The sequence below is a fragment of the Asanoa sp. WMMD1127 genome (assembly GCF_029626225.1).
Lineage (GTDB): Bacteria > Actinomycetota > Actinomycetes > Mycobacteriales > Micromonosporaceae > Asanoa.
Map to the genome: position 1 here is coordinate 3,643,191 of NZ_JARUBP010000001.1, position 112,364 is coordinate 3,755,554.

General features: G+C 72.4%; 107 protein-coding genes, 2 pseudogenes and 1 riboswitch (2 of these 110 cut by a window edge). Of the genes and pseudogenes, 62 read left to right on the forward strand and 47 right to left on the reverse strand.

Features of this window, described 5'->3' with window-relative positions; genetic code table 11:
* The 9 genes from O7635_RS17355 to O7635_RS17395 form a co-directional block, all read left to right on the forward strand.
* Window positions 1-416: the final stretch of a choline/ethanolamine kinase family protein gene (locus O7635_RS17355; RefSeq protein WP_278081470.1), read on the forward strand. Its footprint begins 535 nt before the window's first position; 416 of the gene's 951 nt are visible here — the last part of the coding sequence; the start codon falls outside the window, past its left edge; its stop codon occupies window positions 414-416.
* 21 nt (window positions 417-437) lie between these two features.
* Window positions 438-2,009: an amino acid permease gene (locus O7635_RS17360; protein WP_278081471.1), complete on the forward strand. Its 1,572-nt coding sequence runs from the start codon at window positions 438-440 to the stop codon at window positions 2,007-2,009.
* 539 nt (window positions 2,010-2,548) lie between these two features.
* Window positions 2,549-3,274 carry an FCD domain-containing protein gene (locus tag O7635_RS17365; protein WP_278081472.1) on the forward strand — a complete coding sequence of 242 codons (726 nt, stop codon included), beginning with the start codon at window positions 2,549-2,551 and terminating at the stop codon, window positions 3,272-3,274.
* 51 nt (window positions 3,275-3,325) lie between these two features.
* Window positions 3,326-4,693, forward strand: coding sequence for a glutamine synthetase family protein (locus tag O7635_RS17370; RefSeq protein WP_278081473.1), 1,368 nt, complete (start codon window positions 3,326-3,328; stop codon window positions 4,691-4,693).
* 9 nt (window positions 4,694-4,702) lie between these two features.
* Entirely contained in the window at window positions 4,703-6,058 is a 1,356-nt protein-coding gene (locus O7635_RS17375) for an aldehyde dehydrogenase family protein (protein WP_278081474.1), read from the forward strand.
* A 23-nt stretch (window positions 6,059-6,081) separates the two neighbouring features.
* Window positions 6,082-6,846 carry a 3-oxoacyl-ACP reductase gene (locus O7635_RS17380; RefSeq protein WP_278081475.1) on the forward strand — a complete coding sequence of 255 codons (765 nt, stop codon included), beginning with the start codon at window positions 6,082-6,084 and terminating at the stop codon, window positions 6,844-6,846.
* A gap of 62 nt (window positions 6,847-6,908) precedes the next feature.
* Complete coding sequence (locus O7635_RS17385; RefSeq protein WP_278081476.1) at window positions 6,909-7,613, forward strand: gamma-glutamyl-gamma-aminobutyrate hydrolase family protein; 705 nt, start codon at window positions 6,909-6,911, stop codon at window positions 7,611-7,613.
* Between the two features lie 147 nt (window positions 7,614-7,760).
* Window positions 7,761-8,456 (forward strand): gamma-glutamyl-gamma-aminobutyrate hydrolase family protein, encoded by a 696-nt coding sequence (locus O7635_RS17390; RefSeq protein WP_278081477.1) that lies wholly within the window; start codon window positions 7,761-7,763, stop codon window positions 8,454-8,456.
* Between the two features lie 44 nt (window positions 8,457-8,500).
* On the forward strand, window positions 8,501-9,094 hold the full coding sequence (locus O7635_RS17395; RefSeq protein ID WP_278081478.1) for a pyridoxamine 5'-phosphate oxidase family protein: 594 nt from the start codon (window positions 8,501-8,503) through the stop codon (window positions 9,092-9,094).
* A gap of 26 nt (window positions 9,095-9,120) precedes the next feature.
* Here O7635_RS17395 and O7635_RS17400 read toward each other — a convergent pair whose 3' ends face one another.
* Together O7635_RS17400 and map are read right to left on the reverse strand one after the other, a co-directional pair.
* Window positions 9,121-9,828: a VIT1/CCC1 transporter family protein gene (locus tag O7635_RS17400; RefSeq protein ID WP_278081479.1), complete on the reverse strand. Its 708-nt coding sequence runs from the start codon at window positions 9,826-9,828 to the stop codon at window positions 9,121-9,123.
* The gene (map, locus tag O7635_RS17405) at window positions 9,825-10,682 is read right to left on the reverse strand and encodes a type I methionyl aminopeptidase (RefSeq protein ID WP_278081480.1); all 858 of its coding nucleotides are present in this window, start codon (window positions 10,680-10,682) and stop codon (window positions 9,825-9,827) included. The genes O7635_RS17400 and map overlap by 4 nt, the downstream gene beginning before the upstream one ends.
* A gap of 67 nt (window positions 10,683-10,749) precedes the next feature.
* Between map and O7635_RS17410 the strand changes: the two genes are divergently transcribed.
* On the forward strand, window positions 10,750-11,055 hold the full coding sequence (locus tag O7635_RS17410) for an STAS domain-containing protein (protein WP_278081481.1): 306 nt from the start codon (window positions 10,750-10,752) through the stop codon (window positions 11,053-11,055).
* A 557-nt stretch (window positions 11,056-11,612) separates the two neighbouring features.
* Here the strand turns inward: O7635_RS17410 and O7635_RS17415 are convergent.
* The 7 genes from O7635_RS17415 to O7635_RS17445 form a co-directional block, all read right to left on the reverse strand.
* Window positions 11,613-12,329 (reverse strand): nucleotidyltransferase domain-containing protein, encoded by a 717-nt coding sequence (locus O7635_RS17415; protein WP_278081482.1) that lies wholly within the window; start codon window positions 12,327-12,329, stop codon window positions 11,613-11,615.
* Window positions 12,330-12,447: 118 nt separating this feature from the next.
* Entirely contained in the window at window positions 12,448-12,912 is a 465-nt protein-coding gene (locus tag O7635_RS17420) for a nitroreductase family deazaflavin-dependent oxidoreductase (RefSeq protein ID WP_278081483.1), read from the reverse strand.
* A gap of 39 nt (window positions 12,913-12,951) precedes the next feature.
* Window positions 12,952-15,663, reverse strand: a complete 2,712-nt coding sequence (locus O7635_RS17425; protein WP_278081484.1) for an FtsX-like permease family protein — start codon at window positions 15,661-15,663, stop codon at window positions 12,952-12,954.
* Window positions 15,660-16,373 (reverse strand): ABC transporter ATP-binding protein, encoded by a 714-nt coding sequence (locus tag O7635_RS17430; protein ID WP_278081485.1) that lies wholly within the window; start codon window positions 16,371-16,373, stop codon window positions 15,660-15,662. Before O7635_RS17430 ends, O7635_RS17425 begins: the two co-directional genes overlap by 4 nt.
* Window positions 16,370-16,948, reverse strand: a complete 579-nt coding sequence (locus O7635_RS17435) for a PadR family transcriptional regulator (RefSeq protein ID WP_278081486.1) — start codon at window positions 16,946-16,948, stop codon at window positions 16,370-16,372. Before O7635_RS17435 ends, O7635_RS17430 begins: the two co-directional genes overlap by 4 nt.
* Before the next feature lie 43 nt (window positions 16,949-16,991).
* Window positions 16,992-17,411 (reverse strand): ferritin-like domain-containing protein, encoded by a 420-nt coding sequence (locus O7635_RS17440; RefSeq protein WP_278081487.1) that lies wholly within the window; start codon window positions 17,409-17,411, stop codon window positions 16,992-16,994.
* Complete coding sequence (locus O7635_RS17445; protein ID WP_278081488.1) at window positions 17,408-17,839, reverse strand: hypothetical protein; 432 nt, start codon at window positions 17,837-17,839, stop codon at window positions 17,408-17,410. Before O7635_RS17445 ends, O7635_RS17440 begins: the two co-directional genes overlap by 4 nt.
* A 207-nt stretch (window positions 17,840-18,046) precedes the next feature.
* On the opposite strand from O7635_RS17445, the gene rimP reads away from it, so the two are divergent.
* The 16 genes from rimP to dapB all read left to right on the forward strand — a co-directional run bounded on the left by rimP (window position 18,047) and on the right by dapB (window position 34,494).
* Complete coding sequence (gene rimP / locus O7635_RS17450; RefSeq protein ID WP_278081489.1) at window positions 18,047-18,664, forward strand: ribosome maturation factor RimP; 618 nt, start codon at window positions 18,047-18,049, stop codon at window positions 18,662-18,664.
* Complete coding sequence (nusA, locus tag O7635_RS17455) at window positions 18,661-19,698, forward strand: transcription termination factor NusA (protein ID WP_278081490.1); 1,038 nt, start codon at window positions 18,661-18,663, stop codon at window positions 19,696-19,698. Before rimP ends, nusA begins: the two co-directional genes overlap by 4 nt.
* An 11-nt stretch (window positions 19,699-19,709) precedes the next feature.
* The gene (locus O7635_RS17460; RefSeq protein WP_347405286.1) at window positions 19,710-20,057 is read left to right on the forward strand and encodes a YlxR family protein; all 348 of its coding nucleotides are present in this window, start codon (window positions 19,710-19,712) and stop codon (window positions 20,055-20,057) included.
* Window positions 20,058-20,139: 82 nt separating this feature from the next.
* Window positions 20,140-23,124 (forward strand): translation initiation factor IF-2, encoded by a 2,985-nt coding sequence (infB, locus tag O7635_RS17465; RefSeq protein ID WP_278081491.1) that lies wholly within the window; start codon window positions 20,140-20,142, stop codon window positions 23,122-23,124.
* A 61-nt stretch (window positions 23,125-23,185) separates the two neighbouring features.
* The gene (locus O7635_RS17470; protein ID WP_278081492.1) at window positions 23,186-23,479 is read left to right on the forward strand and encodes a DUF503 domain-containing protein; all 294 of its coding nucleotides are present in this window, start codon (window positions 23,186-23,188) and stop codon (window positions 23,477-23,479) included.
* Between the two features lie 104 nt (window positions 23,480-23,583).
* Entirely contained in the window at window positions 23,584-24,060 is a 477-nt protein-coding gene (gene rbfA, locus O7635_RS17475; RefSeq protein ID WP_278081493.1) for a 30S ribosome-binding factor RbfA, read from the forward strand.
* The gene (locus tag O7635_RS17480) at window positions 24,057-25,091 is read left to right on the forward strand and encodes a bifunctional oligoribonuclease/PAP phosphatase NrnA (protein WP_278081494.1); all 1,035 of its coding nucleotides are present in this window, start codon (window positions 24,057-24,059) and stop codon (window positions 25,089-25,091) included. The genes rbfA and O7635_RS17480 overlap by 4 nt, the downstream gene beginning before the upstream one ends.
* 32 nt (window positions 25,092-25,123) lie before the next feature.
* On the forward strand, window positions 25,124-25,531 hold the full coding sequence (locus tag O7635_RS17485) for a hypothetical protein (RefSeq protein ID WP_278081495.1): 408 nt from the start codon (window positions 25,124-25,126) through the stop codon (window positions 25,529-25,531).
* A 13-nt stretch (window positions 25,532-25,544) separates the two neighbouring features.
* Window positions 25,545-25,763 carry a DUF6186 family protein gene (locus O7635_RS17490; RefSeq protein WP_278081496.1) on the forward strand — a complete coding sequence of 73 codons (219 nt, stop codon included), beginning with the start codon at window positions 25,545-25,547 and terminating at the stop codon, window positions 25,761-25,763.
* Window positions 25,764-26,212: 449 nt separating this feature from the next.
* Entirely contained in the window at window positions 26,213-27,514 is a 1,302-nt protein-coding gene (locus O7635_RS17495) for an MATE family efflux transporter (protein ID WP_278081497.1), read from the forward strand.
* 35 nt (window positions 27,515-27,549) lie between these two features.
* Window positions 27,550-28,431: a tRNA pseudouridine(55) synthase TruB gene (gene truB, locus O7635_RS17500; protein WP_278085508.1), complete on the forward strand. Its 882-nt coding sequence runs from the start codon at window positions 27,550-27,552 to the stop codon at window positions 28,429-28,431.
* A 14-nt stretch (window positions 28,432-28,445) separates the two neighbouring features.
* A complete protein-coding gene (locus O7635_RS17505; protein ID WP_278081498.1) occupies window positions 28,446-29,372 on the forward strand; it encodes a bifunctional riboflavin kinase/FAD synthetase in 927 nt (308 codons plus the stop codon).
* 128 nt (window positions 29,373-29,500) lie between these two features.
* The gene (rpsO, locus tag O7635_RS17510; protein WP_089254609.1) at window positions 29,501-29,770 is read left to right on the forward strand and encodes a 30S ribosomal protein S15; all 270 of its coding nucleotides are present in this window, start codon (window positions 29,501-29,503) and stop codon (window positions 29,768-29,770) included.
* 236 nt (window positions 29,771-30,006) lie between these two features.
* Window positions 30,007-32,376 (forward strand): polyribonucleotide nucleotidyltransferase, encoded by a 2,370-nt coding sequence (locus O7635_RS17515; RefSeq protein WP_278081499.1) that lies wholly within the window; start codon window positions 30,007-30,009, stop codon window positions 32,374-32,376.
* A 2-nt stretch (window positions 32,377-32,378) separates the two neighbouring features.
* Entirely contained in the window at window positions 32,379-33,725 is a 1,347-nt protein-coding gene (locus tag O7635_RS17520; RefSeq protein WP_278081500.1) for a pitrilysin family protein, read from the forward strand.
* 10 nt (window positions 33,726-33,735) lie between these two features.
* Window positions 33,736-34,494 carry a 4-hydroxy-tetrahydrodipicolinate reductase gene (gene dapB, locus O7635_RS17525; protein WP_278081501.1) on the forward strand — a complete coding sequence of 253 codons (759 nt, stop codon included), beginning with the start codon at window positions 33,736-33,738 and terminating at the stop codon, window positions 34,492-34,494.
* A 17-nt stretch (window positions 34,495-34,511) separates the two neighbouring features.
* Here dapB and O7635_RS17530 read toward each other — a convergent pair whose 3' ends face one another.
* Entirely contained in the window at window positions 34,512-36,530 is a 2,019-nt protein-coding gene (locus O7635_RS17530; protein ID WP_278081502.1) for a glycogen debranching N-terminal domain-containing protein, read from the reverse strand.
* A 192-nt stretch (window positions 36,531-36,722) separates the two neighbouring features.
* Between O7635_RS17530 and O7635_RS17535 the strand changes: the two genes are divergently transcribed.
* The 5 genes from O7635_RS17535 (at window position 36,723) to coaD (ending at window position 42,854) form a co-directional block, all read left to right on the forward strand.
* Complete coding sequence (locus O7635_RS17535) at window positions 36,723-37,706, forward strand: LacI family DNA-binding transcriptional regulator (protein ID WP_278081503.1); 984 nt, start codon at window positions 36,723-36,725, stop codon at window positions 37,704-37,706.
* A gap of 29 nt (window positions 37,707-37,735) precedes the next feature.
* Window positions 37,736-38,986, forward strand: coding sequence for an extracellular solute-binding protein (locus O7635_RS17540; RefSeq protein WP_278081504.1), 1,251 nt, complete (start codon window positions 37,736-37,738; stop codon window positions 38,984-38,986).
* Between the two features lie 5 nt (window positions 38,987-38,991).
* Window positions 38,992-40,131, forward strand: coding sequence for a sugar ABC transporter permease (locus tag O7635_RS17545; protein ID WP_278081505.1), 1,140 nt, complete (start codon window positions 38,992-38,994; stop codon window positions 40,129-40,131).
* On the forward strand, window positions 40,119-40,982 hold the full coding sequence (locus O7635_RS17550) for a carbohydrate ABC transporter permease (protein ID WP_278081506.1): 864 nt from the start codon (window positions 40,119-40,121) through the stop codon (window positions 40,980-40,982). Before O7635_RS17545 ends, O7635_RS17550 begins: the two co-directional genes overlap by 13 nt.
* A 1,419-nt stretch (window positions 40,983-42,401) precedes the next feature.
* Window positions 42,402-42,854 carry a pantetheine-phosphate adenylyltransferase gene (gene coaD, locus O7635_RS17555; RefSeq protein ID WP_278081507.1) on the forward strand — a complete coding sequence of 151 codons (453 nt, stop codon included), beginning with the start codon at window positions 42,402-42,404 and terminating at the stop codon, window positions 42,852-42,854.
* Here the strand turns inward: coaD and O7635_RS17560 are convergent.
* Together O7635_RS17560 and O7635_RS17565 are read right to left on the reverse strand one after the other, a co-directional pair.
* A complete protein-coding gene (locus O7635_RS17560) occupies window positions 42,835-43,377 on the reverse strand; it encodes a DUF2752 domain-containing protein (protein ID WP_278081508.1) in 543 nt (180 codons plus the stop codon). The genes coaD and O7635_RS17560 overlap by 20 nt on opposite strands.
* Window positions 43,378-43,382: 5 nt before the next feature.
* Window positions 43,383-44,603 carry a crosslink repair DNA glycosylase YcaQ family protein gene (locus tag O7635_RS17565; RefSeq protein WP_278081509.1) on the reverse strand — a complete coding sequence of 407 codons (1,221 nt, stop codon included), beginning with the start codon at window positions 44,601-44,603 and terminating at the stop codon, window positions 43,383-43,385.
* Window positions 44,604-44,676: 73 nt separating this feature from the next.
* On the opposite strand from O7635_RS17565, the gene O7635_RS17570 reads away from it, so the two are divergent.
* Entirely contained in the window at window positions 44,677-45,222 is a 546-nt protein-coding gene (locus tag O7635_RS17570) for a GNAT family N-acetyltransferase (protein ID WP_278081510.1), read from the forward strand.
* On the opposite strand, the gene O7635_RS17575 is transcribed toward O7635_RS17570, so the two are convergent.
* On the reverse strand, window positions 45,166-46,350 hold the full coding sequence (locus tag O7635_RS17575; RefSeq protein ID WP_278085509.1) for a glycosyltransferase 87 family protein: 1,185 nt from the start codon (window positions 46,348-46,350) through the stop codon (window positions 45,166-45,168). The two genes, O7635_RS17570 and O7635_RS17575, sit on opposite strands and share 57 nt — an antisense overlap.
* Before the next feature lie 34 nt (window positions 46,351-46,384).
* Here O7635_RS17575 and O7635_RS17580 point away from each other — a divergent pair, with 34 nt between their 5' ends.
* Complete coding sequence (locus O7635_RS17580; protein ID WP_278081511.1) at window positions 46,385-46,999, forward strand: GNAT family N-acetyltransferase; 615 nt, start codon at window positions 46,385-46,387, stop codon at window positions 46,997-46,999.
* A gap of 3 nt (window positions 47,000-47,002) precedes the next feature.
* Here O7635_RS17580 and O7635_RS17585 read toward each other — a convergent pair whose 3' ends face one another.
* The 3 genes from O7635_RS17585 to O7635_RS17595 are packed head-to-tail and all read right to left on the reverse strand — an operon-like array spanning window position 47,003 to window position 48,527.
* Window positions 47,003-47,149 (reverse strand): hypothetical protein, encoded by a 147-nt coding sequence (locus O7635_RS17585; RefSeq protein ID WP_278081512.1) that lies wholly within the window; start codon window positions 47,147-47,149, stop codon window positions 47,003-47,005.
* 14 nt (window positions 47,150-47,163) lie between these two features.
* Complete coding sequence (locus O7635_RS17590; protein WP_278081513.1) at window positions 47,164-47,955, reverse strand: DUF4097 family beta strand repeat-containing protein; 792 nt, start codon at window positions 47,953-47,955, stop codon at window positions 47,164-47,166.
* Window positions 47,956-47,990: 35 nt separating this feature from the next.
* Complete coding sequence (locus tag O7635_RS17595) at window positions 47,991-48,527, reverse strand: toxin-antitoxin system HicB family antitoxin (protein ID WP_278081514.1); 537 nt, start codon at window positions 48,525-48,527, stop codon at window positions 47,991-47,993.
* A 133-nt stretch (window positions 48,528-48,660) separates the two neighbouring features.
* On the opposite strand from O7635_RS17595, the gene thyX reads away from it, so the two are divergent.
* Genes thyX through O7635_RS17615 form a run of 4 tightly spaced genes read left to right on the forward strand, consistent with a single transcriptional unit; the run spans window position 48,661 to window position 52,961 of the window.
* The gene (gene thyX, locus O7635_RS17600) at window positions 48,661-49,404 is read left to right on the forward strand and encodes an FAD-dependent thymidylate synthase (protein WP_278085510.1); all 744 of its coding nucleotides are present in this window, start codon (window positions 48,661-48,663) and stop codon (window positions 49,402-49,404) included.
* A gap of 51 nt (window positions 49,405-49,455) precedes the next feature.
* Window positions 49,456-50,379: a 4-hydroxy-tetrahydrodipicolinate synthase gene (dapA, locus tag O7635_RS17605; RefSeq protein WP_278081515.1), complete on the forward strand. Its 924-nt coding sequence runs from the start codon at window positions 49,456-49,458 to the stop codon at window positions 50,377-50,379.
* Window positions 50,376-52,064 (forward strand): ribonuclease J, encoded by a 1,689-nt coding sequence (locus O7635_RS17610; RefSeq protein WP_278081516.1) that lies wholly within the window; start codon window positions 50,376-50,378, stop codon window positions 52,062-52,064. The genes dapA and O7635_RS17610 overlap by 4 nt, the downstream gene beginning before the upstream one ends.
* 3 nt (window positions 52,065-52,067) lie before the next feature.
* Window positions 52,068-52,961 carry an aminoglycoside phosphotransferase family protein gene (locus O7635_RS17615; protein WP_278081517.1) on the forward strand — a complete coding sequence of 298 codons (894 nt, stop codon included), beginning with the start codon at window positions 52,068-52,070 and terminating at the stop codon, window positions 52,959-52,961.
* On the opposite strand, the gene O7635_RS17620 is transcribed toward O7635_RS17615, so the two are convergent.
* Window positions 52,941-53,690 (reverse strand): hypothetical protein, encoded by a 750-nt coding sequence (locus O7635_RS17620; protein ID WP_278081518.1) that lies wholly within the window; start codon window positions 53,688-53,690, stop codon window positions 52,941-52,943. The two genes, O7635_RS17615 and O7635_RS17620, sit on opposite strands and share 21 nt — an antisense overlap.
* 58 nt (window positions 53,691-53,748) lie before the next feature.
* Entirely contained in the window at window positions 53,749-54,279 is a 531-nt protein-coding gene (locus O7635_RS17625) for a GNAT family protein (RefSeq protein WP_278081519.1), read from the reverse strand.
* A 108-nt stretch (window positions 54,280-54,387) separates the two neighbouring features.
* Here O7635_RS17625 and O7635_RS17630 point away from each other — a divergent pair, with 108 nt between their 5' ends.
* From O7635_RS17630 to O7635_RS17640, 3 genes are read left to right on the forward strand one after another with little or no spacing between them, the layout of a single operon-like run.
* On the forward strand, window positions 54,388-55,743 hold the full coding sequence (locus tag O7635_RS17630) for a glutamate decarboxylase (protein WP_347405334.1): 1,356 nt from the start codon (window positions 54,388-54,390) through the stop codon (window positions 55,741-55,743).
* A gap of 14 nt (window positions 55,744-55,757) precedes the next feature.
* Complete coding sequence (locus tag O7635_RS17635) at window positions 55,758-56,594, forward strand: class II glutamine amidotransferase (RefSeq protein ID WP_278081521.1); 837 nt, start codon at window positions 55,758-55,760, stop codon at window positions 56,592-56,594.
* Between the two features lie 54 nt (window positions 56,595-56,648).
* Complete coding sequence (locus O7635_RS17640; RefSeq protein ID WP_278081522.1) at window positions 56,649-57,050, forward strand: DUF2784 domain-containing protein; 402 nt, start codon at window positions 56,649-56,651, stop codon at window positions 57,048-57,050.
* A 28-nt stretch (window positions 57,051-57,078) separates the two neighbouring features.
* Here O7635_RS17640 and O7635_RS17645 read toward each other — a convergent pair whose 3' ends face one another.
* Both O7635_RS17645 and O7635_RS17650 read right to left on the reverse strand, forming a co-directional pair.
* Complete coding sequence (locus O7635_RS17645; protein WP_278081523.1) at window positions 57,079-58,629, reverse strand: YbjN domain-containing protein; 1,551 nt, start codon at window positions 58,627-58,629, stop codon at window positions 57,079-57,081.
* Complete coding sequence (locus O7635_RS17650) at window positions 58,626-59,054, reverse strand: YbjN domain-containing protein (RefSeq protein WP_278081524.1); 429 nt, start codon at window positions 59,052-59,054, stop codon at window positions 58,626-58,628. Before O7635_RS17650 ends, O7635_RS17645 begins: the two co-directional genes overlap by 4 nt.
* A 111-nt stretch (window positions 59,055-59,165) precedes the next feature.
* Between O7635_RS17650 and O7635_RS17655 the strand changes: the two genes are divergently transcribed.
* Complete coding sequence (locus O7635_RS17655; RefSeq protein ID WP_278081525.1) at window positions 59,166-61,661, forward strand: DNA translocase FtsK; 2,496 nt, start codon at window positions 59,166-59,168, stop codon at window positions 61,659-61,661.
* Here O7635_RS17655 and O7635_RS17660 read toward each other — a convergent pair.
* Window positions 61,612-61,887, reverse strand: a complete 276-nt coding sequence (locus O7635_RS17660) for a hypothetical protein (RefSeq protein ID WP_278081526.1) — start codon at window positions 61,885-61,887, stop codon at window positions 61,612-61,614. The genes O7635_RS17655 and O7635_RS17660 overlap by 50 nt on opposite strands.
* 7 nt (window positions 61,888-61,894) lie before the next feature.
* Window positions 61,895-61,967, reverse strand: a riboswitch (guanidine-III (ykkC-III) riboswitch).
* 95 nt (window positions 61,968-62,062) lie between these two features.
* Between O7635_RS17660 and O7635_RS17665 the strand changes: the two genes are divergently transcribed.
* The 7 genes and pseudogenes from O7635_RS17665 (at window position 62,063) to O7635_RS17695 (ending at window position 68,510) form a co-directional block, all read left to right on the forward strand.
* On the forward strand, window positions 62,063-62,980 hold the full coding sequence (locus O7635_RS17665) for an ornithine cyclodeaminase family protein (RefSeq protein ID WP_278081527.1): 918 nt from the start codon (window positions 62,063-62,065) through the stop codon (window positions 62,978-62,980).
* Window positions 62,981-63,060: 80 nt separating this feature from the next.
* The gene (rimO, locus tag O7635_RS17670) at window positions 63,061-64,548 is read left to right on the forward strand and encodes a 30S ribosomal protein S12 methylthiotransferase RimO (RefSeq protein WP_278081528.1); all 1,488 of its coding nucleotides are present in this window, start codon (window positions 63,061-63,063) and stop codon (window positions 64,546-64,548) included.
* A pseudogene (gene pgsA, locus O7635_RS17675) lies at window positions 64,545-65,120 on the forward strand (CDP-diacylglycerol--glycerol-3-phosphate 3-phosphatidyltransferase); the annotation flags it as partial. The gene rimO and the pseudogene pgsA, both read left to right, overlap by 4 nt.
* 402 nt (window positions 65,121-65,522) lie before the next feature.
* Window positions 65,523-66,002, forward strand: coding sequence for a CinA family protein (locus O7635_RS17680; RefSeq protein ID WP_278085511.1), 480 nt, complete (start codon window positions 65,523-65,525; stop codon window positions 66,000-66,002).
* A 144-nt stretch (window positions 66,003-66,146) separates the two neighbouring features.
* A complete protein-coding gene (locus tag O7635_RS17685) occupies window positions 66,147-66,677 on the forward strand; it encodes a helix-turn-helix transcriptional regulator (protein ID WP_278081530.1) in 531 nt (176 codons plus the stop codon).
* Between the two features lie 129 nt (window positions 66,678-66,806).
* On the forward strand, window positions 66,807-67,709 hold the full coding sequence (locus O7635_RS17690; RefSeq protein ID WP_278081531.1) for a PspA/IM30 family protein: 903 nt from the start codon (window positions 66,807-66,809) through the stop codon (window positions 67,707-67,709).
* A gap of 15 nt (window positions 67,710-67,724) precedes the next feature.
* Window positions 67,725-68,510, forward strand: coding sequence for a hypothetical protein (locus O7635_RS17695; RefSeq protein WP_278081532.1), 786 nt, complete (start codon window positions 67,725-67,727; stop codon window positions 68,508-68,510).
* Window positions 68,511-68,761: 251 nt separating this feature from the next.
* Here O7635_RS17695 and O7635_RS17700 read toward each other — a convergent pair whose 3' ends face one another.
* The 3 genes from O7635_RS17700 to O7635_RS17710 are packed head-to-tail and all read right to left on the reverse strand — an operon-like array spanning window position 68,762 to window position 70,857.
* A complete protein-coding gene (locus O7635_RS17700) occupies window positions 68,762-69,559 on the reverse strand; it encodes a DNA-formamidopyrimidine glycosylase family protein (RefSeq protein WP_278081533.1) in 798 nt (265 codons plus the stop codon).
* Window positions 69,560-69,562: 3 nt separating this feature from the next.
* Window positions 69,563-70,348 carry an SAM-dependent chlorinase/fluorinase gene (locus O7635_RS17705; RefSeq protein ID WP_278085512.1) on the reverse strand — a complete coding sequence of 262 codons (786 nt, stop codon included), beginning with the start codon at window positions 70,346-70,348 and terminating at the stop codon, window positions 69,563-69,565.
* Between the two features lie 2 nt (window positions 70,349-70,350).
* Window positions 70,351-70,857 (reverse strand): GNAT family N-acetyltransferase, encoded by a 507-nt coding sequence (locus O7635_RS17710; protein ID WP_278081534.1) that lies wholly within the window; start codon window positions 70,855-70,857, stop codon window positions 70,351-70,353.
* A gap of 18 nt (window positions 70,858-70,875) precedes the next feature.
* Between O7635_RS17710 and O7635_RS17715 the strand changes: the two genes are divergently transcribed.
* Window positions 70,876-71,799 carry an LLM class F420-dependent oxidoreductase gene (locus O7635_RS17715; RefSeq protein WP_278081535.1) on the forward strand — a complete coding sequence of 308 codons (924 nt, stop codon included), beginning with the start codon at window positions 70,876-70,878 and terminating at the stop codon, window positions 71,797-71,799.
* Here O7635_RS17715 and O7635_RS17720 read toward each other — a convergent pair.
* The gene (locus tag O7635_RS17720; RefSeq protein ID WP_278081536.1) at window positions 71,787-73,076 is read right to left on the reverse strand and encodes a hypothetical protein; all 1,290 of its coding nucleotides are present in this window, start codon (window positions 73,074-73,076) and stop codon (window positions 71,787-71,789) included. The genes O7635_RS17715 and O7635_RS17720 overlap by 13 nt on opposite strands.
* 89 nt (window positions 73,077-73,165) lie before the next feature.
* On the opposite strand from O7635_RS17720, the gene O7635_RS17725 reads away from it, so the two are divergent.
* Entirely contained in the window at window positions 73,166-73,741 is a 576-nt protein-coding gene (locus tag O7635_RS17725; RefSeq protein WP_278081537.1) for a phosphoribosyltransferase family protein, read from the forward strand.
* 8 nt (window positions 73,742-73,749) lie between these two features.
* Here the strand turns inward: O7635_RS17725 and O7635_RS17730 are convergent, their stop codons facing one another.
* The 4 genes from O7635_RS17730 to O7635_RS17745 form a co-directional block, all read right to left on the reverse strand.
* A complete protein-coding gene (locus O7635_RS17730) occupies window positions 73,750-74,532 on the reverse strand; it encodes a hypothetical protein (protein WP_278081538.1) in 783 nt (260 codons plus the stop codon).
* Window positions 74,525-75,028: a SigE family RNA polymerase sigma factor gene (locus O7635_RS17735; protein WP_278081539.1), complete on the reverse strand. Its 504-nt coding sequence runs from the start codon at window positions 75,026-75,028 to the stop codon at window positions 74,525-74,527. Before O7635_RS17735 ends, O7635_RS17730 begins: the two co-directional genes overlap by 8 nt.
* A gap of 113 nt (window positions 75,029-75,141) precedes the next feature.
* Window positions 75,142-79,719, reverse strand: coding sequence for an ATP-dependent helicase (locus O7635_RS17740; RefSeq protein ID WP_278085513.1), 4,578 nt, complete (start codon window positions 79,717-79,719; stop codon window positions 75,142-75,144).
* A 240-nt stretch (window positions 79,720-79,959) separates the two neighbouring features.
* Window positions 79,960-81,192, reverse strand: a complete 1,233-nt coding sequence (locus tag O7635_RS17745) for a bifunctional pyridoxamine 5'-phosphate oxidase family protein/GNAT family N-acetyltransferase (protein WP_278081540.1) — start codon at window positions 81,190-81,192, stop codon at window positions 79,960-79,962.
* A gap of 39 nt (window positions 81,193-81,231) precedes the next feature.
* Here O7635_RS17745 and O7635_RS17750 point away from each other — a divergent pair, with 39 nt between their 5' ends.
* Window positions 81,232-82,566, forward strand: coding sequence for an aminotransferase class I/II-fold pyridoxal phosphate-dependent enzyme (locus O7635_RS17750; RefSeq protein ID WP_278081541.1), 1,335 nt, complete (start codon window positions 81,232-81,234; stop codon window positions 82,564-82,566).
* A gap of 46 nt (window positions 82,567-82,612) precedes the next feature.
* On the forward strand, window positions 82,613-83,308 hold the full coding sequence (locus O7635_RS17755) for a UdgX family uracil-DNA binding protein (protein WP_278081542.1): 696 nt from the start codon (window positions 82,613-82,615) through the stop codon (window positions 83,306-83,308).
* Here the strand turns inward: O7635_RS17755 and O7635_RS17760 are convergent.
* The 3 genes from O7635_RS17760 to O7635_RS17770 are packed head-to-tail and all read right to left on the reverse strand — an operon-like array spanning window position 83,274 to window position 85,037.
* On the reverse strand, window positions 83,274-83,936 hold the full coding sequence (locus O7635_RS17760; RefSeq protein ID WP_278081543.1) for an HAD-IB family phosphatase: 663 nt from the start codon (window positions 83,934-83,936) through the stop codon (window positions 83,274-83,276). The two genes, O7635_RS17755 and O7635_RS17760, sit on opposite strands and share 35 nt — an antisense overlap.
* Entirely contained in the window at window positions 83,933-84,718 is a 786-nt protein-coding gene (locus tag O7635_RS17765; RefSeq protein WP_278081544.1) for an alpha/beta hydrolase, read from the reverse strand. Before O7635_RS17765 ends, O7635_RS17760 begins: the two co-directional genes overlap by 4 nt.
* 16 nt (window positions 84,719-84,734) lie before the next feature.
* Complete coding sequence (locus O7635_RS17770) at window positions 84,735-85,037, reverse strand: hypothetical protein (protein WP_278081545.1); 303 nt, start codon at window positions 85,035-85,037, stop codon at window positions 84,735-84,737.
* A gap of 96 nt (window positions 85,038-85,133) precedes the next feature.
* On the opposite strand from O7635_RS17770, the gene O7635_RS17775 reads away from it, so the two are divergent.
* Window positions 85,134-85,943, forward strand: coding sequence for an MBL fold metallo-hydrolase (locus O7635_RS17775; RefSeq protein WP_278081546.1), 810 nt, complete (start codon window positions 85,134-85,136; stop codon window positions 85,941-85,943).
* Here the strand turns inward: O7635_RS17775 and O7635_RS17780 are convergent.
* From O7635_RS17780 to O7635_RS17795, 4 genes are all read right to left on the reverse strand, one after another.
* Complete coding sequence (locus tag O7635_RS17780) at window positions 85,940-86,182, reverse strand: hypothetical protein (RefSeq protein WP_278081547.1); 243 nt, start codon at window positions 86,180-86,182, stop codon at window positions 85,940-85,942. The genes O7635_RS17775 and O7635_RS17780 overlap by 4 nt on opposite strands.
* A gap of 38 nt (window positions 86,183-86,220) precedes the next feature.
* Window positions 86,221-88,386, reverse strand: coding sequence for a bifunctional polysaccharide deacetylase/glycosyltransferase family 2 protein (locus tag O7635_RS17785; RefSeq protein WP_278081548.1), 2,166 nt, complete (start codon window positions 88,384-88,386; stop codon window positions 86,221-86,223).
* Window positions 88,386-88,658 carry a hypothetical protein gene (locus tag O7635_RS17790; protein WP_278081549.1) on the reverse strand — a complete coding sequence of 91 codons (273 nt, stop codon included), beginning with the start codon at window positions 88,656-88,658 and terminating at the stop codon, window positions 88,386-88,388. Before O7635_RS17790 ends, O7635_RS17785 begins: the two co-directional genes overlap by 1 nt.
* 188 nt (window positions 88,659-88,846) lie before the next feature.
* On the reverse strand, window positions 88,847-91,399 hold the full coding sequence (locus tag O7635_RS17795) for a DUF4062 domain-containing protein (protein WP_278081550.1): 2,553 nt from the start codon (window positions 91,397-91,399) through the stop codon (window positions 88,847-88,849).
* 217 nt (window positions 91,400-91,616) lie between these two features.
* Here O7635_RS17795 and O7635_RS17800 point away from each other — a divergent pair.
* Window positions 91,617-92,852 (forward strand): annotated as a pseudogene (locus O7635_RS17800) (MFS transporter); the annotation flags it as partial.
* 505 nt (window positions 92,853-93,357) lie between these two features.
* Here the strand turns inward: O7635_RS17800 and O7635_RS17805 are convergent.
* Genes O7635_RS17805 through O7635_RS17815 form a run of 3 tightly spaced genes read right to left on the reverse strand, consistent with a single transcriptional unit; the run spans window position 93,358 to window position 95,629 of the window.
* On the reverse strand, window positions 93,358-94,353 hold the full coding sequence (locus tag O7635_RS17805) for an ABC transporter permease subunit (protein WP_278081552.1): 996 nt from the start codon (window positions 94,351-94,353) through the stop codon (window positions 93,358-93,360).
* On the reverse strand, window positions 94,350-95,240 hold the full coding sequence (locus O7635_RS17810) for an ABC transporter ATP-binding protein (RefSeq protein ID WP_278081553.1): 891 nt from the start codon (window positions 95,238-95,240) through the stop codon (window positions 94,350-94,352). Before O7635_RS17810 ends, O7635_RS17805 begins: the two co-directional genes overlap by 4 nt.
* Window positions 95,237-95,629, reverse strand: coding sequence for a GntR family transcriptional regulator (locus O7635_RS17815; protein WP_278081554.1), 393 nt, complete (start codon window positions 95,627-95,629; stop codon window positions 95,237-95,239). The genes O7635_RS17810 and O7635_RS17815 overlap by 4 nt, the downstream gene beginning before the upstream one ends.
* 261 nt (window positions 95,630-95,890) lie before the next feature.
* On the opposite strand from O7635_RS17815, the gene O7635_RS17820 reads away from it, so the two are divergent.
* The 3 genes from O7635_RS17820 to O7635_RS17830 all read left to right on the forward strand — a co-directional run bounded on the left by O7635_RS17820 (window position 95,891) and on the right by O7635_RS17830 (window position 98,495).
* The gene (locus O7635_RS17820) at window positions 95,891-96,091 is read left to right on the forward strand and encodes a DUF3046 domain-containing protein (protein ID WP_278081555.1); all 201 of its coding nucleotides are present in this window, start codon (window positions 95,891-95,893) and stop codon (window positions 96,089-96,091) included.
* Window positions 96,092-96,279: 188 nt separating this feature from the next.
* On the forward strand, window positions 96,280-97,329 hold the full coding sequence (gene recA, locus O7635_RS17825; protein WP_278085514.1) for a recombinase RecA: 1,050 nt from the start codon (window positions 96,280-96,282) through the stop codon (window positions 97,327-97,329).
* Between the two features lie 464 nt (window positions 97,330-97,793).
* Window positions 97,794-98,495 carry a regulatory protein RecX gene (locus O7635_RS17830; protein WP_278081556.1) on the forward strand — a complete coding sequence of 234 codons (702 nt, stop codon included), beginning with the start codon at window positions 97,794-97,796 and terminating at the stop codon, window positions 98,493-98,495.
* Between the two features lie 276 nt (window positions 98,496-98,771).
* On the opposite strand, the gene O7635_RS17835 is transcribed toward O7635_RS17830, so the two are convergent.
* Together O7635_RS17835 and O7635_RS17840 are read right to left on the reverse strand one after the other, a co-directional pair.
* The gene (locus O7635_RS17835) at window positions 98,772-99,464 is read right to left on the reverse strand and encodes a TetR/AcrR family transcriptional regulator C-terminal domain-containing protein (RefSeq protein WP_278081557.1); all 693 of its coding nucleotides are present in this window, start codon (window positions 99,462-99,464) and stop codon (window positions 98,772-98,774) included.
* Between the two features lie 221 nt (window positions 99,465-99,685).
* Window positions 99,686-100,360, reverse strand: a complete 675-nt coding sequence (locus tag O7635_RS17840) for an NUDIX domain-containing protein (protein ID WP_278081558.1) — start codon at window positions 100,358-100,360, stop codon at window positions 99,686-99,688.
* A 760-nt stretch (window positions 100,361-101,120) separates the two neighbouring features.
* Between O7635_RS17840 and rny the strand changes: the two genes are divergently transcribed.
* The gene (gene rny, locus O7635_RS17845; protein ID WP_278081559.1) at window positions 101,121-102,896 is read left to right on the forward strand and encodes a ribonuclease Y; all 1,776 of its coding nucleotides are present in this window, start codon (window positions 101,121-101,123) and stop codon (window positions 102,894-102,896) included.
* A 74-nt stretch (window positions 102,897-102,970) separates the two neighbouring features.
* Here rny and O7635_RS17850 read toward each other — a convergent pair whose 3' ends face one another.
* Complete coding sequence (locus O7635_RS17850) at window positions 102,971-103,324, reverse strand: cytoplasmic protein (RefSeq protein ID WP_278081560.1); 354 nt, start codon at window positions 103,322-103,324, stop codon at window positions 102,971-102,973.
* 74 nt (window positions 103,325-103,398) lie between these two features.
* On the opposite strand from O7635_RS17850, the gene O7635_RS17855 reads away from it, so the two are divergent.
* Window positions 103,399-104,013: a TetR/AcrR family transcriptional regulator gene (locus tag O7635_RS17855; RefSeq protein WP_278085515.1), complete on the forward strand. Its 615-nt coding sequence runs from the start codon at window positions 103,399-103,401 to the stop codon at window positions 104,011-104,013.
* Between the two features lie 561 nt (window positions 104,014-104,574).
* Window positions 104,575-105,324 (forward strand): isochorismatase family cysteine hydrolase, encoded by a 750-nt coding sequence (locus O7635_RS17860; protein ID WP_278081561.1) that lies wholly within the window; start codon window positions 104,575-104,577, stop codon window positions 105,322-105,324.
* Here the strand turns inward: O7635_RS17860 and O7635_RS17865 are convergent.
* From O7635_RS17865 to O7635_RS17880, 4 genes are all read right to left on the reverse strand, one after another.
* Window positions 105,226-106,092: an amino acid ABC transporter permease gene (locus O7635_RS17865; RefSeq protein WP_278081562.1), complete on the reverse strand. Its 867-nt coding sequence runs from the start codon at window positions 106,090-106,092 to the stop codon at window positions 105,226-105,228. The two genes, O7635_RS17860 and O7635_RS17865, sit on opposite strands and share 99 nt — an antisense overlap.
* Window positions 106,089-106,763 (reverse strand): amino acid ABC transporter permease, encoded by a 675-nt coding sequence (locus tag O7635_RS17870; protein ID WP_278081563.1) that lies wholly within the window; start codon window positions 106,761-106,763, stop codon window positions 106,089-106,091. Before O7635_RS17870 ends, O7635_RS17865 begins: the two co-directional genes overlap by 4 nt.
* Window positions 106,764-106,841: 78 nt before the next feature.
* Window positions 106,842-107,732, reverse strand: coding sequence for a glutamate ABC transporter substrate-binding protein (locus O7635_RS17875; protein WP_278081564.1), 891 nt, complete (start codon window positions 107,730-107,732; stop codon window positions 106,842-106,844).
* Window positions 107,733-107,806: 74 nt separating this feature from the next.
* Window positions 107,807-108,565: an amino acid ABC transporter ATP-binding protein gene (locus O7635_RS17880; protein ID WP_278081565.1), complete on the reverse strand. Its 759-nt coding sequence runs from the start codon at window positions 108,563-108,565 to the stop codon at window positions 107,807-107,809.
* Between the two features lie 120 nt (window positions 108,566-108,685).
* On the opposite strand from O7635_RS17880, the gene O7635_RS17885 reads away from it, so the two are divergent.
* A complete protein-coding gene (locus O7635_RS17885; protein WP_278081566.1) occupies window positions 108,686-109,189 on the forward strand; it encodes a hypothetical protein in 504 nt (167 codons plus the stop codon).
* A 29-nt stretch (window positions 109,190-109,218) separates the two neighbouring features.
* Window positions 109,219-110,712, forward strand: coding sequence for a tRNA (N6-isopentenyl adenosine(37)-C2)-methylthiotransferase MiaB (gene miaB / locus O7635_RS17890; RefSeq protein WP_278081567.1), 1,494 nt, complete (start codon window positions 109,219-109,221; stop codon window positions 110,710-110,712).
* Window positions 110,713-110,818: 106 nt separating this feature from the next.
* Here the strand turns inward: miaB and O7635_RS17895 are convergent, their stop codons facing one another.
* Window positions 110,819-112,364: the 3' portion of a cellulase family glycosylhydrolase gene (locus O7635_RS17895; RefSeq protein WP_278081568.1), read on the reverse strand. The gene runs 56 nt beyond the window's last position; the window shows 1,546 of its 1,602 coding nt (coding positions 57-1,602); its start codon lies off the right edge, out of view; it ends in the stop codon at window positions 110,819-110,821.

The following is a 112,364-nucleotide window of genomic DNA, read 5'->3' on the forward strand; positions in this document are numbered from 1 at the left end:
AGGTAAGACCGTGCCACAACGACCTGCTGCCCGAGAACTTCATCGACCTGGCCGGCGACGTGCGCATCGTCGACTACCAGCTGTCCGGCAACAACGACCCGGCCTTCGAGCTGGGTGACATAGCGGCCGAGGCCGACTTCGACCCCGACCGGACGGCGGCCCTCGCGACCGCCTACTACGGCACGGAGACCGTACCCGCGCTGATCGCCCGGGTCCGGCTCAACCAGGTTCTGTCCAATGTCACCTGGACGCTCTGGTTCTCCGTGCACCACGGCCTGTTGAGCGCGCGCACGTCGACCTTCGACTACGCGGGCGAAGCGGCCGACAAATGGGCCCGGGCCACCCGCGATCTCGACGCACCCGAGCTGGGACGCCTGATCGACGCCGCCGCGGGCCGCACGGCCACCCCGTTATGACCGCCTCAAGGAGGTGTTGCAGTGACGACCACGTCGCCCGAGACGGGTGAGCAGCCACTGGACGACGATGCCCAGCGGCTCGCGGAACTCGGCTACAAGCAGGAACTTCGGCGCAAGTGGAGCGGCTTCTCCAACTTCGCCATCTCGTTCTCGATCATCTCGATCCTGGCCGGCTGCTTCACCACGTTCGGCCAGGCCTGGAACAACGGCGGCCCGATCGCCATCTCCTGGGGCTGGCCGCTGATCTCGGCGTTCATCCTGATCATCGGGCTCTGCATGTCGGAGCTCGTCTCGGCGTACCCCACCGCCGGCGGCATCTACTGGTGGGCCGCGAAGATGGGCAAGCCGGTGCACGGCTGGTTCACCGGCTGGCTCAACCTGGTGGGCCTCATCGCGGTGACCGCGTCGGTCGACTACGGCTGCGCCACGTTCCTCAACCTGACGCTGTCGGCGCTGTTCGACGGGTGGGCCGGCACGCTCAACCAGGCGTTCCTCCTCTTCGTGATCATCCTGGCGCTGCACGGCATCATCAACATCTGGGGTCACGCGATCATCGACATCCTCCAGAACGTCTCGGTCTGGTGGCACGTCGCGGGCGCGGCCGCGGTGGTGCTGATCCTGGTGTTCGTGCCGGACAACCACCAGAGCTTCCAGTTCGTCTTCACCGAGCGGTTCAACAACTCCGGCTTCGGAAACGGCGACCACAACGGGTTGATGTTCTGGTTCTTCATCCTGCCGCTGGGCTTCCTGCTCACGCAGTACACGATCACCGGCTTCGACGCCTGCGCGCACGTGTCGGAGGAGACCCGCGGCGCCTCGCACGCGGCGGCCCGGGGCCTCTGGCAGTCGATCTTCTATTCGGCCATCGGCGGCTGGATCCTGCTGCTGGCGTTCCTGTTCGCCGCCACCGACGTCGACGCGATCAACGAGGCCGGCGGCTTCTCGGGCGCCATCTTCGAGACCGCGCTGACCCCGGTGTTCTTCAAGATCGTCATCATCATCTCGACGATCGGCCAGTTCTTCTGCGGCATGAGCTGCGTGACGTCCATGTCGCGGATGACCTACGCGTTCAGCCGCGACCGCGCCGTCCCCGGCTGGCGGCTCTGGTCGAAGGTCAACCGCGACGGCACCCCGGTGTACGCGATCATCGCCGGCACCGTCGCCGGCGGCGTGCTCACCCTGCCGGCCCTCTACCAGTACAACGGCATCCCGGTCGCCTTCTACGCCGTCGTTTCGGTGGCGGTGATCGGCCTCTACCTCGCGTTCCTCATCCCGATCGCGCTGCGGCTCCGGATGGGCGACCGGTTCCGCCCGGGCCCGTGGACGCTGGGCTCCCGCTACAAGGTGCTCGGCTGGATCGCGGTGATCGAGATCGCGATCATCTCGATCTACTTCATCATGCCGTTCACCCCGGCCGCGGTCCCGTTCAGCGACGACTTCACGTGGAGCGCGGTCAACTACGCGCCGCTGGCCGTCGGCGGCGTGCTGCTCGCGGTGTGGCTCTGGTGGTTGCTCTCGGCCCGCAAGTGGTTCACCGGCCCGCGCCGTACGATCGAGGAACCGGGCGTGGCCGACGCATGGAAGACGCCCTGACGCTGCGACCCACGCGGCCGGCGCGCGTCGCCGGCCGCGCGGGATTGGGGGTACGCCCAATGCCCACCGACGCCGCCCGGAAGCGGGCCCGCCGCCCGCCTCCGGCCGCGGCCGACCCGACACCCGCGGAACCCACCGCGTCCGCCGCGACGGCCAGCCGGCAGCCCCTGGCGTCGGAGGCTGAGCTGACCCCCGCGGCGGCAAGCCGCCGGCCGCGTTCGGCGGAGGCTGGGCTGACCTCCGCGGCGGCAGGCCGCCGGCCGCGCTCGGCGGAGGCTGGGCTGACAACCGCGGCGGCAGGCCGCCGGCCGCGCTCGGCGGAGGCTGGGCTGACAACCGCGGCGGCAAGCCGCCGGCCGCGCTCGGCGGAGGCTGGGCTGACAACCGCGGCGGCAAGCCGCCGGCCGCGTTCGGCGGAGGCTGGGCTGACGCCCGCGGCGCGAACGGAGGCGGGGACGGCCGAGCAGCGGTGGCGGTCGCTGGACGAGGCGATCCGGCCCGGCCGGCGGGCGGATCCGGCCGTCACCGAGGTGGCGGGCGTGCCGCTGTGGCGGCCCGTCCGCGGGGGCAACGCCTTCGAGATCACCGTTTCGCGGCTCGCGCAGGCCATCCGGCTCGGGCTCGTCGGCGAAGGTGACCGGCTGCCGCCCGAGCGGGAGCTCGCCGAGCAGCTCCAGGTCAGCCGGGTCACCCTGCGGGAGGCGATCCGGGCGCTGCGCGAGGCCGGCTTTCTCGAGTCGCGGCGCGGGCGGACCGGCGGCACCTTCGTGGTGACGCCGGGAACCGTCGAGAAGGGACGGCGGCCGACCCGGCCGAGGCACGGCGGCGCCGCCGAGCTGGCGCGGCGGATGGGCGACGCCCTGCACGACGCGCTCGACTTCCGGCGGGTGCTGGAGCCCGGGGCGGCGGGGCTGGCGGCGACCCGGACCCTCGCGGCCGTCGACCGACAGCGGCTCGTGGCCAGCCTGACCGCCTCCCGCGACCGCGACCCGGCCACCCGCCGCGTGGCCGACTCCCGGCTGCACCTGGCCATCGCGGCCGCGAGCGGGAGCCCGTCGCTGGCCGCGGCGGTGGCCGACGTGCAGCTCACGCTCGACGGTTTGCTGGCCAGCATTCCGGTCATCAAGAAGAACCTGGACCACTCCGACCTGCAACACACCCGGGTCGTCGACGCGATTCTCGCCGGGGACGCGGCCGCCGCGCGGGCGACGATGGAGGAGCACTGCGACGGGACCGCCGTGCTGCTGCGTGGCTTGCTCGGATGATTGACGCACCAATGGTTTACGAGTAGACCTTTTGCAATGGAGGCGCGAGGAATGACCCGAGAACCGGCGCTCACGCTCGAAGAGCTCGCGGTGGCCGTCGACGGCGGTGAGATAGACACCGTCGCGCTCGCGCTGACCGACATGGAGGGCCGGCTGCAGGGCAAGCGGCTGCACGGCCGGTTCTTCCTCGACGAGGTCACCGAGGGCGGCGCGGAGGGCTGCAACTACCTGCTGGCCGTCGACGTCGACATGAACACCGTCGACGGCTACGCGATGTCGAGCTGGGAGCGCGGCTACGGCGACTTCGCGATGGTGCCCGACCTGTCCACCCTCCGCCGCGTACCCTGGCAGCCCGGCACCGCCCTGCTCCTCGCCGACCTGGCCTGGCTCGACGGCTCCGGAGACGTGAGCGCCAGCCCGCGGCAGATCCTGCGCCGCCAGCTCGACCGCCTCGCCGAGCACGGGCTGTCGGCCTTCGCCGGCACCGAGCTCGAGTTCGTCCTCTACCGGGACTCCTACGAGGACGCCTGGCAGCGCGGCTACCGCGAGCTGCACCCGGCCAACCTCTACAACGTCGACTACTCGCTGCTCGGCACCGCGCGGGTCGAGCCGCTGCTGCGCCGCATCCGCAACGAGATGGCCGGCGCCGGACTGGTGCCGGAGAGCGCCAAGGGCGAGTGCAACCTCGGCCAGCACGAGATCGCCTTCCGCTACGCCGACGCGCTCACCTGCGCCGACCACCACGTCATCTACAAGAACGGGGCCAAGGAGATCGCCGCCCAGGAAGGCATGTCGATCACCTTCATGGCCAAGCCCAACGAGCGGGAGGGCAACTCCTGCCACATCCACTTCTCGTTGCGCGACAGCGACGACCGCTCGGCGATGCTCGGCGACGGGCCGGCCCACCTGTCGAAGACGGGCCAGCACGCGCTGGCCGGCCTGCTGGCGACGATGCGCGAGTTCAGCGTGTTGTTCGCACCCAACATCAACTCCTACAAGCGCTACCAGCCCGGCTCGTTCGCGCCGACCGCGCTGCGGTGGGGCAGCGACAACCGCACCTGCGCGCTGCGGGTGGTCGGCCACGGCCAGGGCATGCGGGTGGAGAACCGGGTGCCGGGCGCCGACGTCAACCCCTACCTCGCGATCGCCGCGCTGGTCGCGGGCACGATCCACGGCATCGAGCACGAGCTGCCCCTGGAGGCGGAGTTCACCGGCAACGCGTACGGCGACGACTCGTCCCCCCGCGTCCCCAGCACGCTGCGGGAGGCGGCCGCCCTGTGGGAGGAGTCGGAGATCGCGCGCGCGGCGTTCGGCGCCGACGTGGTCGACCACTACGCCAACCGGGCCCGGGTCGAGCTGGCCGCCTTCGACGCGGCGGTCACCGACTGGGAGCTGTTCCGCGGCTTCGAGCGGCTGTGAGGGAGCACCATGACCGAGCTGGTCAACCCGGCCACCGGGCTGCCGATCGAGACCGTGCCGGCGAGCAGTCCGGCCGACACCGACGCCGCCATCGAGCGTGCCGCCACGGCGTTTCCCGCGTGGCGGGCGCTGGCGCCCGGTGATCGCGCCCGGCTGCTGCGCCGGTTCGCCGCCGCCGTGGACGCCCACCTCGAGGAGCTCGCCGAGCTGGAGGTGCGCAACTCCGGCCACACGATCGGCAACGCGCGCTGGGAGGCCGGCAACGTCCGCGACGTGCTCGACTACTACGCGGGCGCGCCGGAACGGTTGATGGGCCGGCAGATACCGGTCGCCGGCGGTCTCGACGTGACGTTCCACGAGCCGCTCGGTGTCGTCGGCGTGATCGTGCCGTGGAACTTCCCGATGCCGATCGCCGGCTGGGGTTTCGCGCCCGCGCTGGCCGCCGGCAACACCGTGGTGCTCAAGCCGGCCGAGGTCACGCCGCTGACCGCGCTGCGCCTCGCGGAGCTGGCCCTCGAGGCCGGGTTGCCGGAGGGAGTGTTCACGGTCATCCCGGGCCGCGGCTCGGTGGTGGGGGAGCGGTTCGTCACCCACCCGGCCGTCCGCAAGGTCTGCTTCACCGGCTCCACCGAGGTCGGGAAGGGGATCATGCGGGGCTGTGCCGAGCAGGTCAAGCGGGTGACGCTGGAGCTGGGCGGCAAGAGCGCCAACATCGTCTTCGCCGACGCCGAGCTGGAGCGAGCGGCCGCGGGGGCGCCGGGTGCCGTGTTCGACAACGCCGGCCAGGACTGTTGCGCGCGCTCGCGGATCCTGGTGGAGCGCTCGGCGTACGACCGGTTCCTCGAACTGCTCGAGCCTGCGGTCAAGGCGTTCCGGGTGGAGGATCCGGCGCTGGAGACCGCCGAGATGGGTCCGCTGATCACCGCCGGCCAGCGGGCCTCGGTGGCGTCCTATGTGGATGACAGCGCTCGGGTGGCGTTCACCGGCACCGCCCCGGAAGGACCCGGTTTCTGGTACGCGCCCACGGTCCTGCTCGCCGACTCGGTCGACGACCGGCACTGGCGCGAGGAGATCTTCGGCCCGGTCGTCTCGGTGCTGCCGTTCGACGACGAGGCCGACGCGATCCGGCTGGCCAACGACACCGAGTACGGCCTGTCCGGCTCGATCTGGACCCGCGACGCCGGCCGGGCGATCCGGGTGGCCCGCGGCGTCGACACCGGCAACCTGTCGGTCAACTCCAACTCGTCGGTCCGCTACTGGACACCGTTCGGCGGCATGAAGCAGTCCGGACTCGGCCGTGAGCTGGGCCCCGACGCGCTGCTCTCGTTCACCGACGTCAAGAACGTCTTCCTCGCCACAGACTGACTCGCCACAGATTGAGAGGCTCGATGAACAGGCTCCAGGACCGGGTTGCCGTGATCACCGGCGCCGGCAGCGGGATCGGCCTGGCCACCGCCCGCCGGTTCGCCGCCGAGGGCGCCAAGGTGATCTGTGTGGACGTCGGCGCCGAGGCCGGCAAGGCGGCGGCCGACGAGGTCGGCGGGGAGTTCGTGTTCTGTGACGTGGCCGACGAGGACAGCGTCCGCGACCTGTTCGACGGCGTCGCCGAGCGGCACGGCCGGGTCGACGTCGCCTTCAACAACGCGGGCATCTCGCCGCCCGACGACGACTCCATTCTGGAAACCGGACTCGACGCCTGGGAACGGGTCATCCGGGTCAATACCACCAGCGTCTATCTGTGCTGCAAGTACGCGATCCCGCAGATGCGCCGCCAGGGCAAGGGTTCGATCATCAACACCGCGTCGTTCGTGGCGCTGATGGGCGCGGCAACCTCGCAGATCGCCTATACCGCGAGCAAGGGCGGAGTCCTCGCGATGACCCGTGAGCTGGGCGTCCAGTTCGCCCGGGAGGGCATCCGGGTCAACGCGCTGTGCCCCGGACCGATCGCCACGCCGCTGCTGCTGGAGCTGTTCGCCAAGGACCCGGAGCGGGCCGCGCGGCGCTTGGTGCACGTGCCGATGGGCCGGTTCGGCCAGCCGGACGAGATCGCGGCCGCGGTGGCCTTCCTGGCCAGCGACGACGCCTCGTTCATGACGGCGGCGCAATTTGTCGTCGACGGCGGAATTACGGGGGCATACGTCACACCCCTGTAGCGATCGTTTGGCGATCCGTTTGCCGGGTAGCAATGTTATCGGGGAGGAGGTTCTCAGCAACCGTGCGACCGATCGTCGGAATTACATCCTATGTAGAACCCGCTTCCTGGGGTGTGTGGCTCGACCAGGACGCGGCACTGATCAAAAAGGCCTACGTCGACGCGGTGACCGCCGCGGGCGGCCGGGCGGTGATATTGCCCCCCGATGACACCGACGCCGACGTGTTGCGCGCCCTCGACGCCTTGATCATCGCCGGCGGGGCGGACCTCGGACCTGATCTCTACGGCGAGGCGCCCGGCCCCCTCACCGACAGCCGACCCGACCGCGACCGCGGCGAGTCCGTGCTGCTCGCGGCCGCCCTGCGGACCGACCTGCCGGTCCTGGGCATCTGCCGCGGCATGCAGCTGCTCGCCGTGACCTGCGGCGGCCGGCTGCACCAGCACCTGCCCGACGTGGTCGGCTCCGACAAGCACCGCCCGGCCCCCGGCGTCTACGGCTTCCACGGCATCACGCTGGAGCCCGGCTCGCTGGCCGCCGAGGTCGCCGGCGACGGCCCCGAGGGTGACGGTCGCGTGGAGGTCAACACCTACCACCACCAGGGCGTGGCGGACCCGGGCACGCTGACGGTCACCGCCCGCGCCGACGACGGCGTCATCGAAGCGCTCGAGGACCCGGCCAAGCCGTACGTCCTGGGCGTCCAGTGGCACCCCGAAGAGTCCGGCGAACGCCGCATCTTCGAGTCGCTGATCGACGCCGCTCGCGGCTAAAGGTCTGGGCGCCGCGGGTTTCCCACCGCGGGCCTGGCTCGACGCGCCAGCGAGTTTGTCCGGCGGGAGCGACGGTCCGGACCACCGCGGGCCCGGGACCGCCCGGTTATTGGTTTTGAATCCCGCCTTTTCCGCTAGGGTGAGCTGATGTCCCGGCCCGTGATCGGCCTGACCACCTACGCCGAAGAGGCGAGGTTCGGGCTCAACGACACGTTCGCCGCCGTGCTGCCGTTGGCCTACGTGCAGGCGGTGCACACCAGCGGCGGGCGCGCGGTGCTCATCACCCCTGACGCTCCCGACGTCGACGCGCTGGACGGGCTCGACGGCATCGTGTTCACCGGGGGCTCCGATGTCGACCCGGCGCTCTACGGCGAGCAGGCGCACCCCACGACCGTGGTCAAGTCCGAGCGCGACGCCGCCGAGCTGCTGCTGCTGCGCGCCGCGTTGGCCGCCGACCTGCCCGTGCTGGCGATCTGCCGGGGGATGCAGCTGATGAGCGTCGCCTACGGCGGGCGGCTCCACCAGCACCTGCCCGAGGTGCTCGGGCACGACAACCACCGGCCCGTGTCGGGTCCGAAGTTCGGGTTCCACCGGGTCGATCTCGCGCCCGGTTCGCTGGGGCGGCAGCTGCTCGGCGAGTCGGTGGAGGTCAACTCCTTCCACCACCAGGGCGTCGCCGACGCGGGCAAGCTGACCGCGACCGGCTGGTGCCCCGAGGACAACCTGATCGAGGTCGTCGAGGACCAGGCGCTGCGGTTCGCCATCGGCGTGCAGTGGCATCCGGAGGACACGACCGACCATCGCTTGTTCGCGGCCCTGGTCGGGGCGGCTTCCAGCAGCTGAAACCGCCTCGCGTCGGGCCTGCCGGCGGTGGCAGGATCAAGGCCATGGCCAAGTTGTACGAACGGATCGACGGCCGGTTGCGGGACTTCATCGAAGCCCAGCACATGTTCTTCGTGGCGACGGCGCCGTCCGGTGACGACGGTCACGTCAATCTGTCGCCGAAGGGCATGGGCGGCACGTTCGCGGTGCTGGGCGAGCACCGGGTGGCCTATCTCGACTTCCACGGCAGCGGGGCCGAGACGCTGGCCCACCTGCGGCAGAACGGCCGCATCACGCTGATGTTCTGCGCGTTCCAGGGGCCGCCGAACATCGTTCGGTTGCACGGGCAGGGTTTCTACACGCCGATCGGCGATCCGGACTGCGCGGCGTTGGTGGCGAATTTCCCGGACGCGCCGGATCTGGGCGGTCTTCGCGGTGTGGTCACCGTGGAGGTGAGCCGGGTGAGCGATTCGTGCGGCTATGCGGTGCCGCTGATGACCTATGAGGGTGACCGGGACGTGCTGTTGCAGTGGGCGTCACGGAAGGACGACGTGGCGTTGGCTGACTACCGCCGGAAGAAGAACGCGACCAGCATCGACGGGCTGCCGGCCTTCGACGTCGACGCGCCCGCCCCGGGCCGGCCGGCTACGGCCGCCTAGCCCGCGCTGCCCGGCGGCCGTCGAGCTCAGGCGGCGGAGACGCCGATCGCCGTCCCGATGCCATAGGTCGCCGCGGCCGCCAGCGCGCCCAGCGCCAGCTGTCGCAGCCCGCTGCCCCACCACGACCGCTTCGTGAACCGTGCCACCAGGGCCCCGGCCAGGAACAACCCGAACCCGCCGACCCCCAGCGCCACCCAAAGGTTGGACAAACCGAGCAAATAGGGTAGCAACGGAACGACGGCCCCGACCGAGAAGAAGACGAACGACAGGATCGCCGCCGTCCACGGGCTCGGGTGGTCCTCCGCGTCGACGCCCATCTCCTCCTGGACGTGCACCCGCAGCGCCTCCCGCGGGTTCTGTCGCAGGGCGTGCGCGACCTGCGTCGCCAGCTCGCGCGGCAATCCCCGCTGGACCCAGGCCTCGGCGAGCTCGTTGGCCTCGCCGACCGGGTTGCGTTCGAGCTCGCGGCGCTCCTTGGCCACCTCGGCCCGCACCTGCTCGTTCTGGCTGCGCACGCTCGTGTACTCGCCCAGCCCCATCGAGATCGCCCCCGCGACCAGGCCGGCCACGCCGGTCAGCACCAGGGTGCGCGAGCCCACCCCGCCACCGCCGACGCCGGCGATCAGGGCGATGTTGGTGACCAGGCCGTCCATGGCGCCGAACACCGCGGGGCGCAGTCGGCCCCCGGATACGTCGGCGTGATGGTGCGGTGGCGGCAGTTCCGGTTCGGTCACGGAAGGGTCAGGATCTCGTGGCCGTCCTCGGTCACGACGATCGTGTGCTCGAACTGCGCCGTCCACTTGCGGTCCTTCGTCACGACGGTCCAGCCGTCGCTCCACATGTCGTAGTCGTGGGTGCCCAATGTGATCATCGGCTCGATGGTGAAGGTCATGCCGGGTTCCATCAGATCGGTCGGCCGGGGGCTGTCGTAGTGCGGCACGTAGAGCCCGCTGTGGAACGACTCCCCGATGCCGTGCCCGGTGAAGTCCCGGACGACGCCGTACCCGAATCGTTTCGCGTAGGACTCGATCACCCGACCGATCACGTTGATCTGGCGGCCCGGAGCGACCGCCTTGATCCCGCGCATCATCGCCTCGTGGGTGCGCTCGACCAGCAGCCGGTTCTCCTCGGCGACGTCCCCGACCAGGAACGTCGCGTCGGTGTCGCCGTGCACCCCACCGATGAACGCCGTCACGTCGACGTTGACGATGTCGCCGTCCTCCAGCACGGTCGTGTCCGGGATGCCGTGACAGATGACCTCGTTGAGGCTGGTGCAACACGACTTGGGGAAGCCCTTGTAGCCCAGCGTCGACGGGTAGGCCCCGTTGTCGACCAGGAACTCGTGCACCACCTTGTCGATCTCGTCGGTGGTCACGCCCGGCTTGCAGTGCTCCCCGGCCAGCTGGGTGGCCTGCGCCGCCAGCCGCCCGGCGACCCGCATCTTCTCGACCGTCTCCGGCGTCTGCACGTGGGAGCCGCGCCAGGGGGTGGGGCCCTTCTTTCCGACGTATTCCGGTCGAGGGATCGAGGACGGCACCTGACGCAGCGGCGAGATCTTCCCGGGAGTCAGCGGAGCACGGTCGGCCATGCTTCACACACTAGCGACGCCGAGGGGTTGCTTGCCGGGGCCAGAGGGGTGTGCCAAGGTTGGTGCCGTGGATCAAGAGGAGACCGTCTTCTCCGCCACCAGCGAGGGTGATGCCGACCACCGCCGGGTGGTCGTGACCGGTGAGGTCGACATGGCAACCGCCGACCAGATGTTCCAGGCGGCGACCCGTGACTCCGCCGACAAGGTCACCCTCGACCTCCGCGCGGTCACCTTCTTCGACTCGGCGGCCATCCAGGCGCTCGTGCGCCTCACCGACCGCATCCCGCACCTCGAGGTCATCCCGTCCCGCCGGGTACGCCGCGTCCTCGACATCGCCGGCCTCGGCGACCAGAGCTGGCTGTCTCCCGAATAGGCCAAGATCAAGATCGGGCGGTCCCGGGTCCGCCGTGGGCACGACCGTCGCTCCCGCCGGGGATCGCTCCGCTGGCGCTCCGCTTGCCAGGTCCGCCCCCGGTCGCCGCCAAGGCGGCGCCACCACCGCCCCAGCGCCACCTCCGCCGGCCGCCGCCGGCTTTGAGAGAGGCGGCGGGCGCGGCACCGCCTCGGCGCCGGCTTCGCCAGCCGCGAGGCTGCGACAGGGCGCCGGGTCAGCGCCGGCTTTGCCGGCCGGGAGGCTGCGACAGGTCGCCGGGTGGGCCAAGGTCAGCGCCGGCTTTGCCGGCCGGGAGGCTGCGACAGGTCGCCGGGTGGGCCAAGGTCAGCGCCGGCTTCGCCAGCCGGAGGCTGCGACAGGGCGCCGGGTGGGCCAAGGTCAGCGCCGGCTTCGCCAGCCGGAGGCTGCGACAGGGCGCCGGGTGGGCCAAGGTCAGCGCCGGCTTCGCCAGCCGGAGGCTGCGACAGGGCGCCGGGTGGGCCAAGGTCAGCGCCGGCTTGCCGGCTACCGCCGGCTTCGCCGGCCGGGGTGAGCGGTCAGCGGTCGAAGAGGTCGCTGACTGTGCCGTCGACGGGGCGGCCGCGGTCGGCCAGGTCCTGGGCCTGGTCGCGGAGGATCACGCCCAGCTCGGCCAGGTCGGCGCCGGCCACGCCCGTGCGGTGGACCGCGTCCGCGCTGTTGCGGAAGTAGGTCCGGGTGAGCAGGCCGATCACCGTGGCCGCGGCCAGGCGGACCTCGGCCAGCACGACCAGGGCCGCGTCGCTCTCGTAGAAGGCCGCCAACCGGGTCGCCCGGGCGTGCGCCGACGCGCCCCGGCACCAGGCCTCGCGGGCCAGGGCGGTGAACTCGGCGGTGCGCGCCTCGGCGAGCCGGCCCAGGTGGACGTCGCGCAGCTGGTCCAGCCAGGCGTCCGGGTCGTGGATCGGCTTGGTGGTCACGTAGCGGTCCGCGGCCAGCGGCCACGAGGTGGTCAGGGTGCGGGCGTGCCGCAGGTATTCCTCCGCCCCCACCACGCCGAGATCGACGAGCACCCCGTCGACGCGGCGGGTGACCGGGCGGGGGCCGGCGCCGGGCCGGTAGGTGACCACGACCAGGTCCACGTCGCTGGTGTCGTGGTCGTCGCCGTGCGCGAGCGAGCCGTGCACCCCGATCGCCAGGATGTCGGCGGGATAGCGGCGGCGGGCCGCGTCAGCGACCAGCTCGGCCACGACCCAGCGCGGGTTCGCCAGGTACGGGTTCGGCTCGTCGGGCACGGCCGTCATTGTGTCGTCTCAGGTCGGGCCGATCCACTGCGATGTCATGCGGCCATGGTGGGCGCGCTCCCGGCGGGGCGCTCGTGGATGCCGCGGCGATGGCACGATGCCGGGACGTTCAGACCCGGTCCAGCCGGAAGACGTGGATGGTGCGGTGCCCCGCCCGCCGTTCGTAGGCGGCGTACCCCGGCCAGACCGCCAGCAGCCGCGCCCACGCCGCGGCCCGCTCGGCGCCGTCGAGCAGCCGAGCCCGCACGGGCACCGCAGCACCGCCGACGGTCAGCGTCGCGGCCGGCTCGGCGAGCAGGTTGAGCGCCCAGGCGGGCTGCGAACGCCGCCCCCAGTTGGAACCGACCACCAGGAAACCGTCGCCGTCGGGCAGGCAGAGCAGCGGGTTGTCGCGCGCGAGCCCGGTGCGCCGCCCGCGGGTGGTCAGCAGCGCCGACGGGATCAGGCCGAGGGCCACCACGCGGCCGCGGGTGAGCCGGCTGACGATCCGATCCAGGGGTACGAGCACCGGACCCACCCGGTAGAGGAACCGGGTGGGTCCGAGCCGGCGGGCTGTCGCCCGAAAGAGTGACATCGGCACAGTCTGCGGCTCCGGGCCGCGGTGCGGGATCCCTCAGTCGGCCCGGCGCTCGATCGGCAACCGGGCGCGGGTGAGCAGTCCCGTGCCGAGCATCGCGATCACCGGGATCGACACCAGCAGGAGCAGGACGACACCCGGCACCGCGAAGGGGTACGCGACCTCGCGCGGCCAGTTGTCGGCGAACTGCCGGTTGAACGCGGCCAGGATGGCCCAGCCCGTCCCCAAGCCGGCCGCGGTGCCGAGCAGCGAGCCGAGCCCGGCGATCACCCCGGCCTGGCTGAGCGTGAGCACCCGCCGGACGCTGGGCGCGGCGCCGATCGCCGCCAGGGTCGACAGGTCGGCCCGGCCGTCGGCGGCGGCCAGCCCGGTGGCCACGAACGTGGCCCCGAGCGCGACGATGATCGCGGCCGCGGCCAGGATCAGCGCCTCCGTCGGTACGCCCGAGGGCGGCCCGGTCTCGACCGTCGCGTACCCCTTGCCGGGCAGTTCGGCGACCGACGCCGCCAGCTTGTCCTGCGCCGCCTGGTCGGGCACCTGGCCGGTGGCGATCACGAAGCCCTCCGGCACCGTGTCGAGCGAGAGCGCCGCCACCGCCGCCGGCGACAGGTAGGTGCGCTGCAGCCCGTTCGTCGGCACGCCGTTGGCGATCTCGACGCCGGTGCGCAGCGCGTAGCCGGGCACCACCGCGGTGCGGAGCACCTTCTCGCCGCTGCCGTCGCCGGCGTCGCCCTTGACCTCGAGTGTGACGTTGCCGTTCTGGACGAGACGCGGGTCGCTGACCACGGCGCCGCCCGCCGCGAGCACCCGGGTCGCCGCCCGCACGTCGTCGTCCGCCGGCTTGGACAGCGCGCCGAGGTTGCCGCCGTCGCCGACCACCGTGGTGAATGGCATGTTGCCGTAGAGGAAGGCGGGCTGCTGGCAGCGCGGGTCGGCCAGGGCCTGCCGGGCCTGGTCCGGCGACAGGGGGCCGGTGTTGTTGGTGAACGGGCAGGCCAGCTCGGTGGGCATCTTCGGGCTGACGTAGCAGTAGGTCGCCTCGCCGTCGACCTTGGGGCAGCCGATCGTGTCGACCTGGCGCACCCCGGTCACCGCGAGGCTGCCGGCCGCGGCGGCGGTGACCCGCTCCACCGTGGGCAGGCCGGCGTCGGGCTCCATGAGCTGCACGGCGGCGTACCCCAGGGGCAGGCCGGTCCGGTAGGTGTCGGCCTGCCGGTCGGCGTCGCTGGACAGGAACACGCCGATGGCGACGCAGCCGGCCACGGCGGCCATCACCGCGGAGATGGCCGGCGCCGCGGCGGCCCGGTTGCGGGCGGTGTCGCGCAGCGCGATCCGCGGCCCGAGCGGCAGCGACCGGCCGAGCTTGGCGATCAGCCCGACCAGGGCCGGGGTGATCAGCACGAGCCCGAGCTCGCCGACGACCAGGCCGCCGAGGATCGCCTCGGCCCGCGCGGTCGCCGCGCCGGCCACCGCGACCAGTCCACCGAGGACCGCGAGCAGGACGCCCAGCACCACCCAGCGGCGGCGGGAGCGCAGCGCGCCGCGCCGGCCGGTCAGGGCCGCGACCACGTCCTGCCGGGCGGCTGCGACCGCCGGGGCGAGCGCGGCGAGGATGCCGGTGACCAGGGCGAGCGCGGCGATCAGGACGAGCGCCAGCGGATAGACCCGGTAGCCGCCGGCCCGCTCGTTGGCCAGGTAGACCTCGACCAGCGGCCGGGCGATCAGCGCGCCGGCGATGCCGAGGCCGATGCCGAGCACCGCGCCGGCCACGCCGAGCACGATGCCGTCGGCCAGCACGATCCGCCGCAGGTGGGCCGGGGTGCCGCCGTTGGCGGAGACCAGCGCCAGCTCGCGCCGCCGGCGCCGGGCGCCGATCGCGAACGCCGGACCGGCCAGCAGCACGACCTCGAAGAGGCCGAGCCCGCCGACCACGGCGGCCACCTTGAGCCCGCCGTCGATGCCGCCGGAGTTGCTCGGGAGCACGCCCTCGGGGTCGGCCGGCGGGTCCAGGATGACGCTGCGGGACTTGACGGCCATGCCGTGGGCGTTCAGCGCCCGCACCTCGGACCACGTCACCGGGGCCGGGGTGCCGACCAGCCAGTTGGCGGCCTCGTCGGGGGCCGGCAGGCGGACCATCAGCTCACCGAGGTTGCCCGGCGCCTCGACCAGGCCGACGACGGTGTAGGTCTCCGTGCGGCTGGCGTCCTGCACGGTGCCGCCGACGTGGGCGCCGAGCCGGTCCAGGCCCCGGCGGCTGAGCGCCACTTCGGACGCGTTGGCCGGTGCCCGGCCCTCGCGCACCTCGACCAGGCCCTTCGCCAGCGGGCTGGCCGCGTCGATGCCGAGCACCTCGAGGCCGCCGATGCCGGTCGCCGTGCGCATCTCGATCCACGCCTGGGTGGTCCGCAGCGCCGTGCTGCCGGCGGGCAGCTGGGCCAGCACGTCCTTTTCGGTGGGGAGGAACGGCTCACCGCTGCCGCCCGGGTTCTGCTGGCCGCTGTCCCAGTTCTCACCGTCGAGGCTCTGCCGGACCGGGGCCTTGTCGTACCAGACCAGCTGCGCGTCGGCCGACCCGATCTGCCGGTCGATCCGCTCGGCCGGCCGCAGGTCGAACATGTCGTAGGTGACCGCGGCGAAAGCCAGCCCGAACACCGGCAGGGTGATCAGCACGAGCACCATCGCCGTGCGCCCCTTCGCCCGCCGCGCCTCGCGCAACGCGATGCGCAGGGACGTCTGCCATGCGCTCATGCATCCACCCCGAGGAGCTGTTCGGGCTCGCCGACCGGGCTGGTGGTGTCGACGACGACGCCGTCGCGCAGGAAGACCACCCGGTCGGCCCACGCCGCGTGCCGGGCCTCGTGGGTGACCAGCACACCGGCGGCGCCCGCGTCGACCCGGCTGCGCAGGAGCCGCAGCACGGCCTCGCCGGTCTGCGAGTCGAGCGCGCCGGTCGGCTCGTCGGCGAGCACGAGGCGGCGGTCGCCGACCAGCGCGCGGGCGATCGCGACCCGCTGCTGCTGGCCGCCGGACATCTCGTCGGGGAAGCGCGGCGCCAGGTCGGCCAGGCCCACCTCGTCGAGCGCCGTCGCGGCCAGCTTGCGGGCCCTGCGTACGGCCATGCCGTCGAGCTCGAGCGGCAGCGCCACGTTTTCGACCGCGGTGAGGCTGGCCAGCAGGTTGAGGTCCTGGAAGACGTAGCCGACGTGCCGGCGGCGCAGGCGGGCCAGCTGCTTGCGGTTGAGCGTGCCGAGCACCTCGCCCTCGACGACGACCTCGCCCTGGCTCGGCGAGTCGAGCCCGCCGGCCAGGTTGAGCAGGGTCGACTTGCCGGAGCCGGAGGGGCCCATGACGGCCACGAGCTCACCGGCCGCGACGCCGAGGTCGACGCCGCGCAGGGCGTGCACAGCGGTGTCGCCGGTCCCGTGGGTGCGGTGGACACCGCGCAGTTCGAGGATCACAGGTGGGCCTCCGTACGCTCGTCGGCCTCTTCGCCGGCGCCGGTGGCGCTCGGTGCCGGGGGTTGGTAGCGGACCAGGCTGGCTTCGCAGTGGTCGAGCCAGCGCACCTCGGCCTCGGCCTGGAAGACCATCGCGTCGAGGATCAGCCGCCAGGACAGGTCGCCGGGCTGGTCGGAGCGCTGCTTGAGCCGGGTCAGCTCCTGCAGGGTCTGGATGGTGGCGGTGCGCTGCGTCTGCACCACCGTGCGCACGTCGACGCCGGGGGTGGTGATCGCGAGGGCCAGCTTGATCGCCAGCTCGTCGCGGGGGCGGTCGGTGCGGCTGATCGGGGTGGCGAACCAGACGTTGATCTCGGCCCGACCCAGGTCGGTCAGCTCGTACGGCCGCTGCCCCCCGTCGTTCTCCGGCAGCGGGCGCACCAGACCGTCCCGCTCGAGGCGGGACAGGGTCGTGTAGACCTGCCCGATGTTGAGCGGCCAGGTGGCGCCGGTGGACTCCTCGAAGGCGGCGCGCAGCTGGTAGCCGTACATGGGGCCGCGCTCGAGCAGCGCGAGCAGGCCGTGTCTGATGGACATGGCTACTGAGTATGCATACGGAGTATGCGGCTGGCAACTCCGACTAAGCGGGCGCTTTCCCCGGGAAGGGGACGGTGATCGGGTCGACCTTGGCGAAGCGGCGCCAGCGGGTGGCCCGCACGGCGCAGCCGGTGAGCGCGTCGAGGGCCTGCCGGCGCTGCGTGTCGACGGTGGCGCCGAGGGCCGCCCGCCAGACGGCCGCCGTCTTCTCCTCGACGGCGATCGCCACCCGCAGCGCCGCGGCCCGGTCGACGATCGGCTCCGGCAGCGTGTAGGCGGCCGCGGCCGGCGGCAGCCCCGTGCCGTGCAGCGCCACCACCAGCGCGTCGCGCAGCGTGCGGTGGGCGGCCTCGGCGGCGCGGGCGGCGGACTGCTCCGCCCCGGTCAACCGCACCCCGATCGGCCCGTACGCGAAGATGGCCGCGTATTCCGCCGACAGCGCGGCGGTCAGCTCACCCGTCACTTGAGCGCCTCCAGGTGGGTGGCCCGGGCGGCGGCGATCGAGCCGACCAGCACCGCGCGGTGGGCGGGAGTGCGCAGGCAGGCCTGCACCGCCGCGTCGTAGGCGGTCTTCTCGGCCGCCCGGAGCGCCTCGATCCGGTCCTCGACAGCCCCACCGGCGCTGGCGCTCGCGGCCGGGCTCGGCGCCGGGGTGGCCATGATCCGGGCGAGCTCACGGGCGTGGGCGTCGTGCGCGTCGGCGATCGGGGTCAGCACCCCGGCCCGGTCGGGGAAGTCGGTCGCGGCCGAGCGGTAGAGCGTGGCCAGCCGGACCGCGTCGTCGGCCAGCGGCAGCAGCGGGTCCGGCGGTGGCGGCTCGTCCGGCTCCCGGTCGAGCAGGCCGCAGCCGCCCGCCGCGCCGGCCGCGAGGGCCGCGCCGAACGCGAGCACGGCGCGACGCCGTACTCGAATGGGGTTTTTGTCGTTTTCATCACCGCCGTGCACGTGGTCAGTCAACACCATGGGCAGCCCGGTCGGGGGGTTCGGTGCGCCGGCAGGTTCGCCCGCGCCGCAGCGCGTTAGGCTCTGCGCAGCCACCGGACGCGGGTCCGGTGGCTCGACGGCATGGCGTGACGGCACGGACGTGGAGGGGTGACGATGGCACAGCGGAGCCGAGCGGCCGGCGGACGGCCCGCGCCCGGGCCCCGCCCGGCGGCGCCCCGAGGCGACCTGGCCGCGCGCCGGGCCCGCCTCCGCACCGTGGTCGAGCCGGTCGTCCAGGACGCGGGCTACGACCTGGAGGACCTCACCATCTCCCGGGCCGGCCGGCGGTTCGTGGTGCGGGTGGTGGTCGACCGCGACGGCGGCCTCGACCTCGACGCCGTCGCCGACGTGTCCCGCGCGGTCTCGGCCGCGCTCGACGCCGTCGAGGAGAGCGGTGACGAGCTCGTGGCCGGCGAATACCAGCTCGAGGTCAGCTCGCCGGGCGTCGACCGGCCGCTGACCCTGCCGCGCCACTGGCGGCGCAACATCGGCCGGCTGGTCAAGGTCGGCCCGATCACCGGTCGGGTGGTCGGCGTGGACGACGCGGGTGTCATGTTGGACGTGGCGGGCGAGCGCACGGCGATCGCCCACGACGAGCTGGGCCCCGGCCGGGTGCAGGTCGAGTTCAGCCGGGCCGACGAGGTCGCCGACGACGAGCTCGCGGAGTTCGCCGACGAGGACGACGAGGACGACGAGGACGACGAGGACGGAGTGGAGGACGAGGAGCGATGAACATCGACCTCGCGGCGCTGCGCGCACTGGAGCGCGAGCGGGAGATCCCGTTCGAGACGATCCTCGCGGCGATCGAGACCGCGCTGTTGACCGCCTACCGGCACACCGAGGGCGCCGAGCCGCACGCCCGGGTGGAGATCGACCGCAAGACCGGCGGCGCGCTGGTCTACGCCCAGGAGCTCGACGAGGGGGGCTCGGTCGTCCGGGAGTGGGACGACACCCCTCACGACTTCGGGCGAATCGCCGCGATGACCGCCAAACAGGTCATCCTGCAGCGGCTCCGCGAGGCCACCGACGAGGTGCACTTCGGGGAATATGTGGGCCGCGACGGTGACCTGGTCACCGGCGTGATCCAGGCGCACGAGGCGCGCACCGAGAAGGGCATCGTCACGGTCGACCTGGGCAAGCTGGAAGCCGTGCTGCCGCAGTCGGAGCAGGTCCCCGGCGAGGTCTACGGGCACGGCCAGCGGATCCGCTGCGTGGTCGTCCACGTGGCCAAGGGCTTCCGCGGCCCCCAGATCACCCTTTCGCGGTCCCACCCCAACCTGGTCAAGAAGCTCTTCGCGCTCGAGGTGCCGGAGATCGCCGACGGCAGCGTCGAGATTGCCGCGATCGCCCGCGAGGCCGGCCACCGCTCCAAGATCGCCGTACGCGCGGCCGTGCCGGGTGTCAACGCCAAGGGCGCCTGCATCGGGCCGATGGGCCAGCGGGTCCGCGCGGTGATGAGCGAGCTGCACGGTGAGAAGATCGACATCATCGACTGGTCGGACGACCCGGCCCAGTTCGTCGGCAACGCGCTCTCGCCGGCCAAGGCCCTGCGGGTCGAGGTGGTCGACGCCGCGACCCGCACCGCCCGGGTGACCGTTCCGGACTACCAGCTGTCGCTGGCGATCGGCCGGGAAGGGCAGAACGCCCGCCTGGCGGCCCGGCTCACCGGCTGGCGGATCGACATCCGGTCCGACAGCGAGCCGGCCGCCGAGGAGCGGGGTGTGGATCACGCAACTGAGCCGGGCGGAGCGCCCGCAGGGGCTTAGGGGTAGACTTGGTGACGGCTCGACGTGCGCGGCCGGTGCGCACCTGTGTGGGTTGCCGGCAACGTGCGCCAGCCGACGAGCTACTGCGGTTCGTCGCGGTCGGCGACGGAGATCATTACCGACTACGACCCGATCCGACTCGCAGACTGCCGGGGAGGGGCGCGCATATGCACCCCGATCCGGCTTGTCTCGCGCTAGCGTGCAAACGCCATGCCTTCGGGCGGGCGCTACGTAAAGTTGGTGTCGCTGACACCGGCGAGCTGGCCGAGCACATTCACGCGTCAACCATCACGCCCGATCATCCGACCGGGCGGGTGTCGCAGCAGCAGGGTAGGACGACCGACATGAGCACACGATGAAGTCCCAGAAATGACCAGGCTTCAAGTGCACGAGTGAGGTCGCTGCGGGTGCTGCCCGCACGGCCTCGGAGTGAGGAGTGCAGTGGCAGGCAAGGCCCGCGTACACGAGCTAGCCAAAGAGCTCGGGGTCGACAGCAAGACCGTTCTCGCCAAACTCAAGGAGATGGGCGAGTTCGTGAAGTCCGCGTCGAGCACGGTGGAGGCGCCCGTCGCCCGCCGGTTGCGCGGCGCGTTCGTCGAGGGCTCCCAGGCCCCGGCGCCGTCCGCGCCGCCCGCGGCCGGCAACGGCCGTCCGGCGCCCAGTGAGCCGAGGATCTCGGCCAAACCAACACCGCCCCGCCGGCCGACGGCCCCGCCGGCGCGGCCCAAGGGCCCGATTCCGGGCCCGCCGCCCACGCCGGTCGCCAAGCCGGCGAGCGCGCACGACATCGAGGTGGCGGCCGCCGAGCAGCGCGCCGCGCAGCTCAAGGCGGAGCAGGAAGCCACGGTCAAGGCCGCGCAGGAGGCCCGTGCCCAGGAGCGCGAGCAGGTCCGGCGTGAGCCCCCGACCGACGGCGGCGCGCCCGCCCGGCCCCGTCCGGGTCCGGGCAGTGTCCCGCCGCGGCCCGGTTCGCCGGCCAGCCGACCCAACCCCGGCCCCACGCCGGGCGGCGGTCCGCGGCCCGGCCCCAACCGTCCGCCGGCGCGCAGCGGTGGCAACAACCCGTTCGGCATCACCCCCGGTGGTGGCGGTGGCACGCGCCAGGGCAACGCGCCCGGCGGCGGTCCGCGGCCCAACCCGGCGTCGATGCCGCCCCGGCCGAGCCCGGCGTCGATGCCGCCGCGGCCCAGCCCGGCGTCCATGCCGACGCAGCGTCCCGGTCGTCCGGGTGGCGGCGCCGGTCGTCCCGGCGGTCCCGGCGGTGGCGCCGGTCGTCCCGGTGGCGGCGGCGGTGGCTTCCGCGGCGGTCCCGGTGGCGGCGGCGGTGGCGGTGGTTACCGCGGCGGTCCCGGTGGCGGCGGCGGTGGCGGTGGTTACCGCGGCGGTCCCGGTGGCGGCGGCGGTGGCGGTGGCTACCGCGGCGGTCCCGGTGGCGGCGGCGGTCCGGCCGGCGCCGGTGCGCCCGGTCGTCCCGGTGGTGGCGGTCGTGGTCGCGGCGGTGGCGCCGCGGGCGCCTTCGGGCGTCCGGGTGGCAAGCCGACCCGCGGTCGCAAGTCGAAGAAGCAGCGGCGTCAAGAGTTCGACAACCTGTCCGCGCCGACGATGAGCTCGGGCGCCCCGCGGGGCAACGGGCAGATCGTCCGGCTGTCGCGCGGCGCGTCGCTCTCCGACTTCGCTGACAAGATCGACGCCAACCCGGGCTCGCTGGTCCAGGAGATGTTCAACCTGGGCGAGATGGTGACGGCGACGCAGTCGTGCTCCGACGACACGTTGCTGCTGCTCGGCGAGCACCTCGGCTTCGACGTGCAGATCGTCAGCCCCGAGGACGAGGACCGCGAGCTGCTGGCCCAGTTCAACATCGACCTCGACGCCGAGGTCGCCGACGACCGGCTGGTCAGCCGTCCGCCGGTGGTGACCGTCATGGGCCACGTCGACCACGGTAAGACGAAGCTGCTCGACGCGATCCGCAAGGCGAACGTCGTCGAGGGCGAGGCCGGTGGCATCACCCAGCACATCGGCGCCTACCAGGTGCACGTCGAGCACGAGGGCGACGAGCGTGCGGTCACCTTCATCGACACCCCGGGCCACGAGGCGTTCACCGCCATGCGTGCCCGTGGTGCCCAGGTGACCGACATCGTGATCCTCGTGGTCGCGGCGGACGACGGCGTGATGCCGCAGACCATCGAGGCGCTCAACCACGCCAAGGCGGCCGACGTGCCGATCGTGGTCGCGGTCAACAAGATCGACAAGCCGGAGGCGAACCCCGACAAGGTCCGCCAGCAGCTCACCGAATATGGGCTGGTGGCCGAGGAATACGGCGGCGACACCATGTTCGTCAACGTCGCGGCCAAGCCGGGCATCGGCATCGAGGAGCTGCTCGAGGCCGTCATCCTGACCGCCGACGCGTCGCTGGAGCTGACCGCTCCGATCGACGGGCCGGCCCAGGGTGTCGCGATCGAGGCCCACCTCGACAAGGGCCGCGGTGCGGTGGCGACGGTGCTGGTCCAGAAGGGCACGCTCCGCGCCGGCGACTCCATCGTGGCCGGTGGGGCGCACGGTCGCGTCCGGGCGATGCTCGACGAGAACGGCAAGCCGGTCAACGAGGCGGGTCCGGCGCGTCCGGTCCTGGTCCTCGGCCTGACGGCCGTGCCGGGCGCCGGCGACACGTTCCTGGCGGCCGAGGACGACCGCACGGTGCGCCAGATCGCCGAGCAGCGGCAGGCCCGGCGGCGGGCGGCGAGCTTCGCCAACTCCCGCGGCCGCGCCACGCTCGAGACGATCATGGAGCAGCTCAAGGAGGGCGAGAAGACCTCGCTCAACCTGGTGCTCAAGGGCGACGTCTCGGGTTCCGTCGAGGCTCTCGAGGACGCGCTGTTCAAGCTCGACATTCCGGAAGAGGTCCAACTGCGGATCATCCACCGGGGCGTCGGCGCGATCACCGAAAGCGACGTCATGCTGGCGAGCGCCTCGACCGAGGCGGTCACGATCATCGGCTTCAACGTGCGGGCCTCCAACAAGGTCCGCGAGACGGCCGACCGCGAGGGCGTGGAGATTCGGTACTACACCGTCATCTACCAGGCCATCGAGGAGATCGACGCCGCGCTCAAGGGCCTGCTCAAGCCGGAGTTCGAAGAGGTCGAGCTCGGCTCGGCGGAGGTCCGCGAGGTCTTCCGTTCGTCCAAGGTCGGCAACATCGCCGGTTGTATCGTGCGGTCCGGTCTCCTTCGCCGGAACGCCAAGGCGCGCCTGCTCCGCGACGGCGCGGTCGTGGCCGACAGCGTCACGATCAGCTCGCTCAAGCGGTTCAAGGACGACGCGACCGAGGTGCGCGAGGGCTTCGAGTGTGGTCTGACCCTGGCTGGTTACAACAACATCCAGGTCGGCGACGTCATCGAGACCTTCGAGATGCGCGAGAAGCCGCGCTGATCAGCGGCTGACCGACGGGGCGGGTGGCTGCGGCCGCCCGCCCCGTTTAGGCTGTGCGCCGATGTTCACCGGAACCGCTGTCTTCGACGTCCTGCTGCCGGGCGACTCCCGCTCGCTCAAGGCCAAGCGCTCCTACGTCCGGCCGATCGTCGCCGCCCTGCGGCGCTTCGAGGTGTCGGCCGCCGAGGTGGGCGCGCTCGACCTGCACGGGCGGGCCGAGATCGGGGTCGCGGTGGTCGGCCCCGACGCCGGTCACGTCGACCGGGTGCTCGACTCCTGCGAGCGTCTCGTGGCCGGCCGCCCGGAGATCGAGTTGCTGTCCGCGAAGCGCCGCTTGCACGGTGAAGATGACTGACGGTAGTGGGCTGTCGTGCCCGGGTGACGGGCCACCGGCGGTCCGATCGCCGGGGTGCGACGCGGGTAGTGTCTGAGCGTAGGCAGGACGGCGGAGGTGACGAGATGACGGACCCGGCCAAGGTGCGCCGGCACGCCGAGCGCGTGCGGGAACTGGTCGCTTCGGTGGTGCGCACCCAGATCAAGGACCCTCGGCTCGGCATGATCACGATCACCGACGCCCGGATCACCGCCGACCTGCGCGACGCGACCATCTACTACACGGTGCTCGGCGACGCGGCGGCCCAGTCGGGCACCGCGGCCGCCCTCGACAGCGCCAAGGGCCTGCTGCGCAGCACGGTGGGCAAGGCGCTCGGGCTGCGCCACTCGCCGACCCTGACGTTCATCCACGACGACGTGCAGGACCAGGCCAAGCACATCGACGACCTCCTCGAGCGGGCCCGCACGGCCGACGCCGAGGTTCAGCGGCTGGCCGCCGGCGCCACCTACGCGGGCGACGCGCAGCCCTACAAGCTCGACGACGACGATGACGAGGACGACGACGAGGTCGCCAACGACGCCCCGATGGAGGACCGCCGGTGACCGACCTCTCGGCCACGGCGGTGGCCGCCGGCGCACCCACGCGACCGGGTGACGCCGACTGGGCCGCCGCCGTCGCGGCGGTGCGCGCCCTGCGCCCCACCGACAAGGTGCTGCTCATCTGCCACGTCAACCCCGACGGTGACGCGCTGGGCAGCATGCTGGCCTTCGGTCTCGGCCTGCGCCGCCTCGGCGTCGCCAACCTCCAGGCCACCTTCCCCGGCCCGCCGGACGTCCCCGAGCCGTTCCTGGCCCTGCCCGGGCTCGACCTGCTCGTGCCGGAGGCGGCCGCGGAGCCGGCGCCCGACCTGGTGCTCTGCTTCGACGCCGCCAGCGCGTCCCGGCTCGGCGGCCTGGTCGACCGCCTCGCCACCGGGGGCACGGCCGTCGTCCTCGACCACCACGCCTCCAATCCCGGCTTCGGCACCGTCAACATCGTCGACCCCGAGGCCGCCGCCACCGCGGTGGTCGCCGACGAGCTGCTGCGCCGGCTCGACGTGCCGCTCGACGCCGAGATCGCCGAGTGCCTCTACGTCGCGCTGGCCACCGACACCGGATCGTTCCGCTTCGCGATGACCACGCCGTCCGTGCACGAGATGGCCGCCCGCCTGCTGGCCACCGGCATCAGCCCGGGCGACATCTCCCGCCGCGTCTTCGACACCCGCCCGTTCGGCGCGGTCCGGCTCTACGGCGACGTGCTGGGCCGGGCGACGCTGGAGCCCGCCGCGGCCGGCGGCCGGGGTCTGGTGTGGACCTACGCGACCCTCGACGACCTGGCCCGCCACCAGCAGAAGCCTTACGTGCTGGAGCCGCTGATCGACTCGGTGCGGTGCGCGGCCGAGGCCGACGTCAGCCTGGTGGTCAAGCAGGTCGCTCCGGCCGAGTGGGCCGTGTCGATGCGCAGCAAGGGCGGCGTCGACGTGAGCCGGGTGGCGGTCGCCCTCGGCGGTGGCGGCCACAAGCTGGCCGCGGGATTCACCGGCCGCGGCACCGTCGACGACGTCATCGAGGCCATCCGCGCTCAGCTGGGGTAGTTTCTGTCGCCCGGGGCGGCCACAATCGTCAGATGGAGGAGTCGGGCACGGAGCTGGCGGCCGAGGCTCCTCGCGGTTGGGACCGCGCGGTGGTCACGCTGCCGGTGCTCGGGTTCCTCTCGTTGATCGGCGGTCAGCTGCCGTCCTACACGACCCGGGCCAACGTCTACACGATCTGCCTGGGCGGGGCGATGCTCTGGCTCGGCGTCTCCGGCCGGGCACGCCGGCCGCTGCCACCGCCGCTGGGCCGGGGCACCAGTTGGTGGCTGGTGCCGATCGGGATCTTCGGCGTCTTCGAGGGCAGCACCTTCCTGCTCGGCTCGACGCCCGACTTCCCGACGTTCTCGCGGCTGGCCGACCCGTTGCTCAAGGACGAGCTCATCCGCTCGGCGGGCTACTTCGCCTGGCTGACCAGCTTCTGGGCGCTGGTGCGGCGATGAGCGGGGCGGCGGCATGAGCTTGACGCGGGCCATCGCGATCAGCGGCTTCCTCGTGGCGATCGTGGCCTGTGCGGTGGTCGAGGTGCTGGCCCGGCGCAAGGGCTCGACCACCCCGACGCTCGGCGAGGTCTGCGCGCACGCGATCGCCTACGAGGTGGGCCGCGTACCGGTCGGGCGGATCGGGTTCTTCGGTTTCTGGTGGTGGCTGGGCTGGCACCTCTTCGCGCGCTGAACGATCGTTCCGCCTGGTGGGAACGACGCGCGAACCATGGGACCTGAACGTTAGCTTGGGTGGGTGACACGGCGGTAACCCGTCGTGCAGCCTCCAGGGTCACACCAGACCCGGGCTTGACGCAGCGACGCGTTCCACGCCGGCGATCCCGGCGTTGGCGGTCGAGCGATTACCCGCACGTCCTGCCCTGGAAGGACCATGTCCATGAGCAAGCGCAAGCACGAGAAGCAGAGCGACGAGGAGCGCGAGGCCGCCCGCCGGGCGCTGCAGACGTCGATGGACACCCGTCAGTAAGGGTTTCCCAAGAGGCACTGCCCCAAGGACCTGCTGTCGCGGTTCGCCGATCGGCCGAACCACGACAACAGGTCCTTGTGCGTGGGGGGCGCTTTCCGCGTAAGGCACGTGTCGGCGTTGCGATCCTTACGTGCGGCGTGTCAGGATGCCTCCCGATGGACACCGCCGTCACCTCCCGCCGGATCGCCGGCCTGGCCCTGCCGGCCCTGGTCGTGCTGGCCGCCGAGCCGCTCTACGTGCTGGTCGACACCGCCGTGGTCGGGCACCTCGGCAGCGTCCCGCTGGCCGCCGTCGCCGTCGGGGGCACGGTCCTCACGATGGCCGCCTGGCTGGGCACGATCCTGGCCTACGGCACCACCGGGCGGGCGGCCCGCCGGTTCGGCAGCGGCGACCGGGCAGCCGCGGTCGAGGAAGGCGTGCAGGCGTCCTGGCTCGCGTTCAGCGCCGGTGTGGTGATCGCGATCGGCATGCAGTTCGCGGCCGGTCCGCTCGCCCGCGCGTTGGCCGGCAACCCCGAGATCGCCGGCGAGGCCGCGCTCTGGATGCGGGTCGCCGCCATCGGCGCGCCCGGCCTGCTGCTCGCCGCCGCCGGCAACGGCTGGATGCGCGGCGTCCAGGACACCCGGCGCCCGCTGTCCTTCGTGCTCGGCGCCAACCTCCTCTCAGCGGCGCTGTGCCCGCTGCTGGTCTATCCGGCCGGGCTGGGCCTGGTCGGCTCCGCGATCGCCAACGTGGTGGCGCAGACCGTCGCCGGCGTGTGCTTCGCGGTCGCCCTGCTCCGCGAGCGGATCTCCTGGCGCCCGCACGTCCGGGTGATCGGCGAACAGCTGCGGATGGGCCGCGACCTGCTGATCCGGGGCGGCGCGTTCCAGCTGAGCTTCCTGTCGGCGACCACGGTCGCGGCCCGGTTCGGCACCGCCACGGTCGCCGGCCACCAGATCGCGATGCAGCTGTGGTTCTTCACCGCCCTCGTGCTCGACGCCGTGGCCATCGCCGCGCAGTCGTTGATCGGCGCCACCCTGGGCGCCGGCGACGCGGCGAGCGCGCGGGCGCTGGCCCGGCGCATCGGGTTCATCGGCGTCGTCTGCGGCGTGGTCTTCGCGGTGGTGATCGCGGCCGGAGCCGGGGTGGTCCCGCGGCTGTTCAGCTCCGACGCGGCCGTGCTCGACCAGGCGGGCGTGGCCTGGCCGTGGTTCGTCGCGATGCAGCCGGTGGCCGGCCTTGTGTTCGCCCTCGACGGAGTGCTGATCGGCGCCGGCGACGTGCGCTACCTACGCAACCTGACGGTGGTGGCGGCACTGGGCTTCTTCCTGCCGGCCATCTGGACCGCGTACGTCCTGGACTGGGGTCTGGCCGGGATCTGGGCCGGGCTGACGCTCTTCGTGGTCGTGCGCTGCGTGGCCCTGCTGATGCGGCTGCGGACCGGGGGCTGGGCGGTGGTCGGCGCCGTCCGCTGACGCCGCCGTTCGCTGATCTGGCAGGCTTGAGCGCCGTGACGGGTGACGGGTTGATCGTGGTCGACAAGCCGGGCGGGATGACCTCCCACGACGTGGTGTCCCGGGTGCGCCGGCTGGCGAAGACCCGTCGGGTCGGCCACGGCGGGACGCTGGACCCCATGGCCACCGGGGTGCTGGTGATCGGCGTCAACAAGGCCACGCGGCTGCTGACGTACGTGATCGGGGCGGAGAAGTCCTACGCGGCGACGATCCGGCTCGGGCAGTCGACGGTGACCGACGACGCCGAGGGCGAGGTCGTGGCGACCGCCTCCGCGGGCGCGCTCACCGACGACGCCATCCACGCGGCGCTGGGGGAGCAGCGGGGCGAGATCGACCAGGTGCCCAGCGCGGTCAGCGCGATCAAGGTCGACGGCCAGCGGGCGTACAAGCGGGTGCGGGGTGGTGAGGAGGTCGCCCTGGCCGCGCGTCGCGTGACCATTTCCCGGCTCGAGGTGCTCGGCGTCCGGCGGCTGGGCGACGTGGTCGACGTGGACATCGACGTGACGTGCTCGTCGGGCACCTACATCCGGGCGATCGCTCGCGACGTCGGCGCGACGCTGCGGGTCGGCGGCCACCTGACCGCGCTGCGCCGCACCGCCGTCGGCGGCTTCACCCTGGCCGAGGCCCGCACGCTCGAGCAGCTCGAAGCCGTGGCGCCCGACGTGGTCAACCTGCCGATGGCCGAGGCGGCCCGCCGGTTCCTGCCCACCCGGGACGCGACGGCCGACGAGGCCCGCACGCTCTCGCACGGCGGGCCGCTGGTCGCCGCCGGGATCGCCGGCCCGTACGCCGTGCTCGGTCCGGCCGGCGACCTGCTGGCAGTCGTGCGTGAGCGGGGCGACAAAGCCAAGCCGGAGATCGTCCTGGCGGCGAGCTGATTAGGCTTCCGGGTATGGAGCGCTGGCGGGGTTATCAGGCCGCACCGGGCGGGTGGGGGCGGTCCGCCATCACCATCGGTGTGTTCGACGGGGTGCACCGTGGGCACCAGGCGATCATCGGTCACCTGGTCAAACGGGCCAACGATCTCGGCGTACGGTCCGTCGTGGTGACCTTCGACCCGCATCCGGCCGAGGTCGTGCGGCCCGGCTCGCATCCGGCGATCCTGACCGAGCCGCTGCGCAAGGCCGAGCTGATCGAGGCGCTCGGCGTCGACGTGCTCTGCGTCGTGCCGTTCACACCCGACTTCTCGCGGTTGTCGGCCGAGGAGTTCGTGCACGACGCCCTGGTCGAGAAGCTGCACGCGGCGCTGGTCGTGGTGGGGGAGAACTTCCGCTTCGGGCACAAGGCCGCCGGCGACGTGCCGCTGCTCGAGCGGCTCGGGCGCACCTTCGGGTTCGCGGTCGAGGGCGCGCCGCTGGTGTCCTCCGACGGCACGGTGTTCAGCTCGACCTACATCCGCAGCTGCATCGACGCCGGCGACGTGCGGGCGGCGGCCGCGGCGCTCGGGCGGCCGCACCGGCTCGAGGGCATCGTGATCCGCGGCGACCAGCGGGGCCGGTCGATCGGTTTCCCGACCGCCAACCTGAGCGTGCACCGCTACGCCGCCGTGCCGGCCGACGGCATCTACGCGGGCTGGCTGCTGCGCCGGGGCGAGCGGCTGCCGGCCGCCATCTCGATCGGGACGAATCCCACCTTCTCGGGTCGGGAACGGCGCGTCGAGGCGTATATCCTCGATTTCGACGGCGACCTCTACGGCGAGCGGGTGTCCCTCGACTTCGTCGAGCGGCTGCGTGAGATGCGGAAGTTCGACGGTGTCGAGCCGCTGGTCACGCAGATGCACGACGACGTCGCCCAGGCCCGGCGGGTGCTCGCCGAGTGACGTGCCGGCGGCGGATCGATGCCGGGCTGGTAGCCTGGTAGCGACGTCGGCTAACCGACGCCCGGCCTCGCGTGCCTGCACGACGCCGCGGGTGCGAGGTTCGTCACCATCACAGAACGCAGGAGATCATGGCGCTCGATCAGGAGCAGAAGAGCAAGATCCGCGCGGAGTACGCGACCGCCGAGGGCGACACCGGTTCGCCGGAGGTCCAGGTGGCCGTGCTGACCAAGCGCATCGCCGACCTCACGGAGCACCTCAAGGTGCACAAGCACGACCACCACAGCCGGCGTGGCCTGCTGCTGCTGGTCGGCCGCCGGCGGCGGCTGCTCAACTACCTGCAGAAGACCGACATCAGCCGCTACCGGGCGCTCATCGAGCGCCTCGGTCTGCGGCGATGACGCGCGCGGGGGAGTGACCGTCGGTCGCTCCCCCGCTCCACAACTTCATCGAGTCATCTAACGGGCCAGCTTGACCGTCGGCGATCGGGAGTTGTCGACGCACCGGTCCTCGGTAGTGGCCCCCGGGCCCGCCGGCACTGCCGGCCTCCCCGGGCGCTTCGATCGAAGACCGGACGTCTGAGCAGCTCCCCCTCGCGGGTCGAGCCGTGCCACGACTGAAGGAGCATCACGCACCTATGACCGAGAACAAACTCGGCGACCAGCACAGCACCGCGGTGATCGACAACGGGTCCTTCGGGACCCGCGAGATCACCTTCACCACCGGCCGCCTCGCGCGGCAGGCGCCCGGCTCCTGCATCGCGCAGCTGGGTGACACCACCGTCCTGTCGACGACCGCCGCCAGCAAGTCGCCGCGCGAGCAGTTCGACTTCTTCCCGCTGACGGTCGACGTCGAGGAGCGGATGTACGCGGCCGGGCGCATCCCGGGCTCGTTCTTCCGCCGGGAGGGCCGGCCCAGCGAGGACGCGATCCTCACCTGCCGCCTGATCGACCGGCCGCTGCGCCCGTCGTTCGTCAAGGGCCTGCGCAACGAGGTCCAGGTCATCGAGACCATCCTGGCGCTCGACCCGGCCCACCCCTACGACGTGGTCGCGATCAACGCCGCCTCGCTCAGCACCAAGCTGTCGGGCCTGCCGTTCTCCGGCCCGATCGGCGCCACCCGCATGGCGCACATCGACGGCCAGTGGGTCGCCTTCCCGACCCACGAGGAGCTCGCCCGCGCGACCTTCGACATGGTCATCGCCGGCCGGGTCCTGCCCGACGGTGACGTCGCGATCATGATGGTCGAGGCCGAGGCCACCGAGCACACCGTCAAGCTGGTCGCCGACGGCGCCACCGCGCCGACCGAAGAGGTCGTCGCCGGCGGTCTCGAGGCGGCCAAGCCGGCCATCCGCGAGCTGTGCCGCGCGCAGAGCGAGATCGCGGAGATCGCCGCCAAGCCGGTCGCCGAGTTCCCGGTGTTCCTCGACTACCAGGACGACGCCTACGAGGCCGTCTCCAACGCCGTCCGCGGCGAGGTCGCCGAGGCGCTCAAGATCGCCGGCAAGGCGGACCGCGAGGAGGCCCTCGACCGGATCAAGGACGCGGTCCACGAGCAGCTCGACGGCCAGTTCGAGGGTCGCGAGAAGGAGCTGTCGGCCGCCCTGCGCTCGGTGACCAAGAGCGAGGTGCGCGCCCGCGTGCTGCGCGACCAGGTCCGCATCGACGGCCGCGGCCCCCGCGACATCCGGCCGCTGAGCGCCCAGATCGAGGTGCTGCCCCGGGTGCACGGCTCGGCGCTGTTCGAGCGCGGCGAGACGCAGATCCTCGGCGTCACCACGCTCAACATGCTCCGGATGGAGCAGCAGCTCGACACGCTCTCCCCGGAGAAGCACAAGCGCTACATGCACAACTACAACTTCCCTCCTTACTCGACCGGTGAGACCGGCCGGGTCGGCTCGCCGAAGCGCCGCGAGATCGGCCACGGCGCGCTGGCCGAGCGGGCGCTGATCCCGGTGCTGCCGGCTCGCGAGGAGTTCCCCTACGCGATCCGCCAGGTCTCCGAGGCCCTCAGCTCCAACGGCTCCACCTCGATGGGCTCGGTCTGCGCCTCGACGCTGGCCCTGCTCTCGGCCGGTGTGCCGCTGAAGGCCCCCGTCGCCGGCATCGCGATGGGCCTGATCTCCGACGAGGTCGACGGCAAGACGCAATACGTCACGCTGACCGACATCCTCGGCGCCGAGGACGCGTACGGCGACATGGACTTCAAGGTCGCCGGCACGCCGGAGTTCGTCACTGCGCTGCAGCTCGACACCAAGCTCGACGGCATCCCGTCCGACGTGCTGGCCGGCGCGCTGCAGCAGGCGCACGAGGCCCGCACGACGATCCTCGGTGTCATGCACGACGCGATCGAGGCCCCGGCCTCGATGTCGGACTACGCGCCGCGGGTCACCACCGTGAAGATCCCGGTCGACAAGATCGGCATGGTGATCGGCCCCAAGGGTCAGACGATCAACGCGATCCAGGACGAGACCGGCGCCGAGATCTCCATCGAGGACGACGGCACGATCTACGTCGGCGCGACCAACGGCCCCTCGGCCGAGGCCGCCGTCGAGCGGATCAACGGGATCGCCAACCCGACGCTGCCGAAGGTCGGCGACAAGTTCCTCGGCACCGTGGTGAAGACGGCCGCGTTCGGCGCGTTCGTCTCGCTGCTGCCGGGCCGCGACGGTCTGCTGCACATCTCCAAGGTGGGCAACGGCAAGCGGGTCGAGAAGGTCGAGGACTTCCTCAACGTCGGCGACAAGGTCGAGGTCCAGATCGCCGACATCGACCAGCGCGGCAAGATCTACCTCGACAAGGTGCGGGCCGAGGGCGAGGAGGCCCCCGCTGAGGGTGCCGCCGAGCGCCCGCCGGCGCGGTCCGGCGACCGTGGCCCGCGTGACCGCGGCGACCGCGACCGCGGCGACCGTGGTCCGAGCGGCGACCGTGGCCCGAGCCGCGGTGACGGTGGCGAAGGCGGCGGCGAGGGCGGCGAGCCCCGGCGGCGGCGCAACCGGCACCAGTGACAATGACGGCGCGTGAACGGGCCGGCGCGCAAGCGTCGGCCCGTGCGGTCACCCGCACCCTGACCACCGACCCCCTCGGCGGCACGATCCGGCGCACGGTGCTCCCGTCCGGCCTGCGGATCCTGACCGAGGCGGTGCCGGCGATGCGCAGCGTGTCGTTCGGCGTCTGGGTGTCGATCGGCTCCCGTGACGAGACGCCGGCGCAGTCCGGCGGCTCGCACTTCCTCGAGCACCTGCTCTTCAAGGGCACCGAGAAGCGCAGCGCGCTGGACATCTCGGCGCAGATCGAGGCGGTCGGCGGCGAGACCAACGCGTTCACCACGAAGGAATACACCTGCTACTACGCGCGGGTGCTGGACGCCGACCTGCCGCTGGCGATCGACGTCATGTGCGACGCGATCGCCAACTCGGTGCTGGACCCGGCCGACGTCGAGACCGAGCGCGGCGTGATTCTCGAAGAGATCGCGATGCACGAGGACGAGCCCGGCGACGAGGTGCACGACATCTTCGCCGCGGCCGTCTACGGCAAGCACCCGCTCGGCCGGCTGATCTCGGGCACCGAGGAGACCATCTCCCCGATGACCCGGCGGCAGATCGAGTCGTTCTACCGCCGCAACTACGTGGCCCCGTCGATCGTGATCGCGGCCGCCGGCAATCTCGACCACAACACGGTGGTACGCAAGGTCCGCGCCGCCCTGGCCGGCACCCCGCTGGACACCCCGGCGGCGGCCCCACGCGGGCGCCGGCCGGCCACTCCGGCGGTGCGGCTGCGCAGCGGCCAGGTCCGGGTGTCGAACAAGGACAGCGAGCAGGCCCACGTCGTGCTCGGCGGCGCGGGCATCGCCCGGCTCGACCAGCGCCGGTTCGCGCTGAGCGTGCTCAACAACGTGCTCGGCGGCGGCATGTCGAGCCGGCTGTTCCAGGAGATCAGGGAGCAGCGCGGCCTGGCGTACTCGGTCTACTCGTACGCCAGCCAGTTCGCCGACAGCGGCCTGTTCGCGGTCTACGCGGGCTGCGCGCCGGGCAAGGTGGAAGAGGTGCTCGACCTGACCCGCCGGTCGCTGGCCGCGGTGGCCCGCGACGGCGTGACCGCGGCCGAGATCGCGCGGGGCAAGGGGATGGCCAAGGGCTCCTACGTGCTCGGCCTCGAGGACACCGGCTCCCGGATGAGCCGACTGGCCAAGGGCGAGTTCCTCTACGACGACCCGCTGACCGTCGACGAGCTGCTGGCCAAGGTCGACGCGGTGACCATCGACGAGGTCAACGCGCTCGCGGCCGAGCTGTGCGGCCAGGAGATGTCGCTCGCCGTCATCGGCCCCTTCGAGGACGGGGACGTCCGGTTCTCATAGGGTTACCCCTGTGAGTGACGAGCGCGAACCCATTCGGGTCGGTGTGCTGGGTGCCCGCGGGCGGATGGGCGTCGAGGTGTGCAAGGCGGTCGACGCCGCCGACGACATGGAGCTGGTCGCGATGATCGACCAGGGCGACGGGCTGTTCAGCGCGTCCGACGCCGGCGCCGAGGTGATTGTCGACTTCACCACGCCGGACGTGGTGATGGACAACCTGCACTGGTGCGTCGACCAGGGCATCAACGCGGTCGTCGGCACGACCGGCTTCAGCGAGCAACGGTTCGAGCGGGTACGCGGCTGGCTGGCCCACAAGCCCGACGTCGGCGTGCTGGTGGCGCCCAACTTCGGCATCGGCGCCGTGCTGATGATGCAGTTCGCGGCCAAGGCCGCCCGGCACTTCGAGTCGGTCGAGGTGATCGAGCTGCACCACCCGCGCAAGCTCGACGCCCCGAGCGGCACCGCCACCCACACGGCCCGCCTGATCGCGGCGGCGCGGGCCGAGGCCGGGCTGGGCCCGGTCCCCGACGCGACCAAGGACGAGGTCGACGGCGCGCGCGGGGCCGACATCGACGGGGTGCGGGTGCACGCCGTCCGCTCGACCGGGCTCGTCGCGCACCAGGAGGTGCTGTTCGGCACGGTCGGCGAGACGCTGACCATCCGGCACGACTCGCTCGACCGCACGTCGTTCATGCCCGGGGTCCTGTTGGCCGTCCGCGCGATCCGCACCCGCCCGGGCCTCACGGTGGGCCTGGACCCGCTGCTCGACTAGGAACGCCGCGGCCTTCCTCATCCCAGGCGCAGTGGCGTGGGGAGGCCGTCTACCGTGGCGGTGCCGTCCGCCGCCACTGCCACGTCGACCGACGCTTCGCCGATCCGGAGCCCGCGCACCGACACGGCGCCGAGCGGCGCATCCTTCAGCGGGGTCACCGACACGGTGCCGGCGGGCACGTCGGGGCGCAGGCCGACCGCCGCGTGCAGCAGTGTGATCCCGGCCGCCGCGGCCCAGGCCTGCGGCCGGCACGCGGCCGGGTAGGGGACCGGCCGGCCCAGGGCGGCCCGGTCGTCGCCGCCGAACAGCTCCGGCAGCTGGTAGTCGAACGACTCCGCGGCCGCCAGCAGGCCGGACGCGAGGGTCGCGGCGGCCGCCGGGTGGCCTGCCCGGGCCAGCCGGTCGACGACGATCGCGGTGTCGTGGGCCCAGACCGATCCACAGTGGTAGGACAGCGGGCTGAACGCGGCGTCGTGCGTCGACATCGTGCGCAGCCCGAAGCCCCCGGCCATGGCCTCCGACGCGAGCAGGTCGGCCACCTGCGCCGACTCCTTGGCGGTGAGCAGGCCGGTGCCCAGCAGGTGCCCGACGTTGCTGGTCAGCGCGTCGACGGGTCGCTTGTCGCCGTCGAGCGCCAGGGCCGGGTGCGCACCGGCGGGGCCGTCGACCCAGAACGTGTCGCGGAACCGGGCCGCCATCGCGTCCGCGTAGTCGCGCCAGCGCTGGCCACCGGGCCGGTCGAACGCGTCGAGCAGGGCCGCGCCGTGCAGCGCCGCCTCGTACGCGTAGCCCTGCACCTCGACCAGCGCGATCGGCGCCGTGGCGATCTGGCCGGTGCGGAACCGGATCGAGTCGCCGGAGTCCTTCCAGCCCTGGTTGGCCAGCCCGCGCCCGGTCTCGTCGATGTATTCGAGGAAGCCGTCACCGTCGGCGTCGCCGTGTTCGGCCAGCCACGCGAGCCCCGCTTCCAGCGCCGGTAGCAGCGACTCGACCGCGGCCGGCGACATGCCCCAGCGCCAGGCGTCGTGCAGCAACGAGATCCACAGCAGCGTGGAGTCGACCGAGCCGAAATAGGCGGCCGGCAGCGACGCCTTCGTGTCGGCCCGGCGGAGCTCGTGCAGGATCTTGCCCGGCGCCTCGCCGGTGTCGCGGTCGAGGGCCGCGCCCTGGTGGGCGGCCAGCACCCGCAGCGTGCCCTCGGCGATGTCGGTGCCGAGCGGCAACAGCATCCGGGCGGCCCAGAGGCTGTCGCGGCCGAACAGGGTCAGGTACCAGGGGACGCCCGCGCCCAGGAACGTCTCGCCCGCGCCGGCGGACAGCCGCAACCGCAGCGACTCCAGGTCGTCGAGGGAGCGGGCGGCCAGGCGCTCGATCCGGCGGTCGTCGGCGGTCACGGTGGGGCGCGACCACTCGACGGGTGTCGCCGGCTCGCGCACGAGGGCCGCCGGGTCGGCGACCCGCAGCTGCCACGACACAGCGACGGCGGCACGCGGGGGCACCGTCACCGACCAGCGCAGGGTCCCGTCGTCGGCGGTGGCCGCGCCGTCGGCCGTCACGGTGACGGAGACGTTTCCCGCGGACCAGCGCAGCCCTTCGCGCGTGGCCCGGTTGTCGACCGCGTAGCCGCCCTTGACCGGCGAGATCGGTGCCAGGTCGGCGCCGAGGGCGAGACTGAGCTCGGTGGATATCGGGGCCGCGGCGGTCGACGCGACGGTGATGGTCTCGTCGAGCCCGTGCGGGACGAGGCGGCGTTCGCGGGTCACCCGTACCGTCGGATCGGGTCCGTCGTCGCCGAGCCAGCGGGCCAACCCGACGAACGCGGTCGCGCCCGGACCGAGTGGGGACGTGGCCACCGGCTCGACGGGTTGGCCGTCGAGCAGCAGCTCCGCGCGGCTGAGCACCCGCACGTCGGCGTGGAACATCCCCTGCACCCCGACCGCCCGGATCTGCCCCGACGGTTCGCACAGGACGCTGGCCGGCGCCCGCACCGTCGAGACCAGATCGTGGAGCAGCGGTTGAAGGTTGCGGTCTGGCACGAAATCTCCCGTGAACCTCAGCGCCATCTTGACAGAGCCGGGATGGCGGCGGCAGAGTGCGAAACAACCCTGCAACTTGAACGATCCAATAATGCACTTTCGACTTTGAACGTTCAAGACCACATTTCGGAAGGTCCTCAAGCATCTCGACGCTGACGCGTCGACCTGCTTTCCGGTCACGGAAGGTTAACAATGCCGGAGAAGGTCACCATTGCCACTGTGGCGGCGCACGCCCAGGTTTCGCGGCAAACGGTGTCCAATGTGCTCAACAGCCCGCACATCGTGCGGGACGAGACGCGCCGCCGGGTGGAGGAAGCCATCGCCACCCTCGGCTACCGGGCCAACCAGGCCGCGCGGCAGATGCGCACCGGGCGTTCCCAGCTGCTCGCCGTGCGTATCGAACCGACCCGCGACGGCATCAACGGCTCGGTGCTCGACCGGTTCCTCCACGGTCTGACGTTCGCGGCCGCCGCCGCCGGTTACCGGGTGATGCTCTACACGGCCGACGACCACGCCGACGAGATCAAGACCTTCGACAACCTGCTCGCCTCCTACGACCTCGACGGGTTCGTGCTGACCGGCACCGACCACGGCGACGTGCGTACGCTCTGGCTCGCCGAGCGTGACGTGCCGTTCGTGACGTTCGGCCGGCCGTGGGACGAGCCCGAGCGGCACTCCTGGGTCGACGTCGACAACGCGCACGGCACCGCGCAGGCGACCCGCCGCCTGATCGAGACCGGGCACCGGCGGATCGCGTTCGTCGGCTGGCCGGCCGGGTCCGGCGTCGGCGACGACCGGCGCGACGGGTGGCAGCGCACGATGAAGGCCTACGAGCTGGATCCGGCCGGCCTCGACCGCGGCGCCGCCGACGGCATCGCCCAGGGCGCGGAGTGCGCCCGCGACCTGCTGGCCCTGCCGAACCCGCCGACCGCCTTCGTCTGCGCCAGCGACTCGCTCGCCCTCGGCGCGCTGCAGGCCGGTGGCGGCCACCCGGCCGTCACGGGCTTCGACGACACCCCCGTCGCCCAGGCGATCGGCCTGACCAGCGTCAGCCAGCCGCTGCCGGAGGCCGCTGCCCGCTGCATCGACCTGCTCACCGACCATCTCGACGGCCGTCCGTCCGGCACCACCCAGGTGCTGCTCCAGCCGTCGCTGGTCGTCCGCACCACCGCGTAAATCCCCTTCAACCCCCTCGGGAGTACGACATGAGACGAACCCTCGGCCTGCGTGGCGCGGCCGTGGCGGTCATCGCCACCGGCGCGCTCCTCGCCTCCGCCGCCTGTGGCGACAGCTTCGACGACGGCGGCACCACCGCCCAGCAGTCGGCCGGACCCGCCGCCCTGCAGATCCTGATCGGGTCCTCCGGCGACGCGGAGACCAAGGCGGTCAAGGACGCCGCGGCGGCCTGGGCGAGCAGGAGCGGCAACACCGCGACGGTGACCCCGGCCCAGGACCTCACCCAACAGCTCGGCCAGGCGCTGGCCGGCGACAACCCGCCGGACGTGTTCTACGTCGACGCCGGCCGGTTCGCCGACTACGCGAGCGTGGGGGCGCTCGAGCCCTACGGCGACAAGGTCGACAACCCGGGCGACTTCTACCAGAGCCTCAAGGACACGTTCACCTTCGACGGCAAGTTCTACTGCGCGCCGAAGGACTTCTCGACGCTGGCGCTGGAGATCAACACTGACCTGTGGACGAAGGCCGGGCTGACCGACGCCGACATCCCGACCACCTGGGACCAGCTGACCACCGCCGCGCAGAAGCTCAAGGCCAAGGGCACGATGCCGCTGGCCATCGGCGAGACCCGTGACCGGGTCGGTGCCTTCATGGTGCAGTCCGGCGGCTGGATCGTCAGCAAGGACGGCAAGCAGGCCACGGCCGACAGCGCGGAGAACGTCGCCGCGCTGACCTACGTGCAGCAGCTGCTCAAGGACAAGCTGGCCGCGTACCCCAAGTCGCTCGACGCCGGTTGGGGCGGCGAGGCGTTCGGTAAGGGCAAGGCCGCCATGACGATCGAGGGCAACTGGATCAAGGGCGCCATGACGAACGACTTCCCCGACGTCAAGTACACGGTCCACGAGCTGCCGGCCGGCCCGGCGGGCAAGGGCACGCTGTCGTTCACCAACTGCTGGGGCATCGCCGCCAAGAGCAAGTTCAAGGAGCAGGCGATCGACTTCGTGAAGGCGATGACCACGGTCGACCAGCAGATGACGTACGCCAAGGCGTTCGGCGTCATGCCGTCCCGCCAGTCGGCGAAGGACCAGTACACCTCGCAGTTCCCGGCCGACCAGGCGTTCATCGCCGGCGCCGACTACGCGCAGGGCCCGGTCAACGCCCCGAAGATGGACAGCGTCCTGGCCGACTTCGACGCCTCGCTGAACACGCTGGCCAACGCCGACCCGAAGCAGCTGCTCGCGACGCTGCAGAAGAACACCCAGGCGACCCTGGGCGGCTGAGTTAGATGTCGACCGTTTCGACCGCCTCCGCGGACCGGGATGACCGGCCCGCGGGTGGCGGCCGGCCGGCCACCGACGGGACCGGTGGCCGGCCGCGGCGGTTGGCTCGGGGCATTCGTGCCAACGAGCGCATCGCCGGCTGGCTCTTCGTCGCCCCGGTGGTCGTACTCCTGGGGATCTTCTTCCTGCTGCCGATCGTGATGGCGTTCTGGGTGAGCCTGACCGACTGGCGGGGCCAGGGCAGCCCGTTCAAGTCGGGGGTGCCGTTCGTGGGCACCGACAACTACACGCAGCTGTTCGCTCAGGACGGGCTGGCCCGCCGCGACTTCATGACGAGCATCCGCAACAACGTCTACTACGTGGCGATCGTGGTGCCGGTGCAGACCGCGCTGGCGCTCGGGCTGGCGTTGATCGTCAACAACCGGATGCTGAAGGGGAAGGGCTTCTTCCGCACGGCCTTCTACTTCCCGTCGGTCACCAGCTCCGTGGCGATCAGCGTGGTGTTTCTGTTCATGTTCGCCAACTCGGGCGCGATCAACGGGATCCTGTCGATGTTCGGGATCCGGGGACCGGCGTGGTTCTCGGACGCGCGCGGGCTGATCCACCTGTTGTTGAGCGGCGTCGGCGTCGACAACCCGCCCGCGGCCCTGACCAGCGGCGGACCGCTCGGCCTGACCTGGTGGGACTGGCTGTCCGGGCCCAGCGTCGCGATGTGCGCGATCATGGCGCTGGTCATCTGGACGACGTCCGGCACGTTCATGCTCATGTTCCTGGCCGCGCTGCAGAGCATGCCGGTCGCCCTCGACGAGGCCAGCGAGCTCGACGGCGCCACCCGCTGGCAGCGCTTCCGCTATGTGACGCTGCCGCTGCTCAAGCCCACCATGTTCCTGGTGCTCACCCTCGGCCTGATCGGCACCTGGCAGGTGTTCGACCAGATCTACGTGATGAGCCAGGGCAACCCGGCGAAGACCACGCTGACCCCGGCGTTCCTCTCCTACCGGACCGCTTTCAAGGACTTCGAGTACGGCCAGGGCGCCGCCATCTCGTTCGTCCTCTTCCTCATCATCGTGCTGCTGACGCTGGCCCAACGCTGGATCATGCGCGACCGCGACGAGCCCCGCCGGAGGTTCCGATGGCTACGCTGACGCCGACGGCCCGCCGCCGCCGACACGGCGGCCTGGTCAACACCGTCGTCGGGTACGCCATCCTGATCTTCTTCGGGCTGGTCTTCATCTATCCGTTCGTGATCCAACTGGCGAACTCGTTCAAGACGGAGCCGGACGCCGCCGCGAACCCGCTGTCGCCTGTTCCGTCGCCGCTGACGTCGGCGGCGTTCACCCGCCTTCTCGAGGGTGACTTCCCGCTGTGGCTGGGCAACTCGGCCCTGATCACGGTGGTGGTCACGGTGGGCCGGGTCTTCCTGGACTCGCTGGCCGGCTATGCCCTGGCCCGCCTCCGCTTCGGTGGCCGTCGCGCGATCTTCGCGACGATCGTGGCCATCATGGCGGTGCCGGGGGTCGTGCTCTTCATCCCGAAGTTCCTGGTGCTCAACCAGCTGGGGATCTACGACACCTATACGGCGCTGATCCTGCCGTTACTGGTCGACGCCGCGGGCGTCTTCATCATGAAACAGTTCTTCGAATCGATCCCCTTGAGCATGGAAGAGGCGGCCCGCATCGACGGCGCGGGGGTGTTCCGGACGTTCTGGTCGGTGGTGCTGCCGATGGCTCGGCCGGCGCTGATCACGCTGACGATCCTGTCGTTCCAGGGGACGTGGAACGAGTTCCCGCATACGTTGGTCGCGGTTCAGGATCCGTCGCTGTTCACCCTGCCGCGTGGGGTGGCCAATCTGGTCTCGGGGTCGCTGGGCGCTGGCACGCAATATCCGTTGAAGCTGGCCGCGGCCCTGTTGGCCACGATTCCTGTGGCGATCATCTTCGCGATCTTCCAGCGGTATTTCGTGCGTGGCGCCACGGAAGGTGCGGAGAAGGGCTGAGTCCCTGGCGGACATGCGCTCGCGTGTAGCTACATGCGAAAGCATGTGCGCCTTTGGGACATGCCCCCCGGCCGCTGGGCTTTGGTTGCTGGGCCCGCGGCTGGACGCGGTCGCTGTCTGCGCCCTTGCCCCGTGCGGGGCGGGTAGGTCGTCGGTGGTTGCGGCTCGTGGTTGGGGTGGAGGTCCTCGTCGGGCTTCGCCTCAGGGCATCAGGATCTCCGGATGGGGACAAGGTCGTTCGTCCGGTGGGGCGCTCCACCTTGTCCCCATCCGGAGATCCTGATTGGTGCCGGGCTACGCCCGACGAGGACCTCCACCCCCCTGCCTCCGGGGAGAGGGGTGGGCCAAGGGTGGTCTCGTGGCCTGATGGTCGCGCCACTTGCGGGATCACCGACACGTGCGCGAGGCGCGAACAGCGCCAGGCCGGTTTCGCCACTGCGGTGGCGTCGCTTCAAGAAACATGTATCGGGCAAGGTCACCCGCGGCAGGTTGACCCGCGGCACGGTTTGACCTACGGCGGGGTTCGGTCCACGGCATGGTCCGGGCGACCGCATGGCTCGACTCACCGCAGGTCTCATCCAGCAGCTTCGCCGGAGGCGGCCCACCTGACGCCAGGGCAAGGCCGGACCCGAGCACGGCGGGCGGCGCACGGTCCGGCGCGGGGCGAGTTCCGATTCGGCCGCGGGAATCGACCCGGGCCAGGCCGGACTTAGCGCATGGCCTGAGCCGGGCAAAGGACTGCACCCTGGGCATGGCTCGACCCGGGGCAACAGGCCGGACCCAGCCACCAGGGCAGTTTTGACTCGCGGCACGGTTCGACCCACGGCAGGCTCCGATGCACGGCCGGGCCCGGGCGAAGGCACGGCTCGGCTCACGCAGGTCTCACCCAGCAGCTTCAGGGCATGGCCCGACCTGGGCAAGGCCGGAGTCTGGGCATGGCCCGACCTGGGCAAGGCCGGACTCTGGGCATGGCCCGACCTGGGCAAGGCCGGAGTCTGGGCATGGCCCGACCTGGGCAAGGCCGGACTCTGGGCATGGCCTGACCTGGGCAAGGCCCGACCTGGGCAAGGCCGGACTCTGGGCATCGCCCGACCCGGGCAAAAGGCGGACCAGGGCACGGTCGACCCGGCGCATGGCCTGCCCCGGGCACGGCCGGACCCCAGCGCACGGCCGGGACCAGGCATGGCCTGACCTAGCGCATAGCCCCATCAGACCTGACGAGTTCATGACGATGCGACTGCGGGCATCAAGCAGCTTGGGGCGCGACGCAGTCAAAGCCGTTGCTGCGCGCGGTTTGACTCGTCACGGGCCCGACCCCCGCGGACCCGAGCCAGCGCGGTCCAACGCCGCCTGGCGGTCGTCAGCGCCGCTCACCATCGCGGCCACCGACCTTGCTCGTCGCTCGCATACCCTTGGCCGGTGTCCGATGGAGCTGGTGGCAGTGCTCGGCCAGCCAGAGCGGTCTATCCCGGAACGTTCGACCCCTTCACGCCGGGGCACTTCGACGTTGTTGACCGGGCGCGGCGGATGTTTGATTTCGTTACCGTGCTTGTCGCCGTCAATCAGGTCAAGCGGCCCAGTCAGGCGGGGTCGGTGCGGGCGAGCGCGATCCGTGCCGTCCTGCCTGCCGGCTGGGACAACGTCGCTGTGGAGGCTTGGCACGGGCTGACCGCGGCTTACTGTCACCGCTTCAGCTGTCAAGCGATTGTTCGTGGCGTTCGGGTCTCGGGCGACTGGGTGCACGAAAGCGAGCTTGCCGCGATGAATGAGGCGTTGGGTGTGACGACCTTGCTGCTGCCGGCGCGTGCGGAGCTGATGACGATCTCGTCCACCGCGGTGCGGGCTTCGGCGGCTAAACGTAGAACCAGTTGAAGGGCGCCCAGGGGAGGTTGCGGAGAATTGAGAAGGCCAGCCAGCCGCCCATGAAGATGACGATGGCCATCGGGGGGATGCGTAGCTGCGGGAGTTTGCGGCCCGTGGTGCGTTGGACGGCCCAGGCCACGTAGAGGTAGATCAGGAACGGGACGGCGAACACGAAGAGCAGGTGGTGGCGGGCGGCGGCGCCCAGGTCGCCGTGCAAGAGGTACCAGGCTGCTCTCGTGCCGCCGCAGCCCGGGCAGTCCAGGCCCGTCGTCAGCTTGAGGACGCAGGTCGGTGGGGCGTCGGGGGCGCTGTCGGTCGGGTTGCTGACCAGCGTGTAGCCGACCGCGCCGCCGATGCAGCCCAGGACCGCCAGCGGCGCCACCCAGGTGGGGATGCGGTCGACCAGCCGCAGGTAGGCGCGGGCCACGCGGCCCCGGCGGGACGGGGCGTAGGACGACGGCGGGAGGAAGACCGGGCCCTCCGGCTCGGCAGACGCCTCGGGGGCCGCAGCCGGGCCGGGTGGGGGCGTCATGGTCGTCACGGTACACCGGCCTCGCTCGCCAGCGCGGCTCCGACGGGGCCGGCCAGGTCGCCGCCGTCCGGGGCCGCGACCGACGTCAGGTCGAGCCAGCCGGCCAGGCGCGTGAGCTCAAGAGCCAGGGCGCGGGCTGTGGCCACCCGGTCGATGCCGGGCTCTGCCCAGGCCGCGGGGACGCGCAGGACGCCAGCCTTGCGGTCGGCCTTCAGGTCGACCCGGGCCGTGAAGCGGTCGCCCTGCAGGAACGGCAGGACGTAGTAGCCGTAGACCCGTTGCGGCGCCGGGACGTAGATCTCGATGCGGTAGGTGAAGTGGAACAGGCGCTCGGTGCGGGCGCGCTCCCAGACCAGCGGGTCGAACGGGCTGATCAGACGGTCACCGCGGACCCAGCGGGGCAGCTTGGCCGCCGGGTCCAGGTAGGCCGGCTGCTTCCACGACTCGACCTTGACCGGGAGCAGGTCACCCGAGTCGACCAGCGAGGCGATCGCCGCGCGGGCGCCGGCCACGGGTAGTCGGAAGTAGTCGCGTAGCTCGTATTCCGCCGCCACGCCCAGCGAGCGCGCGGCGACCGAGACCAGGGTGCGGTGGGCCTCGGCCTCCGACGGCGTCGGCGCGGCCAGCACCGCCGCCGGCAGCACCCGCTCGGGCAGGTCGTAGACCCGGGCGAACGACGAGTTGCGCGATGCCGCGCTCACCTCGCCCGCCCAGAACAGGTATTCGAGCGCCTGCTTGACCGACGACCAGTTCCAGCCCCAGTTGGACTTGTCACGCGGCTCGTCGCGTTCGATCTCGGCCGCGGTCAGCGGGCCGGACTCGCGCACCTCGTCGAGCACCCACTTGATGAGCTCAGGCTGCTCGTCGGCGAACCGGCGCAGGCCGCCCCACTGATGCTCGCGGGCCATCCGCCAGCGCAGCGCCGGCTGCAGCTCGACCGGGATCAGCGACGCCTCGTGGCCCCAGTATTCGAACAGCATCCGCGGCCGCTGGTAGGCCGCCCGGTCGAGCAGCCCCGTCGGATAGGGGCCGAGCCGGCTGTAGAGCGGCAGGTAGTGCGCCCGTTGCAGCACGTTGACCGAATCCATCTGGAGCAGGCCGGTGCGCCCCAGCACCCGGCGCAGGTGGCGTGCGGTCGGCACGCCGGTCGGGGCCGGGTCGGTGAAACCCTGCGCGGCCAGCGCGATCCGGCGCGCCTGGGCCAATGACAACGACTCGAGTGCCACGGCATGGACGCTAGCCGACCCCTACGACAAAAATGCCAGCCGCGGTGCGCCGCCGTGCGATAGACATCCACCCATGGTGTCCATCCGCTCCGAGACGCTCGCCGACATCCCGGAGATCGCCGCGCTGCACGTCAGGGCCTGGCAGGTCGGCTACGCGGGAATCATCCCCGCGGAGGTCCTCGACGCCCTCGACGCGGGCCAGCGGGCGGCGAAGCGGCGCGAGTGGCACGGCGCGACCCAGTTCCACACCCTGGTCGCCACCGACGGCCCGGACGACGCCATCGTCGGGTTCGCCACTGTCGGCCCCTACCGCCACCAGCAGGACCGCACCAACGTCGACCCGACGATCGGCGAGCTGCTGGCCATCTATCTCGACCCCGAGCGGGTCGGCACCGGCGTCGGCCGCGCGCTCCTCGCCGCCGCCCTCGACGACCTGCGCGAAAGCGGCTACGACGAGGTCCGGCTGTGGGTGCTCGACGCCAACACCCGCGCCCGGCGCTTCTACGAGGCCGCCGGCTTCCGCCCCGACGGCGAGCGCGCCGCCTACGCCGTCAACCTGCGCTCAGGCGGCGACCCGGTGCTCCTGCCGGAGCTCCGCTACGCCCGGCGCCTCGACTGACCGCAACGGCAGGAACAGCAACAACGCCAGCGAGATCCAGACGTACGCGTTGCTGAACAGGAACCCGTCGACGCCGCCGAACCCGTGCTCCCAGGCCCAGACCAAGCGACTGCACAGCACGGCATAAGCGACCGCCGCGGCGCCCAGCAGCCACCGGCGGCGGGGGCCGGAAGCGCGCAGCCCCGCGTCGACCAGCAGGATCAGCGCCGGCAGCAGCCACACGAGGTGGTGCACCCAGGTCACCGGGCTGATCAGGCAGCCCAGCACACCGGTCAGCGCCAGCCCCTCGACCAGCGACGCCGACCGCACCCGCCGGGCCCAGACCGCCAGCGTCGCCACGACCAGGACCAGCCAGGCCAGCGACGACGGGTGCTCCGGCGACAACCGGGCGACCATGCCCTGCAGTGACTGGTTGGAGACGAAGGCCAGCGAGCCCACCCGGTTGGTGTCGAACAGCGCGTCGGTCCAGAAGACCCGCGAGGCGCCCGGGTCGACCGCGGCGGCCGCCAGCGTCGCCACCGCGGCGGTGCCCGAGGCGACGAAGAACGCCCGCCAGCGCCGGGTGACCAGCAGATAGAGGATGAACACCCCGGGCGTCAGCTTGATCGCCGTGGCCAGCCCGATGCCCACGCCGGCCCAGCGCCGGCCACCGGCCAGACCCACCAGCAGGTCGAGCGCGACCAGGAAGATCAGCAGCAGGTTCACCTGGCCGAAGGTGATCGTCTCGCGGTAGGGCTCGAACGCCGCGATCAGCAGGAACGCCACGGCGAGGACGAACCACGGGGTCCAGCCGTAGCGGTGGGCGATCGGCAGGACGAGCCAGCGGAGCAGGGCGTACGTGGCCGCGAACGACAGCCCGAGGCTGATCAGGATGGCCAGCGTCCAGGGGACCACGGCCATCGGCACCATCGCGATCGCCGCGAAGGGCGGATAGGTGAAGCCGTACTTGCTGTTCGGCTTGAGGAAGTCGTACAGCATGCCGTGGTCGTTGATCCAGTAGTTGACCGCCCCGTAGTAGACCTTGAGGTCGAAGAAGCCGTGCCGCATCGCGAACAGCGCGAGGAACACGGCGACGGCGACGGCCAGCCCGGCGACGATCGCCACCTGCCGGCGCGCGGCCCGCTCGATCACGCCGTGCTCCCACTCCGTAGGCTGACCACTCATGGCACTCGGGTACGTCCGCCCGGCGCGTCCCGAGGACGCCGGCGAGATCGCACGCATCCAGGTCGCGACCTGGCGGGTCGCCTATCGGCGGATGCTGCCCCGAACCGTGCTCGACAGTCTGGACGAGGCGTGGATCGCCGAGCGCTGGAGCGCCGCGGTCGAGCAGCCGCCGTCGCCGCGACACCGGGTGCTGGTGGCCGTCGAGCAGGCCGAACAATCGTATCTGGTCGGTTTTGCCGCCTCCGGCCCCGCCGACGAGCAGGCGCTCGCCCCGGAGGAGCCGCCGTTGCCGCAGGATGTGGCGGCCGTCACGGACCTGCTGGTCGAGCCCCGGTGGGGTCGGCGCGGCCACGGCAGCCGCCTGCTGGCCGCCAGCGTCGACCTCTGGCGCGAGGACGGCTTCACCGGCGCGGTGGCCTGGGCGTACGACGGTGACGCGGCCACCCGCAAGTTCCTGACCTCGGCCGGCTGGGCGCCGGACGGCGCGGGCCGGGCCCTCGACGTCGAGGACATGCTGGTCTATCAGCTCCGCTTGCACGTCGACCTGACGGCGGAGCAGGAACAGCCCGAAGGACCCGCCGGCACAGGCCAGGGGTCCTCGGGGGTCGGCTGACGGTCAGCTCTGCGGCTTGCCGCCGTCGTCGCGGTCACGGCGCATCGCGCGGGCGACGCGGACGGCCAGGTGGCGGCGAGCGGCGGTGCGGCGCATGGCGCGCTGCCGGTCGTGGGCGATGGACAGCAGGTGCGCGGGGTTCTCGTACATGATGGTGTCCTCTCTCAGGCGCGGTGGATGTCGATGTCGCCGCTCATCGTGCGGAGCTGCAGGGTGAGCTGGTTGCCGTTGGTGTCGTCGGTCCGCGGGTCGGCCATGTCGAGGCCGTTGCGGGTGTCGCCGGAGAGCGTGTGCACGTCGAACCAGACCCCGGTGCCGGCCTGTACGCCGATGCTGACGTCACCGGACGCCGTGCTGATCCGGGCGGTGCCGCGCTGGGCCTTGCGGATCGTGACGTCGCCGGAGGCGCTCTCGACGGAGATGTCGCCGGCGACCTCGTCGACCTGGACGTCACCGCTCGCGTACTTGCCGACGAAGCTGCCGCCCACCTGCTGCACCCGCAGGTCGCCGGAGGCCCCCTTGGACCGCAGGTGGCCGTCGACCCGGGTCAGCCGCACGTCGCCGCTGGCGGTGCCGACGACGGCGTCGCCGCCGACGTGCTCGGCACGGATGTCACCGGAGGCGGCGTCGACCTGCACGCCCCCGAGCCGGCCCTGGCAGGTGACGTCGGCCGAGGCGGTCTTGCCGCTGACCGTGCTGTCGATCGGCACGTGCACCCGGACCGCCACCTGCCCGCCGCGCAGCCGGAAGCCGCTCTGGGTCGGGGTGACGATGGACAGCGTGTCGCCCTGGAGCTCGACGGTGGTCTCGTCGGCGAGCCGGCGGGACTCGTTGGAGCGGGATCCGGGCGTGACCTCCACGACCGCGGTGGCGCGCTCTTCGGCGATGACGTCGACCGAACCGGCGTCGACCCGAAAGGCGACGGTGATCGGGCCGTCGACGGGGAACTCGGGCATGGTGAAGCTCCTTCTGGCGAGGGGGATCGAGGAGGTCAGGCCCGGCCGTAGCCGGTGATGTGCCGGCGACCGCGGCCGGGCGGAGTGGTCCAGCCGCCGGGCGGGGCGGCCTGCGGGCCTCCGCCGGCGACGGCGGCGCTGATCACCCGGACGAGCCAGGCGTTGACGGAGATGCCCTCGGCGGCCGCCGAACGCTCGGCGGCGTCCTTCAGGCCCTCGGGCAGCCGCAGCGTGATCCGGGTGACGTCACCGCTGACGTCACCTGACGTCGCAGTGCCACCCGGCGGCGGCGGGGGAGCGGGCGGCGCGGGCGGGGCCGGCGGCGTGGGCAGGTGCTCGGTGACCACGAGCTCCGGCTCGCGGCCCCGCAGCCGGAGCTCGACGCTGGCCGCGCTGAGCTTCGTGGTGACCTCGTCGGCGGCCTGGGCGAGCGCGTCGAGCAGGGCGAGCCGGGCGGCGGCGTCGATGGAGCCGCTGAGCAGCTCGGCCGCGCGGGCCACGTCGGGTCCGCCGGGCGCTGCGGCCGCGTTGAGATCGCGGCGGAGGCTGTCGACGAATGGTGCGATGTCCATGACGTCACTATGCCATCAGGATGACGTCACCGCAAGCCTTAGTGACGGCACGGTGGTGTCGCCGACCCGACCGGGCCGGCCGGGGGTTAGAGTCTGCCGAGTCGCGCGAGGCAGAGGGGGCGCCGTGCCTGAGATCGTTCCGCCGCAGGTCAGGATCATCGCCTGGACCCAGTTCGAGGCCCCGGAGGACGTGCCCTGGAGCACCGACGCCGACGGCGGCCAGGCGCTCGCCGAGTTCGCCGGCCGGGCCTGCTACCAGTCGTGGAAGAAGCCGAACCCGGCCACCGCGACCAACGCCGGCTACCTCGCGCACATCCTCGAGGTCGGCCACCTCTCGGTGCTCGAGCACGGCTCGGTGACCTTCTACCTGAGCGGCGTCTCCCGCTCGTTCACCCACGAGCTGATCCGGCACCGGCACTTCAGCTACAGCCAGCTCTCCCAGCGCTACGTGCCGGGTCGCGACGCGGCGATGGTCGAGCCCGAGGTCATCGCCTCGGACCCCGACCTGCACAAGACCTTCGTCGAGGCGGCCGAGGCCAGCGTGCGGGCCTACAACGAGCTGCTCGAAGGGCTCGAGCACAAGTTCGCCGACGAGGCCAACGGCACGCTGCGGCGCAAGCAGGCCCGCCAGGCGGCCCGCGCGGTGCTGCCCAACGCGGCCGAGACCCGGATCGTCGTCACCGGCAACTACCGAGCGTGGCGGCACTTCGTCGCGCTGCGCGCGACCGAGGCCGCCGACGTCGAGATCCGCGAGGTGGCCGTCGAGTGCCTGCGCCAACTCCAGCGGGTCGCGCCGAACGTCTTCGCCGACTTCACCATCACCACGCTGGCTGACGGCACCGAGGTCGCGAGCAGCCCCTATGCGGAGCGCTCGTAAACACGACCGGACGAGACCGGCGCCGACCAGGCGTCCGCTAGGTTTGTCAGCATGACGCAGGAGCACTCTGCCGCGCGGCCGTTCGGTGAGCTGATCACGGCCATGGTGTCGCCGTTCACCTCCGACGGCGCGCTCGACCTCGACGGCGTCCAGCGCCTGGCGGTCCACCTCGTCGACGAGCAGGGCAACGACGCGCTGGTGATCAACGGTACGGCCGGCGAGTCGCCGACCACCACCGACGCGGAGAAGGAGGCCCTGGTCCGCGCCGTCGTCGAGGCGGTCGGCGACCGGGCCAAGGTGCTCGCCGGCGTCGGCACCAACGACACCCGGCACACGATCGAGCTCGCGCTCGGCGCCGAGAAGGCCGGCGCGCACGGCCTGCTCGTCGTGACGCCGTACTACAACAAGCCGCCGCAGGCCGGGCTCCACCGCCACTTCGTCGCGGTCGCCGAGGCCAGCGGGCTGCCGATCCTGCTCTACGACATCCCGCACCGCAGCGGCGTGCCGATCGAGACCGAGACGCTGGTCCGGCTGGCCGAGCACCCGCGCATCGTCGGCGTCAAGGACGCCAAGGGCGACCTGACCGCGACCTCGTGGGTGCTGGCCCGCACGGACCTCGCCTACTACAGCGGCGACGACGTCACCACGCTGCCGGCGCTGTCGGTCGGCGCGGTCGGCATCGTCGGCACCTCCACCCACTTCACCGGTCCGCAGACCAAGCAGATGATCCAGGCGTACGCGCGCGGCGACGTCGCGCAGGCCCTGGCGCTGCACCGCCGGTTGATGCCGCTGTTCACCGGCGTCTTCCGCACTCAGGGCACGATCCTGGTCAAGGCCGGCCTCGCGCTGCAGGGCCTGCCGGCCGGACCGGTCCGCTCGCCGCTGGTCGACGCGACCCCGGAGCAGGTCGCGCAGCTGCGGGCCGACGCCGCCGCGTGCGGGCTGGAGTTCCCGGCAGTCGGGGCAGCCCGATGACCCTGGCGCACCTCGAGCTCGAACCCCCGCCGCCGTTGCCGGCGGGCGGCCTGCGGGTCACCCCGCTCGGCGGCCTCGGCGCGATCGGCCGCAACATGACCGTCTTCGAATTCGACGGCAAGCTGCTGATCGTCGACTGTGGCGTGCTGTTTCCCGACGTCGAGCAGCCGGGCGTCGACCTGATCCTGCCCGACTTCGGGCCGATCATCGACCGGCTCGACGACGTCCAGGCGATCGTGCTGACCCACGGCCACGAGGACCACATCGGCGCGGTGCCCTACCTGCTCGCCCACAAGTCCGACATCCCGCTGGTCGGCTCGCAGTTCACGCTCGCGCTGGTCGAGGCCAAGCTGCAGGAGCGGCGGATCGAGCCTTATACGCTGACCGTCACCGAGGGTCGGCGCGAGCGGCTGGGCCCGTTCGACGTCGAATTCTTCGCGGTCAACCACTCCATTCCGGACGCGATGGCGGTGGCCATCCGCACCCCGGCCGGTCTGGTGCTGCACACCGGCGACTTCAAGATGGACCAGCTGCCGCTCGACGGCCGGCTGACCGACCTGGCGGGCTTCGCGCGGCTCGGCGCCGAGGGCGTCGACCTGCTGCTCTCCGACTCGACCAACGCCGAGATCCCCGGCTTCGTGACACCCGAGCGCGAGATCGGCCCGGTCCTCGACGCGATCTTCGCGAAGGCCCGCGGCCGGATCATCGTCGCCTCGTTCGCCTCGCACGTGCACCGGGTGCAGCAGGTGCTCGACGCCGCCGCCGTGCACGGCCGCCAGGTGGCGTTCATCGGGCGCTCGATGGTGCGCAACATGGGCATCGCCCGCGACCTGGGCCTGCTGCGGATCGAGCCGGGCCTGGTCGTCGGCATGGACGACGCGATGCAGGCCCCGCCCGAGCGGATCGTGCTGATGTCGACCGGCTCGCAGGGTGAGCCGATGAGCGCGCTGGGCCGGATGGCCACCGGCGACCACCGGCACATCACCGTCGCCCAGGGCGACACCGTCGTGCTGGCCAGCTCGCTGGTGCCGGGCAACGAGACCTCGGTCTACCGGGTGATCAACCAGCTTTCGCGGGCGGGCGCCAACGTGATCCACAAGGACGTCGCCAAGGTGCACGTCTCGGGTCACGCGCCGGCCGGCGAGCTGCTCTACCTGCTCAACGTCGTGCGCCCGAGCAACCTGCTCCCGGTGCACGGCGAGTGGCGGCACCTGCGGGCGCACGCCCGGCTCGGCGTCGAGTCCGGCATCTCGCCGGAAAACGTCGTGCTCTGCGAAGACGGTGACGTGGTCGACCTGGTCGACGGCCAGGCGCGGCTCGTCGGGCACGTCAAGAGCCGCTACGTCTACGTCGACGGCCTGGCCGTGGGCGACATCGGGGAGTCGCTGCTGACCGAGCGCCGGATGCTGGGCGACGGCGGCTTCATCGCGGCCACCGTGGTGATCGACTCGGTGACCGGCAAGGTGGTCGGCGGCCCGGCCGTGTCGGCCAAGGGCTTCTCCGAGAACCCGGAGGCCTTCGACCAGGTCATCCCGCTGATCACCGAGGCCCTCAACCGGGCGGCGGCCGACAACATCACCGACCCGCACCAGCTCCAGCAGGTGGTCCGCCGCACGGTCGGGCGCTGGGTCAACGACGCCTACCGGCGCCGGCCGATGATCGTGCCGACGGTCGTCGAGGTCTGACGGGTGCACCCCGGCGAGTTCCCGATCACCGCTGAGCTGGTCGGGCGGCTCGTCGCGGGCCAGTTCCCGCAGTGGGCGGGCCGGCCGCTGCGCCGGGTGCCGTCGGCCGGCACCGTCAACGCGCTCTTCCGGCTCGGCGACGACCTGGTGGTCCGCCTGCCGCGGGTCGACTGGTCGCTGGGCGACATCGAGACCGAGGCGCGGTGGCTGCCCCGGCTCGCGCCGCGGCTGCCGGTTGCCATCCCGGAGCAGGTCGCGGCCGGCGGGCCGGCAGAGGGCTATCCGTGGCCGTGGGCGGTCTACCGCTGGCTGCCCGGCACGGTGCCGGTGGAGGACAAGCTGGCCGACCCGCTCGGGCTGGCCGCCGACCTGGCGGCCTTCGTGACGGCCATGCGGGCCGTCGACCTGCCCGACGCGCCGGCCGCGTACCGGGGTGGTGGGCATTCGGCGCTCGACGACGCGGTGCGGCCCGCGCTGGCCGGGCTCGGCGGCGTGCTCGACGCCGAGACCCTGGCCGCGGCGACCGAGGCCTGGGACGCCGACCTGGCGGTGCCCGACTACACCGGCCCGCCGGTCTGGCTGCACGCCGACCTGATGCCGGGCAACCTGCTCGTCGACGACCGCGGCCGGCTGACCGCCGTGATCGACTTCGCCACCCTCGGGGTCGGCGACCCGTCAGCCGACCTGATCGTCGCGTGGAACCTGCTCACCGCCGAGGCCCGCGAGACGTTCCGGGCGGCGCTCGACGTCGACGAAACCACCTGGCGCCGCGGGCGCGGTAGAGCGTTGGCGATCGCCGTCATCGCGCTCGTCTACTACCACCGGACCAACCCGGTGTTCGCCGACAACGCCCGCTACGTGATCCGCGAGGTGGGCTCAACCCTGGGCGAGGAGTAGCCCGACCTCCTTGGCCCGGTCGCCCAGCACGGCTCGCAGCAGCCGGGCCTGCTCCTCCGGCGTGGCGACGGCGCCGAGCCGCTCGACCACCTGCTCGTCGACCTGCGCGGTCTCGGCCCGGTTGGCCGCCACGGCGGCGTCGATCGCGGCGAGGTCCTTCTTGAGCTGCGCGGCCACCTGCTCGTCGACCTGGCTCACCGCGTTGGCGATGGCCTTGACGGTGCGCACCATCCACATCGCCTCGCCCTTGCGGGGGCCGCTGCGGATGCTGTCGGCGCCGAACGTCAGGGCGTCCAGCCGCCAGGCGTCGACCTCGAGCTGCTTGGCCTGTGCGGGTGTCATGTCGTCCTCCTCGGCGAACCACGGCTTGGTGCTGTTCTCGTGTGACGGGCGGGTGTTGAAGTGCACGTGCCCGGTGTGCGGGTTGACCCCGTCGTACGCGCGCCAGCTGCCCAACCCCCACGACCGGCTGGTGATCCGCCGGTTGTAGATCACGTACTGGATCGACTCGTGCCGGAGCGCGGCGTTGATGACCTGCTGCACGTCGACGCCGTTGACGTCCATGTCCCAGGCGTCGACCGACCCGTCCTTGTCGGGGTTGTGGTCGGAGTCGGTCGCCTGGTGCGCGCGGTCGCCGATGGTGCCGTCCGACGTCTTGTCGCGCCGGGGCCAGCGGCTGTCGACCTCGGTGCGGAAGCGGGTCAGCGCGGGGTTGAGGAACCAGGCCATATGCCCGAAAGTACCGGTGTGCGAGACCTATCCGAATCCCCCGGGAGCGGGACAGCGCTCAGCCGGCCCACTCGTCGGTGACCAGGCCGAACACCGCCTCGTCGAGGAACTCGCCGGCCACCCAGGAGTTCTGCCGCAGCGTCCCCTCGCGGCGGAACCCGACCCGTTCGGCCACCGCGATCATCGCCTGGTTGTCGGCCAGCGTCTCCAGCTGCAGCCGGTGCAGCCCGCGCACGCGGAAGCCGTAGTGACAGAGCACGCGGACCGTGTCGACGGCCAGGCCGCCGCCGCGCATCGACGGCCGCAACGAGATGCCCACGTGCGCCGACCGGTTGTGCGTGTCGATGCTCCACAGCAGAGCGTCGCCGGCCAGCTCGTCGTCGGCGAGCCGCACGACGCTGAAGATGGCCGCGTCGTCACCGGGTGGCACCGGGACGAACGGCGACGCCGGTGAGCCGGGTGGGATCGGTCGCCAGGCCCGGCCGTCGGCCCGCGACCGGGTGGCCACGTCGTCGTAGAGGTCGGCGTGCAGCACCGCCACGTCGTCGTCCCGGCGGGCCCGCAACAACACCTTCTCGCCACGCAACATGCGGCGTTCGTACCCGAAGGGAGCAAACCGCGCAATAGCCTGGGCTGGTCGCGCGAACCAGGAGGCGGGATGCCGTTGCACGCGGGGAAGGCGCCCGGTCCCAAGCCGATGCACCGCGCCGGCAACATCGTCGCCACCACCGCCAACCCGGACTTCGGTCGCGAGCTGACCCTGCCCGTGCACAAGCTGGGCCCCGACCCGGTGCCGGCCGCGGTCGCACACCAGTTGATCCACGACGAGCTCCTGCTCGACGGCAACGCGGCGCTCAACCTGGCGACGTTCGTGACGACGTGGATGGAGCCGCAGGCCGGCGTCCTGATGGCCGAGTGCGCCGACAAGAACATGATCGACAAGGACGAGTACCCGCTGACGGCCGAGATCGAGCGGCGCTGCGTGGCGATCCTGGCCGACCTCTGGCACGCGCCGGACCCGGCGGGCACGATCGGGTGCTCGACCACCGGCTCCAGCGAGGCCTGCATGCTCGCCGGCATGGCGCTCAAGCGCCGCTGGGCCAAGGGGTCGATGGGCGGCAGGCCCAACCTGGTGATGGGCGGCAACGTCCAGGTCTGCTGGGAGAAGTTCTGCAACTACTGGGAGGTCGAGCCGCGGCTCGTGCCGATGGCGGGGGACCGTTTCCACCTCGACGCCGCGGAGGCCGTCGCCCGCTGTGACGAGAACACGATCGGCGTGGTGGCCGTCCTCGGGTCCACCTTCGACGGCTCCTACGAGCCGGTGGCCGAGATCGCCGCCGCGCTCGACGACCTCCAGGAGCGGCGGGGCTGGGACATCCCGATCCACGTCGACGGCGCGTCCGGCGGGATGATCGCGCCGTTCCTCGACCCGGACCTGGCCTGGGACTTCCGGCTGCCCCGGGTGGCGTCGATCAACACCAGCGGTCACAAGTACGGCCTGGTCTACCCGGGCGTCGGCTGGGTCCTGTGGCGGGAGAAGCACCTGCTCCCCGAGGAGCTGGTCTTCAACGTGAACTATCTCGGCGGGAGCATGCCGACGTTCGCGCTCAACTTCTCCCGGCCCGGGGCCCAGGTCGTCGCGCAGTACTACATGTTCCTGCGGCTCGGCCGGGAAGGGTTCCGCGCCGTGCAGCAGGCGTCGCGGGACGTGGCCACCTACCTGTCCGGGAAGATCGCCGAGACCGGCCAGTTCGCGCTGGTCAGCCGGGGCGACCAGCTGCCGGTGTTCGCGTTCACCACCGCGCCCGGCGTCACCGCCTACAACGTCTTCGACGTGTCCCGGGCGCTGCGCGAGCGGGGCTGGCTGGTGCCGGCGTACACCTTCCCGAAGAACCGCACCGACCTCGCCGTGCTGCGGGTCGTGGTGCGCAACGGGTTCTCCCACGACATGGCCGACCTGCTCCTGGCCGACCTGGACCGGGCGCTGCCGGAGCTGAAGGCCCAGCCCGGCCCGCGCCGGACCGCGGCCGACGCGTCGTCGTTCCACCACTGAAAGGGGCGCCGCCCATGTGCCGCTGGATGGCCTTCTCCGGCTCGCCGCTGATGATCGACTCGCTGCTCTACAAGCCGAAGCACTCGCTGATCGACCAGAGCCAGCACGCGGAGCTCGGCGCCGAGACCACCAACGGCGACGGCTTCGGGCTCGGCTGGTACCCGACCGACCCGGTCACCCGGCAGACACCGGGCACGTTCCACGGCGTCGGGCCGGCCTGGAGCAACCGAAACCTGCGCGACCTGGCCGAACACATCCGGTCGCCGCTGTTCTTCGCGCACGTGCGGGCCTCGTCGGGCACAGCGGTCCAGGAGACCAACTGCCACCCCTTCCGCCACGAGCGCTGGCTGTGGATGCACAACGGCTCGATCCGGGACTTCGCGCGGCTCAAGCGCGACCTGCTGCTCGAGGTCGACGCCGACCTCTACCCGCTGATCCAGGGCAGCACGGACTCCGAGGCGATGTTCTACCTGGCCCTGACGTACGGGCTGCGGGACGACCCGGTCGCGGCGGTCGAGCGGATGGTCGGGTTCGTCGAGTCGACCGCCGCCCGGCACGGTGTGGAGGACCCGGTGCAGATGACCGTGGCCACCACCGACGGGGAGCGGATCTGGGCGTTCCGCTACTCGACCGCCCACCAGTCCCGCACCCTGTTCTATTCGCGGACCGTCGAGGGCCTGCGGGCCGTGCACCCCGAGGTCGAGGCGCTGCGGGTGCTCTCCGCGCAGGACCGGCTGGTGGTGTCGGAGCCGCTGGGCGTCATGCCGGACGCGTTCCGCGAGGTGCCCGAGTCGACCTACAGCGTCATCTACGACGGTCAGGACGAGATGTCCGCTTTCAACCCCCGCTGAGCTGGGTTCGCGTACTCAGGGACCGCGCCGCTGATCCGTCATACGCTCGCAGTCGTGGGGTGGAAAGAGCTCGCGACCGCATTCCTGGTCCTGCACTTCGCCTTCATGGCGTACGTGCTGCTCGGCGGTTTCCTCGCCTGGAAGTGGCCCAAGGCGATCTGGTTCCATCTGCCGGCCATCGGCTGGGGCATCGCGCTGATCGGCTTCGGGCTCAACTGCCCCCTGACGTACGCCGAGAACTGGGCCCGCACCAACGCCGGCGAAGGTCCGCTGAACCGTGGGTTCGTCGACACCTACATCGAGGGCGTGCTCTATCCCGAGCGCTACGTGCACGTCGCCCAGGCGGTGCTGGCGCTGATCGTGCTGATCTCCTACGTCGGCTTCTTCGTGCTCAGGCGGCGGCGCCGGGCCCGTGCCGCGGCCGGCGTCGAGATGCGCGGCCAGCGGGTCGGCTAATCGGGCAGGTCCGCGACGGCCGCCGCGGCTAGGTTGGCAGGTCCGCGACGGCCGCCGCGAACGTGGTGCCCGTGGCGATCGCGGCATTGACCAGGGTGGCCAGCTGGCCGGCGGTGGCGCCGTACTCCAGGTCCGTGGTCACCTCGCCGGCCAGCAGCAGCTCGCCCTCGCCGGTGTCGTGCACGTAGGCCTTCGGCATCAGCTTGTCGTGGTTCCAGGCGTTGCAGAACTCATAGGCCTCGATCAAACGGCTGGCCGGCAGCCGCCGCTCCGCCACCACCCGCACCTGCAGGATCTCGCGCCGCTCGCCGAGCCGCTCGAACTGGATGTACGCGCCCGGCCAGCGCCCGCCGACCAGCCCGTCCTCGTCGACCGCGTAATGGTCGCCGCGCGCGTCCAGCGCCTCGACGAGCGCTTCGAGCGTCAGCGGGCCCAGCGGGGCGTCGTCGAGCCGGATCGCGCCGCTGGTTACCACCGGCAGCTCGGCCAGCCAGTCGCCGACCAGCCGGGACTGGTGGTCGGTGCCGTTGCGCGCGTCGAACCGGGCGGCCAGCGTCGCCGCCACGGAGGCGAGCACCGTGCCCAGCTCACGCACCGTCACGTCGGCGGCGGGGCGGTCGCCGTGGGTCGGCCGGTGCAGCCGGCGGTCGCCGAGGCCCTCCGCGGTGGCCCGCCGGCAGACCAGCGTGCCGGCCGCCGCGAAGCGCATCGCCGACAGCTCGTCGTAGGGGTCGTCCAGGTCGCCGAGGTGCGTCTCCAGCAGGTCGACGCCGCGCCCGGCCAGCCCGGCCAGCGCACAGAACCGCAGGTGGTCGGCGAGCAGCGGGAACGAGGCGCGGTCGAGCCGGTGCCGCCGGTAGGAGCGCAGGTGCGCCTGGGCCGCCTCGTCGAACCGGCCGAGCCGCAGGTAGGGGATCATCAGGGCGGCCAGGGCGCGGTCCGGCTGCTCGGGGCAGCTCGCCTCGACCCGCAGCACCGGCTCGGCCGCCTCGACCGCGGCCGCCCAGTCGCCCCAGGCCGCGTGCAGGAACGCCCGGTCGGCCAGGTAGCAGCTCGGGCAGAACCCGGTGTCGCCCGCCTGGCCGTCCGTGAAGAAATCCGCGTCCGGCACGGCCGGCAGCTCCGCGTCGCAGCGGGCCAGCCAGTCGCGCGCGGCGGCCAGGTCGCCCAGGTGGTCGGCGATCTCCGCCCGCAGCCGGTGGGTCGCGAACAGCGGCCGCTTGTCCTGCTCGAACCGCCGCTCCAGGTCGGCCAGCAGCGCCTGGGTCTCGGCCAGGCCGACGCCCGGCGACGCGCGGAACGTGCCGACCGCCCACAGGTGGTAGTAGCGCAGCAGGGCCAGCTCGGTGTCGGTGAACAGCATCGGCTCGCGGTCGGCGGCGGCCCGGCACCAGGCGAACAGGCCCAGCACCCGGGCGGGCTCGGCCGCGTCGAGGCAGGCGTCGATCAGGTCCAGCCGGGCCTCGAAGCCGAGCCGGACGTCGCCGGCCCGGTCGGCCGCGGTGACCACGGCGTCGAGCTCGGCCACCTTGTCGGGGCCGGGCGGCAGGTCGCGGGCGGCGGCGAGGGCGTCGCTCACAGCTTCAGCCGTTCGAGCGTCTCGGCGAGCTGGCAGCCACTGGAGATCCCGCAGGCCAGGATCTGGTCGAGCTGGTCGGCGGTGACGCCGTGCTCGAGGTCGGCGACCACCTCACCGACGACGCGTACGGTGCCGTCGTCGTTGACGTGGACGAACGCCTTCGGCCACAGCCGATCCTGGTTCCAGCCGTTGCAGAAGGTGTAGAGCGGCAGCACGTCGTCGATGCCGAAGGTCCGGCTGGCCAGCGTGCGGACCTGCAGGATCTCGCCGCCCCGGCCGAGCCGGAAGAAATAGATCAGGTTGTCGTCCCACCGGCCGACGAGGTCGCCGTCGGCGTCCTGGGCGAAGGCGTAACCGTGCCCGTCGAGAACGCCCGCGATCAGCTCGTTGGTCAGGGGCAGCAACGCCCCGCCCGCCGAATCCACGCCCGCGATAGTAGGCGCGTCGCGGCCCGAGCAGCCAGTGCCGGCGAAGCCGAGTGATTGTCACGCGGCGTGGCGCGTGGCGCGCGACCTGCTGGCCCTTACCGTGAGACCATGCCGGGCCGCGCCACGCAGACGAGCCGGCGCCGCACCGCGGCGTCGAGCCGGGCCAGCACGACCACCCGCGGGCGCACCCCGGCCAGCACCACCCGGGCCCGCTCGACCTACCGCCGGCGCCAGCCCAGCAGCGTCGGCTACCTGGTCGGCCGGGCCGGCGGAGCCCTCTGGATGGGGCTGGCGCACAGCATCGGCTGGGTCGTCCGGGGCGTCGGCCGGCAGGCCGCCACCGCCCGCGACCTCGACCCCGAGCACCGCCGCGACGGCGCCGGCCTGCTGCTGCTCGGCTGCGCGATCCTGACCTCCGTCGCGGTCTGGTTCTCCTCGGCCGGTCCCGTCGGCCAGCGGATCGAGGACGGCGTCCGGCTGTTCATCGGCGCCATCGCCGTGGCGCTGCCCGTGCTGCTGCTGATCTGGGCGATCCGGCTCATGCGGCCGCTGGTCGAGCCCGAGCACCGCGGCCGCGGCCTGGTCGGGTGGGGTTCGCTGCTGGTCGCGGTGGCCGGCATCCTGCACATCAGCCAGGCGCCGATCGACACCGCCCAGCGCGACCACGCCGGCGGGCTGATCGGCGCCGCGGTGGGGGCCACGCTCGAGCGGGCGGTCACCGCCTGGGTCGCCGTGCCGCTGCTCGTGCTGCTGCTGCTCTTCGGCGTGCTGGTGGTCACCGCCACCCCGATCAACAAGGTCCCCGAGCGGCTCGGCCTGCTCGTCGCGCTGCTGCTCGGCCGGCCGCTGCCGGCCGACTCCGACCAGGACCCCGAGCCGTTCGACGAGGACGACGAGGAGGCGGCGCCGGCCGCCCGCCGCCGGCCCACGACCCGCCGCCGGCAGGGCAGCAAGGTGCTCGGCCTCGGCGACGACGAGTCGGCCCCAGCCGACGACGACGAGGTGATCCACGACACCGTCGCGCTGCCGCGGACCAAGCCGGCCAAGGTGCCCGCCGTCCGCAAGCAGGCGCCGGAGCCGCCGGCCCACTCGCCGCTGCCGACCCGGGCCGAGCAGCTGGCCATCAACGCGGTCGAGGGCGCCTACCTGTTGCCGCCGGCCAACCTGTTGCGGGGCGGCAGCGCGCCGAAGACCCGCAGCAAGGCCAACGACGAGGTGATCGCGGCGCTGCAGGGCGTCTTCGAGCAGTTCGACGTCGACGCGGCCGTGACCGGGTTCACCCGTGGGCCGACGGTCACCCGCTACGAGGTCGAGCTCGGGCTCGGCGTCAAGGTCGAGCGGATCACCCAGCTCTCGCGCAACATCGCGTACGCCGTGAAGTCTCCCGACGTGCGGATCCTCAGCCCGATCCCGGGCAAGAGCGCGGTCGGTGTGGAGATCCCCAACTCCGACCGCGAGGACGTGGCGCTCGGCGACGTGTTGCGCTCGCACGCGGCCACCTCCGACCACCACCCGATGCTGGTCGCGCTCGGCAAGGACATCGAGGGCGGCTACGTGGTGGCCAACCTGGCCAAGATGCCGCACATCCTGATCGCCGGCGCGACCGGCGCGGGCAAGTCGTCCTGCCTCAACTCGCTGCTGGTCTCGATCCTGAGCCGGGCCACGCCCGACGAGGTGCGGCTGGTGCTGATCGACCCGAAGCGTGTGGAGCTGACCTCCTACGAGGGCATCCCGCACCTGGTCACGCCGATCATCACCAACCCCAAGAAGGCGGCCGACTCGCTGGACTGGGTCGTGCGCGAGATGGACATGCGCTACGACGACCTGGCCGCGGCCGGCGTGCGCCACATCGACGACTACAACCGCAAGGTCCGGGCCGGCCAGATCAAGGCGCCGCCGGGCAGCGAGCGGGAGATCCGGCCTTATCCCTACCTGCTGGTGATCGTCGACGAGCTCGCCGACCTGATGATGGTGGCGCCGCGCGACGTCGAGGACTCGGTCGTCCGGATCACGCAGCTGGCCCGGGCCGCGGGCATCCACCTGGTGCTGGCCACCCAGCGCCCGTCGGTCGACGTGGTGACCGGCCTGATCAAGGCCAACGTGCCGTCGCGGCTCGCGTTCGCCACGTCGTCGCTGGCCGACTCGCGGGTCATCCTCGACCAGCCCGGCGCCGAGAAGCTGATCGGCCGCGGCGACGGGCTGTTCCTGCCGATGGGCGCGTCGAAGCCGGTCCGGATCCAGGGCGCCTGGGTCAACGAGTCCGAGATCACCGACATCGTCAACTTCTGCAAGAAGCAGCGCGAGCCGGAGTTCCGGCCGGACGTGCTGACCAAGCCCGAAGACCCGAAGAAGAAGATCGACGAGGAGATTGGCGACGACCTCGACCTGCTGGTGCAGGCGATCGAGCTCGTGGTCACCTCGCAGTTCGGGTCGACGTCGATGCTCCAGCGCAAGTTGCGGGTCGGCTTCGCCAAGGCCGGCCGGCTGATGGACCTGATGGAGACGCGGGGCATCGTCGGCCCCTCCGAGGGGTCGAAGGCCCGCGACGTGCTCGTCAAACCTGATGAGTTGGAGGAGGCGCTGGCCGGTCTCCGCGTCGAATGACGCGGGCGGCCAGGCTGATCGCCGACACGACGGTCCAGGTGCCCTCCAGCAGGAGGAAGCCCCAGGACTGTTGCGACGCCGCGATCACCGCCAGGATGCCGGCGCCGGCGATGTTGAGGACGAGGTACGGGACGGAGTGCGCGTCGAGCTTGCCCAGCTGCGAGGCTGCGAATCCGGCGAGGATGAGCAGCGAGCCGATGATCTCGACGATGTCGACAAGATGCATGGTGTGGTGCGCACCGTCTTTGCTCGGCCGGGTACGGAGCGCTGCTCGTCCGGGGTGGACGCCGGTCCTGGCGCCGCCGCCTAGACCATAGCCAGGTTTGTGCGCCCGGGATGGTGGGATTCCTCACCGCGTGGGTCGTTGACCTCAACCAAGGTTCACCATCAAGGATGGTCTGGTGCCGCTGCTGCTGACCGATGCCGACGTCGTCGCCCGGCTCGATGCGCCGACGGCCGTCGCGGCCATGCGCGACGCGCTGGTCGCGGCGCACGCCGGTCAGCTGATCGCGCCACCCCGGGCCAGCGCGGTGCTCGAAGGCGGCCGGCTGGTGATGACCGCGGGACACCTCGCCGACGAGTGGTACGGGTTCCGGTCCTACGACACCTTCGGGCACGCCGACGGCGAGCAACTCGTGGTGCTGCACGACGCCCGCGACGGGCGGATCCGGGCGATCGCGGTCGGCGAGGAGATCGGCTCACGGCGGACCGGGGCGCTGGGCGGGGCGGCCGTCGACCTGCTGGCTCGGGCTGACGCGGTCAGCGTCGGGGTGATCGGGTCCGGGCGGCAGGCGTGGACGCAGGTCTGGGCGACGGCCGCGGTCCGGCCGGTGCGGTCGGTGCGGGTGTTCAGCCGGTCGGCGGCGCGGCGGTCCGCGTTCGCGGCGCGGGTCACCGACTCCCTGGGCCTCCCGGCGGTGGCCGTGGACAGCGCGGCCGCCGCGGTGGACGGGCAGGACGTGGTGATCGTGGCGACGACCAGCGAACGGCCGGTGCTGGCCGCGGCCGACCTGGCGCCGGGGGCGCACGTCAACCTGGTCGGGTTCAAGCAGCAGGGGCGGGCGGAGTTCGGGCTCGACCTGGTGGGGCGGGCCGGAGTGCTGGCCACGGACTCGCCGGCGCAGGCAGGCTCCTACGACCCGCCGTTGTTGCTGGGTGGCACGCCGCTGCGCGACCTGGGCGCGATCGCGGCCGGGGCGGCGCCGGGGCGTGCCTCCGCCGAGGAGATCTCCGTGTTCCTGTCGGTGGGACTCGCGGGCACCGAGGTGTTCCTGCTCGATCGGGTGGCCGCGCTGCTGACGTCCGCGGACGTCGGATGACGGTGACCGGCAGCCATCGGGACGCGTCAGCGTCTTGATGTCTGCGGAATCTGATCAGCACGGCCCGGTACCCTCGTTGAGTGTCCGCTTCCTCCTCGACCGATGACGCCCGTCGCCGGGTCGCGCTGCTGACCCTGGGCTGCGCCCGCAACGAGGTCGACTCCGAGGAGCTGGCCGCCCGGTTGCACGGCGGTGGCTGGGACGTGACCACCGACGGCGAGGGCGCCGACGTGGTCCTCGTCAACACGTGCGGTTTCGTCGAGAAGGCCAAGCACGACTCGATCCAGACGCTGCTCGCCGCCGCCGACACCGGCGCCAAGGTGGTCGCCGCCGGGTGCATGGCCGAGCGCTACGGCAAGGAGCTGGCCGACAGCCTGCCCGAGGCGCAGGCGGTGCTGGGCTTCGACGACTACCCCGACATCGCCGCCCGGCTCGACGCCGTCCTGGCCGGCGAGACGATCGACGCGCACGTGCCCCGGGACCGCCGCGAGCTGCTGCCGCTGACGCCCGTGGCCCGGCGCGCGGCCGCCGTGGTGCAGCCGGGGCACGGTCCGATCGTCGACGAGCACACCCCCGCCCACCTGCGCGGCGTGCTGCGGCGCCGGCTCGACCGTGGCCCGGTGGCCTCGCTCAAGCTGGCCAGCGGGTGCGACCGGCGGTGCACGTTCTGCGCGATTCCGGCGTTCCGGGGCGCGTTCGTCTCGCGTACGCCCGACGAACTGCTCGCCGAGGCCGAGTGGCTGGCCGGCACCGGGGTCCGCGAGCTGGTCCTGGTCAGCGAGAACTCGACCTCCTACGGCAAGGACCTCGGCGACCCGCGGGCGCTGGAGAAGCTGTTGCCGCAGCTCGCCGCCGTGCCGGGGATCGTCCGGGTGCGGGCGAGCTACCTGCAGCCGGCCGAGACCCGCCCCGGCCTGGTCGAGGCGATCGCGACGACGCCCGGTGTGGCGCCCTACTTCGACCTGTCGTTCCAGCACTCCAGCGAGCCGGTGCTGCGCAGGATGCGGCGCTTCGGCTCGACCGCGCGCTTCCTGGAGCTGCTGGCGTCGGCCCGTTCCCTGACGCCGTCGTTGGGCGCGCGCTCGAACTTCATCGTCGGCTTCCCCGGCGAGACCCGCGGCGACTTCGACGAGCTGGTCCGGTTCCTGACCGAGGCCCGGCTCGACGCGATCGGCGTCTTCGACTACAGCGACGAGGACGGCACCGAGGCGGCCGGCTTCGCCGACAAGGTCAAGACCGCCACGATCAAGCGGCGGTACGACAAGCTCAGCGCGCTGGCCGACGAGCTCTGCTCGCAGCGGGCCGAGGAGCGGGTCGGCGGTTTCGTCGACGTGCTGGTCGACACCGTCGCCGACGGGGTGGTGGAAGGCCGCGGCGAGCACCAGGCGCCCGAGGTCGACGGCTCGACCACCCTGGTGGCGCCGGCCGACGGCTCGGTCGACCTGGCCGCGCTCGTCCCCGGTGACCTGGTCCGGGCCCGCGTCACCGCCTCGGAAGGCGTCGACCTGGTCGCGGTGCCGGTCGAGATGATCAGCGCCGCGCGTCCGCTTGCGGCGGTCGCCCGGTGACCGGGGCCTCCGACCCCGCACCGACCGTCGCCCCTGTCCTGAACGCCGCCAACGGCCTCACCGCGCTGCGCCTGCTGCTGGTGCCGGTGTTCGTCGTGCTGACCGTCACGTCGCAGCTCGAACACGCCGGTTGGCGGATCGCCGCGTGCCTCACGTTCGCGTTCGCCTCCGCCACCGACCTGGTCGACGGCTGGATCGCCCGCCGCTACGCGCTGGTGACCCCGTTCGGCAAGGTCGCCGACCCGATCGCCGACAAGGCGCTGACGGGATCGGCGCTGGTGCTGCTGTCGTGGTACGACGCGCTGCCGTGGTGGGTCACGGTGGTGATCCTGGCCCGCGAGTGGGGCATCACCCTGATGCGCTTCTGGGTGATCCGCTACGGCGTGATCGCCGCGAGTCGCGGCGGCAAGCTGAAGACGGCCCTGCAGATCGTCGCGATCGCCTGGTACCTCTGGCCCGTCCCGTCCTTCCTGGAACCGGTCGGCTTCTGGATCATGACGGCGGCCGTGGTGGTGACGGTCGTGACGGGCCTCGACTACGTCCTCCAGGCGATCCGCCTGCGCCGCGGCGCAGGCCGTCCCGCGACGACCGACCCGGTCACGTCGCCGGACTCCCCGGCCGACTCCGCCGGCACGACCGCCTGAAACCCACCGCCGGCCGACTCCGCCGGCACGATCGCCAGAAACCCACCCGCCGGCGGCAACCGCACCGACTCACCCTGGCCGGCGACTTCGCTGCGCCCGGACGCGCGCGCCGCAAGCGGCGCGTGGTGTCTCGCGTAGCGGCTTTGCTCTGCAGCCAAATACGCAACGGGTCCGGCCAAGGGTGTTGCGTATATGGCTGCAGAGCAAAGCGTCGCGCGAACAGGGTGGCAGCGTGGCGGGTGCGGGGTTGAGCGGGCCGCGCGGGGGCACAATCACCGGGTGACAAAGCCGATTTCGCCCGAACCGAGTCAGGCCGCGCCGGCCGTACACATGTTGGTCGAACGGGGTGAGACCCTGGCCGTCGCCGAGTCGCTGACCGGGGGACTGCTGGCCGCGACGATCGTCGAGGTCGCCGGGGTCAGCGCCGTGTTCCGGGGCGGCCTCGTCGTCTACGCGACCGACCTCAAGGCCAGCCTCGCCGGCGTCCCGGAGCCGCTGCTCGCCAGCCAGGGGCCGGTCGACCCCGACGTCGCCCTGGCCCTGGCCGAGGGGACGCGGCGGGCCTGCCGGGCCGACTGGGCGATCGCCACGACCGGCGTCGCCGGGCCGGAGCCGCAGGACGACAAGCCGGTCGGGCTGGTCTACGTCGCCGTGGCGGGGCCGGGCGGGCGCCGGGTCGACGAGCTGCGGCTCGACGGGGGCCGGGCGGCCGTCCGCGCCGGCGCTGTTTCCCACGCCCTGGAACTGCTGGCCGAGCTGCTGCGTTCGCCTGCGGCGAACAATTCGCGCTCCGAGCGGGCGGGTGTCTAGGCGAGTCGGGGACAAAACGGACTTCTGACGCTCCTGGGACCTCCGGTCGCCCGGCGGGGCAGGATGTCGGTGAAGCGGAGAACGGGTACGGTTGCGGGAAGCCCTCGGCGGAGGTCGGCGGCGACGGCGGAGGGGGAGGTGCGAATGGTCCTGCTACGTCGGGTGATCGGCGACGCATTGCGCGCACGGCGACAGGGGCAGCATCGGACCCTGCGCGAGGTCTCCACGGCCGCCAACGTGAGCCTGGGCTACCTCTCCGAGATCGAGCGGGGGCAGAAAGAGGCCTCCAGCGAGCTGCTCTCGTCCATCTGTGACGCCCTCGACACCCAGCTGTCCCAGTTGCTCCGCGAAGCCAGCGACACGCTGGCGCTGGCCGAGCAGATGGAGGGCGTGCTGGTCGGCGTCGGCGACGACGAGACGCCGCCCGAGCTCGAGCCCGCTCGCGTCGAGCCGACCACGCCGGTGCTCGATCCGGCGCAGGCCCCGGAGCCCGCAGCCGCCCCGGCGGCCGCGCTGGCCACCCGGTCGACGCGCAACCAGGCCCCGGTGCGCCAGGTGGCGACCGACGGCAAGGTGTCGGTCTCGGTGCACCAGACCTCGCCGCTCAAGGCCACCCTGCGGGCCAAGCGCAACGCCGGCGGTCAGCGCGACCGCGACGTCGTCTTCGCCGCCTGAGCTTCAGATAGCCGCCGATTCCTACCGCGCGTACTGTGATCAATAGCTGCCAAGGCAGTGACCGGCTGGCGCGCGCCTGAGACTATGGAGCGACGGCCATAGGCACGGACACGAGGGGATACCGCGGACATGGCGAACCCGTTCGTCAAGGGGTGGCGTTACATGATGGCGCTCTTCGGCGCCAAGATCGACGAGTACGCCGACCCGAAGGTGCAGATCCAGCAGGCGGTCGAAGACGCCCAGCGGCAGCACCAGGCGCTCGTGCAGCAGGCGGCCGCCGTGATCGGCAATCAGCGCCAGCTCGAGATGAAGCTGTCCCGCCAGATGTCCGAGGTCGAGAAGCTCGGCTCGATGGCGCGGCAGTCGCTGGTGCTGGCCGACAAGGCCCGGGCGGAGGGCAACGAGTCCGAGGCGGGTAAGTACGAGCAGACCGCCCAGCAGCTCGCCTCCCAGCTGGTCTCGGCCGAGCAGGGCATGGAAGACCTCAAGAGCCTGCACGACCAGGCGATCAACGCCGCCGGGCAGGCCCGCAAGGCCGTCGAGAACAACCAGATGATCCTCCAGCAGAAGCTCGCCGAGCGCACCAAGCTGCTCAGCCAGCTCGAGCAGGCCCGCATGCAGGAGACGGTCGCCCGCTCGCTGGAGTCGATGTCGTCGCTGACCGCGGCACCGGGCAACACGCCGTCGTTCGACGAGGTCCGCGAGCGCATCGAGCGGCGCTACGCCAACGCGATGGGCCGCGCCGAGCTGGCCTCCAACTCGGTCGAGGGCCGGATGCTCGAGGTCCAGCGGTCGAGCCTCGACATGGCCGGCGCCAGCCGGCTCGAGCAGATCCGGGCCAGCATGGCCGGCGAGAAGCTGGGCAGCGGGGCCGAGCGCCCGGCCGTCGAGGCGCCCGCCGAGGCCCAGCAGGGCAACGGCGAGCAGCAGAAGGAGCCGGAGGCCGACGTCGCCGGCATAGCGCGCCTCGACGAGCTGCGCGCCAGCATGTCCAAGGACAAGAACCCCGGCGGATCGAGCGCCGCCGGCTGACGCGAGGGGGCACACGTGGCCGACGAGCGGGCCCGTTACTTCCGGCGACTGCGCCGGCTACGCCGCTCCGCCCGCCGCTGGAGTGTGGTGGGCGCGGGTTTCGCGGGCGCGGCCGCCGTGCTGACCCCATACGCCGGCCTGGGCCTGCCCGACGCCGCCTGGGCCGCCGCCGCGGGCGGCTCGCTGGTCCTGGCGGGTTGGCGCTGGGCCGATTTGCGCCGCGTCGCCGCGATCCCGGCCCCGCCACCGCAGGACCCGGCCATCGCCGCGGAACGCACCCGGGCGAAGCTGCTGGCCGCGCTCGAGTCGGCGCCCGGCGGCCGGTCGGCGTTGGCCGAGGTGCGCCGCCAGCGTGGCCGCTTCGCCCTGCGGGGCAGCACCGCCGCGGCCGGCTGGGACCGCCTCGACCGCGCGTCGGGGACCCTCGCCACCCTGGCGCCCCGCCTGACCGGCATGGGCGGCAGCGCGGCCCTGGAGGCCGCGGTGGCCGAGGAACAGCTACGCGACCTGGCCCACCGGGTGGCCGGCGTCGAGAAGGCGATGCGGCTGGCCCCGCCGGACGCCAAGCCGGGCCTGACCGAAGCCCACCGCGACCTGACCGAGCAGCTCGACGAGGGCGTCACGGCCTACGAGCGCCTGGTCGCGGCCGCCGCCTCCTACGTGGCTGAGGACGGCCGCCTCAGCGGCGCCCACCCGTCGGTCTCCCGCCTCACCGAGGCCAGCGACCTCCTGCGGGGCGTCGCCTCCGGCCTCGCCGAAGTCCGCGCCACCACCCCCGACCCGATCCGCGCCGCCTACTGATCTCGCCGCACTAAGGGCGGCGATGATCTTGCGATCACGGATACCGCCCCGGAGGGGACGCCGCCCCTCGCGGACGCCGAGCCCCGCGGGCGCTGAGCCTCGCGGACGCCGCCCCTCGCGGCCGCCGAGCCTCGCGGATGCCGCCATCGCGGACGCCGAGCCTCGCGGATGCCGCCCTCGCGGACGCCGGCCCCCGCGGACCCGCCGGCGCGCGGGAGCGTGCGGTCGTGCCCACCGCGGACGCGCGCAGATCAAAGATCGTCAGGTTTGGGTTGGCAGTAGGGGCACCAGTAGGTGACTCGCTCGCCCAGTTCGGCTTTCTGGATCGCGGTGGCGCAGCGGCGGCAGGGTTGGGCGCGGCGGCCGTAGACGTAGTTGGCTTCGCTCTTGCGCAGTGAGCCCGTGGTGGTCTGCAGCCAGCGCCCGCGGTTGTTGGCCAGCAGGCGTTGGGCGAGGGAGACCAGGCCGGGCAGGTCGGGCACGGCGCGCACCGGGGTCCATGGCCAGATGCCGCGCAGGAACAGCGCCTCGCACTTGTAGAGGTTGCCGATCCCGGCCAGGTTGCGCTGGTCGAGCAGGGCCTCGGCGATCGCGAGGTCCGGGTGGGCCGAGATCCGGCGCACGGCCTCGGCCGCGTCCCAGTCGGGGCCGAGCAGGTCGGGGCCGAGGTGGCCGACGAGCTCCGACTCGCGGGCGGTGGGCACGAGTGACAGGTCGTGCAGGTGATAACCGACGGCGACCGCGTCGGCCGTGCGCAGGACCACGCGGATCAGGTGGGCGGGCTTGGCGGCCCAGCGCTCACCCGGCGCGTACGCCCGCCAGGCCCCGTCCATCCGCAGGTGGGAGTGCAGCGTGCGGTCGGTGCCGGCCGGGTCGCGCAGGCGCAGCAGCAGGTGCTTGCCGCGCGCCGTCGACTCCAGGACCCGCCAGCCGGTCAGCTTGGTGGTCGCCAGCCGGGGCACCCGGAAGTCCGACGCGGTCAGCTCACCGCCGCCGATCGCGCGCTGGAGCGTGCGGGCGGTGTTCCAGACGGTGTCACCTTCGGGCACGCATCAATCCTGCCCCACGGGGCCGACGGTAATCCGCACCATGTCGCCGGGGCGCACGCCCAGGGCGACGTCGGCGGGCGCGCCGTTGGCCGCCACCGCCACCCGGCCGGCCGAGTCGATCAACAACACCAGGCCGCCGGGCGGGGCGTCGGCGAACGTCTCGCCGACCCGCCCGGGCTCGTCCGCGATCGTGACCGCGCTGCCCCGGGGCGCCGGGAGGGCGGTGGCGGCGAGCTGGACGTTGCCGAAGCGGTCCACCGAGAGCACCTGGGCCGCCAGCCAGCCCTCGCCGGCCTCCACGGACGGCTCCGGCAGGCGGACCAGCTCGGCCGGGTCGATGGCCGGGCCGGCGTCGGCCAGCGGCGCGCCGTCGACGAGCTGGGCGGCGGCCGGCGCGAAGATGTCGCGGCCGTGGAACGTGCGGGTGACCGTCGGGGCCCGCCATGCCGGGTTGCGCAGCTCGACCGCCTCCGCGATGCCGCCCAGCGCCTCGGCCGCACCGATCAGCAGGCCGTTGTCGGGCCCGACGAGCAACCCACCGGGGGCGCGCAGCGCGATCGGCCGCCGGGCGGTGCCGACACCGGGATCCACCACCGCAAGGTGTACGGCGGTCGGCAGGTCACCGACGGTCTGCGCGAGCACCACCGCACCCCGGGCGACGTCGCCCGGCGGCACCTCGTGCGTGATGTCGATGACCCGGGCGGCCGGGGCGATCCGGGCGATCGCCCCGTGACAGGCGGCGACGAAACCGTCGAGGCGGCCGTAGTCGGTGGTGAAGCTGATCCACATGGTCACTGGCTTTCGACGGTCAGCTCGAGGCGCAACTCGTCGTGGACCGGGATGCCGTTTTCGCCGACGGTCGGAATGCGCGGCTTCATCAGCCGGGCCCGGTCGGCGGCCCCGGGGTCGACGCCGACGATGCGCATCCCGCGCCGCTGGTAGAAGTGCAGGGCGCGCAGGTTGTCGTTGGTGGTGACCAGCCAGACCCGGCTCGAACCGGCGGACCGGGCCTCGGCCACGACGGCGTTGAGCAGCGCGGTGCCGACACCGGTGCCGGTCGCCGCCGCGGCGATGCTGACCACCTCGAGGGCGTCGCCGTCGACCCGCCAGGACAGGGCGCCGGCGAGCTTGCCGTCCGGGCCGGTGGCGATCAGCGCGGGCAACGTCCGCAGATCGATCGCCTCGTCGTGGACGACCACGATCGGGCCGCCCCAGTTCTGTTCGTGGAAGGTGTCCAGCGCCTCGCGGTCGTCGCCGCCGAAGGACTGGCGGATCTGCCAGCCGGTCGAGGGATCCATCGGGCTAGGTTGGCACACATGCGTTTGTGCATCTTCACCGAACCCCAACTCGGTGCCAGCTACGCCGACCAGGTCAAGGCCGCGCGGACCACTGAGGAAGCCGGCTTCGACGGGTACTTCCGTTCGGACCACTACCTGACCATGGGCGGCGACGGGCTGCCCGGGCCCACCGACTCCTGGGTCACGCTGGCCGGCCTGGCCCTGGAGACCTCCCGCGTGCGGCTTGGCACGCTGGTCACCTCGGCCACGTTCCGCCACCCCGGCCCGCTGGCCATCAGCGTCGCGCAGGTCGACGAGATGAGCGGCGGCCGGATCGAGCTCGGCCTCGGGGCCGGCTGGTACGAGGCCGAGCACCAGGCCTACGCGATCCCGTTCCCGCCGGTGCGCGAGCGGTTCGACCGGCTCACCGAGCAGCTCGAGATCATCACCGGGCTGTGGGCCGTGCCGACCGGTGAGCGGTTCAACTACGAAGGAAAGCACTACGACGTCGTCGACTCGCCCGGCCTGCCGAAGCCGGTGCAGTCGCCGCGGCCGCCGATCATCATGGGCGGCGCCGGCCCGAAGCGCACACCGGCGCTGGCGGCCCGGTTCGCCGACGAGTTCAACGTGCCGTTCCGCTCGGCGGCCGAGGTGTCCCGCATTTACCGCCTGGTCGACGACGCGTGCGTGCTGGCCGGCCGCACCGACCTGCCGACGAAGTCGGCCGCCATCACCGTCGTGAGTGGACGGACCGACGCCGAGGTGCGGCGGCGCTGGGGCGGCGAGGTGCTGGACACCGACTCCGGCGACGGCGCCGTCATCGGCACGCCGGACAAGATCGTCAACGACCTGGGCGCGTACGTGGAGGCCGGCGCGACGCGGTTGTTCCTGCAGCTGCGCGACCTGCGTGACATCGACCTGATCGAGCTGATCGCGGCGGAGATCGCGCCTCAGCTGACCTGATCGGTCGCCGCCGGCGCCGCCTGGGGGCTCGTTGGGGTGGGCGGCGCCGGCGCCCCGTCGTCTCTCCCCTCCCGCGGTTTCGTGGCGGCGTCCGCGTGGTGACGCGGGCGCGCGTCGGGGGCGTTCGGCAGGACGTGGTCGCGGACCGTCACGTAGACCGCGTGCACGGCCAGGACCCGCTCGACCTCGTCGAGGATCGGCGCGAAGAACTGGTGGCGCTGCTCGGCGTCGATCATCGAGGTGACCGCGAAGTACATGCTGCCGAAGCCGGCCAGCACCGCGGCGTTCTTGAGCAGGGCGAGGGGGACGGAGCCGAGCATCGCCGGATCCGCGCCGATCCACTGCGCGGCGGTCTCCCTCGTCACCACGAGGAGGCCGAGCAGCACGAAGAAGCCGAAGAGACCGAGCCCGACGACGGCGGCCTGGACCAGCTGCCGGGTGGCCAGGATGACCAGCAGGTTGGTGATCTGGCCGCTGGTCAGCCGGACCGGTGCGAGCGGCCCCTCCGGCGCCACGTCGGCCATGTCCACCATGGACAGTGGCGTGCGTTTGCAGGCGTGGCTGAGCCGTTCGGGGCGCAGGTCCTGCTCGACCCGGCCGATCTCGTCGCGCAACCGGCCGGCGCTGGCCAGGATGGTCACCGCCGCGAACAGGGCCAGCACCAGGCCGACCCGGTCCCAGCCGAGGCGGTGCATCGCCTGCCAGAGCTCACCGGTGAAGAAGAAGAACAACGTGACGAACAGCAGCATCGGCAACGCCCGCCCCTGCAGCCGCAGGCTGTTGCGCATGTCGTCGATGGCGTGCCGGACGGCGCTGCGCAGCAAGGGCAGCAGGCCGTAGGTGACCGCCAGGTAGCCGCCGGCGGTGGCCGCCACCGCCGCGAGCAGGTAGGTCGTCGTGTCGCCGCCGGTCCAGTCCTTGTCCAGGGCGGTCAACGGGACCGCGGCCAGCAGGACCGCGTAGCCGGCCAGCAGGATCCAGGCCGTGACCAGCGAGAACCGCGGCATCCGGCGGCTCCAGGCGGTCAGCGCGGGCCAGGCGGCGAGGCCGGCGACGACCGCGGCGAGCCCGACGAGGTCGCGGGTGCGGTCGCTGGCGCCGGCCGCCTGCGCGCCGAACCAGGCCAGGTCGACCACCGCCACCACGGCGAGGTACGGCACCATGCGGGGCAGGACGTGCCGGCGGAAGTCGTACCCGGAGATCATCTGTGGCACGCCGCGCCGGACGAACCAGCTCTCGGTCTGCCGGATGAGCGCGCGGGATGCGGTGAGCGGCACGCACTGATGGTGCCAGGCGGGCGCGGTGGACGCGCGCCCCACGTTCGTGTGGTGGAGGCCGGGCCGCGCGGTGGAGTAGCTTGAGCCGCGTGGAGCACGCGCACGTGATCGACGACGTGGCCGAGGTCCTCGCGACCGAAGACGAGATCGCCGCCCGGGTGGCCGAGCTGGCGGCCAGGATCGAAACCGACTACGCGGGCCGCGACCTGCTCCTGGTCGGCGTGCTCAACGGCGCGGCCACGGTGACGGTCGATCTCGCCCGCGCCCTGCACCGCCACGTGGAGATCACCTGGATGGGCATCACGTCGTACGGCGCGGGCCAGGGCGGCTCCGGCGCCGTCCGGCTGCGCAAGGACATCGACGTCGACGTGGCGGGCCGCAACGTCCTGGTGGTCGACGGCGTGATCGACACGGGCCTGACGGCCGCGTGGCTGATGACCAACCTGCGTGCGCGCGGCCCGGCGTCCCTGGAGTTCTTCGGCCTGTTCCGCAAGCCCGGCGCGGCCTCGCTGCCGGTCGATATCCGATATGTCGGGTTCGACGTTCCGGCCGGGGTGGTCGTCGGGTACGGCCTCGACTACCAGGGCCGCTACCGCAACCTGCGCTGCTGCGCCCGCCTGGCCTCACACGTCTACGAGCCCGTGCCGGCCGCGGTCGCTGAATAGGTTGACGTTCAGCAGGTGTTGTCGACCGCGCACAGCCGGGCGGCGGCGCGTTCGCCGAGCAACCGCATCTGGTCCGGGTCGTCGCTCGCGGTGAACACGGTGGCCACCAGGTCGCCGACGCGGACCACGGCGGCCACCGTCGCCGGCCGCATCGGCACCCGGCCGTCGAAGACCTGCACCTCCAGCCGGACGAGGATCGACTCGTCGCCGGCGAAGTCCTCGTCCACCACCGACCAGTCGCTGATCGCGGGACTCGCCGAGCCCGTGGCCTGCCCGCCGGCGCAGGACCGCAACATCCGGCCGATGTCGTCGACCACCCCCGTCGGGTCGGCGAACCGGCCGGCCTCCGCGAACACCGCCGCGCCGGGTCGCTCGATCTGCGTCCGGCGCAGCCGCAGGAATGACCGGTAGGACGCGATGTCCGGCGTTTCGTGCCGCAGACACTCGGCACCGCCACCGACCGGTAGCGCAGGGTACGCCCCGGGTGGCACCTCGCTGTCGGTGGCGGTGTAGCCGGGACCGACGTCCTCGGGCTGGAGCAACGCGCTCGGTGGCAGCGGGTCCGCCCCGGCCGCCGACCCGTCGGCCGTAACCGGTGGAGCTACCGGCCCGGCGATGGCGGTCAACCAGCCGGCGCCGGCCGCGATCACCAGCACACCGGCCGCGGCCAGCACCACGGGGCGCCGCCGGCGGCGGGTGTGCCCCCGCGACCGGATGCTCTCCGCCTCCGCCCACGCCACCTCCGGCAACTCGTGGTCGAGCCGGCCCGCCAGCTCGTCGAGATCAGCCATGGTTGACCTCCACCTCTTTGTCGTCCTCACCGAGCAGGGCGGCGAGGGCCGCCCGTCCACGTGCCAGGCGAGCCTTGACCGTGCCGATCGGCGCGCCGGTCTCGGTGGCGATGTCGGCGACGGAGAGGCCCAGCACGTAGTGCAGCGCCAGCGCCGTCCGCTGGGCGGCCGGCAGCCGGCGCAGCGCGTCGACCAACGCCACCGTGTCCGGGCTGGGCCCTTCGACGGGTTCGGGGGCCCCGTGCCGCGCGTAGGCCCGAGCCCGGCTCCGCCGGCGTCGCCACCGGCTGACCGCGATCCGCGCGGCCACGACCCGCACCCACGACTCCGGGTCCGGGTAGCCACCGACGGTCTCCCACCGCTGCCAGGCCCGGACGAACGCCTCCTGCACGACGTCCTGCGCCTCGGCGACGTCGCCGGTCAGCACGTAGACGTAACCGAACATCCGTCGCCGACTGCCGCGGTAGAACGCGTCGAAGTCCGCCTCGCCGGCCACCCGTCCCCCTCCGCCTTCCCGGATGAGGGAGATACGTCCGAGCCACCCGCGAGGTTGCGCGAGACGCCCCAGATCTTCACCGCCTCCGTGGCGCCAGCGCCCGACGGCGTGGGTCACCCCCGCAGCCGCAGCCCCCGCGGCGTCGCGCGGAAGCCCGCCGACGTCAGCGCATCGCGCAACGGCGACGCGTAAACCGCCTCACCGTCCGCCCGCTCGACCGACAACGCTCCCAACGCTCCCGTGTGGACCGCGTCCGCCAGGGCCTTCGCCGCCGAGGCCAGCGTCTCCGTGTCGTCCGTGAAGGAGAGCAGCGTCCGGCCGCCGCGCTCGACGTAGAGCACCAGGTCACCGGCGACCGTGACCACCAAGGCACCGGCCTTGCGCCCGGCGCGATGGCCGGTGCCGCCGCCCGGCTGACCCTCGCCCGAGTCGACCGCCCGGTCAGGCCAGGGCAGCGCCGCGCCATAGGGGTTGGCCGGATCCGTCGACGCCAGCACCAACGCCAAGCCGCCACCCCCGCCGCGAACACGACCACGGCCCGGTGGTTCCTCGACCGCCTCGACCCGGTCGTTGCGGTCCGCGATGGCGCGCAGCCGGTCGACCGCGCCCGGCACCGCGAACTGGGCCGCACCGAGCCCTTCGACGAAGTAGCCCCGGCGGGCGGCGCCGCGTTCCTCCAGGGCCGCCAGCACCGGGTAGACGGCCGCAAAGCCGCCCACCACGTTTTCGGCGGCGGCCACGCCGCGGGTGACCACCCCGTGGCGTTCGAGCAGGACGTCGGCCAGGGTGGCCGCCCGCTTGGTCGGGTCGGTGTCGCGCTCGGGCAGGCGCGACCAGCGCCCGGCCACCGTCGGCGGGCCGGTGCGGCTCGGCATCGCGGCCCGGCCCACTCCCGGGCGGCGGTAGCGGCTCCGGGGCGCGCTCGGGCGGGACCGGTGGGCGCCGCCGGCGCCCAGCACCGCCCGCAGCGGCGCCAGTGTGTCGTTGGTGAGATGGCCCGCCCAGACCAGATCCCACACCGCGGCCACGAGCTCGGCGTCGTCGGTCGAGCCGACCCGGTCGGAGAGCGTGCGGAAGAACAGCGCCTGGCCGTCGGCGAGGGCGTCGAGGATCGCGGTGTGCAGCGGGGTCAGGGCGAGGGCCTCGTCGGGGACCGGGAGCAGCAGCGGCGCCGAGTCGGCGTAGGCGAGAGTGACCCAGCCGTCGCCGCCCGAGATGGCGCCGCCACCCGCCCAGACCACCTCGCCGCTGGCGCACAGCTCGTCGAGGTAGCCCGGCTGGTAGTCGGCGACCCGGGCCGGCAGCACCAGGCGCTCCAGCGCGGAGGCCGGCACCGCCAGGCCCTGCAGCTGCTCGATCGCGGCCTCGACGGCCTCGACGCCGCGGGCCGACGAGCCGACCTGCTGCCAGCGCGGCAGGAACGTGGCCAGCACCCGGGGCGGCACCGGCTCGATCTCGCGGCGCAACGCGGCCAGGGACCGGCGGCGCAGCATCCGCAGCACCTCGGCGTCGCACCACTCGGCCCCGGCGCCGCCCGGGGAGAACTCGCCCGAGACGACCCGACCGGTCGCGGCCAGGCGTCGCAGGGACTGCTCGACCACGTAGACGCCCAGGCCGAAGCGGGCCGCCGCGGTGGTGGCCGCGAAGGGACCGTGGGTGCGGGCGTAGCGGGCCAGCAGGTCGCCGAGCGGGTCGGCGACCGGCTCCAGGTGGGCGGAGGCGATGCCGACCGGCAACGCCACACCGAGCGCGTCGCGCATGCGGCCCGCGTCGTCGATGCCGATGAACCGTTCCTCGCCGGCGATCCGGACCAGCAGCGCCCGCCGGGCGGTCACCAGCTCCTCGGCCCACGCCACCGAGGCGCCGCGCGTGGTGAGGTCGGCGGGGGAGAGGTCGCCGAGCAGGCGCAGCAGCTCGGCGACGTCCTCGGCGTCGCGAGGTTGCCGCTCCGGGGTCAGCCACTGCAGCTGGCGCTCGGTCTCGGCGACCACCGCCGGCTCGAGCAGCTCGCGCAGGTCGACCCGCCCGAGCAGCTCGCCGAGCAGCGCGGAGTCGAGGGCCAGCGCGGCCGCCCGGCGCTCGGCCAGCGGCGCGTCGCCCTCGTAGAGGAAGGCCCCGACATAGCCGAACAGCAGCGAGCGGGCGAACGGCGACGGCCGTGGGGTCTCGACCTCGACCAGCCGGACCTTGCGGGCCGCCAGGTCGCGCATGAGGCCGGCGAGGCCCGGCACGTCGAACACGTCCTGCAGGCACTCGCGGGCGGCCTCGAGCGTGATCGGGAAGTCGGCGTATTCGCGGGCCACGTCGAGCAGCTGGGCCGAGCGCTGCCGCTGCTGCCACAGCGGCTGCCGGCGGCGCGGGTCGCGGCGCGGCAGCAACAGGGCCCGGGCCGCGCACTCACGGAACCGGGCGGCGAACAGCGCCGACCCGCCGACCGCCTCTTCGACGATCTGCGCGATCTCGTCGGGGTCGAACGCCACCACGTCGGCGCCCGGTGGCTCGTCGGCCGTGTCGGGCAGGCGCACCACGATGCCGTCGTCGGAGGGCATCACCTGGGCGTCGACGCCGTAGCGCTCGCCCAGCCGTTGCCCGACCGCGAGCGCCCAGGGCCCGTTGACCCGCGCGCCGAGCACACAGTGGACGGCCATCCGCCAGTCACCCAGCTCGTCGCGGAACCGTTCGACGACCACCGTGCGGTCGTCGGGCAGCGACCGGGTCGCCTCCCGCTGCTCGCGCAGGTAGGCCAGCAGGTTGCCGGCCGCCCAGTCGTCGAGCCCGCCGGCCTTCAACGCGCCGGTGGCGGCGTCGTCGTCCTGCTTGACCAGCGTGCGTAGTCGCGCACCGATCGCCCGGCCGAGCTCGACCGGCCGGCCGATCTGGTCGCCCTTCCAGAACGGCATGCGGGCCGCCTGCCCGGGCGCCGGCGAGACCAGCACCCGGTCGGGCGTGATGTCCTCGATGCGCCAGGAGGTCGAGCCGAGCAGGAAGACGTCGCCCACCCGCGACTCGTAGACCATCTCCTCGTCGAGCTCGCCGACCCGGGCCGCGCGCTCGGCCCCGGCCAGGAACACCCCGAACAGGCCGCGGTCGGGGATCGTGCCGCCGCTGGTGACCGCGAGCCGCTGGGCCCCCGGCCGCCCGGTGAGCTGGTCGGTGGCCCGGTCCCAGACGAGCCGGGGCCGCAGCTCGGCGAACGCCGTCGACGGGTAGCGGCCCGACAGCATGTCGAGCACCGCGTGCAGCGCCGAGTCGGGCAGCTCGGCGAACGGCGCCGCCCGCCGCACCAGCACCGACAGGTCGCCCACCGACCACGGGTCGAGCGCGACCATGGCGACGACCTGCTGCGCCAGCACGTCGAGCGGGTTGCGCGGGTAGCGCAGCTCCTCGATCGCGCCCTCGCCCATCCGCTCGGCCACCACCGCGCAGGAGACCAGGTCGCCCCGGTGCTTCGGGAAGACCACCCCACGGGACACCGCACCCACCTGGTGGCCGGCCCGGCCGACCCGCTGCAGGCCGGCGGCCACCGACGGCGGCGCCTCGATCTGGATCACCAGGTCGACCGCGCCCATGTCGATGCCCAGCTCCAGGCTGGAGGTGGCGACCACGGCTGGCAATGCGCCCGACTTCAACGCCTCTTCGGTGTTCTTCCGCTCCTCGCGGGACACGCTGCCGTGGTGGGCCCGGGCGATCACCGGCGGTGCGCCCGCCGCCGCGCCGGCCTGCGCCATGATCTCGGCCGGCAGCCGGGCCGCCCCGCCGGCGGCGATCTCGTCGACCGCCTCGGCCGCGAGCTCGTTGAGCCGCGCGCAGAGCCGCTCGGCGCTGCGTCTGGAGTTGGTGAACACGATCGTCGACCGGTGCCGGGTGATCAGGTCGTAGACCCGCTCCTCGACCGCCGGCCAGATCGACGCCCGGCGCGGCGTGCCGAGCTCGTCGCCGCCGCCCGGCTCCTCGACCTCGTCGAGCCGCGTCATGTCCTCGACCGGAACCTGGACGCTGACCTCGATCGTCTTGGCGGTGACCGGCCGCACGACGTCAACCGGGTGGGCGCCGCCGAGGAACTGCGCGACCTCGTCGACGGGCCGCACGGTCGCCGACAGCCCGATGCGCTGGGCCGGCTTGGGCAGCAGCTCGTCGAGCCGCTCCAGCGACAGCGCCAGGTGGGCGCCGCGCTTGGTGGCGGCCACGGCGTGCACCTCGTCGACGATCACCGTCTCGACGCCTCGCAGCGAGTCGCGCGCCGCCGAGGTGAGCAGCAGGAACAGCGACTCCGGGGTGGTGATCAGGATGTCGGGCGGCGTGCGCGCGAAGGTCCGTCGCTCGTCGGCCGGCGTGTCACCGGTGCGCATGCCGACGGTGATGTCGGGTGGCGGCAGGCCGAGCCGCCCCGCCGCGTGGCGGATGCCGGTCAACGGGGCACGCAGGTTGCGCTCGACGTCGACCGCGAGGGCCTTGAGCGGGCTCACGTAGAGCACCCGGCAGCGCTGCTTGCGCTCGGCGGGCAGCGGCTCGCGGGACAGTTTGTCGAGCGACCACAGGAACGCCGCGAGCGTCTTGCCGGACCCGGTGGGTGCCACGACCAGCGCGTTGCGGCCCGCCCCCACCGCCTTCCAGGCGCCGGCCTGGGCGTCGGTGGGCGCGGCGAAGGCGGCGGCGAACCATTCCCGGGTCGCCGGCCCGAACTGCTCCATCACGTCCACGAAGCAATCGTGCCCGACGGGTATGACAGAAACACGCCGCGCTACCCGGGAAACGGACAAACGATCAGAAGCAACAGCAGATTTCCCGGGTCCGCGGTGGTCCAGACCGTCGCTCCCGCCGGGCAGCCAGGTCCGCGCCAGGCCGCCCCTTGCTCTGCAGCCATATACGCAACACGCCCGGCCCAGGGTGTTGCGTATATGGCTGCAGAGCAAAGGCGGAAAGCGAAGGGGTCAGGCGGCGGGGCGCAGGCGTCGGCGGAGGGCGGCCGAGGCGGCGGGCCAGTCCTCGGCGAGCATCGCGTACTGGACCGTGTCGCGCCACGTGCCGTCGGGGCGGATGCGGTGGTGGCGCAGGACCGCCTCGCGGGTCGCGCCGAGGCGGGCGATGGCCGCCTGGGAACGTTCGTTGCGGATGTCGGTGTGCCAGACCACCCGCTCCGCGCCCAGCGTCTCGAACGCCCGGGTGAGCAGCAGCAGCTTCGCCTCGGTGTTGATGCCCGTGCGCCAGGCCGACCGCCCCAGGAAGGTGTGCCCGATCGCCAACGACCGCCGCGCCGGCTCCACCTCGTAGTAGGACGTCGTGCCCACCACCTCGCCCAAGACGGCCGACCGCTGCACCCACGGCACCCGCCCGCCACCGTGCCACTCGGCCAGCGCCCCGCTCACATAGGCGGCCAGCTCCTCGCGCGAGGCCGGGCGCGGTGACGACAGGTGCTCCCACACCTCGGCGGACGCGGTGGCGGCGAACAACTCGTCCACGTGTGACAGATCCAGCGGCTCGAGAACCACGTGCGAACCCTCCAGCCGCTCCGCCGTGAGCCAGGGCGACACCGCCGGTCGTAGGTAGGCGGGCAAGGGCACCGCGACACCGGCGTCGGGCACCGGAAGACCACGGGTCAGCCGCAGCGGCAGCACGCCGGCCCAGTGCGGCAGGTCGAGGTCGTAGTCCTCCTCGCGTACGCCACCGGTGCGCTGCCGGGCCGAGACCTCGCGCAGCGGCAACGCCAGCACCGCCGTCTCGGCCAGCTCGCGCTTCGTCGGCGGCCGCGTCTCGCCCGAGCGGCCCGCGCCCAGCTTGTCGACCAGCGCCGTCATCGCCGCCCGCTTCGCCGTCTCGTCGGTGACCAGCGTCGCCACCCCGTGCGCGACCACCGACCGGTAGTTGGCGCTGTGGTGGAACTGCGACCGCGCCAGGATCAGCGCGTCGAGCAGCGTGACCGTGACGCAGACCGGCAGCCCGTCGCCGCGCGCGGCCAGCAGCGGCCGGCTGCCCGTGGAGCCGTGCAGGTAGAGCGTGTCGCCGACCCGCACGTGCAGCGTCGGCAGCACCCGCGGCTCGCCGTCGACCACGAAACCCATCGCGCAGTGGTAGGCCTCGTCGAGGATGGCGTGCACGGTGTCGGCGTCGTACGCCATGCGGTCGCGGGTGCGGGTCGCGGTGGTGCGGGCCGTCGGCGCGTACACGTTGCCTCCCGGATTTTGTTCTAGTACATTCTTGAAACTGTGGCAGCACATTATCAGATCGTCGGCGCCACGGCGGCGGAGATTTCGGCGAGCATCGAAGACGGCGTACGCACGGGCGCGCTGGCCCCCGGCACCCCGCTCCCGCCGGTCCGGGGCCTGGCCGACGGTCTCGGGGTCAGCGCCGGGACGGTCGCCAAGGCCTACCAGACGCTGCGCACCCGCGGGGTGATCGAGACGGCCGGCCGAAACGGCACCCGGATCCGCCCGCGCCCCCCGGTCACCGGCGACCGCTCGACCCTCGTGGTTCCGCCGCCCACCGGCGTCCTGGACCTCGTCTCCGGCGAGCCGGACCTGCGCCTGCTGCCGCTCCTCGGCCCGCACCTGGCCCGCCTCGCGGAGGCCGACCCGGTCGGCTACAACCACGCCGGCGTGCGCCCCGAACTGGCCGAGGCCGCCGCCCGACGGCTCGCCGCCGACGGCGTCGACGCCACCCACCTCACGCTGACCAGCGGCGCCCTGGGCGGCATCGACCGCCTGCTCGCCGCCCACCTGCGTCCGGGCGACAAGGTCGCGGTCGAGGACCCGGGCTGGGCCGCCGTGATCGACCTCGTCGCCGCGCAGGGCCTCGAGGTCGTCGGCGTGCCGGTCGACGACGACGGCCCCACGCCGTCCGGCGCCGCCCTCGCGCTCGGCGCCGGCGCCCGCGCGTTCGTCGTGACCAGCCGGGCCCACAACCCGACTGGCGCGGCGGTCAGCCGGCGGCGCGCCGCCGACCTGCGCCGGGTGTTGGCCGACCACCCCGAGGTGCTGCTGATCGAGGACGACCACTCCGCCGAGCTGTCGACGGTGCCGCTGCACCCGCTGGCCAGGGCCACCCGGAGCTGGGCGTTCCTGCGCTCGGTGAGCAAGCCCTACGGTCCCGACCTGCGGCTGGCCGTGCTGGCCGGCGACGAGGCGACGATCGCCCGGGTGGCCGGCCGGATGCGGCTCGGCTCGGGCTGGGTGTCGACGCTGCTGCAACGGGTCGTCGCCGACCTCTGGGCGGACCCCGCGGTGGCGGAGCGGGTGGCGGCGGCCCGCGACAGCTACGAGCGGCGGCGCGTGGCGCTGCGGGCGGCGCTCGACGCGCACGGCGTGCCCAATCACGGCCGCACCGGAATCAACGTCTGGGTCCCGGTGCGCGACGAGACCTCGGTGGTCACGGCGCTGCGCGACGCCGGCTACGCGGTCGCGCCGGGCTCGCTCTACCGGGTCGGGGCCCCGGCCGGCATCCGGATCACCGTCAGCCGGGTCGACGAGGACGGCATCGAGCCGCTGGCCGCCGCGGTGGCCCGGGCGGTGGGCGGGGCGCCGCCGCGGTCGTTCAGCGCCTGACCACCCCGGCCGGTGTCAGGCCTGGCAGAACGGGTAGAAAGGCCGAATGACGGCGACCGACTCCCCACCTGGGGCGCAACGGTTCATCCCGGACGAGGCGCACAGCCTGGACGACCTCAAGGCGGCCGCGCCCGGCTGCCGGGGCTGCGAGCTCTACGCGGACGCCACCCAGGTGGTCTTCGGCCGCGGCGACGCCCACGCCAAGATCGTCATGGTCGGTGAGCAGCCCGGCGACGTCGAGGACCAGAAGGGCTTCCCGTTCGTCGGACCGGCGGGCCACCTGCTGCGCCGCGCGGTCGACGAGGCCGGCATCGCGCCGTCCGACATCTACCTCACCAATGCCGTGAAGCACTTCCGTTTCGAGATGCGCGGCAAGCGCCGGATCCACCAGACGCCGGAGCGCCAGCATATCGAGGCCTGCCGCCCCTGGCTGGTCTCCGAGTTCGCGCTGCTGCGCCCCCGGGTCGTCGTCGTGCTCGGCGCGACCGCCGCGAAGGCGCTGCTCGGGCCGTCGTTCCGGGTGACGAAGCAGCGCGGTCAGGTGCTGCCGTGGCCCGACGCCGCGCAGCACCCCGACGACTTCCGGGTCGCCCCGATCGAGGGTGGCGTCGAGGTCCCGCCGGGCAAGCTGGTCGCCACGATCCACCCGTCCGCCGTGCTGCGCGCCGACGATCGCGACACCGCGTTCAACGGGCTGGTCGACGACCTCAAGGTGGTGGCGTCAGCGGCGTCGGGTCGATGAGCGAACGACCCAGGGCGTACGCGCCGAGCAGGTCCTCACCCGCATAGGCGCGCGCGGCCACTGCCGCCAAGGTCGCGTCGGCGTTGACGGCGACCGTCGTCGCGCCCAGGTGGGCGAAGAGCGGACCGTCCGAGATGGAGTCTCCATAAGCGACACAGCGGGACAGCGGCAACCCGTGCCGGGCGCACAGCTCCTCGACGATCCGCACCTTGTCGGCCGGCGTGAGGATGCCCGCCGGGTCGACCGGGCTCACGAACGGCACCGACGGGAAGCGCGACGCCACCACCTCGTCGACACCCTCCTCGAGCAGCAGGCGGGCGAAGAAGTCGGGCGACATGGTGATCACCGCCGACCGCTCGCCGCGCCGCCGGATGTCGGCGCACACCTCGCGGATCCCGGTCAGCCACGGGCTGCCGGCGTAGACGCGCGCGACGAGGTCGAGCGTCAGCCCGCGCCAGAGCCGGTGCACGCCCTCCGCGAAGCCCACCGTGTCGATCCGACCCGCCACGAACGCGGCCTCCAGCGCGGCCACCTGCTCGACCGTGCCGGTCGCCCGGCCGATCTGCAGGCTCGCGGAGCTGCCGCGCAGCAGCGTGCCGTCCATGTCGAAGACGTGCAGGACGCTCACGCGAGCAGCTCGCGGGCGGCCGCCAGGAAACGGTCCTCGGCCGCCGCCGCGGCCGGGTCGGTGTCGCGCATCGTCGGGAAGTCGTGCCGCAGACCCGGCTCGCGCCACTGCCGCACCGGTACGCCCGCCGCGGCCAACCGGGCCGCATAGGCCTCGCCCTCGTCGCGCAGCGGATCGTGCTCCGCGGTGACGACCAGCGCCGGTGGCTGCCCGGCCAGGTCGGCCCGCAGCAGGTTGACGTGCGACCGGTCGGCCGGCGACGGCAGCCACCAGCTGATCCACTCGCGCAGCACCGCCGGGTCGAGGAAGCCGTTGTCGGCCTCGGAGACCACGCTCGGCGAGCTCAGCGTCGGGTCGGCGTTGGGGCAGACGAGCAGCTGCGCGCGCAGGCCGGGCACCCGCAGCGCGGCCAGCGCCGCCAGCATGCCGCCGGACGAGTCGCCGGCCACCGCGAGCGGACCGCCCGACAGCGCCGTCAGCACCGACACGGCGTCGTCGACCGCGGCCGGCCAGGGGTGCTCCGGCGCCCGGCGGTAGTCGACCGCGACCACGCTCGCGCCGGTGGCCGCGGCGAGCCGGCGTACCTGTGGATCGTGGGTGTCGAGGTCGCCCATGACGAACCCGCCGCCGTGCAGGTAGACCACGACGGGCGTGGCATCTGGTTGGTAGACCCGCACCGGCACGCCGCCGAGCACGCGGTCCTGCGTGGGCATCGGCGGACCGGGCGTGCGCGCGGCGGCTCGGGACCGGGCGCCGGCCCGCAGCGCGGCGACATCGTCCATGCCGTCCGAGCGTAGGTCAACCGGCGGTGAGGTTGTCCGCGACCTCGCGATCCAGCTCGAACAGCGCCTGCTCCACGACCGCGGTGAGGCCGCCCTCGTCGAGCCCGTCCGCGGTCATCTCCAGCACGGCGACGGCCCCGCCGACCGGGGTGTCCTCGACCAGCAGATCGGCCCGCCACACGCCGGCGTCGTCGCGCCAGCTCGCGGAGTGGCCGGGCTCGGTCGCCGCCGGCGGCCGGTGCAGCGGCGCCGGCAACCAACCCGACACCCGGGCCGGGTCCGTCGCGGTGTTGAACACGACCTCTGGTTCGGCCGACATGCCCCGTTCCCGCCGTACGCTCACCGCCGTCCCGTACCCGCCGGCGCACCGGACAAACGCCCGCATGGCCGGGCGGCCACCGGGTACGCGAACCCCATGAACCCGGTCATCCCCGCCGACATGACGTTCGTCGGCAACGCCACCACGGTGCTCCGCCTCGGCGACTTCACGCTGCTCACGGACCCCAACTTCGTGCCCGCGGGCACCCGGCTGCATCTGGGCTACGGCGCGTTCACCCGGCGCCTCGTCGACCCGGCGCTCGACGTGGTCGACCTGGCGGCGCTCGACGCGGTGCTGCTCTCGCACCTGCACGCCGACCACTTCGACGGTGCGGCCCGCGACCGGCTCCCCAAGGAGCTGCCGATCGTCACGACGCCGCAGGCGACCCGCAAGCTGCGCAGCTGGCGGTTCAGCGAGGTGCACGGACTGCCCACCTGGGGCGAGCACACGTGGGAGCGCGGCGGGCAACGCCTGCGGGTCACCGCGGCGCCGGGGGAGCACGGGCCGGGTGTGCTCAACCGGCTGCTGCCCGACGTGATGGGTTCGGTGGTCGAGCTCGACATCAACGGTGAGAACCGGCTCCGGCTCTACATCACGGGCGACACGCTGCTGCGCCCGGTGCTCGCGGAGGTGCCCCGCCGGTGCGGCCCGATCGACGCCATGATCATCCATCTGGGCGGGACCCGGTTGCTGGGCGTGCTGCTCACCATGGACGGTGCGCAGGGCGCGGGCCTGACCGAGCTGATCCGGCCCGGCCTGACCCTGCCCGTGCACTACGACGACTACACGGTGATGAAGTCGCCGCTGAGTGACTTCGTCGACCGCGTGCGCGACCTCGGGGTGACGACGGTGCAGCCAGTCAGCCGCGGCGACACCGTCGACCTCCCGTTGCGCGCCGCGCGTTAGCCCTGGTCGGCGAGGGGCGACGCCTGCCGCGCGGCGGCGCTCGCCACACCGTCCTCCGCGCCACGCGGGTTGACCATGCCGTCGTACGTGTAGACGGCGTGGCCGTCCGCCTGCTGCGTGGTCGGGATGTAGCGGTGCACCATCCCGTCGATCTCGAGCTCGATCAGCCCGGCGCCCTCCGCCTGGAACTGTGTGCCGTCGCGGGGCCCGCCCCGCAGGATCGCGTCCGTGTCAGCCATGGGGCGGTGCGTACCCGGCGGGGTGCCCGTGAAACCGGTCAGGTCGCCTCGGCCACCTCGCCGCTGCGCCGCAGGTGCTGCCACTTGAGCAGGCCGCCGGTCAGCGCGGTGGCAGCGGCGTGCACCAGCACCAGGTACATCACCTGCCGGTAGACCAGCTGCTGCAACGGCAGCGCCCAGAGCGGGCGCAGCGGCTCGCGGTCGAGGCGGAACGCCAGGATCGCCGTCACCACCTGGATCACCAGCACCGCCAGCCACGCGATCAGCGCCTCGAACCGGTCGAGGAAGAACACCCCGTAGACGGCGACGATGTCGAGCACCGGCGCGAACAGCGGCAGCACGACCGAGAACAGCGCGATGAACGGCAGGCCGCGCCGGCCGAACCGGCCCGAGGCACCCGACTCGACCAATGCGCGGCGGTGCCGCCACATCGCCTGCATCGTGCCGTAGCTCCACCGGTAGCGCTGCCGCCACAGCTGGCCGAGCGTGTTGGGCGCCTCGGTGCGGGCGATCGCGGTCTCCTCGTAGACCACCCGCCAGCCGGCCCGGTGGATGGCCATCGTGAGGTCGGTGTCCTCGGCCAGCGTGGCCCGGCTGAGGCCGCCCGCGTCGCGCACCGCCTGCCGCCGGAAGGCGCCCAGCGCGCCCGGGATGGTCGGCATGCAGTGCAGCGTGTCGTAGAGCCGGCGGTCCAGGTTGAAACCGATCACGTACTCGATGTGCTGCCAGCGGCCGATGATCCGGCGCCGGTTGCCGACCTTGACGTTGCCGGCGACGGCGCCGACGGCCGGGTCGGCGAACGGTTGCACCAGCTTGTGGATCGAGTCGGGCGCGACGACGGTGTCGGCGTCGACCATGACCAGCAGGTCGTGCCTGGCCAGCGCGACGCCGGCGTTGAGCGCGGCCGCCTTGCCGCCGCCGGGCACCCGGACGACCCGCACGTTGGGCAGGCCGAGGCTCTCCACCTCGTCGGCCGTGCCGTCGTCGGACTCGTCGTCGATGACCAGCACCTCGATCCCCGGATGATCACCGGAGGCGAGCGTGCGCACGGCGGCGCCGATCGTCCGCTTCTCGTTGTAGGCCGGCACGATCACGGTGACCGGCTCGTTGACCTCGGGCCCCCACGACCAGGTGCGGGCGCGGCGCCGGCGGGCGTGCCGGAGGGCGAAACCGAAGAGCACCAGCGTACGAGCCAGCGTCAGCACCCCGACCAGCAGCAGGAGCACCCAGAGCAGCCGGCTGGTGCCGTCGGCGATCTTGACCGCCCAGACCAGCAGTCCGCCGCGGATCTGGTCGGAGCGGCTGGCCTTCGCGGCGGCCAGGGCCGGCGTGCCGCCGCCGAACGCGCCCTCGACGGTGGTGAACCGGTAGCCGCGCTCCTTCATCCGCGGGATGAACCGGTCGAGCGCCGCGACGGTCTGCGACCGTTCGCCGCCCGCGTCGTGCAGCAGCACCACGGCGCCGCGGTTGCCGTCCGGCGTCGAGCTACGGATGATCGCGTCGACGCCCGGCCGGGCCCAGTCGCGGCTGTCGGTGTCGTCGAAGACGGAGACCATGCCCTCGTCGCCGGCCGCGCGGACGACCGACCAGTGCTGGTCGTCGAGCGAGTCGACGCCGCTCGAATAGGGCAGGCGGAGCAGCGGGGTGTTGATCCCGGCGGCGTACGCGATCGCGGAGCGGGTCTGGCTCAGCTCCAGCCGCTGGCGCCAGCCGGCCAGCCCGGCCAGGTCGGGGTGGGTGAACGTGTGGGCGCCGACCTCGTGGCCCTCGCGCACCATCCGCTCGACGAATTCCGGGTGCCGGCTGGTCTGCGAGCCCACGACGAAGAACGTGGCCGGCACGCCGTGCCTGTGCAGCACGTCGAGCACCTGCGGGGTCCACAGAGGATCGGGACCGTCGTCGAAGGTGAGCACGATCGTCCTGTCGGGCGGGCGGTGGCTGGCGACCCGGCCGTCGCGGGTGTCGACCACGGGGCCGCCCTCGCGTACCGCCGCGGGCACCGTGCCCTGCCGGCCCATCTGGTTCTCGTTGTCGGGCGCGAACCGCGAGTTCGCGTAGGCGCCGATCGCCAACAGGTTGGCCAACACGAGCGTGGCGACGCCCGCGATGATCCAGCGGCGCCCGGAGAACCTCGAGCGCCGGGGTTCGGGTGTGACGATGTGCTGGGTGTCGCCGATCCGCTGGCCCTGCCGCCAGATGCCCATCAGCCGACCTCTGCCACCTGGGTGATCCAGAGCAGCGCCAACAGGAGCAGCACGAACAGCAGCAGGGCGTACGTGGTCCAGCGCAGCCGCTTGCCGCGGCGCCCACTGTGGTCGACGAAGATCGCCTGCGTGGCCTCGGGAGTCCGGATCCGCCGGGTGGAGACGTCGGGCTTGTCGACCCGCGCGCGCACGGCGGCGTTGCTGGTCGGTCGCGGCGCGTCCAGGCGGACCGGGTCGCCGGAGCGCGCACGACCCACGAATCGATCAGGCATGGGCAAAAGCGTAGGTTTCTCGCCGCACCATCGCATGATCAACTAACGGAATGTCTGCAATGCGACGCGACCCTGGCGATCACGGCGCGAGCGCCTCCGCAACCGCGCGGTTGAGGCCGAGCGGCGCCCAGCGCCGCGATCACCTCCGCGACCGCGCGGTTGAGGCCGAGCGGCGCCCAACGCCGCGATCATGTCGCGAGTGCCTCCGCGACCGCGCGGTCGAGGCCGAGCGCGGCGCCCTGCCGGCGGGCCCGGTCGTAGGTGACCGCGCCCAGCTTGCGGCGCAGCGTCTCCGCGTCCGGGCCGTCGTCGGGCCACGGCAGCACGTACGCGGCGAGCCAGGTCGCGCCGGACGGCGTCTGCAGGGCGGTGGCCGCGGCGATCAGCCGGACCGCCCGCTCGAGCTCGCCCTGCCGGGCGTCGAGGTCGCCGAGCCCGGCGATGAACAGCGGCGGACTGTTGGTGTCGCCCTTGCCGTAGGCCGCCGACAGCCCGTCGGCCAGGTAGTCGTGCGCCTCCGCGAAGTCGCCCCGGCCCATCGAGTTGAGCGCCAGGCTGTAGAGCGCGACCGAGACGCCCAGCGAGTCGTCGGCGACCTGGGCGGCCACCAGCGCGGCGTGGAACTCGTCGGCGGCCGTGTCGTGGTCGTCGTCCAGCAGCGCGATCGTGCCCAACCGGCTGTGGTAGATGCTGGTCTGCCAGTCGTCGCCGAGCTGCGTGCTGAGCCGGCTCGCCTCCTCGACCAGCGGCCGGGCCCGCTCGAAGTCGCGCTGGATGATCGCCAGATGGCCCAGCGGGCCGGCCGCCCGGGCGATGCCCGCCATGTCGCCGACCTCGCGCAGGATGAGCAGCGCCCGCTCCAGTCGCGGTCCGCCGCGAGCGAGGTCGCCGCTGGCCAGCGACATCGTGCCGGCCGCCAGCAGGGCCCGGCCGTAGCCGCGGCGGCTCAGGTGGTCGCTCATCTCGAAGATCCGGGTCAGGTAGCGCAGCGCCTCGTCGACATGCCCGTGCAGCCACCAGAACACCCAGATCGCCTCGCCCAGCCGCAGCGCCGACTCGGGGTCGTGGTGGTCGATGAACCAGCTCATCGCCGACGTCAGGTTGTCGTGCTCGGTCTCGAGCCGGTCGAGCAGCCCGCTCTCGGCCAGCCGGTTGAGCCGCGGCTCGGTGGCCGACGCGAACGCCAGATAGTGCCCCGCGTGGGCCGCGTGCGCCGGCTCCCAGTCGGCGCCGCCGCGGAGCTGGTCGAGCGCGAACTCCCGGATGCTGTCGAGCATCCGGAACCGCGGCTCGGTCGCCGGCTTGCTCTCCTGCCGCACGAGACTGCTCTGCACGAGCCCGTCCAGCGCGTCCACCACGTCGTCGGCGGTCGCGCCCGCGCCGACGGCGTCCGCGGCGTCCAAGGTGAACCCGCCCGTGAACACGGCGAGGCGGCGGAACAGGGCGCGCTCGCCGGGGCTCAGCAGGTCGTAGCTCCAACGCACCGTGTCGCGCAGCGTGCGCTGCCGGTCGGGCAGGTCGCGGGCGCCGCCGGTGAGCAGCTCGAGCGGGCGGCCCATCCGCTGCAGGATCGCCGCGGGCGGCAGCACCCGGATCTTCGCCGCGGCCAGCTCGATCGCCAGCGGCAGTCCCTCCAGCCGCCGGCAGATCTCCACCACGGCCGGCAGGTTCTCCTCGGTCAGGGCGAACGAGCCGGAGGCGGCCCGGGCCCGGTCGACGAACAGCCGCACCGAGCCGTAGTGGCTGACCACGTCGAGCGTGATGGCCCGGTCGGGGATGGCCAGCGGCTCCAGCGCGAACGCGTGCTCGCCGCTGATCCGCACCGGCGACCGGCTGGTCACCAGCGCCGTCACGCCCGCCGCGCCGGCCAGGATGTCGGCGAGCACCGGCGCCGCCTCGGCCACGTGCTCGAAGTTGTCGACGACCAGCAACATCTGCCGCGTACGCAGGAACGCCACGATGTCGGCGAGCGGGCGCCAGGTGCTCGAGGTGCGCAGCCCGAGCGCCCGGGCGATCGCGTCGACCACCAGATCGGGGGAGTTGACGGTGGACAGCTCCACGTAGCCGATCCCGTCGGGGAACAGCGGGCGCAGCCGCTCGGCGAGGTCGGTGGCCAGCCGGGTCTTGCCGACGCCGCCGGGCCCGGTCAGCGTGACGAGCCGCACGTCCTCGTCGGTGAGCAGCTCGGTCAGCGCGGCGGTCTCCAGGTCGCGGTCGAACATCTGGGTGCGGGCGACCGGGATGGCCGCGGGCGGCGCGGTCTCCGGCGCGGCGCCGCTCTCCTGGAAGCGCTCGGTCAGCAGCACGGCGATGTCGTGCTCGACCAGCCGGCGCAGCTCGTGGGCGTCGCCGAAGCGGCGGAAGGAGACGTCGGCGCTGGACTCGATGTCCTCGATCAACGCCTCCAGCCGCGGGTCCCGGCGGGGCGCGGGCGCCTTCACGTAGATCAGCCGGGGCATGTCGGCGGCCAGCCGGTACTCGTCCTCGATGCCGGAGATCGCCGAGCCGGGGGCGGTCCAGCCGTAGTCCTCGCCGTACACGCCGATGAAGACGTGGCTCTGGGCGATGTAGGAGCGGTAGACGTCGCGCGGCGCGTGCGGCCGGGCGCCCTGCTCGAACATCACCGGTGCGAGGTGCAGCCGCCGGATGGCCTCGCTGACGGCCTTCCGCTCGACGGCGAGCTCGTCGAGCGTGGAGCTGACGAAAACGCGTAACCGCTGGTCAGGAGTGTGGATCGGCAAGAGCTATCACCACCTATTGGCGCATTTACCACGAAAAAGCCTAGCGCTGGTCGCCACCGCGGGCAGGTAGAGAAGAACGCCGCCCCCGCCGGCTGCCTTTCCGCGCCAGGTCGTGAGACGGCTCACTGTGACGGCGGCGACAGCTTTCCGCCGGTAAGGTCGCAATGTCCACAAAGGCCCTTACGGCGGCGCGGCGTGGGCCGTTAGCCTGCCGGTCATGAATGTCGCGGCCGTCCAGCGCCACACCCTCCGGCTGCTGTTCGGCACGCAGATCCTGGCCGGCATCGGCACCACGATCGGCATCGCGGTCGGCGCGCTGCTCGCCGCCCGGGTGGGCGGCACCGCGGTCTCCGGCCTCACCTCCAGCGCGGTCGTCGTCGGCGCGGCGGCGCTGGCCATCCCGATAAGCAAGATCATGACGGGGTACGGGCGGCGGACCGGCCTCGTCGTCGCGTACGCCGTGGGTCTGGTCGGTGCGGTCCTCGTCGTGCTGGCCACCGTCGCCGACAGCCTGCCGCTGCTGCTGGTCGGATTCGCCGCCTTCGGCGGCGGTTCGGCGGCCAACCTGCAGGCCCGCTACGCCGCCATCGATCTGGCCACCCCCGACCGCCGCGCCCGCCAGCTCTCGGTGATCGTCTGGGCGACCACCCTCGGCGCGGTCGCGGCGCCCAACCTGACGTCGCTGGCCGACGACGCCGGCCGGGCCTTCGGGCTGCCGCCGCTGGCAGGCCCGTTCGCGGCCAGCGCCGTCGCGTTCGTGGTCGCGGCCGCGGTGCTGTTCGCCTTCCTGCGGCCCGACCCGCTGCTGACGGCCCGCGCGCTGACGCCGGCGGCGAACGCCGGCCGCCCACCGACGTCCCGCGACGGCTTCCGCGCGGTCTTCGGAAGCCCCAAGGCCCGCCTAGGCGTCGCCGCGGTCGCCGTCGGCCACCTCGTCATGATCGGCGTGATGTCGATGACACCGGTGCACATCGACCTCGAGTCGGGCCACGGCGACGCCGACGTCCTGCGCATCGTCGGCGTGGTGCTCAGCGTGCACATCGTCGGCATGTACGCGTTCTCGCCCGTCGTCGGCTGGCTGGTCGACCGCCTGGGCCGCCGTACGCTCATCCTGGTCGGCGCCGCGGTCCTGGTCCTGGCGTGCGCGGTGGCCGGTTTCTCGGGACACTCGACCCCGTGGCTGACCGTCGGCCTGTTCCTGCTGGGCCTGGGCTGGTCCGCGACGATGGTGGCGGGTTCGACCCTGCTGTCCGAGTCGGTGGAGGTCGACGTCCGCGCCGCGGCCCAGGGCCTGTCGGACACCCTGATGGGCGTAGCCGGCGCGGCCGCCGGCGCCCTGAGCGGCGTAGTGGTCGAGCTCGCGGGCTATCCGACCCTGACACTCCTCGCCGCTACTGCGGTAGTGCCGCTGGTCGCGCTAGCGTTACGCCCGTTGCCCACCGGGCCGGCACCTTCTTCCTCCGGCCCGGTCGGGCACCCTCCGATCCTGGACCCGGAACTCTCGGCCCCCGACGTCCCAGGCCCCGAACTAGCCCACCGCGACCCGAATTGACGACGCGGGCGGCCCTTTCTCCCCGATTGCGCTCACGGCGGCCTGATCTGTGCGACGGGGTGGCTTGTGCCATCAGCGACCGTGCTCTCTGCGTCGCCGTTCGTGCGCCGGGCGGGGCGGCCTTGCCGTTCACGAGCGGTCGGTGCGAACTAGTTCGTGCGACGGGGTGGCAACGAGCGTGCTCTCCGCGGCTCCGTTTGTGCGGCCGCGTAGCTTCGCTGCTGACGAGCGTGCTCACCGCGACTCGGGTTGAGCCGCTAGGTGGCTCCGCTCTTCGCAAACCCTGTGGGCCGCGCCCGCTCGGCGGCATCCCTGCCCCGCCTCGCCGAGGCCGCCGTCGACCCACGTGCGGCAACTGGCTACCGAGCCACACCGCCGAGCGACCGTCGTACTCCCGAAGTCCGTCTCAGTTGATTCGACGGCGCAGCCACCAGAAGCTGGCGGCCGCGAGCACCGCAGCCAGCCCCACGAACAGCGCCGTCTCCGCGAGCTGGAGCGTCCAGAACTGGCTGTCCGGGTGGTAGACCACGTCCTGCCGCAGCCCCAGCGAACCGACCCATTCCGAGCAGGAGCCGTTGGGCAGGTCCGGGCCGCAGCGGGTCGGGTCCGCCGGGCCCGTGAAGACCTGGCCGTTCGCGGTGATCGGGCGGTTGGTGATCGTCCAGGCGTTGGTGACCGGGTCGGGTTCGATCAGCATCTCGCCGCTCTGGTTGATCATTAGGGCGTCGAGGCGGTTCATGTCGAGTGGTGGTGTCTCGTGGGTCGCCGGGGCCAGGTGGGTGCGCAGCGCGAGCGGCATCGCGGCCACCGCGGCGGCATAGATCGCCAGCGTGCTCGCCATCGCCGGGACCGTGCGGCGGATCAGCATGCCGGCGGCGACGCCGAGGGTGAAGGCGAACAGCGCGTACCCGATCGGCACGATGCCCCGTGCGCCGAAGACCAGCGGCGTGATCCGGTCGGCGGCGGCGCTGTCGACGCGGCTCGCCCACGCGGTGACCGCCCAGCTGAGCAGGCCGGCCGCGGCGGCGGTGGCGGTGCCGACCAGGCCGAGCTTGGTGGCCAGCCAGCGCGACCGGGTGATCGACTGGTTCCAGGCCAGGCGGTGGGTGCCGGCCTCGAGCTCGCGGGCGATCAGCGGCGCGCCCCAGAAGAGGCCGATGAGAGGTGGGGCGGCGTACATGATCGCGAGGGTGACGTAGTAGATCGTGCCGCCGAGGCTGTTGTGGAACTGGGTCAGGAAGGCGTCGACGGCGGTGCCGCAGTCGGACTGGCAGGCGGCGACGGCCGAGTAGAGATCGGTGATCGCGTTGCCGTTGATCAGCAGCACAGCGGTGAGCACGGCCAGCGCCGCCGCCGCGACGACGGCCGGGGTGCGGAACTGGCGCCAGGTGAACCAGATCATCGGGCGGTCTCCAACTCGGGCCGGTGCGCGGCCACGGACCGCGACAGATAAGCCAGAACCAGGTCTTCCAGGGTGAGCTGCTCGACGGTCAGGCCGGGATCATCGATGGGTACGACGCTGCGCACGATGAACGTCGACTGTCGCTCCGTGTGGCTGTGCTCGATCACCTCGGCGCCGGTGGGCAGGTCGGCGGGGTCGCGGCGCGCGCCGGTCAGCCGGTAATGGGTGCCCATGAGCTCGTCGATCTCGCCGGCGACGCGTACGCGGGATGCCGTCAGCACGATCAGGTGGTCGCACACGCGCTCGAGGTCCGACACGAGGTGGGAGGAGAGGATCACGCTCGTGCGGTGCTCGGCCGTGTGCGCCATCAGGCTGCGGAGAAACTCGCGCCGCGCGATCGGGTCGAGGCTGGCCACCGGCTCGTCGAGCACGAGCAGCTCGGGGCGTTTCGCGACGGCCATGGTCAGGGCGAGCTGGGCGCGCTGGCCGCCGGAGAGCCGCCCGGCCTTCTGCCCGGGGTCGAGGCCGAGCTGGGCGATCCGCTCGTCGGCGAGGGACTGATCCCAACCAGGGTTGGTACGCGCGCCGAACCGCAGATGGTCCTTGATGGACAGACCGGCGTACGTGGGTGCGTCCTGCGCCACGAAGCCAACCTTCGCGAGTTGGCCGGGGCCGGCGCCGGGGCGGCCGCCGAGCACGGTGATCCGGCCCTCGGTGGGACTCAGCAGGCCGACGGCGAGCTGGAGGAGGGTGGTCTTGCCGGCGCCGTTGGGGCCGACCAGGCCGACGACCCGCCCGGCGGGGATCTCCAGGGTGCAGTCGGCCAGCGCGACGCGCCGCCCGTAGCGCTTGGTCAGGCCCTCGGCCCGCAACACCGGCTCGGTCATGGTGACTCCTGTAACTGGGTCCGGAACGTGGTGGCGAACAGCGCCTCGATGCTCTCGGGGTCGAGGCCGGCCGCCTTCGCCCTGGTCAGCCAGGCGCGGAGCTCCTCGCGGAGCGGCTCGACGGCCCGCCCGGCCGCTTCGTCGTTGAGGGTGCGGGCCACGAACGTGCCGACGCCGGGGCGGGCGGTGACGAGGCCCTCGTACTCCAGCTCCCGATAGGCCTTGAGCACCGTGTTGGGGTTGATCGCGACCTTGGCGACCACGTCTTTGATGGTGGGAAGGCGGTCGCCCTCGCGCAGCAGGCCGAGGCGCAGGGCCTGGCGGACCTGCTGGATCAGCTGCATGTAGGGCGCGACGCCGGACCGACCGTCCAGATGAAACTCGATCATGCTTACCGCATTTCTCTAGTTTCATAGGACTATAGAGCTTGCGGGTACGGGTGCGTCAAGGCTCGGTTTACCGTCGGTGTCACGGTTGGCGTAGCTTTCTTGGTCGGGCTTGGTCGGCTTGTCTGTTGGCCGGCTCGGTGGCTCGGGGCTCGGTGGCTCGGGGCTCGGTGGCTCGGGGTGGCTCGGTGGCTCGGGGTGGCTCGGTGGCTCGGGGTGGCTCGGTGGCTCGGGGTGGCTCGTTGGTGAAGGGGTGCGTGGGCGGTGCGGTTGACGGATTTCTGGGCGCGGCTGGAGCAGGCGTTCGGGCCGGGCTACGCGGCCAGCATCGCCGCCGACCAGGTGTTGCCCCAGCTCGGCGGGCGGACGATCGAGCAGGCGCTGGAGGCGGGTGTGGAGACGGTCGTCGTGTGGCGGGCCGTGGTGGCCGCGTACCCCGATCGGGTGCCGGCGCGACTGCGCTGAGCTTTTTTCGATCTCGTTCGTACGGATGTTCGGCGTGTCGCCACGCCTAGAACACCTGTTCGGCTATTGTCCACAGCTGGCGGTTATCCACAGGCGCGGCACGGCGGCTGTTTTCTGTCATACCCAGCGCCTAGGTTGTCCGCGTGACGAAGAGTTCAAAGATGCCGGCGAAGGCAGGGGTGGCGACGATGGCGACAGGGCCTGATCGGGACAAGGCGCTCGACCTTGCTCTCGCGCAGATCGACAAACAGTTCGGCAAGGGCTCGGTGATGCGGCTGGGGGAGCGGCCGGTCATCCAGACGGCGGTGATCCCGACGGGGTCCATCGCGCTCGACGTGGCGCTCGGCGTCGGCGGTCTGCCGCGCGGGCGGGTCATCGAGGTCTACGGTCCGGAGTCCTCCGGTAAGACGACGGTGGCGCTCCACGCCGTGGCCAACGCGCAGCGCGCGGGCGGCATCGCGGCGTTCATCGACGCGGAGCACGCGCTCGACCCCGACTACGCGCGGGCGCTGGGTGTCGATACCGACGCGCTGCTGGTGTCGCAGCCCGACACCGGTGAGCAGGCGCTCGAGATCGCCGACATGCTGATCCGCTCCGGCGCGCTCGACATCATCGTCATCGACTCGGTCGCGGCCCTCGTGCCCCGCGCCGAGATCGAGGGCGAGATGGGCGACAGCCACGTGGGTCTCCAGGCCCGGTTGATGAGCCAGGCGCTCCGCAAGATCACCGGTATCCTCAACAACTCGGGCACGACCGCGATCTTCATCAACCAGCTCCGCGAGAAGATCGGCGTGATGTTCGGCAGCCCGGAGACCACGACCGGTGGCCGGGCGCTGAAGTTCTACGCCTCGGTGCGACTCGACGTGCGCCGCATCGAAAGCCTCAAGGACGGCACCGACGTGGTCGGCAACCGCACCCGCGTCAAGGTCGTCAAGAACAAGGTCGCGGCGCCGTTCAAGCAGGCCGAGTTCGACATCATGTACGGCAAGGGCATCTCCCGCGAGGGCTCCCTCATCGACGTGGGCGTCGAGCAGAACATCATCCGCAAGTCGGGTGCGTGGTACACCTACGACGGCGACCAGCTGGGCCAGGGCAAGGAAAAGGCCCGCGAGTTCCTCAAGGAAAACCCCGACGTCGCCGCCGAGATCGAGAAGAAGATCCTCGAAAAGCTCGGCGTCGGCCAGGGCGGCGCCGGTGACGCGGCCGGCGGCCTCGAACTCCCGCCGGTCGACTTCTAACGGCCTGACCGGCCATGGCCGGTCGACGCAGGGGTGCCCGTTCCGGCCGAGGCTGGGACGCGGCACCACCACGCCCATCCACGCGCCCACGCCGCGCCCGCCCAGCTCCCGACGGCGAAATACAGGCCGACCCCACGGCCGACTTCGTCTGGCCGGAAGGCGCCGAACCACTCGACGACCCCTGGGGCGGCCGAGCCGCGGTCCTGGACCACGACCCGGCCGCCCCAGTGGTCGGCACCTCCCGCACTGCCGGTCCAGCCGGCGGCGTCTCCGACGGCGACTCGGCTGGCGGCGGTCGCCGCGGCGGGTCGTCCATGCGGTCGAGGGAACGCGTGGGTGATCAAGGCGACGACGTCGCCGCCGCCCACTTGGCTGGCGGCGGTCGCCGCGGCGGGTCGTCCAGGCGGTCGCGGGAGGGTGTGGGTGATCAAGGCGACGACGTCGCCGACGGCGAAGGGGTTGATGTGGACGACGGCGCTGGTCGCGGCAGGTCGCGGTCCAGGTCCGGGCGATCCGGCGCTGGTCGGGGGCGGCGGAGTGGCTTCGGCGGCGCGCCGGCCGCGCGCGCCGAGGCCGGCGGTCCGCCGCCGTCGCCGGCCGACGAGGCCGAGCGGGCGCGCGAGATCTGCCTGCGGCAGCTGGCGGTCCGCCCGCGCACGCGTGCGGAGCTGGCCCGAGCCCTGGCCAGCCGCGGCATCTCGGCGGAGACGTCGGCCGAGGTGCTCGACCGCTACGACGAGGTCGGCATCATCGACGACGCCGCGTTCTCGCGCGCCTGGGTGTCCAGCCGCCACACGGGCCGCGGCCTGGCCCGCCGGGCGCTGGCCAACGAGCTACGCAAACGGGGCGTCGACTCCGACACCGCCGGCGCCGCCCTGGAGCAACTCGACGACTCGACCGAGGCAGAGACCGCACGCGCGCTCGTCGAGCGCAAACTCCGCACGGCCCGCGGCGAACCCGAGCAAATCTTCCGGCGGCTGGTCGGCATGCTGGCCCGCAAGGGCTACGGACCGGGGGTGGCGATCCGCGCGGTCAAGGAGGCGCTGGCGGCCCAGAGCGCCGAGGCCGCCGAGTTCATGGACCAGGTCGACGTCGACGCCCTGACCGAAGCCCAATCCGCCATGGACTCCGACGCCGACATCAGCCGGTCGTCCGAACCGGACTGACCGCGACGCAATGCTGCGCCGACCGTCCTGACCGGACTGACCGCGGCGCAATGCGCGGCCCCGGAGTTGATGGTCGGCCAACGACGCCGCAACCGGCCTGGCTGGGCCGGTCACGGACCTCGGCGTGGTCGGTGGCAGTTGCCGGGTCGCTGCCCGCTGCCGCTGTCGCGGCATTGGCGCAGGGAGGATCAGCCTGCCGACGCGTCGGCTCACTGCGAGTGCGTAAGCGTGCTGGACGGGTTCGACTGCCTGCGGGCCCATCCCGCGCGCCGGGCGTCAGGACTGCGGCGCGGGTGGGGTTGCCAGGATGAAGGCGAGCCCACGGTCGAAGAGGTCGTCGTCGGTCCAGGGGCCGTCGTCCAGGTGGCCTGACGCGATCAGGGTCGGATATGCCGTCGGGTCGGTAGCGATGTGGCGGCGGGCCTCGGCGCGGGCCTGCGGGTTCTGGCTGCGGTGCCAGGTCGCCGCGGTGAGGGCCGCGCCGATCACGTAGTTGGCCACCAGCCGAGTGACCACCGCCAGCTCGACACCCGTGTAGCCGCCGCGGGCCAGGGCCGACTGCAGGAACTCCGTGCGGGCCAGGACGTTCGGGCCGAGCATTGGTCGGCCCACGAGGTTGGGCGCCCAGGGGTGGCGCAGCATGACCGTGCGCCACCTGCGGGACAGCGTGGTCAGGTCGGCTCGCCAGTCGTCGCCGGGCGGCGGCAGCTCCACCTCGCCGAAGACCTCGTCGACGGCCAGATCCAGGACGTCGTCCTTGGTCTTCACATGCCAGTACAGGGCGGTCGGCGTGACATCCAGGCGCTGGGCCAGGCGGCGCATGGTCAGACCGTCGACCCCGGCGTCGTCGAGGAGAGCGACGGCGGCCTCGACGATTCGCTCCCGGGTCAGGGGCGTCGCGCGGCGGGCGCGCGTCGGCTCAGCGCGTAGCCAGACCGCGCCGCCGCTCGAAATCGGCTTCCCGTCCACGGCCGCATCCTATTACCGTGTTCAGCTAACTTAACAATGTTAAATTAGGCGGTCGGTCATGCCGGTGATTCGGATCCAGCTCGACAGCGACAGGACCACCGCGCGTCGCGTGTTGCGGCTTCATCAGGCGGGCCAGGTCCATCACGAGTCCCGCGACGCCGCCCGCGCCGAAGCCTGGCGGCTCGGCCGGACCCCGGCCGCTGAGCCGGTCTTCGTCGGCATCACGAACGGCGAACCGGTCCGACTCGTCTACGACGTCGAAGTCCACCTCCACTCGACTCGGTGACGGCTGTGTGACCGGCCGGATTCGGCCTGAGGCGCCAGCGTCGAGGGCAGGAAGCATCCGGGCCGATGTGCGACACCGTCGTCCGGTCGTGCCAATCGGCGGCACGCGCCGTGCCCGGACCCGCAATCCCGACCGACTGGTCAGCGCGCCAGCCAAGGCGCGCGTCCGGCATCAGCGCCAGTGCCAGGCATCGCGCCTGATGAGCCGGCAGCGGCGGCACCGCCCCGGGAGAGAACCAGCCAACCTCGACCGACTCGTCGTCGTTCACCCGGGCCGCGCCACCGACCACCCGACAACCGACCCCGACAGCCAGCCACCACACCTGATCCCCGTTCGGCGCCACCGACAGATCCAGCGCCTCCACCGACAGCAGGCGCTCGACCACGACCTCGACGCCCGTCTCCTCCCACACCTCCCGCACCGCGCCGGCCGCCGGCTGTTCCCCCGGCTCGAGGCAACCGGTGGTCAACGCCCACGACCCCGTATCGGACCGACGAACCAGCAGGACCCGCTCCCGCTCGTCGCGCACAACCGCGATCACACCGGGCAGTGGCAGCGGCGCGTGGCCGACACGCTCGCGCAGCGCCACGACGAAGTCCGGAATCGGCATGGGTCGGCACCCTACGACGGCGGCGCCAACGGCCCCCTCGGCGGTGACTGTGGACGGTGGCTGTGACACCATCGGGTATCCACGTTGCGCAACGGTGCGGTTACCGACACGCCATGTGGATGTAGTTGGCAACTTCCGTGATGTTTCGAAGCGTGTTGAGCAGGGGGTGAGCGGATGAGTGCCCTATGTCCCTCGCCCAGCCGGATCATGAGTCCTTGACCGAACGGCCCCTCGCGACCTAGCCTCGCGTTACAGATTGGATTTGCCCGACCATCGCAGGCTAAGTGCACAACATAGATCGCGTAACAAGACGGCATCACTTCTGGCCAGCAAGCCAGCTTTCGGCCAGCTAAGCCAGCAAGACGGCCCGCCGAGACCATCAGAGGCGCCGGCGAGCCGGCCGCATAACCCTCTTCCGGACGGGCCGGTCCGGACCAGGGATGACAGCATTGTCGGCCAACCGGCGGCGCAGAGGCGCACCGTCGGTCGGCTCCCCACGGCCACAGCCGCCTCGGTCGGGCGTCCGTACAGCCGCGCGTGAGCGGAGGGTCACCCCCTTCCCCTCCCGCCGGACCGGTGAAGGGGAGGCGTCATGACCGGGCGACACCGGGAGTGCTCCGGTAGGGACGTCCTGGCATGACCGCGCGAAGCGATCGCAACCCCGCCGACCGCAGGGAGGCGGCGGCGTGAGAGAGCGTAGCGAGCGCAGTCAGCTCAGTCGCCGGTGCTCTTGCCCCGCCGACCGCAGGGAGGCGGCGGCATGAGCCCGCTGGACGTCGTACTCCTCTCGGCTGTCATCGTTCTCGCGGCCGCCGTCCTGGTCGGGCTCGTGCTCGGGGCCAAGGCGCTCCGTCGCCTCAACACGCAGACCGCGGCGCCGAAGCCGGAAGACCCGAACTACACGGCCGAGCGGGAGCGGCACGAGCAGTCGCTGGCGACGTTGCGCACCAAGGCCGAAGAGGCCACCTCAACCGTCGACACGGCGAAGTCCGCGGCCGCCGCCGCCCGGACCGAGGCCGCCGCCGCCAAGGCCGAGGCCTCCGCAGCCCGGGCCGAGGCCCGCCGCGTGCTCGACACGGCCCGCGCCGAGGCCGACACCCTCCTCGAACGCGCGCACAAGCAGGCCGAGCAGGACGCCGAACAGCTCCGGGCCGCCGCCCGGCGCAGTGGCGAGCGCGAGGCCGCCATGCTCGCCGCCACCACCAAGGAACACGCCGCCGACGTCGAGCGGCGGGCCGCGCGGATGGACGAGCGGGAGCGCCTCCACAGCGAAGAGGTCGAGCGGCTCACCGAGCGTGAACGCCGCCTCACCGCCGCCACCGCGGAGCTCGCCGAGCGCGAGAAGGCGCTGGCCACCCGGGAGACCGAGCTGGTCGAGGCCGAGGAGCACCGCCGCCGCGAGCTGGAGCGGGTCGCCGGCCTGACCGCAGACACCGCGCGGGTCGAGCTGATCGAGTCGATCGAGGTGCAGGCCAAGCGCGAGGCGGCGATCCTCGTACGCGACATCGAGTCCGACGCCCGCGCCACCGGTGAGCAGCGGGCCCGGCACATCGTCGTCGAGGCGATCCAGCGGGTCGCGAGCGAGCAGACCGCCGAGAGCGTGGTCAGCGTCCTGCACCTGCCGGGCGACGAGATGAAGGGCCGGATCATCGGCCGCGAAGGCCGCAACATCCGCGCGTTCGAGTCGGTCACCGGCGTGAACCTGATCATCGACGACACGCCGGAGGCCGTACTCCTCTCGTGTTTCGATCCCGTCCGTCGCGAGATCGGCCGGCTGACGCTGGAGAAGCTCGTCCTTGACGGTCGCATCCACCCGCACCGCATCGAGGAGGTCTTCGAGACCGCCAAGCAGGAGGTGGAACGCCTCTGCCAGCGGGCCGCCGAGGACGCGCTCGTCGAGGTCGGCATCACCGAGATCCATCCCGAGCTCGTGACGCTGCTGGGTCGGTTGCGCTACCGCACGAGCTACGGCCAGAACGTGCTCAAGCACCTCGTCGAGACCGCCCACATCGCCGGCATCATGGCGGCTGAGCTGCGCCTCGACGCCCCGCTGATCAAGCGCGGCGCGTTCCTGCACGACATCGGCAAGGCGCTCACCCACGAGGTCGAGGGCAGCCACGCGCTGATCGGCGCCGACCTGGCGCGGAAGTACGGCGAGTCCGACGAGGTCGTACACGCCATCGAGGCGCACCACAACGAGGTCCAGCCGCAGACGATCGAAGCCGTGTTGACGCAGGCCTCCGACGCCTGCTCCGGTGGCCGGCCGGGGGCGCGCCGGGAGAGCCTCGAGGCCTACGTGAAGCGGCTCGAGCGCATCGAGGAGATCGCCGGCGGCAAGACCGGCGTGGAGAAGGTCTTCGCGATGCAGGCCGGCCGCGAGATCCGCGTCATGGTCAAGCCCGACGACGTCGACGACATCGGCGCCGCCGTACTCGCCCGCGACGTCGCGAAGCAGATCGAGGAAGAGCTGACCTACCCGGGCCAGATCCGGGTCACCGTCGTCCGCGAGTCGCGCGTCACCGAGATCGCCCGCTAGAACCAAGCGCCGGTCCCGGGCCCGTCGTGGGCACGACCGTCGCTCCCGCCGGGCAAGCCAGGTCCGCGGTGGGTTTACCCGCCGCTCGGGCCGAGCGGGGCGGCGACGGTCGAGCCGATGGCCGGCGGTGGCTCCTTCAGCTCGATGAAGATGCTGTGCGTCGCCGTGTCGCCGATGTTCTCGCCGGCGTGTTCCTGCGCGCCCACCCACCGGGCCTCGCCGGCCCGCAGGTCCACCTCGACGCTCCGGCCGCCGGAGCTGACCTGGCGGCGGAAGTCGCTGAGCGTGACCATCACGCTGTCGGGGTGGCGGTGCACGTGCGTGTGGTCGCCGGGCTCGTCGCGGTATTCCAGCACCCGCACCCGCTCGTTCTCGAAGATCACTTTGTAGAGGCCGGGATCGGTGACGGTCGGGTCGTGAGAATCCATCGTGGACTCCTCCGCTGCGCGAGCTCGTGGGACCCGAGTCCCATATGAGACTACGGTACCATGATGGAGTGGCGATGCCATATGAGTCGACCGGGCGCACGGCGCAGAAGTCACGCACCCGACAGGCGCTGGTCACCGCCGCTCGCGACCTGCTCGCGGCCGGGCTCACGCCGCAGGTCGACGACGCCGCCCAACGGGCCGGGATCTCCCGCACCACCGCCTACCGCTATTTCCCCAACCAGCGCACCCTGCTGCTGGCGGCCCAACCCACCATCGCGCCCGACAGCCTGCTTCCACCCGACGCGCCGGCCGACGTGGGCGCCCGGCTCCACCTGCTGATGACGGCCTTCGCCCAATACAACTTCACCTGGGAGCCGCAGCTCCGCGCGGCACTGCGACTGTCGCTGGAGCCGGCCGGCGGCCAACCGATGCTGCGCCAAGGCCGCGCCATCGGCTGGATCACCGAGGCGCTGGCGCCGCTGCGCAACACCCACCCCCGGGTCGACGTCGACCGGCTCGCCACCGCGATCCGCTCGGCGACGGGGATCGAGACGCTGATCTGGCTCGTCGACATCGCCGGCTACTCACGGGAAGAGGCGGCGGACACGGTCAAGAACACCGCTCGCGCACTCCTTGCCGCCGCCGTCGCCGACGGCGAGGACCACCGACGAGACGACGGGCCTGCATAGAAAGCGGTGCCGGACGCACGGGCGCGGGCCGCGGTGCCGGACGCATTGCGCGGGCCGCGGTGCCGGACGCACGGTGCGGGCCGCGGTGCCGGATGCGCGGCGCGGGCCGTGGTGGCGGGCGCGCGGCGCGGGCCGTGGTGGCGGGCGCGCGGCGCGGGCCGCGGTGCCGGATGCACGGCGCGGGCCGTGGTGGCGGGCGCGCGGTGCGGGCCGTGGTGGCGGGCGCACGGCGCGGGACGCGGTGCCGGATGCGCGGCGCGGGACGCGGTGCCGGATGCGCGGCGCGGGCCGTGGTGGCGGGCGCGCGGCGCGGGGCGTGGTGGCGGGCGCGCGGTGCGGGGCAGGTGGCGGGGGCGCGGTGCGGGCCGCGGTGGCGGACGCACGGCGCGGACCGCGGTGCCGGACGCACGGCGCGGACCGCGGTGGCGGGCGCACGGCGCCGGCTGTGGTGGCGGGCGCGGGGCGTGGGCCGTGGTGGCAGGCGCGCGGCGCGGGCCGTGAATCCGTGCGCCACAGGCGCACGCAGTCGTTTCGCTGTCGACCACCGCTACTCTCGCCGTCGTGGAGCGCAAAATGCACGACTGGCGGATCGAGGAGCGGGAATACCAGCGACACGAGGCCCGGCGTGGCCGGCGGCATGCGTTCACCAGCCTCGAACCGGCCCGCACAGCGCTGGTCGTCGTCGACATGGTGCCGTTCTTCGTCGAGGAGAACGACTACACGTTCGGGATCGTTCCCAACATCTCCCGGCTGGCCGAGGCGACCCGCCAAACCGGCGGCACCGTCGCCTGGGTGGTGCCCGGCTTCACCGAACCGTCGGCGGTGAAGAAGGAGTTCTACCGCCCCCGCACCGCCGAGATGTTCGCCCGCAGGGGTGGCGACGGACCACCGCGCCGCCGGATCTGGCGCGAGTTCGCGGTCGCCGACGCCGACCTCGTGGTGGAGAAGACCGCGGCGAGCGCCTTCTTCCCCGGCCACTCGCCGCTGCCGGACCTCCTAGCGGCCAACGGAGTCGACACCGTGCTCATCACGGGCACGTTGACCAACGTCTGCTGCGAGTCCTCCGCCCGGGACGCGAGCACGCTCGGCTACCGCGTCGTCATGGTCGCCGACGCCAACGCCGCCCGGCGCGACGCCGACCACAACGCCGCCCTCTACACGATCTATCGCACGTTCGGCGACGTGCGTACCACCGACGAGGTCCTGGAGCTTCTAGACCGCCCCGCCGCCGCCCATCGCGTCGCCGGGGTCCAGGCGTGGCGTGCGGATGCCGCGGCGCTGGGTGCGGCGGTCCAGCCAGTTGGCCAGTGACGTCAGGGCGAAGTTGACGATGATGTAGAGGACCGCCGCCACGATCGCGGCCTGGATGACGTTGAAGTAGTTCGCCGCCACCACGTTGACGCCGAGCTGCAGCAGCTCCGGGTAGGACACGATGTAGCCGAGCGCCGTGTCCTTGAGCAGCACCACGAGCTGGCTGACGATCACCGGCAGCATCGCCCGGGCCGCCTGCGGGACCAGGATGTTCTGCATGACGGCCGTCTTGCGCATGCCGATCGCGTACGCCGCCTCGGACTGGCCCGCCGGCACCGCCCGGATGCCGGCGCGGAACGCCTCCGCCAGCACGGACCCGTTGTAGAGGGTCAGGCCGATCACCACGGACCAGAACGGCGCCACCGGGCCGTTGATCAGGAACGGCACGCCGAACGAGATGAAGAAGATCATGAGGAGCAGGGGTACGGCGCGGAAGAACTCGACGACCACGCCGGCCGGGACACTGATCCAGCGGTGCTCCGACAGCCGGCCGATCGAGAAGATCAGGCCGAACGCCAACGCGAATACCATCGCGGTAGCGGCCGCCTTCAGCGTGCCCTCGATGCCGGGGATGATGAAGTTCTGCCAGACGTCGGCCTTGGTGAACGGCTCCCAGAGGACCTTGGCGAACTGGCCCTTCTCGTCGAACTTCCGGTAGATCCAGTAGAGGAGCGCCAGGATCAGCACGCCGAAGACCGCCGTGAAGATGGCGTTGCGGACCTTGGCCCGCGGCCCCGGGTGGTCGTAGAGGACCGGGTTGCCGCTCACCGCTTCACCGCCAGTCGGTTGGCCAGCCAGCCGAAGAAGTAGCCGACCGGGATGAGCACGGCCGCGAACGTGCCGGCGAAGACGACAAAGATCAGGATGACCTGGTCACCGTTGTCGTTGATCAGCTGCTTCATGATGTTGCTCGCCTCGAGCAGGCCGATCGTGCCGACGATGGTGGTGTTCTTGCAGAGCGCGATCAGCACGCTCCCCAGTGGCGCGATCACCGCGCGGCCGGCCTGGGGGAGCACCACGATCCGCAGCGTCTGCGCGAAGGTGAGCCCGATGGCCCGCGCCGCCTCGGCCTGCCCCGCCGGCACCGTGTTGATGCCGGAGCGCAGCGCCTCGCAGACGAACGCGGCCGTGTAGACGGAGAGGCCGACCACGCCGAGCCAGAAGTTGTTGAGGTCGATGTCGTCACTCAACGAGATGGTCAGCGTGGCGTAGAGGCCGAAGTAACAGAAGAAGATGATCAGTGTCAGCGGGGTGTTGCGGAAGATGTTGACCCACGCGGCGCCGAACCAGCGCAGCACCGGCACGGGCGACACCCGCATCGCGGCCAGGACCACGCCGAGCACCAGGGCCAGCGCGCCGGACGCGGCGGTCATCTTGAGGATCCACAGGAAACCCGACACGTACGCGTCGAAGTTGGCGGGATTGCTGAATACGGGCACGCCCCGCTCCTCCCTTCGGGTGGCCTACCGCGCACGGGGCCGGCGGCGTGTCCGCCGCCGGCCCCTTCGCGTCGCGCGTCAGGCGCAGTTGGTCAGCTTGCTGGTGTCGAGCTCCGGCGCCGCGGTGCCGCTCTTGCCGAGCGTCTTGTCCCAGGCGGCCTTGTAGGAGCCGTCGGTGGCGGCGGCCTTCAGGATCTCGTTGATCTTCTCGCAGCCGGCCTTGTCAGCCTTGGCGAGACCGATGCCGTAGGGCTCCTCGGAGAACGGCTTGCCGACGACCTTGAACTTGCCGGCGAACTGCGACTGCGAGGCGTAACCCGCGAGGATGATGTCGTCGGTGGTCACCGCGTCGACCTGACCGCCGGCGAGGGCGGTGATGCACTTCGAGTACGCGTCGAAGAGCTGCAGCTTCGCGTCCTTGTAGGTCTCCTGGATGCGCTTGGCCGGGGTCGAGCCGGTCACCGAGCAGACCTTCTTGCCGGCGAGCTGCTCCGGCGCGGTGATCGTCGAGTCGGTCGGCACGAGCAGGTCCTGGCCCGCGATGAAGTACGGCCCAGCGAAGTTGACCTTCGTCTTGCGCTCGTCGTTGATCGTGTAGGTCGCGACGACCAGGTCGACCGTGCCCTGCTGGAGGTAGGGCTCACGGTTGGCCGACACCGTGGTCACGTACTGGATGCCGGACTCCTGCATCCCGAGACCCTTGGCGATGATCTTCGCGATCTCGATGTCGAAGCCCTCGTAGGCGGTGCCCGTCTGCAGGCCGAGGCCCGGCTGGTCGGCCTTGACGCCGACCTTGAGCGAGCCGGACGCCGCCTTGGCGACCACGCCGGTCGCGTTGGAGCCGGAACCCGTGCCGCTGCCGCTGCCCGTCCCCGAGCCGCTGCCGGTGCCGCTGTCGTCACCACAGGCCGCCATCGTCAGTGCGAGCACTGCCGCCGCGGCGGTGGCCGCAACGCGCGTCATCCGCATGTGTTTCTCCTCCTCGTGAAGGAGACCCGGCGCCGGTGCGGCCGGATCCCTTGGTGTGCAAAGGGAACGTGAGATCAGTGCGTAAGGATCTTGGAAAGGAAGTCCTTGGCCCGGTCGCTGCGCGGGTTGGCGAAGAACTCGCCCGGCTCGGCCTGCTCGACCAGCTGACCGTCAGCCATGAATACCACCCGGTTCGCCGCATGCCGCGCGAAACCCATCTCATGGGTGACCACGACCATCGTCATGCCGTCACGGGCGAGGGACGTCATCACGTCGAGCACCTCGCCCACCATCTCGGGGTCGAGCGCGCTGGTCGGCTCGTCGAAGAGCATCGCCTTGGGCTGCATCGCCAGCGCGCGCGCGATCGCCGCGCGCTGCTGCTGGCCACCGGAGAGCTGCGCGGGATATTTCTCGGCCTGGTTGGCGATGCCCACCCGCTCGAGCAGCGCCATGCCGCGCTTGCGCGCCTCTTCCGGCTTCTCCTTGCGCACCTTGACCGGGCCGAGCGTCACGTTCTGCAGGATCGTCTTGTGTGCGAAGAGGTTGAACGACTGGAACACCATGCCGACGTCGCTGCGCAGCCGGGCCAGCGCGCGGCCCTCGGCCGGCAGCGCCTTGCCGTCGAAGGTGATCTCGCCGGAGTTGATGGTCTCCAGGCGGTTGATCGCGCGGCAGAGCGTGGACTTGCCCGAACCCGACGGTCCGATCACGACGACCACTTCGCCGCGCCCGATCGACAGGTCGACGTCGCGCAGCACGTGCAGGTCGCCGAAGTACTTGTTGACCTTGTCGAGCACGATCAGCGGCTCCCGCGACGTGTCACCTACGACCATCGACCCCTCCCTCTGGATGGAGCCACTCTAAGGGTGACGATGTGTCAGGACGGGCCGTGAAGGGTCACGGAGCGGTAACGCGGGCCTCGCGTACGCCCGCTGGCAGGCACGATCGTTGGTATGGCGATCCCTCCGGTCCCCCCGGGGCAGGGCTCCGCGATCTGGAACTGGCACGCGGAGGCGCCCTTGACACCCAGCGTGGTCATGCGTGTGCTCAGCGTCGTCACGGGATGCGCCGTGGTCCCGTTGGATGACGACGACCCGCCGGAGGACGCGGTGCTCTGCGACGTCTGGCAGGGCGCCGGCGAGTTCCCGGTGAGCATCGACTGCTACGCGCCGCCGGTCGAGGTCGCCGAGCCCGCCGCCGCGGCCGAGGTCGCCTCGCTGCTGCGCCGCCGGGTGCTGCTCGCCGACGACACCCTGATCCCCGACCGGCACGTGCTCGCGACGGCCGACGGCACCCTGCGACCCGTACACGTGGACGTGGTCGAGACCGACGACGGCGACGCGCTCTCCAACGTGCGGCTCTGCACCGGCCACGACCCGTGGTGCCACCGCCAGCGGGTGCCCTGTCAGCAGTCGCGGTGGACCCCCGACCGGGTGGTCCCCGGCCTGGCCGCCTGACCCGGGCCGGCGGCTACCCTGTAGAGGTCATGACTACAGCCGCCGAGGCGAGCCCCCGCACCTACCAGGTGCGCACATACGGCTGCCAGATGAACGTGCACGACTCCGAGCGGATCTCCGGGCTCCTCGAGGCGGCCGGCTACGTCCGCGCGGAGGCGGACGACGCCGACGTGGTGGTCTTCAACACCTGCGCCGTCCGGGAGAACGCCGACAACCGCCTCTACGGCAACCTCGGCCACCTGCGACCGGCCAAGACGCGCCGCCCGGACATGCAGATCGCGGTCGGCGGCTGCCTCGCCCAGAAGGACCGCGGCGAGATCGTCAAGAAGGCGCCGTGGGTCGACGTGGTGTTCGGCACCCACAACATCGGGTCGCTGCCCGCGCTCCTGGAGCGCGCCCGGCACAACGCCGACGCCGAGGTCGAGATCCTCGAGTCGCTCGAGGTCTTCCCGTCGACGCTGCCGGCCCGGCGCGAGTCCACGTACGCCGGTTGGGTCTCGATCTCCGTCGGCTGCAACAACACCTGCACCTTCTGCATCGTCCCGTCGCTGCGCGGCCGCGAGAAGGACCGACGGCCGGGCGAGGTGCTGGCCGAGGTCGAGGCGCTGGTCGCCGAGGGCGTGCTCGAGGTGACGCTGCTCGGCCAGAACGTCAACTCCTACGGCGTCGAGTTCGGCGACCGGTTGGCGTTCGGCAAGCTCCTCCGCTCGACAGGCGCGATCCAAGGGCTCGAGCGGGTCCGTTTCACCAGCCCGCACCCCAAGGACTTCACGGACGACGTGATCGCCGCGATGGCCGAGACGCCCAACGTGTGCCACTCGCTGCACATGCCGCTGCAGTCCGGCTCCGACGCGGTGCTGAAGGCGATGCGCCGGTCCTACCGGCAGGAGCGCTACCTCGGGATCATCGAGAAGGTACGCGCGGCGATGCCCGACGCGGCCATCACCACCGACATCATCGTGGGCTTCCCCGGCGAGACCGAGGACGACTTCGCGCGCACCCTCGACGTGGTGCGGGCGGCCCGGTTCGCCAGCGCCTTCACCTTCCAATACTCGCCGCGCCCCGGCACGCCGGCCGCCACGATGGCCGACCAGGTGCCCAAAGCCGTCGTCCAGGAGCGCTACGAGCGGCTGATGGCCGTCGTCGAGGAGACCACCTGGGCCGAGAACCGCGCCCTGGTCGGGTCGACCGTCGAGGTGCTGGTCGCGGTCGGCGAGGGGCGCAAGGACGAGCGCACCGGTCGGATGTCGGGGCGGGCCCGCGACGGGCGGCTGGTGCACTTCGCGACCGGCGACCTGACCGGCATCCGGCCCGGCGACATCGTCGAGACGGTGATCAGCTACGCGGCGCCGCACCACCTCAACGCCGACGGCGCGCCGCTGTCGCACCGCCGCACCCGGGCCGGCGACGCGTTCGAGGCCGGTCGCGCGCCCCGCACACCGGGCGTCAACCTCGGCATGCCGAGCCTCGGCCGGCCGCCGATCCAGCCGCTGCCGACCGAATCGGCCTGCGCCGCCCACTGACCGCGACCGACCTGTTTCTGGCGCGCGGCACCGACGTGCTTCCGGTTTCCGGAGGCGGCGGCGGGCCGTGGGTTACCCGCCGCCGCGGTCTCCGGTGTCGCGTCGCTCAGCAGGCGACGCCGTTGAGGGCGACCGCCCCCGGCGCCGCCGCGGAACCGTTGGCGGTGAAGCCGATCGTCACCGACGCGCCGGCCGCCAGCGACGGCGACCAGGTCGGCGCCGCCGCGGTGACGGTGGTGCCCGACTGCGTCACGGTCGCGTTCCAGCCGCTGCCCAGCGTCACCCCGGACGGCCAGGTCCAGGTGACCCGCCACGGGTTGGCCGCCGCGGAGCCCCGGTTGGTCACCGTGAGCTCACCCTGGAAGCCGCCCTGCCAGGTGTTGGTGGACCGGTAGGTGGCGTCACAGTCGCCGGTCGGCGTCGGCCCACCGGTCGGGCCCCCGGTGGGACCGCCGGTCGGCCCACCTGTCGGCCCGCCGCCCCCGGTCGGCGGGATCAGGTACGGGCTGATGATCGACTGTTTGGCCTGGTTGACGGTCGTCCAGTCGTCGTTGGCGATGCCGCCGGTGTCACCGGAGTTCGGGTTCCACGACCAGTAGGTGAACGACATCCCGTTGACCCCACTGCCCATGTAGGACATGAGGTTGGTCAGCCACACCCGGTCCTTCGGGTCGGCCAGCGTCGAGCCGAACTCGCCCAGCATGATCGGGGCGGTGTTCTGCTTGAACAGGTAACCCCAGTACTTGTCCCAGATCCCCGGCAGGTTGGCCGGGAAGTCCGGCGCGTCGAACCAGCTCTGGTGGTAGACGGAGATGGCGTAGTCGTGCGGCGAGTAGACCAGCCGATCGGCCACCGACAGCCGCACCGGGAACTGCCCGGCCTTGCTGAGGTTGCCGCCCCACCAGCCGCAGTCCTCGTCGTTGCTCGTGTCACCGTCCCACACATTGGACAGTCCGCCGCTCGGGCAGCTCACGCCCTCGACGAAGATGAGCCAGTTGGGCTGCACGCCGAGGATGGCATTGCCGGCCCGCTCGGCGGCGAGGCGCCAGTCCCGCGCGGTGTCGCCGCAGCCCCAGCACGCGCCGGTGGCGGCCGGGTTGGTGCCCTCGGCGTGCGGCTCGTTGTGCAGGTCGGCGCCGATCACCGTCGGGTTGTTGGCATAGCGCTGGGCGAGCATCCGCCAGTCGCTGATCCAGGTGCTCTCCGGCACGGCGGCCGTGTACCAGAGCGCCGTCTGCCCCGCGCTGGTCGGCCGGTGCCGGTCGAGGATCACCCGCATGCCCTTGCTGCCGGCGTACGCGATGACCTTGTCCAGGATCTGCAGGGGTGAGTTGCCGACGAGGTCGGGGTTGACGAAGTCGTTGATGCCGGTGGCGGTGGCGCCGGCCTTGAGCGCGTCGTTGGAGAAGGGGATACGCAGCGTGTTGTAACCGAGGTTGGCCATCGTGTCGAGCTGGCTGCGCCACGGGTTGCTCGACCACAGACCGTGGAAGGTCTTGTTGTCGGTCTCCATGCCGAACCAGTTGATCCCGGTGAGCCGCACAGTCGCGCCGGTGCTGTCGACGATCTTGTTGCCGCTGGTGTGCAGGTATCCGGTGCCGGTGCCGGCCGCGAGGGCGGGCGCGCTCGACATCGTGACACCGACGAGGACG

Bases quoted from the DNA above. Each gene is read 5' to 3' on its own strand.
- O7635_RS17370 (WP_278081473.1), top strand. From the start codon at position 3,326: ATGACCCGAGAACCGGCGCTCACGCTCGAAGAGCTCGCGGTGGCCGTC.
- O7635_RS17375 (WP_278081474.1), top strand. From the start codon at position 4,703: ATGACCGAGCTGGTCAACCCGGCCACCGGGCTGCCGATCGAGACCGTG.
- O7635_RS17380 (WP_278081475.1), top strand. From the start codon at position 6,082: ATGAACAGGCTCCAGGACCGGGTTGCCGTGATCACCGGCGCCGGCAGC.
- O7635_RS17390 (WP_278081477.1), top strand. From the start codon at position 7,761: ATGTCCCGGCCCGTGATCGGCCTGACCACCTACGCCGAAGAGGCGAGG.
- O7635_RS17395 (WP_278081478.1), top strand. From the start codon at position 8,501: ATGGCCAAGTTGTACGAACGGATCGACGGCCGGTTGCGGGACTTCATC.
- map (WP_278081480.1), bottom strand. From the start codon at position 10,682: ATGGCCGACCGTGCTCCGCTGACTCCCGGGAAGATCTCGCCGCTGCGT.
- O7635_RS17420 (WP_278081483.1), bottom strand. From the start codon at position 12,912: ATGTCACTCTTTCGGGCGACAGCCCGCCGGCTCGGACCCACCCGGTTC.
- O7635_RS17425 (WP_278081484.1), bottom strand. From the start codon at position 15,663: ATGAGCGCATGGCAGACGTCCCTGCGCATCGCGTTGCGCGAGGCGCGG.
- O7635_RS17435 (WP_278081486.1), bottom strand. From the start codon at position 16,948: ATGTCCATCAGACACGGCCTGCTCGCGCTGCTCGAGCGCGGCCCCATG.
- rimP (WP_278081489.1), top strand. From the start codon at position 18,047: ATGGCACAGCGGAGCCGAGCGGCCGGCGGACGGCCCGCGCCCGGGCCC.
- nusA (WP_278081490.1), top strand. From the start codon at position 18,661: ATGAACATCGACCTCGCGGCGCTGCGCGCACTGGAGCGCGAGCGGGAG.
- O7635_RS17470 (WP_278081492.1), top strand. From the start codon at position 23,186: ATGTTCACCGGAACCGCTGTCTTCGACGTCCTGCTGCCGGGCGACTCC.
- rbfA (WP_278081493.1), top strand. From the start codon at position 23,584: ATGACGGACCCGGCCAAGGTGCGCCGGCACGCCGAGCGCGTGCGGGAA.
- O7635_RS17485 (WP_278081495.1), top strand. From the start codon at position 25,124: ATGGAGGAGTCGGGCACGGAGCTGGCGGCCGAGGCTCCTCGCGGTTGG.
- O7635_RS17490 (WP_278081496.1), top strand. From the start codon at position 25,545: ATGAGCTTGACGCGGGCCATCGCGATCAGCGGCTTCCTCGTGGCGATC.
- O7635_RS17495 (WP_278081497.1), top strand. From the start codon at position 26,213: ATGGACACCGCCGTCACCTCCCGCCGGATCGCCGGCCTGGCCCTGCCG.
- O7635_RS17505 (WP_278081498.1), top strand. From the start codon at position 28,446: ATGGAGCGCTGGCGGGGTTATCAGGCCGCACCGGGCGGGTGGGGGCGG.
- rpsO (WP_089254609.1), top strand. From the start codon at position 29,501: ATGGCGCTCGATCAGGAGCAGAAGAGCAAGATCCGCGCGGAGTACGCG.
- O7635_RS17515 (WP_278081499.1), top strand. From the start codon at position 30,007: ATGACCGAGAACAAACTCGGCGACCAGCACAGCACCGCGGTGATCGAC.
- O7635_RS17520 (WP_278081500.1), top strand. From the start codon at position 32,379: ATGACGGCGCGTGAACGGGCCGGCGCGCAAGCGTCGGCCCGTGCGGTC.
- O7635_RS17535 (WP_278081503.1), top strand. From the start codon at position 36,723: ATGCCGGAGAAGGTCACCATTGCCACTGTGGCGGCGCACGCCCAGGTT.
- O7635_RS17540 (WP_278081504.1), top strand. From the start codon at position 37,736: ATGAGACGAACCCTCGGCCTGCGTGGCGCGGCCGTGGCGGTCATCGCC.
- O7635_RS17545 (WP_278081505.1), top strand. From the start codon at position 38,992: ATGTCGACCGTTTCGACCGCCTCCGCGGACCGGGATGACCGGCCCGCG.
- O7635_RS17550 (WP_278081506.1), top strand. From the start codon at position 40,119: ATGGCTACGCTGACGCCGACGGCCCGCCGCCGCCGACACGGCGGCCTG.
- O7635_RS17560 (WP_278081508.1), bottom strand. From the start codon at position 43,377: ATGACGCCCCCACCCGGCCCGGCTGCGGCCCCCGAGGCGTCTGCCGAG.
- O7635_RS17570 (WP_278081510.1), top strand. From the start codon at position 44,677: ATGGTGTCCATCCGCTCCGAGACGCTCGCCGACATCCCGGAGATCGCC.
- O7635_RS17580 (WP_278081511.1), top strand. From the start codon at position 46,385: ATGGCACTCGGGTACGTCCGCCCGGCGCGTCCCGAGGACGCCGGCGAG.
- O7635_RS17585 (WP_278081512.1), bottom strand. From the start codon at position 47,149: ATGTACGAGAACCCCGCGCACCTGCTGTCCATCGCCCACGACCGGCAG.
- O7635_RS17590 (WP_278081513.1), bottom strand. From the start codon at position 47,955: ATGCCCGAGTTCCCCGTCGACGGCCCGATCACCGTCGCCTTTCGGGTC.
- O7635_RS17595 (WP_278081514.1), bottom strand. From the start codon at position 48,527: ATGGACATCGCACCATTCGTCGACAGCCTCCGCCGCGATCTCAACGCG.
- dapA (WP_278081515.1), top strand. From the start codon at position 49,456: ATGACGCAGGAGCACTCTGCCGCGCGGCCGTTCGGTGAGCTGATCACG.
- O7635_RS17610 (WP_278081516.1), top strand. From the start codon at position 50,376: ATGACCCTGGCGCACCTCGAGCTCGAACCCCCGCCGCCGTTGCCGGCG.
- O7635_RS17620 (WP_278081518.1), bottom strand. From the start codon at position 53,690: ATGGCCTGGTTCCTCAACCCCGCGCTGACCCGCTTCCGCACCGAGGTC.
- O7635_RS17625 (WP_278081519.1), bottom strand. From the start codon at position 54,279: ATGTTGCGTGGCGAGAAGGTGTTGTTGCGGGCCCGCCGGGACGACGAC.
- O7635_RS17630 (WP_347405334.1), top strand. From the start codon at position 54,388: ATGCACCGCGCCGGCAACATCGTCGCCACCACCGCCAACCCGGACTTC.
- O7635_RS17635 (WP_278081521.1), top strand. From the start codon at position 55,758: ATGTGCCGCTGGATGGCCTTCTCCGGCTCGCCGCTGATGATCGACTCG.
- O7635_RS17655 (WP_278081525.1), top strand. From the start codon at position 59,166: ATGCCGGGCCGCGCCACGCAGACGAGCCGGCGCCGCACCGCGGCGTCG.
- O7635_RS17660 (WP_278081526.1), bottom strand. From the start codon at position 61,887: ATGCATCTTGTCGACATCGTCGAGATCATCGGCTCGCTGCTCATCCTC.
- O7635_RS17680 (WP_278085511.1), top strand. From the start codon at position 65,523: ATGTTGGTCGAACGGGGTGAGACCCTGGCCGTCGCCGAGTCGCTGACC.
- O7635_RS17685 (WP_278081530.1), top strand. From the start codon at position 66,147: ATGGTCCTGCTACGTCGGGTGATCGGCGACGCATTGCGCGCACGGCGA.
- O7635_RS17690 (WP_278081531.1), top strand. From the start codon at position 66,807: ATGGCGAACCCGTTCGTCAAGGGGTGGCGTTACATGATGGCGCTCTTC.
- O7635_RS17705 (WP_278085512.1), bottom strand. From the start codon at position 70,348: ATGTGGATCAGCTTCACCACCGACTACGGCCGCCTCGACGGTTTCGTC.
- O7635_RS17710 (WP_278081534.1), bottom strand. From the start codon at position 70,857: ATGGATCCCTCGACCGGCTGGCAGATCCGCCAGTCCTTCGGCGGCGAC.
- O7635_RS17715 (WP_278081535.1), top strand. From the start codon at position 70,876: ATGCGTTTGTGCATCTTCACCGAACCCCAACTCGGTGCCAGCTACGCC.
- O7635_RS17730 (WP_278081538.1), bottom strand. From the start codon at position 74,532: ATGGCTGATCTCGACGAGCTGGCGGGCCGGCTCGACCACGAGTTGCCG.
- O7635_RS17740 (WP_278085513.1), bottom strand. From the start codon at position 79,719: ATGGAGCAGTTCGGGCCGGCGACCCGGGAATGGTTCGCCGCCGCCTTC.
- O7635_RS17755 (WP_278081542.1), top strand. From the start codon at position 82,613: ATGACGGCGACCGACTCCCCACCTGGGGCGCAACGGTTCATCCCGGAC.
- O7635_RS17765 (WP_278081544.1), bottom strand. From the start codon at position 84,718: ATGGACGATGTCGCCGCGCTGCGGGCCGGCGCCCGGTCCCGAGCCGCC.
- O7635_RS17770 (WP_278081545.1), bottom strand. From the start codon at position 85,037: ATGTCGGCCGAACCAGAGGTCGTGTTCAACACCGCGACGGACCCGGCC.
- O7635_RS17775 (WP_278081546.1), top strand. From the start codon at position 85,134: ATGAACCCGGTCATCCCCGCCGACATGACGTTCGTCGGCAACGCCACC.
- O7635_RS17780 (WP_278081547.1), bottom strand. From the start codon at position 86,182: ATGGCTGACACGGACGCGATCCTGCGGGGCGGGCCCCGCGACGGCACA.
- O7635_RS17785 (WP_278081548.1), bottom strand. From the start codon at position 88,386: ATGGGCATCTGGCGGCAGGGCCAGCGGATCGGCGACACCCAGCACATC.
- O7635_RS17790 (WP_278081549.1), bottom strand. From the start codon at position 88,658: ATGCCTGATCGATTCGTGGGTCGTGCGCGCTCCGGCGACCCGGTCCGC.
- O7635_RS17805 (WP_278081552.1), bottom strand. From the start codon at position 94,353: ATGATCTGGTTCACCTGGCGCCAGTTCCGCACCCCGGCCGTCGTCGCG.
- O7635_RS17810 (WP_278081553.1), bottom strand. From the start codon at position 95,240: ATGACCGAGCCGGTGTTGCGGGCCGAGGGCCTGACCAAGCGCTACGGG.
- O7635_RS17815 (WP_278081554.1), bottom strand. From the start codon at position 95,629: ATGATCGAGTTTCATCTGGACGGTCGGTCCGGCGTCGCGCCCTACATG.
- recA (WP_278085514.1), top strand. From the start codon at position 96,280: ATGGCGACAGGGCCTGATCGGGACAAGGCGCTCGACCTTGCTCTCGCG.
- O7635_RS17840 (WP_278081558.1), bottom strand. From the start codon at position 100,360: ATGCCGATTCCGGACTTCGTCGTGGCGCTGCGCGAGCGTGTCGGCCAC.
- rny (WP_278081559.1), top strand. From the start codon at position 101,121: ATGAGCCCGCTGGACGTCGTACTCCTCTCGGCTGTCATCGTTCTCGCG.
- O7635_RS17850 (WP_278081560.1), bottom strand. From the start codon at position 103,324: ATGGATTCTCACGACCCGACCGTCACCGATCCCGGCCTCTACAAAGTG.
- O7635_RS17855 (WP_278085515.1), top strand. From the start codon at position 103,399: ATGCCATATGAGTCGACCGGGCGCACGGCGCAGAAGTCACGCACCCGA.
- O7635_RS17875 (WP_278081564.1), bottom strand. From the start codon at position 107,732: ATGCGGATGACGCGCGTTGCGGCCACCGCCGCGGCGGCAGTGCTCGCA.
- O7635_RS17880 (WP_278081565.1), bottom strand. From the start codon at position 108,565: ATGGTCGTAGGTGACACGTCGCGGGAGCCGCTGATCGTGCTCGACAAG.
- O7635_RS17885 (WP_278081566.1), top strand. From the start codon at position 108,686: ATGGCGATCCCTCCGGTCCCCCCGGGGCAGGGCTCCGCGATCTGGAAC.
- miaB (WP_278081567.1), top strand. From the start codon at position 109,219: ATGACTACAGCCGCCGAGGCGAGCCCCCGCACCTACCAGGTGCGCACA.